Source organism: Streptomyces sp. NPDC042259 (assembly GCF_055582085.1).
In genome coordinates this window covers 1-115,343 of the sequence record NZ_JBVJDW010000012.1, presented here as the reverse complement: position 1 = coordinate 115,343, position 115,343 = coordinate 1, and the positions used below count along the sequence as shown (strand labels likewise).

At 71.8% G+C, this 115,343-nt stretch carries 93 protein-coding genes and 1 pseudogene (1 of these 94 running past the window's edge); 35 read left to right on the top strand and 59 right to left on the bottom strand.

Annotation, left to right across the window (positions count from 1 at the left end; translation table 11 throughout):
- From ACZ6MA_RS27685 to ACZ6MA_RS27660, 6 genes are all read right to left on the bottom strand, one after another.
- On the bottom strand, positions 1-1,429 hold the 5' portion of the coding sequence (locus tag ACZ6MA_RS27685) for a collagenase (RefSeq protein ID WP_469436866.1). The gene continues 953 nt to the left of window position 1, outside the view; 1,429 of the gene's 2,382 nt are visible here — the first part of the coding sequence; its start codon is at positions 1,427-1,429; its stop codon lies off the left edge, out of view.
- Between the two features lie 265 nt (positions 1,430-1,694).
- Positions 1,695-2,300, bottom strand: a complete 606-nt coding sequence (locus tag ACZ6MA_RS27680; protein ID WP_469436865.1) for a TetR/AcrR family transcriptional regulator — start codon at positions 2,298-2,300, stop codon at positions 1,695-1,697.
- A gap of 64 nt (positions 2,301-2,364) precedes the next feature.
- Complete coding sequence (locus tag ACZ6MA_RS27675; RefSeq protein ID WP_469436864.1) at positions 2,365-3,327, bottom strand: quinone oxidoreductase family protein; 963 nt, start codon at positions 3,325-3,327, stop codon at positions 2,365-2,367.
- Positions 3,328-3,533: 206 nt separating this feature from the next.
- The gene (locus tag ACZ6MA_RS27670) at positions 3,534-4,094 is read right to left on the bottom strand and encodes a CGNR zinc finger domain-containing protein (RefSeq protein ID WP_469436863.1); all 561 of its coding nucleotides are present in this window, start codon (positions 4,092-4,094) and stop codon (positions 3,534-3,536) included.
- A gap of 97 nt (positions 4,095-4,191) precedes the next feature.
- Complete coding sequence (abc-f, locus tag ACZ6MA_RS27665) at positions 4,192-5,826, bottom strand: ribosomal protection-like ABC-F family protein (RefSeq protein ID WP_469436862.1); 1,635 nt, start codon at positions 5,824-5,826, stop codon at positions 4,192-4,194.
- 309 nt (positions 5,827-6,135) lie between these two features.
- Positions 6,136-6,330 (bottom strand): hypothetical protein, encoded by a 195-nt coding sequence (locus ACZ6MA_RS27660; RefSeq protein ID WP_469436860.1) that lies wholly within the window; start codon positions 6,328-6,330, stop codon positions 6,136-6,138.
- A 690-nt stretch (positions 6,331-7,020) separates the two neighbouring features.
- Between ACZ6MA_RS27660 and ACZ6MA_RS27655 the strand changes: the two genes are divergently transcribed.
- Both ACZ6MA_RS27655 and ACZ6MA_RS27650 read left to right on the top strand, forming a co-directional pair.
- Positions 7,021-9,588, top strand: coding sequence for a SpoIIE family protein phosphatase (locus tag ACZ6MA_RS27655; RefSeq protein ID WP_469436858.1), 2,568 nt, complete (start codon positions 7,021-7,023; stop codon positions 9,586-9,588).
- Between the two features lie 272 nt (positions 9,589-9,860).
- Entirely contained in the window at positions 9,861-10,991 is a 1,131-nt protein-coding gene (locus ACZ6MA_RS27650) for an FAD-dependent oxidoreductase (protein WP_469436857.1), read from the top strand.
- 37 nt (positions 10,992-11,028) lie between these two features.
- On the opposite strand, the gene ACZ6MA_RS27645 is transcribed toward ACZ6MA_RS27650, so the two are convergent.
- From ACZ6MA_RS27645 to ACZ6MA_RS27620, 6 genes are all read right to left on the bottom strand, one after another.
- A complete protein-coding gene (locus ACZ6MA_RS27645; RefSeq protein WP_469436856.1) occupies positions 11,029-11,352 on the bottom strand; it encodes a nuclear transport factor 2 family protein in 324 nt (107 codons plus the stop codon).
- A 163-nt stretch (positions 11,353-11,515) separates the two neighbouring features.
- Complete coding sequence (locus ACZ6MA_RS27640) at positions 11,516-12,496, bottom strand: ABC transporter ATP-binding protein (protein WP_469436854.1); 981 nt, start codon at positions 12,494-12,496, stop codon at positions 11,516-11,518.
- Positions 12,493-13,515 carry an ABC transporter ATP-binding protein gene (locus ACZ6MA_RS27635; RefSeq protein ID WP_469436852.1) on the bottom strand — a complete coding sequence of 341 codons (1,023 nt, stop codon included), beginning with the start codon at positions 13,513-13,515 and terminating at the stop codon, positions 12,493-12,495. Before ACZ6MA_RS27635 ends, ACZ6MA_RS27640 begins: the two co-directional genes overlap by 4 nt.
- Complete coding sequence (locus ACZ6MA_RS27630) at positions 13,515-14,501, bottom strand: ABC transporter permease (protein WP_469436851.1); 987 nt, start codon at positions 14,499-14,501, stop codon at positions 13,515-13,517. The genes ACZ6MA_RS27635 and ACZ6MA_RS27630 overlap by 1 nt, the downstream gene beginning before the upstream one ends.
- Positions 14,498-15,445 carry an ABC transporter permease gene (locus tag ACZ6MA_RS27625; protein WP_469436849.1) on the bottom strand — a complete coding sequence of 316 codons (948 nt, stop codon included), beginning with the start codon at positions 15,443-15,445 and terminating at the stop codon, positions 14,498-14,500. The genes ACZ6MA_RS27630 and ACZ6MA_RS27625 overlap by 4 nt, the downstream gene beginning before the upstream one ends.
- Before the next feature lie 8 nt (positions 15,446-15,453).
- Positions 15,454-17,202, bottom strand: a complete 1,749-nt coding sequence (locus ACZ6MA_RS27620; protein WP_469436847.1) for an ABC transporter substrate-binding protein — start codon at positions 17,200-17,202, stop codon at positions 15,454-15,456.
- 126 nt (positions 17,203-17,328) lie between these two features.
- Here ACZ6MA_RS27620 and ACZ6MA_RS27615 point away from each other — a divergent pair, with 126 nt between their 5' ends.
- The 8 genes from ACZ6MA_RS27615 to ACZ6MA_RS27580 all read left to right on the top strand — a co-directional run bounded on the left by ACZ6MA_RS27615 (position 17,329) and on the right by ACZ6MA_RS27580 (position 25,912).
- Entirely contained in the window at positions 17,329-18,699 is a 1,371-nt protein-coding gene (locus ACZ6MA_RS27615) for an aminopeptidase P family protein (protein WP_469436845.1), read from the top strand.
- 56 nt (positions 18,700-18,755) lie between these two features.
- The gene (locus ACZ6MA_RS27610; protein ID WP_469436843.1) at positions 18,756-19,904 is read left to right on the top strand and encodes an NAD(P)/FAD-dependent oxidoreductase; all 1,149 of its coding nucleotides are present in this window, start codon (positions 18,756-18,758) and stop codon (positions 19,902-19,904) included.
- Between the two features lie 63 nt (positions 19,905-19,967).
- Entirely contained in the window at positions 19,968-20,282 is a 315-nt protein-coding gene (locus ACZ6MA_RS27605) for a (2Fe-2S)-binding protein (RefSeq protein ID WP_469436841.1), read from the top strand.
- Positions 20,263-21,744 carry an FAD/NAD(P)-dependent oxidoreductase gene (locus ACZ6MA_RS27600; protein WP_469436840.1) on the top strand — a complete coding sequence of 494 codons (1,482 nt, stop codon included), beginning with the start codon at positions 20,263-20,265 and terminating at the stop codon, positions 21,742-21,744. The genes ACZ6MA_RS27605 and ACZ6MA_RS27600 overlap by 20 nt, the downstream gene beginning before the upstream one ends.
- A 50-nt stretch (positions 21,745-21,794) precedes the next feature.
- A complete protein-coding gene (locus ACZ6MA_RS27595; RefSeq protein ID WP_469436838.1) occupies positions 21,795-22,703 on the top strand; it encodes a dihydrodipicolinate synthase family protein in 909 nt (302 codons plus the stop codon).
- Positions 22,704-22,751: 48 nt separating this feature from the next.
- Entirely contained in the window at positions 22,752-23,756 is a 1,005-nt protein-coding gene (locus ACZ6MA_RS27590; RefSeq protein WP_469436836.1) for a proline racemase family protein, read from the top strand.
- On the top strand, positions 23,753-25,135 hold the full coding sequence (locus ACZ6MA_RS27585) for an aldehyde dehydrogenase family protein (RefSeq protein WP_469436834.1): 1,383 nt from the start codon (positions 23,753-23,755) through the stop codon (positions 25,133-25,135). Before ACZ6MA_RS27590 ends, ACZ6MA_RS27585 begins: the two co-directional genes overlap by 4 nt.
- Positions 25,136-25,192: 57 nt before the next feature.
- Complete coding sequence (locus ACZ6MA_RS27580) at positions 25,193-25,912, top strand: GntR family transcriptional regulator (protein WP_469436832.1); 720 nt, start codon at positions 25,193-25,195, stop codon at positions 25,910-25,912.
- 152 nt (positions 25,913-26,064) lie between these two features.
- Here ACZ6MA_RS27580 and ACZ6MA_RS27575 read toward each other — a convergent pair whose 3' ends face one another.
- Positions 26,065-26,562: a peptidylprolyl isomerase gene (locus ACZ6MA_RS27575; protein ID WP_469436831.1), complete on the bottom strand. Its 498-nt coding sequence runs from the start codon at positions 26,560-26,562 to the stop codon at positions 26,065-26,067.
- 315 nt (positions 26,563-26,877) lie between these two features.
- Between ACZ6MA_RS27575 and ACZ6MA_RS27570 the strand changes: the two genes are divergently transcribed.
- From ACZ6MA_RS27570 to ACZ6MA_RS27560, 3 genes are all read left to right on the top strand, one after another.
- Positions 26,878-27,447, top strand: coding sequence for a hypothetical protein (locus tag ACZ6MA_RS27570; RefSeq protein ID WP_469436829.1), 570 nt, complete (start codon positions 26,878-26,880; stop codon positions 27,445-27,447).
- A gap of 168 nt (positions 27,448-27,615) precedes the next feature.
- Positions 27,616-27,771 (top strand): DUF6131 family protein, encoded by a 156-nt coding sequence (locus tag ACZ6MA_RS27565; protein WP_469436827.1) that lies wholly within the window; start codon positions 27,616-27,618, stop codon positions 27,769-27,771.
- A 344-nt stretch (positions 27,772-28,115) separates the two neighbouring features.
- A complete protein-coding gene (locus ACZ6MA_RS27560; RefSeq protein WP_469436825.1) occupies positions 28,116-28,514 on the top strand; it encodes an STAS domain-containing protein in 399 nt (132 codons plus the stop codon).
- A 116-nt stretch (positions 28,515-28,630) separates the two neighbouring features.
- Here ACZ6MA_RS27560 and ACZ6MA_RS27555 read toward each other — a convergent pair whose 3' ends face one another.
- The 8 genes from ACZ6MA_RS27555 to ACZ6MA_RS27520 all read right to left on the bottom strand — a co-directional run bounded on the left by ACZ6MA_RS27555 (position 28,631) and on the right by ACZ6MA_RS27520 (position 38,067).
- Positions 28,631-28,804 carry a CsbD family protein gene (locus ACZ6MA_RS27555; protein ID WP_469436824.1) on the bottom strand — a complete coding sequence of 58 codons (174 nt, stop codon included), beginning with the start codon at positions 28,802-28,804 and terminating at the stop codon, positions 28,631-28,633.
- A gap of 142 nt (positions 28,805-28,946) precedes the next feature.
- Positions 28,947-30,680: an acyl-CoA dehydrogenase family protein gene (locus ACZ6MA_RS27550; RefSeq protein ID WP_469436822.1), complete on the bottom strand. Its 1,734-nt coding sequence runs from the start codon at positions 30,678-30,680 to the stop codon at positions 28,947-28,949.
- An 86-nt stretch (positions 30,681-30,766) separates the two neighbouring features.
- Entirely contained in the window at positions 30,767-31,324 is a 558-nt protein-coding gene (locus ACZ6MA_RS27545; protein ID WP_469436820.1) for a PadR family transcriptional regulator, read from the bottom strand.
- 108 nt (positions 31,325-31,432) lie between these two features.
- Complete coding sequence (locus tag ACZ6MA_RS27540; RefSeq protein ID WP_469436818.1) at positions 31,433-32,347, bottom strand: LysR family transcriptional regulator; 915 nt, start codon at positions 32,345-32,347, stop codon at positions 31,433-31,435.
- The gene (locus ACZ6MA_RS27535) at positions 32,344-33,525 is read right to left on the bottom strand and encodes a glycine C-acetyltransferase (protein WP_469436817.1); all 1,182 of its coding nucleotides are present in this window, start codon (positions 33,523-33,525) and stop codon (positions 32,344-32,346) included. Before ACZ6MA_RS27535 ends, ACZ6MA_RS27540 begins: the two co-directional genes overlap by 4 nt.
- Before the next feature lie 93 nt (positions 33,526-33,618).
- Positions 33,619-34,650 carry an L-threonine 3-dehydrogenase gene (gene tdh, locus ACZ6MA_RS27530; protein WP_469436815.1) on the bottom strand — a complete coding sequence of 344 codons (1,032 nt, stop codon included), beginning with the start codon at positions 34,648-34,650 and terminating at the stop codon, positions 33,619-33,621.
- Positions 34,651-34,890: 240 nt separating this feature from the next.
- Positions 34,891-35,943, bottom strand: a complete 1,053-nt coding sequence (locus ACZ6MA_RS27525; protein WP_469436813.1) for a chitinase — start codon at positions 35,941-35,943, stop codon at positions 34,891-34,893.
- A 120-nt stretch (positions 35,944-36,063) separates the two neighbouring features.
- Positions 36,064-38,067 carry a S9 family peptidase gene (locus tag ACZ6MA_RS27520; RefSeq protein ID WP_469436811.1) on the bottom strand — a complete coding sequence of 668 codons (2,004 nt, stop codon included), beginning with the start codon at positions 38,065-38,067 and terminating at the stop codon, positions 36,064-36,066.
- A 117-nt stretch (positions 38,068-38,184) separates the two neighbouring features.
- Here ACZ6MA_RS27520 and ACZ6MA_RS27515 point away from each other — a divergent pair, with 117 nt between their 5' ends.
- The gene (locus tag ACZ6MA_RS27515; protein ID WP_469436810.1) at positions 38,185-38,406 is read left to right on the top strand and encodes a response regulator transcription factor; all 222 of its coding nucleotides are present in this window, start codon (positions 38,185-38,187) and stop codon (positions 38,404-38,406) included.
- Between the two features lie 64 nt (positions 38,407-38,470).
- Here ACZ6MA_RS27515 and ACZ6MA_RS27510 read toward each other — a convergent pair whose 3' ends face one another.
- Positions 38,471-38,959, bottom strand: a complete 489-nt coding sequence (locus tag ACZ6MA_RS27510; RefSeq protein WP_469436808.1) for a hypothetical protein — start codon at positions 38,957-38,959, stop codon at positions 38,471-38,473.
- 390 nt (positions 38,960-39,349) lie between these two features.
- Between ACZ6MA_RS27510 and ACZ6MA_RS27505 the strand changes: the two genes are divergently transcribed.
- The 5 genes from ACZ6MA_RS27505 (at position 39,350) to ACZ6MA_RS27485 (ending at position 44,064) form a co-directional block, all read left to right on the top strand.
- Positions 39,350-40,588, top strand: coding sequence for an MFS transporter (locus tag ACZ6MA_RS27505; RefSeq protein ID WP_469436807.1), 1,239 nt, complete (start codon positions 39,350-39,352; stop codon positions 40,586-40,588).
- 34 nt (positions 40,589-40,622) lie between these two features.
- Positions 40,623-41,066, top strand: a complete 444-nt coding sequence (locus ACZ6MA_RS27500; RefSeq protein ID WP_469436805.1) for a hypothetical protein — start codon at positions 40,623-40,625, stop codon at positions 41,064-41,066.
- A gap of 220 nt (positions 41,067-41,286) precedes the next feature.
- Positions 41,287-42,627 carry a pectate lyase family protein gene (locus tag ACZ6MA_RS27495; RefSeq protein ID WP_469436803.1) on the top strand — a complete coding sequence of 447 codons (1,341 nt, stop codon included), beginning with the start codon at positions 41,287-41,289 and terminating at the stop codon, positions 42,625-42,627.
- 208 nt (positions 42,628-42,835) lie between these two features.
- Positions 42,836-43,360 carry a SigE family RNA polymerase sigma factor gene (locus tag ACZ6MA_RS27490; protein ID WP_469437068.1) on the top strand — a complete coding sequence of 175 codons (525 nt, stop codon included), beginning with the start codon at positions 42,836-42,838 and terminating at the stop codon, positions 43,358-43,360.
- Positions 43,360-44,064 carry a hypothetical protein gene (locus tag ACZ6MA_RS27485; RefSeq protein ID WP_469436802.1) on the top strand — a complete coding sequence of 235 codons (705 nt, stop codon included), beginning with the start codon at positions 43,360-43,362 and terminating at the stop codon, positions 44,062-44,064. The genes ACZ6MA_RS27490 and ACZ6MA_RS27485 overlap by 1 nt, the downstream gene beginning before the upstream one ends.
- A gap of 95 nt (positions 44,065-44,159) precedes the next feature.
- Here ACZ6MA_RS27485 and ACZ6MA_RS27480 read toward each other — a convergent pair whose 3' ends face one another.
- Both ACZ6MA_RS27480 and ACZ6MA_RS27475 read right to left on the bottom strand, forming a co-directional pair.
- Positions 44,160-46,211 carry a pectinesterase family protein gene (locus tag ACZ6MA_RS27480; protein ID WP_469436801.1) on the bottom strand — a complete coding sequence of 684 codons (2,052 nt, stop codon included), beginning with the start codon at positions 46,209-46,211 and terminating at the stop codon, positions 44,160-44,162.
- A gap of 158 nt (positions 46,212-46,369) precedes the next feature.
- Positions 46,370-47,326, bottom strand: a complete 957-nt coding sequence (locus tag ACZ6MA_RS27475) for a helix-turn-helix domain-containing protein (protein WP_469436799.1) — start codon at positions 47,324-47,326, stop codon at positions 46,370-46,372.
- A gap of 96 nt (positions 47,327-47,422) precedes the next feature.
- Here ACZ6MA_RS27475 and ACZ6MA_RS27470 point away from each other — a divergent pair, with 96 nt between their 5' ends.
- Positions 47,423-48,901: an alpha/beta hydrolase gene (locus ACZ6MA_RS27470; RefSeq protein WP_469436797.1), complete on the top strand. Its 1,479-nt coding sequence runs from the start codon at positions 47,423-47,425 to the stop codon at positions 48,899-48,901.
- Between the two features lie 54 nt (positions 48,902-48,955).
- On the opposite strand, the gene cynS is transcribed toward ACZ6MA_RS27470, so the two are convergent.
- Both cynS and ACZ6MA_RS27460 read right to left on the bottom strand, forming a co-directional pair.
- On the bottom strand, positions 48,956-49,426 hold the full coding sequence (gene cynS / locus ACZ6MA_RS27465) for a cyanase (protein ID WP_469436796.1): 471 nt from the start codon (positions 49,424-49,426) through the stop codon (positions 48,956-48,958).
- Between the two features lie 115 nt (positions 49,427-49,541).
- Positions 49,542-50,144, bottom strand: coding sequence for a carbonic anhydrase (locus tag ACZ6MA_RS27460; protein ID WP_469436795.1), 603 nt, complete (start codon positions 50,142-50,144; stop codon positions 49,542-49,544).
- 125 nt (positions 50,145-50,269) lie between these two features.
- On the opposite strand from ACZ6MA_RS27460, the gene cynR reads away from it, so the two are divergent.
- Positions 50,270-51,175 carry a transcriptional regulator CynR gene (cynR, locus tag ACZ6MA_RS27455; protein WP_469436793.1) on the top strand — a complete coding sequence of 302 codons (906 nt, stop codon included), beginning with the start codon at positions 50,270-50,272 and terminating at the stop codon, positions 51,173-51,175.
- 60 nt (positions 51,176-51,235) lie between these two features.
- Here the strand turns inward: cynR and ACZ6MA_RS27450 are convergent, their stop codons facing one another.
- On the bottom strand, positions 51,236-51,598 hold the full coding sequence (locus ACZ6MA_RS27450; RefSeq protein WP_469436791.1) for a cupin domain-containing protein: 363 nt from the start codon (positions 51,596-51,598) through the stop codon (positions 51,236-51,238).
- Between the two features lie 292 nt (positions 51,599-51,890).
- On the opposite strand from ACZ6MA_RS27450, the gene ACZ6MA_RS27445 reads away from it, so the two are divergent.
- Both ACZ6MA_RS27445 and ACZ6MA_RS27440 read left to right on the top strand, forming a co-directional pair.
- Entirely contained in the window at positions 51,891-52,349 is a 459-nt protein-coding gene (locus ACZ6MA_RS27445) for a hypothetical protein (protein WP_469436790.1), read from the top strand.
- A gap of 525 nt (positions 52,350-52,874) precedes the next feature.
- Positions 52,875-53,438, top strand: a complete 564-nt coding sequence (locus tag ACZ6MA_RS27440) for a hypothetical protein (RefSeq protein ID WP_469436789.1) — start codon at positions 52,875-52,877, stop codon at positions 53,436-53,438.
- A gap of 87 nt (positions 53,439-53,525) precedes the next feature.
- Here ACZ6MA_RS27440 and ACZ6MA_RS27435 read toward each other — a convergent pair whose 3' ends face one another.
- Together ACZ6MA_RS27435 and ACZ6MA_RS27430 are read right to left on the bottom strand one after the other, a co-directional pair.
- On the bottom strand, positions 53,526-54,905 hold the full coding sequence (locus ACZ6MA_RS27435; protein ID WP_469436787.1) for a tetratricopeptide repeat protein: 1,380 nt from the start codon (positions 54,903-54,905) through the stop codon (positions 53,526-53,528).
- A 203-nt stretch (positions 54,906-55,108) separates the two neighbouring features.
- Positions 55,109-55,582, bottom strand: coding sequence for a MarR family winged helix-turn-helix transcriptional regulator (locus ACZ6MA_RS27430; RefSeq protein ID WP_469436785.1), 474 nt, complete (start codon positions 55,580-55,582; stop codon positions 55,109-55,111).
- An 89-nt stretch (positions 55,583-55,671) separates the two neighbouring features.
- On the opposite strand from ACZ6MA_RS27430, the gene ACZ6MA_RS27425 reads away from it, so the two are divergent.
- Complete coding sequence (locus ACZ6MA_RS27425) at positions 55,672-56,481, top strand: alpha/beta fold hydrolase (protein WP_469436784.1); 810 nt, start codon at positions 55,672-55,674, stop codon at positions 56,479-56,481.
- Positions 56,482-56,693: 212 nt separating this feature from the next.
- Here the strand turns inward: ACZ6MA_RS27425 and ACZ6MA_RS27420 are convergent, their stop codons facing one another.
- From ACZ6MA_RS27420 to ACZ6MA_RS27315, 22 genes are all read right to left on the bottom strand, one after another.
- On the bottom strand, positions 56,694-57,560 hold the full coding sequence (locus ACZ6MA_RS27420) for a peptidoglycan-binding protein (RefSeq protein ID WP_469436783.1): 867 nt from the start codon (positions 57,558-57,560) through the stop codon (positions 56,694-56,696).
- A gap of 63 nt (positions 57,561-57,623) precedes the next feature.
- Complete coding sequence (locus tag ACZ6MA_RS27415; protein ID WP_469436781.1) at positions 57,624-59,105, bottom strand: DUF6519 domain-containing protein; 1,482 nt, start codon at positions 59,103-59,105, stop codon at positions 57,624-57,626.
- 46 nt (positions 59,106-59,151) lie between these two features.
- Positions 59,152-61,368, bottom strand: coding sequence for a hypothetical protein (locus tag ACZ6MA_RS27410; protein WP_469436779.1), 2,217 nt, complete (start codon positions 61,366-61,368; stop codon positions 59,152-59,154).
- On the bottom strand, positions 61,365-65,255 hold the full coding sequence (locus ACZ6MA_RS27405; RefSeq protein ID WP_469436778.1) for a putative baseplate assembly protein: 3,891 nt from the start codon (positions 65,253-65,255) through the stop codon (positions 61,365-61,367). The genes ACZ6MA_RS27410 and ACZ6MA_RS27405 overlap by 4 nt, the downstream gene beginning before the upstream one ends.
- Complete coding sequence (locus tag ACZ6MA_RS27400; RefSeq protein WP_469436777.1) at positions 65,252-68,482, bottom strand: putative baseplate assembly protein; 3,231 nt, start codon at positions 68,480-68,482, stop codon at positions 65,252-65,254. Before ACZ6MA_RS27400 ends, ACZ6MA_RS27405 begins: the two co-directional genes overlap by 4 nt.
- Entirely contained in the window at positions 68,479-68,898 is a 420-nt protein-coding gene (locus ACZ6MA_RS27395) for a GPW/gp25 family protein (RefSeq protein ID WP_469436775.1), read from the bottom strand. Before ACZ6MA_RS27395 ends, ACZ6MA_RS27400 begins: the two co-directional genes overlap by 4 nt.
- Entirely contained in the window at positions 68,895-69,227 is a 333-nt protein-coding gene (locus tag ACZ6MA_RS27390; RefSeq protein ID WP_469436773.1) for a hypothetical protein, read from the bottom strand. The genes ACZ6MA_RS27395 and ACZ6MA_RS27390 overlap by 4 nt, the downstream gene beginning before the upstream one ends.
- A 15-nt stretch (positions 69,228-69,242) precedes the next feature.
- Positions 69,243-69,758, bottom strand: coding sequence for a phage baseplate assembly protein V (locus ACZ6MA_RS27385; RefSeq protein WP_469436772.1), 516 nt, complete (start codon positions 69,756-69,758; stop codon positions 69,243-69,245).
- A gap of 61 nt (positions 69,759-69,819) precedes the next feature.
- A complete protein-coding gene (locus ACZ6MA_RS27380) occupies positions 69,820-70,962 on the bottom strand; it encodes a hypothetical protein (RefSeq protein WP_469436770.1) in 1,143 nt (380 codons plus the stop codon).
- Positions 70,955-71,329, bottom strand: a complete 375-nt coding sequence (locus tag ACZ6MA_RS27375) for a hypothetical protein (protein ID WP_469436768.1) — start codon at positions 71,327-71,329, stop codon at positions 70,955-70,957. Before ACZ6MA_RS27375 ends, ACZ6MA_RS27380 begins: the two co-directional genes overlap by 8 nt.
- Positions 71,329-71,979: a hypothetical protein gene (locus ACZ6MA_RS27370; RefSeq protein ID WP_469436766.1), complete on the bottom strand. Its 651-nt coding sequence runs from the start codon at positions 71,977-71,979 to the stop codon at positions 71,329-71,331. The genes ACZ6MA_RS27375 and ACZ6MA_RS27370 overlap by 1 nt, the downstream gene beginning before the upstream one ends.
- Positions 71,976-72,761 carry a hypothetical protein gene (locus ACZ6MA_RS27365; protein ID WP_469436765.1) on the bottom strand — a complete coding sequence of 262 codons (786 nt, stop codon included), beginning with the start codon at positions 72,759-72,761 and terminating at the stop codon, positions 71,976-71,978. Before ACZ6MA_RS27365 ends, ACZ6MA_RS27370 begins: the two co-directional genes overlap by 4 nt.
- Before the next feature lie 4 nt (positions 72,762-72,765).
- The gene (locus ACZ6MA_RS27360) at positions 72,766-78,783 is read right to left on the bottom strand and encodes an eCIS core domain-containing protein (protein WP_469436763.1); all 6,018 of its coding nucleotides are present in this window, start codon (positions 78,781-78,783) and stop codon (positions 72,766-72,768) included.
- Positions 78,780-79,109 carry a hypothetical protein gene (locus ACZ6MA_RS27355; RefSeq protein ID WP_469436762.1) on the bottom strand — a complete coding sequence of 110 codons (330 nt, stop codon included), beginning with the start codon at positions 79,107-79,109 and terminating at the stop codon, positions 78,780-78,782. Before ACZ6MA_RS27355 ends, ACZ6MA_RS27360 begins: the two co-directional genes overlap by 4 nt.
- Positions 79,100-81,085 (bottom strand): ATP-binding protein, encoded by a 1,986-nt coding sequence (locus ACZ6MA_RS27350; protein ID WP_469436760.1) that lies wholly within the window; start codon positions 81,083-81,085, stop codon positions 79,100-79,102. Before ACZ6MA_RS27350 ends, ACZ6MA_RS27355 begins: the two co-directional genes overlap by 10 nt.
- Before the next feature lie 67 nt (positions 81,086-81,152).
- A complete protein-coding gene (locus ACZ6MA_RS27345; RefSeq protein ID WP_469436758.1) occupies positions 81,153-82,427 on the bottom strand; it encodes a Pvc16 family protein in 1,275 nt (424 codons plus the stop codon).
- Entirely contained in the window at positions 82,424-83,155 is a 732-nt protein-coding gene (locus tag ACZ6MA_RS27340) for a hypothetical protein (RefSeq protein WP_469436756.1), read from the bottom strand. Before ACZ6MA_RS27340 ends, ACZ6MA_RS27345 begins: the two co-directional genes overlap by 4 nt.
- Positions 83,148-83,879 (bottom strand): hypothetical protein, encoded by a 732-nt coding sequence (locus ACZ6MA_RS27335; protein WP_469436754.1) that lies wholly within the window; start codon positions 83,877-83,879, stop codon positions 83,148-83,150. Before ACZ6MA_RS27335 ends, ACZ6MA_RS27340 begins: the two co-directional genes overlap by 8 nt.
- Before the next feature lie 12 nt (positions 83,880-83,891).
- Complete coding sequence (locus ACZ6MA_RS27330) at positions 83,892-84,416, bottom strand: phage tail protein (protein WP_087924793.1); 525 nt, start codon at positions 84,414-84,416, stop codon at positions 83,892-83,894.
- A gap of 7 nt (positions 84,417-84,423) precedes the next feature.
- Positions 84,424-86,274 (bottom strand): phage tail sheath C-terminal domain-containing protein, encoded by a 1,851-nt coding sequence (locus ACZ6MA_RS27325; RefSeq protein ID WP_469436752.1) that lies wholly within the window; start codon positions 86,272-86,274, stop codon positions 84,424-84,426.
- Positions 86,275-86,665: 391 nt separating this feature from the next.
- Positions 86,666-87,766 (bottom strand): calcium:cation antiporter, encoded by a 1,101-nt coding sequence (locus ACZ6MA_RS27320; RefSeq protein WP_469436751.1) that lies wholly within the window; start codon positions 87,764-87,766, stop codon positions 86,666-86,668.
- Positions 87,767-87,903: 137 nt separating this feature from the next.
- On the bottom strand, positions 87,904-89,265 hold the full coding sequence (locus ACZ6MA_RS27315) for a glycosyltransferase (protein ID WP_469436749.1): 1,362 nt from the start codon (positions 89,263-89,265) through the stop codon (positions 87,904-87,906).
- Positions 89,266-90,891: 1,626 nt separating this feature from the next.
- Here ACZ6MA_RS27315 and ACZ6MA_RS27310 point away from each other — a divergent pair.
- The 3 genes from ACZ6MA_RS27310 to ACZ6MA_RS27300 all read left to right on the top strand — a co-directional run bounded on the left by ACZ6MA_RS27310 (position 90,892) and on the right by ACZ6MA_RS27300 (position 94,977).
- Entirely contained in the window at positions 90,892-93,198 is a 2,307-nt protein-coding gene (locus ACZ6MA_RS27310; protein WP_469436748.1) for an NHL repeat-containing protein, read from the top strand.
- A gap of 108 nt (positions 93,199-93,306) precedes the next feature.
- Positions 93,307-94,398 (top strand): NHL domain-containing protein, encoded by a 1,092-nt coding sequence (locus ACZ6MA_RS27305; protein ID WP_469436746.1) that lies wholly within the window; start codon positions 93,307-93,309, stop codon positions 94,396-94,398.
- A gap of 30 nt (positions 94,399-94,428) precedes the next feature.
- On the top strand, positions 94,429-94,977 hold the full coding sequence (locus ACZ6MA_RS27300; RefSeq protein WP_469436744.1) for a putative immunity protein: 549 nt from the start codon (positions 94,429-94,431) through the stop codon (positions 94,975-94,977).
- A 75-nt stretch (positions 94,978-95,052) separates the two neighbouring features.
- Here ACZ6MA_RS27300 and ACZ6MA_RS27295 read toward each other — a convergent pair whose 3' ends face one another.
- The 4 genes from ACZ6MA_RS27295 to ACZ6MA_RS27280 form a co-directional block, all read right to left on the bottom strand.
- Complete coding sequence (locus ACZ6MA_RS27295; RefSeq protein ID WP_469436742.1) at positions 95,053-95,283, bottom strand: hypothetical protein; 231 nt, start codon at positions 95,281-95,283, stop codon at positions 95,053-95,055.
- Positions 95,284-95,353: 70 nt separating this feature from the next.
- Positions 95,354-96,016 (bottom strand): response regulator, encoded by a 663-nt coding sequence (locus ACZ6MA_RS27290; protein WP_469436741.1) that lies wholly within the window; start codon positions 96,014-96,016, stop codon positions 95,354-95,356.
- 1 nt (position 96,017) lies between these two features.
- Positions 96,018-97,193: a sensor histidine kinase gene (locus tag ACZ6MA_RS27285; protein ID WP_469436739.1), complete on the bottom strand. Its 1,176-nt coding sequence runs from the start codon at positions 97,191-97,193 to the stop codon at positions 96,018-96,020.
- A 5-nt stretch (positions 97,194-97,198) separates the two neighbouring features.
- Positions 97,199-99,427, bottom strand: coding sequence for an MMPL family transporter (locus ACZ6MA_RS27280; RefSeq protein ID WP_469436738.1), 2,229 nt, complete (start codon positions 99,425-99,427; stop codon positions 97,199-97,201).
- Positions 99,428-99,665: 238 nt separating this feature from the next.
- On the opposite strand from ACZ6MA_RS27280, the gene ACZ6MA_RS27275 reads away from it, so the two are divergent.
- Genes ACZ6MA_RS27275 through ACZ6MA_RS27260 form a run of 4 tightly spaced genes read left to right on the top strand, consistent with a single transcriptional unit; the run spans position 99,666 to position 103,794 of the window.
- Positions 99,666-100,634 carry an alpha/beta hydrolase gene (locus ACZ6MA_RS27275; protein WP_469436737.1) on the top strand — a complete coding sequence of 323 codons (969 nt, stop codon included), beginning with the start codon at positions 99,666-99,668 and terminating at the stop codon, positions 100,632-100,634.
- Positions 100,627-101,793: an acyltransferase family protein gene (locus ACZ6MA_RS27270; protein ID WP_469436735.1), complete on the top strand. Its 1,167-nt coding sequence runs from the start codon at positions 100,627-100,629 to the stop codon at positions 101,791-101,793. The genes ACZ6MA_RS27275 and ACZ6MA_RS27270 overlap by 8 nt, the downstream gene beginning before the upstream one ends.
- A gap of 1 nt (position 101,794) precedes the next feature.
- The gene (locus ACZ6MA_RS27265) at positions 101,795-103,126 is read left to right on the top strand and encodes a sensor histidine kinase (RefSeq protein ID WP_469436734.1); all 1,332 of its coding nucleotides are present in this window, start codon (positions 101,795-101,797) and stop codon (positions 103,124-103,126) included.
- Positions 103,123-103,794: a response regulator gene (locus ACZ6MA_RS27260; RefSeq protein WP_469436732.1), complete on the top strand. Its 672-nt coding sequence runs from the start codon at positions 103,123-103,125 to the stop codon at positions 103,792-103,794. The genes ACZ6MA_RS27265 and ACZ6MA_RS27260 overlap by 4 nt, the downstream gene beginning before the upstream one ends.
- 144 nt (positions 103,795-103,938) lie before the next feature.
- Here the strand turns inward: ACZ6MA_RS27260 and ACZ6MA_RS27255 are convergent, their stop codons facing one another.
- Positions 103,939-106,164, bottom strand: coding sequence for a tetratricopeptide repeat protein (locus ACZ6MA_RS27255; protein ID WP_469436731.1), 2,226 nt, complete (start codon positions 106,162-106,164; stop codon positions 103,939-103,941).
- Positions 106,165-106,286: 122 nt separating this feature from the next.
- Complete coding sequence (locus tag ACZ6MA_RS27250) at positions 106,287-106,763, bottom strand: hypothetical protein (RefSeq protein ID WP_469436729.1); 477 nt, start codon at positions 106,761-106,763, stop codon at positions 106,287-106,289.
- 259 nt (positions 106,764-107,022) lie between these two features.
- Here ACZ6MA_RS27250 and ACZ6MA_RS27245 point away from each other — a divergent pair, with 259 nt between their 5' ends.
- The 4 genes from ACZ6MA_RS27245 to ACZ6MA_RS27230 all read left to right on the top strand — a co-directional run bounded on the left by ACZ6MA_RS27245 (position 107,023) and on the right by ACZ6MA_RS27230 (position 113,461).
- Positions 107,023-107,442, top strand: a complete 420-nt coding sequence (locus ACZ6MA_RS27245; RefSeq protein ID WP_469436727.1) for a CU044_2847 family protein — start codon at positions 107,023-107,025, stop codon at positions 107,440-107,442.
- Positions 107,443-107,466: 24 nt separating this feature from the next.
- Positions 107,467-111,705 (top strand): nSTAND1 domain-containing NTPase, encoded by a 4,239-nt coding sequence (locus ACZ6MA_RS27240; protein WP_469436726.1) that lies wholly within the window; start codon positions 107,467-107,469, stop codon positions 111,703-111,705.
- A gap of 4 nt (positions 111,706-111,709) precedes the next feature.
- A complete protein-coding gene (locus tag ACZ6MA_RS27235) occupies positions 111,710-112,288 on the top strand; it encodes an LppP/LprE family lipoprotein (RefSeq protein ID WP_469436724.1) in 579 nt (192 codons plus the stop codon).
- 81 nt (positions 112,289-112,369) lie between these two features.
- Positions 112,370-113,461, top strand: a complete 1,092-nt coding sequence (locus tag ACZ6MA_RS27230) for a M4 family metallopeptidase (protein ID WP_469436723.1) — start codon at positions 112,370-112,372, stop codon at positions 113,459-113,461.
- A gap of 45 nt (positions 113,462-113,506) precedes the next feature.
- On the opposite strand, the gene ACZ6MA_RS27225 is transcribed toward ACZ6MA_RS27230, so the two are convergent.
- On the bottom strand, positions 113,507-115,042 hold the full coding sequence (locus tag ACZ6MA_RS27225) for a glycosyltransferase family 39 protein (RefSeq protein WP_469436720.1): 1,536 nt from the start codon (positions 115,040-115,042) through the stop codon (positions 113,507-113,509).
- Positions 115,043-115,252: 210 nt separating this feature from the next.
- Positions 115,253-115,343, bottom strand: a pseudogene (locus ACZ6MA_RS27220) (transglycosylase SLT domain-containing protein); the annotation flags it as partial.

Here is a 115,343-nt window from a genome sequence, read left to right as displayed (position 1 = left end):
CGGCGCGCGAGGCATACAGCACGATGTTGAGGGTGGTGTTGGTGTCGCCCGCCAGCGGCTTCTCGGTGCCCAGGACCCGGTGGAACTGGGCCTTGACCTGCTTGCTCGCGTAGTAGAGACGGTCGACGGTGGACCGTGGCAGGGCCGTGCGGACCTTGATGCCGCCGTTGTCGTACGTGTAGGTGGAGGGGAAGATGCGACGTTCGATGTCGGCCTTGCACACCCCGTACTGCTTGCAGGCGTCGAACTGGTTCAGCCAGGTGACGACCTTGGCCCAGGGTTCGCTGCCCTCGCCGAAGTTGCCGGCGGTGGTGGACAGCAACCGGCCGAGGTCGGAGGTGATTTCGTCCTTGAGGGCGTCGATCTGGCCCATCCGTCCGTACTCCCCGACGGCGTCGCGCACCACCCAGGCGTTGGACGTGCCCTTGAGGTGGGTGTAGCCCGCGAAGGCCTTGAAGGCCGCACGGTAGGAGGAGTCGGCGGTGACGGCGGCGTGGAACGCGCTGTCGTGGTTGCCGGGGTAGACGCCCAGATAGTTCAGGGAGAGCGCGGCGAGCGCGGCACCGGCCCAGGAGGTGTCCTTGGCGGTGTCGGGGTGAGCCGCGTCCATCGTGGTCAGGACGTTTTTGACGAGCGGCAGTTGGTGCTGGCGCAGGCCCGGTGCGGTCGCCGCGTAGAGGGCCTCGCGCAGGGATTCGGCGTTGGTGCGGGTGACGTCGAAGGTGTGGGCGGCCGAGCCGAAGGAGTACACCGCGCGGCGCATGGCGTCCACGGTCGGTGCGTCGGTGACGTCGATCTCGTCGCGTGAGAAGTCGTGGTAGGCGACGGCGTGGAGGTAGGTGAACATCTCCAGCAGGTGGCTGTCGTTCTTCCCGTCGTGCGTGGGCGCCACGCGTTCTATGCGGCGGGAGACGGCCTGCACATGGGCCCTCGACATGACGGGGGCCAGTCGCTGGTCCCACGTCCACAGGATCTGGCGCAGACAACCGTCGGCGGTGACGGCCGGGTCGGCGAGGAAGTCGGCGAACTGCTCGGGGCCGAGACCGGTGACACCGTCGAGCGTGCAGGCAACGGTGGTGTTCCCGAGGGTGACGGTGGGGGCGGGGGACGCGGCCTTCCCTTTGCCGGTCTTGCCCTTGCCGGCCTGTGACGTGCCGGTGTGCGGACCCGGCACGCGCCCGTCGGTGAGGCCGCCCGGCGCGGACGGGGACGCCATCGCGGGGCGCGGGGCCTTGGCCAGGCGGGTGACCTCGTCGAACGGGTTCGGCGTGGGGGCGTCCGGGCGTGCCGCTGTCGAGGGGGACGCCGTGGACGAGGGCGACGAGGGCGCGGGGGCGTCCGCGTAGCCGGTCTGTACGGCGGTGGCGCAGAGCGTCGCCGCTATCGCGGCGGTGAGCAGGGATCTGCGCAGGGTTCTGGACTGGGACACCGATGACTCCTGTGTGGGAGGTGTGAGTGAGGCCGCACGCGAGAAGAGCGGCGTGCGATGGCGGCGCGACGGTGCTTCAGCCGCCTTCCGACAGGCGGGACGTGGGGGGCCGTTGCGGCGCCATGTGATGTGTAACGTAGTAATGTGAAATGTTACTGACAAGCCCTCAGCGGCCCCGAGTTCGGTAAAACACCCGGCGGGTGCCCGGCCCGGCCACGGGAGAGAAGCGCACGGCACCCCGGTGCGCGGACCGCGTTCCCCGCCGTCAGCCAGGGGCCGGGGCGGGCAGGCTCCGCAGGCGCGCGATGCCCTGGTCTAGGGCGGCTTCCAGGTGTTCCGTGCCTCCCGTCATCAGCAGGATCATCACGCCGCCCTGGATCCCGGCGAGGAGGGCCGCGGCCTCACGGTCGGCGTCCAGTTCGGGGGTCACCTCGCCGATGTGCTGCATGTGGCGGATGCCCGTGGCGAGTTGGCCCTGCCAGCGCCGCAGGAGTTCACGGGCCACAGCCCGCGCGGCGTCCGTGGCCGCTCCGAGCTGGGAGACGGCCGCGTGCAGTGGGCAGTTGTCGCCTTGCGCGCGGTAGCGGGCCACCACCTTGTCCCGCCACTGCCACCATGCGGCCCAACTGGTCAAGGAGCCCAGCTCCGGCTGTTGGTCGTCGATGACGCGGGCAGCCTCATGCCGGGCCACGGCCAGCAGCAGTTCGTCCTTGCCGCCGGGGAAGTAGTGGAACAGCTGGCTCTTGCTGGTCGCCGTGCGTGCCATGACGTCCTCGAGCCGCAGGAAGAAGACACCCTGATCACGGATCTCCTCGGCGGCACCCTCGACGATGCGCTGCTTGGTCGCGGCGCCCTTGCGGGTCAATGACACATGTCCTCCCGGGTGAGGCGTCGCGCCCGGCGTCATCCGTCCGGGCGCGCTTGCTCGTGGCTGGTCAGGGCAGGAGGAGCAGTTTCCCGGTGGTCCGGCGCGACGCGAGGTCCGCGTGGGCCCGTGCCGCGTCCGCCAGGGGGTAGTGACCCCCGATGCGCGGGGTGAGCCGACCACCGAGGACCAAGTCGAAGATCTCCCCGGTGCGGTGGAGAAGGGCCTCGCGGGTGGACACGTGATGGTGCACCACCGGGTAGGTCAGCATGATGCTGTGCGGCAGGTCGGTCGGCCGGAACAGGGGAACTCCCATGAAGGGGCCGTAATAGGCGTGCACTCCGTGCGGACGCAGGGCCAGCTGTGAGGAGCGGAACGTCTCGGTGCCGCCGCCGTCGTAGACGACATCGGCTCCCCGGCCGCCGGTCAGTTCCCTGATCCGCTCCTCGAATCCGGCACCGGACCAGACGAGCACGTGGTCGGCGCCGGCCTCCCGCGCGGCGGCGGACTTCTCCTCGCGGGAGACCAGGCCGATCACCTCACCGCCACGGGCCTTGACCATCTGGGTGAGCAGCAGGCCCACGCCGCCCGCGGCCGCGTGCACCACCGCCGTGTCGCCGGGACCGATCGCGTAGGTCTGCGTGCTGAGGTGGTTGGCGGTGAGCCCCTGGAGCATGACGGCGGCGGCGGTCTCGTCGGTGATGCCGTCGGGCACCTTGACCAGCGAGTCCGCCGGAACGGCGAGTAACTCCGCGTAGCTGCCCGGGTGGTAGAACCACGCCACCCGGTCTCCGACGGCCAGGCCTTCGGTGCCCTCCCCCAGCGCGGTGACGTATCCCACCCCTTCGACGCCCAGGACCGCGGGGGCGTCCCAGCCGGAGCCGCCCTGCGCACGGGCGCCGATGTCCATGTAGTTCACTCCCGCGACACCGAGCCGGACCAGCGCCTCACCGGGCCCGGGGGCCGGGTCCGGCAGCTCCATCCAGCGCATGACCTCGGGACCGCCGTGTTCCTCGATACGGATCGCGTGCATGGGCAGCACCTTTCTGTGCGGGTGAGCGTGGGGTGATGTGGTGCGAACGGAACCTGTGGTGCGAAGGGAACCGTAGGCAGCCCGAATTGGACCGGCAAGTCCAAAGGGGCCGCGGGCCAGGCGGGATCGGGCCCGTTACCCGGTTCATATCGATGCCCACGGCCGGCACCCCACCGACCGCATGCGGGGGGGCGCGGGGCCCGCGGTCAACCCGCGGGGGTGACCGCGGTCTTCCTGCGGGCGCGGTACGCCGCGGCCTTGATCTTGTTGCCGCAGGACTCCATGCCGCACCACTGCCGTCGTTTGCCGCGCGAGCGGTCGAGGTAGACCCGGGTGCACTCGGGGTTGCCGCACTCCTTGAGCAGGGGGACGTCCGGGCCGCTCAGCAGCTCCACCGCGTGCCGGGCGACGGCGGACAGCGCTTCGCGCTGCGTCGCCGCCGTCCAGCGGCCGGAGTGGGTCAGCCGCGGGGCCGCGGGCGCCACGCGGGCCGCGTCGTTGAGCACGGCCAGCGCCTCGTCGTCGAAGTCCGAACCGAGGCGCCGGGCGGTGATCAGCCGGTAGAGGGCTTCGCGTACGGTCCTCGTCCGCTCCACGTCGGCCTGCCGGGCGGGCGAGACGGAGTCGACGATGCCGGATTCCACGTACCACGCGTCCAGACGGTCCGGTGCCGCGAACATCTCGAACCGCGCCGTGCGCCGGGCCCGGAGCGTGGCCGCGAAGTCCAGGGCCGGGTGGCCGCACACGAAGACATGTTCCAGGTTCACGTCACCATCTTGGTGGGTGACTCCGGGCACGTGCAAGGAACGCCGACCGCACCCGGAGGCCCCTCCCCGGGCCCACCGGGTGCGGCACGTCGGCGGCTCAGGCGTGCGGTGCCCCCGTCTCCGTCAGCCGGCCGGCGTCGACCCGCAGCCAGCGGTCGACACCGATCCGTTGGAGGAAGCGCTCGTCGTGGCTGACCACCACGAACGCGCCGCGATAACACGCCAGGGCGCTCTCCAGCTGTCCCACGCCGACCAGGTCGAGGTTGTTCGTCGGTTCGTCCAACAGCAGGAGTTGTGGGGCCGGTTCGGCACACAGGACGCAGGCAAGGGTGGCGCGCAGGCGTTCACCGCCGGAGAGTACGCGCACGGGCAGGTGTGCCCGGGGGCCGCGGAACAGGAAGCGCGCGAGCAGGTTCATCCGCTCCGCCTCCGGCCGGTGCGGGGCGGACACCGCGAAGTTCTCGGCCACGGTGCGGTCCGGGTCGAGCAGGTCCAGTCGCTGTGACAGGGACGCAATCCGCCCCTCGGCGCGCTTGATGTTCCCGCTGTCCGGCGCGAGGTCACCGGCGATCAGCCGCAGCAGTGTGGTCTTGCCGGCGCCGTTGGGCCCGGTGAGCGCGATGCGTTCGGGCCCGCGGATCGTGAGGTCGACACCGGCGCCCGCGAACAGGTCGCGCTCGCCGTGACGGATCCGCATCCGCTCGCCCAGGATGACGGTGCGCCCGGCGGGGACGCCGGTGTCGGGCAGCTCCAGGACGAGCCGCTGTTCGTCCCGCAGGGCGCGTCCCGCTTCGTCGAGCCGGGCCTGTGCCTCGCCGACGCGGGTGGCGTGCGTCTGGCCCGCCCGGCCGGCGGATTCCTGGGCGCCGCGCTTCATGTTCCCGGCGAAGATGCGCGGCAGGCCGGCGTTCTTGAGGTTGCGGGCGGCGTTGCTCGCGCGTCGCTCGGCCCGCTCGCGGGCCTGCTGCATCTCGCGTTTCTCCCGCTTCAGCTCCTGTTCGGCGTTGCGTACGTTCTTCTCCGCGACCTCCTGCTCGGCTCGTACCGCCTGCTCGTACGCGGTGAAGTTTCCTCCGTACAGCCGCAGTTCGCCGCCGTCGAGTTCGGCGATGCGCTCCATGCGGTCCAGCAGGGCCCGGTCGTGGCTGACGAGCAGCAGACTGCCGCTCCAGTCCGCGAGCACGTCGTAGAGCTTGTGGCGGGCTTCGAGGTCGAGGTTGTTGGTCGGTTCGTCCAGCAGCAGCACGTCGGGGCGCTTGAGCAGCTGAGCCGCCAGACCGAGGCTGACGATCTGCCCGCCGCTGAGGGTGCCCAGGGTCCGGTCCAGGGCGAGATGGGCGAGGCCGAGCCGGTCGAGTTGGGCGCGGGTGCGTTCCTCGATGTCCCAGTCGTCGCCGATGGTCGTGAAGTGTTCCTCACTCACGTCACCGGACTCGACGGCGTCGATGGCGCGGATGACCGCGTCGACACCCAGGACTTCGGCCACCGTCGGTTCGCCCGCGAAGGGAAGGTTCTGCGGGAGGTAGCCGATGGTGCCGTGCACGGTCGACGACCCTGCGGTGGGGCGCAGTTCACCGGCGATCAGTTTCAGCAGGGTGCTCTTGCCGGATCCGTTGGGCGCGACAAGGCCCGTGCGGCCGGCGCCGAGGGTGAAGGACAGGTCCGCGAAGACCGGGGTGCCGTCGGGCCAGGAGAAGGACAGCTGGGAGCAGATGACGGAAGCGTCGGACATGGGATGACCTCATGAGGGAAAGAGGGCAGGCCGCTTCGCTGAAGAAACCGCGTGTGCGGAAATCAGCGGAAATCGTCATGCGAAGGCACTGCCCCTGAGACAGGGAAAGAGGGGACGACGAGATGACCACCGCGGCGGCGCCGCCAAGAGTGGGCGCCTGCCGGTGGTCGATCAGCTCCGGGTATCACCCGGAGATGTCGTCGTCACCCGCCATGTCTGGACTCCTCAACGAAGGATCACTGCCGACGTCACCGTATCAGGCCGCGCACGGCAGCCGGCAAGCCCTTTTTTACGGCGGCGGCACGTTTTTCAGAGCGCCAGGTCCCATGCCAGGCAGGGAAGGAGATTCCTCATTCCCTCGGGGTCGCCGGTCTCGTGTGCGGGGCCGCTTGAGGAAGCCGCCTTCGTCTTCACCATGTCCTCGTAGGCGATCCGCTCGGGCAGTGCGCCGAACCGCGCGTGGCGCGTCACCGAAGCCCTGTCGTGCGTGCCGTGGTCGTTCATCGTTCTTCTCCCGCCCTCTCGGTACCGCTGTGCTTTGACCGCACCTCTCGGCCGTGCCGGTCGATCCGCAGCCGGTCCCCAGACCGAGCGCCGATCCGCGCCCCGCGGGGTCGTGACGACCGTCTTGAGCGTGCCAGACGACTGTGGCACAGCGCGCGTCACCGGTCAAACAGGTGACGCATCAAGTCGGCACACGCCAGGGGTGATTGATCACCCCAGCGATCCGAAACGGAGCCGATAGCGCTCGGCGGGGCGGGCGCCCTGCGGGCGCGTCCTCAATCGCCGGACGGGCTTGATTGGGCGCCGCGCCGGCCCCGACGGATCCACCGGGCGGGCCCTAGCGGCAAAAGACGGCGGGCGGGCGGAGTTGCCCCGCGCGGCTTGGCCTCGAAATGATGAATTTCGAGGATGGCGGTTGACCAAATCCCTGCCGAATGGGCCTGACAGGCGTATCACCGCAGGTAGACGCCCGGGCAGCCCGCGACGGGTGGCGGTCGCGCGGGAGCGTCCGTCGGCCGGAAGCCCGGATTGGCCGGGTTCGCCGGGGGGAAGGACGGCACATCGGTTCGTACGCCCCGTACCCGATCCGCCGCCGGTCGCGCGAGCCGGACACGGCTTCCTCCGTCCGGCCGGGTGCCGGCGCCCGCGCACAGGGGCCCTGGGGCTGCCGCCTATGACATCCTCAGTGACGTGACGAGCGAACCTGTCAAGGACGAGGAGTCCGGTATCGCGCCGGACGTCGTCGCGCTGGCCAAGGTCGTGGCCGCGTTGCGCGCCGAGAACGAGCGCCTGCGCCAGCAGGCGTCCACCGCGGCCGTACTCGAGCGTGCCACAGGCCTCCTGATGGCGCGGTCGGGATGCTCGGCCGCGGAGGCGCACGAGGAGCTGACGCGACGGGCGCGCGCCGAAGGCCGCACGCTGACCGAGGAGTGCTGGATCGTCCTCGGTGACGCCCCGCAGGCGGCCCGGCCGCCCTTCCTCCCCGTCCAGAGCGTCACGGACGTTCCCGAGGTCCCCGGACAGGGATCGGCGAAGCCGGCGGGCGCCCGCCCGGCCCCCGCCACCGGCCGGGCCGGGCGGGCGCCGGAATCCGGCACGGAGCCGCGCGTGCCCTCCGGCGCCGCGCTCCTCGGCAGCCTCGGCAGGGCGCTCACGGGTGCCACCTGCCCGCAGGACGTCGCGGAACGGCTGCTGGACCACCTGGCCGGGCCCCCGGTCGGGGCCGACGCCGTTCTCCTCTTCTCCCGCACCGCGCACGATGCCCTGGAGCTCGTCGGGCACGCCGGCGCCGGAGCCGCCGTCGCCGCCCAGTGGCGGTCCGTGCCGCCCATCGGGGGCATCGCCGCCCTGGACACCGTCCGCCGCGGCGAAGCCATATGGCTGGAGGACCCGGCGCAGGACGCACAGCGCTACCACCTGATCGGACAGCCGCCGCAGAAGTGGCGCACCCGGGCCTGGCTCCCGGTCACCACCGACGGCAGGGTCACCGCGGCCCTCGGCGTCCTGCGCACGGTGGACGCCCCCTTCGGCGAGGACGTGCGGGAGCTGCTGCGCTCGGTCGCCCGGTTGTGCGCCGGCGGCCTCCGCGCGGGGAACGCGCCCCCGGGGCCGCTCCGGCCGGACCAAGGCCCCGGCCCGGCCGCGAGGTACGGTGCCCCGGAGGTGTCCGGATGGTGCGTGCCCGCCGGGCGGCCCGCGCGGCCGGGCCGCGCGGAAGGCTCCGAGGCGGGCACGGCCGCGCTCGTCCAGGCCGTCTTCGACGTCCTCCCGGGGCCCGCCATACTCCTCACCCCCTTGCGTTCACCGGCGGGTGACGTCGAGGACTTCCGCATCGACGCCGCCGCGCCGCGTTCCGTCGACATCGCCGGCCGACGCGGCCGCCGGCTCGTCGGGCTGCGGGTCCTGGAGTGCTACCCCACGGTGGCCGGCGCCGACGTCTGGCAGGGCTACCTGCGGACACTCGCCACGGGGGCGATCTACGAGGGCGAGCCCTTCGCCTATGAGGAGGTCGTCGCCGGCCTGCCGCAGCGCTCCTACTACTCCGTTCGTGCGGTGAAACTCGGTGACGCCCTCGTGGTCACCTGGACGGGGCACGACGACGTCGCCCGGCAGCAGGCACTCCTGGCCGACCTGCAGCGGCTCGGCAACCTCGGCTGGACGGACTGGAACCTCATCACCGGCGCCATCACCTGGTCACCGCAGGTCCACGCCGTCCTCGACCGTGACCCGGAGTGGGGTCCGCTGCCCCTCGACGCGTTCCCCGGGGACGTCCTGCCGGAGGACGCCCCGGACTTCGACCGCGCGCTCCGGGACCTCCTGGAAGCGGGCACGCCCGTCGACCACCAGGTCCGGATCGCGACGCGGGATGGTGTCCGGCATCTGCGGGTCGTCGCCGAAGCGGTGCAGGACGCCCACGGCACACCCGTCGAAGTGCACGGTTTCGTCCAGAACGTCACAGCGCAGCGCACCGCCGAACTGGCCCTGACGAAGTCCCGCCAGGCCGTGCTGGCCCAGCGCAACATCCTGCAGGTGGAACGGACGGTCGCCGCCCGTCTGCAGCACGCCCTGCTGCCGCTGCCCGGGCAGTCGCTGCACCTGGGCGATCTGCGCGTCGACGTCGCCTACCTTCCCTCCCACGACGACCTCAACGTGGGCGGCGACTGGTACAGCGCCCTCGAAATGCCCGGCGGCGGTGTGCTCTTCGCGGTCGGTGACGTGGCCGGGCACGGCATCGACGCGGTGGCCACGATGGCCCAGCTGCGCTTCACGGCCAAGGGCATGATCGTCACCGGTTCGTCGCTCACGGGCGCGCTGCACCGGCTCAACACCCTGCTGCTGCACACCCGTGACCACCATGCCACCGCCACCCTCGTGCTCGGCCGCTACGACCCCGCCGACCGCTGCCTGACCTGGGTCCAGGCGGGCCATCCGCCGCCCCTGCTCGTACGCGACGGGAAGGCGGAGTTCCTCGCTCCGCCGGAGGGCATGCTGCTCGGCGCCACGCTGCGGCCCACCTTCGGCGAGGCCGTGTGCCAGATCGCGCCCGGCGACCATCTGCTGCTGTACACCGACGGTCTGATCGAACGTCCCGGGGAGCACTTGGACGAGGGGCTCGACCGCCTCGCCCGCGCCGCCGAGACCGAGCTGTCCGCGGGCGGCCCCGGCTCGCTCGACGCCCTGCTGTCCCGTCTCCTCCTCCCGGACGAGCAGCGGGACGACGTGTGCCTCCTCGACATCCACCTGCCCGCGTCCTCGTGACGGACGGTCTGTGCGAGGCTTCGGCGACACATCGCAAGCGCGTCCCGTAGCCGCCTGTTCTGCGATGTCGGGTGGTTGTCGGTGGGGTCGGTGATGTGTCGGTGCCGTGTCGGTGATCCGTCGACGGCCGCGGGGACAGTGGATCTCGTCGGCGCCGGTCATCAACGGCACCGGCCACCGGCTCACCCGCTCCCGACGTGCTGGAACCGCGCGCCCGGGCGTGACCCGCCGGTGTCCGTCCAGCGGTCCACGATCCAGAAGGTACTCCCACCATGTCCACTCACGTCACGATCATCGGCGCCGGGCTCGGCGGCCTCACGCTCGCGCGCGTTCTGCACGTCCACGGAATACCGGCCACGGTCTACGAGGCGGAGCCCTCCCCGACCGCGCGCGCTCAGGGCGGCATGCTCGACATCCACGACTACAACGGTCAGATCGCCCTCGAAGCGGCCGGTTTGATGGACGAGTTCCGCGGCCTGATCCTGGAGGGCCGCCAGGCGATGCGGGTCCTCGACCCGGACGGTACCGTCCTGTTCGACAAGGCCGACGACGGTACGGGGGGACGCCCCGAGGTGCAGCGCGGTGAGTTGCGGCAGATCCTGCTCGACTCGCTCCCGGCCGGCACCGTCCGGTGGGGGCACAAGGTCACCGGTACCCGTGCCCTCGGCGAGGGCCGCCACGAGGTGACGTTCGCCGACGGCGGCACCGTCGTCACCAGCCTGCTGGTCGGTGCGGACGGCGCGTGGTCCCGGGTCCGGCCGCTGCTGTCCCCCGCCACACCCGCGTACGACGGGAAGTCGGTCGTCGAGACCTTCCTGTTCGACGCCGGAACCCGGCACCCCGCCGTCGCGAAGACGGTCGGCGGCGGGTCGATGATCGCGGCCGCGCCGAACAGGGAGATCTTCGCCCACCGGGAGAAGGGCGACACCCTGCACGCGTACATCGGGATATCCGAGCCGCAGGACTGGTTCGCCGCCATCGACTTCACCGATGCCGCCGCGGCCACCGCGCGGATCGCGCGGGAATTCGACGGCTGGGCGCCGGATCTCATCGCGTTGATCACCGATGGTGACATCGCGCCGGTCCTGCGTCCCCTCTTCGCTCTGCCGACCGGGCACCGGTGGGACCGGGTGCCGGGGGTGACCCTGCTCGGTGACGCCGCCCACCTCTCGGCCCCGAACGGCGAAGGCGCCAACCTGGCCATGCTCGACGGCGCCGAGCTCGGCCAGGCCCTCGCCGCGCACCCCGACGACATCGAGGCCGCGCTCACCGCGTTCGAGGAGGCCATGTTCCCCCGCAGCGCCGCGGCTGCCACCTTCGAGGGGGCCGAGATGCACGGGGACGGCACCACCACGCCCCACGACCTGGTCGCCGCGTTCACCCGGCATGAGCAGTCCGCGTAGCAAGAACACACGGTGCGGAGCGCGTGGAGCCCCGGTTCTACGCCTGCCCGGTCTCGAAACGGCTCACCTTGCCGCCGTCGACGGTGAACGCCCACGTGGTGCGCATCGCGCCCCAGGTGTCATTGCGGTAGTCGGCCACGAGCGAGCGCCCGTCGTCCGCCTCGGATTCGACATCCATGTGCCCGTTGGAGGAGAAGATCTCGCGCTCCGCCCAATCCCGCACATCGCGGTCCGAGCCGTCGTCGGACATCGTCGCACCCGGCGTCAGGGCGTCGTAGAACGCTTGCTGGTCGTTGGCGTTGAGAGCGGTGACCAGGGCGCGGACGGCCGGGTCGCTGAGTCGGTCGACGGGGATGCTCATGTTTTGTCTCCGGGTAAGAAGGAAGGGGGCGGGGCGGCGTCCGGGTCTTCCGCCGCCCGATGAGGCTGCCCGGGCGGGCCGCCGCGTGAACGCGCCATCAGGATGAACCGGATCTTCACCGGCTTGTCCGCCGTCGACGGCCACGGCCCGCCGTGCCCCGCGCTCAGGGCTCCTCGGGGAAGTGGCAGGCCACTTCCCGCGCCTCGCCCGGTACCGCGATCCGCAGGGGCGGCGCCTCGCTCCGGCAGATGTCCCGTGCCTTGTGGCAGCGCGGGTGGAAGGTGCAGCCGGGCGGGGGTGCGGCCGGGCTCGGCGGGTCGCCGAGGAGGGTGATCCGCTCCCGTTCGCGTTCGGCGGCCGGGTCGGGCAGCGGCACGGCCGACAGCAGGGCCCGGGTGTAGGGATGGGCCGGGGCCGCGTACACCCGCTCCTTGGTGCCCAGTTCGACGATCCGCCCCAGATACATCACGGCCACCCGGTCGCACACCCGTTTCACCACCGACAGGTCGTGGGCGATGAAGAGGTAGGCGAGCCCGAGTTCCCGTCGCAGCCGTTCCATCAGGTTGACGATCTGGGCCTGTACGGAGACGTCCAGGGCCGAGACGGGCTCGTCGGCGACGATCAGGCGGGGGCCGGTGGCGAGGGAGCGGGCGATGCCGACGCGCTGCGCCTGCCCGCCGGAGAACTCGTGCGGGTAGCGGTCGAGGTGCTCGGGGATCAGTCCCACGAGTTCCATCAGCTCCGCCGCCCGGGCGCGGGCGCGCGTCGCCGCATGTCCCTGTGCGAGCAGCGGGTCGGCGATGATCCGGGCCACCGTCTGGCGCGGGTTGAGGGAGGAGTGCGGATCCTGGAAGACCATCTGCAGGTCCCGGCGGAGCGGTTTGAGTTCGCGCGGGCGCAGATGGCTGATGTCGCGGCCGTCGTAGGTGATCGATCCGGCGGTCGGTTCCAGCAGTCGGACGATCATGCGGCCGGTGGTGGACTTCCCGCAGCCGGATTCGCCGACCAGCCCCAGGGTCTCCCCCGCCGCCACGTCGAAGGTGACGCCGTCGACGGCTCGTACGGGGGCCGAGCGGCGCCGCTTGCCGGGGAAGGTCATGGTGACGTCCCGGACGGAGAGCAGGGGTTCGGCCGGCGCGGTCATCGGGTGCCTCCGCACGGGTGGGCAGCGGTGTGCCGGGACAGGTGACAGGCGACCAGATGGCCGAGGGACGGCGTGAGTTCGGGTCTGCTCTCCGTGCAGCGGGCGCGGTCGGACGGTGTCGCGGCCGCCGCGCGCGGGCAGCGCGGCGCGAAGGCGCACCCGGGGGTGGGGGCGAGCAGGGAGGGCGGGCTGCCGGGGATGGTCCGCAGCGGCTGGTCGTCGCCGTCGTCGAGGCGGGGCAGGGAGTCGAGCAGACCCCGGGTGTAGGGGTGGGCCGGTGCGGCGAAGAGGGAGTCCACCGGGGCCTGTTCGGCCGCGCGGCCGCCGTACATCACCAGCACGTCCTGGGCCACGCGGGCGACGACGCCCAGATCGTGGGTGATCATGACGACGGCGAGTCCGCGCTCGGCCTGCAGGCGGGCGATCAGCTCCAGGATCTGTGCCTGGACGGTGACGTCGAGTGCGGTGGTCGGCTCGTCGGCGATGAGCAGCTCGGGTTCGCAGGCGAGTGCCATGGCGATCATGACGCGCTGGCGCATGCCGCCGGAGAACTGGTGCGGGTACTCCCCCGCCCGGCGTGCGGGCTCGGGGATGCCGACCTCGCCGAGCATCTCGACGGCCCGTCTGCGGGCCGTCGCGCGGCGGGAGCCGAAGTGGACGCGGTGGTGTTCGGCGATCTGCTCGCCGACGGTGTAGTAGGGGTGGAGGCTGGAGAGCGGGTCCTGGAAGATCATCGCCATCCGGCGGCCGCGCAGCCGGCGCAGCTCCCGCTCGGGGAGGCCCACGAGTTCCCGGCCGTCGAGGGTGATGGAGCCGGTGACGTCGGCGTCGGTGTGCAGGCCCATGACCGCCATGGAGGTGACGGATTTGCCGGAGCCGGATTCGCCGACGATGCCCAGGGTCCGGCCGCGGTGGACCGACAGGCTCAGGGAGTCCACGACGCGTGCGGGGCCGTGCCGGGTGGGGAAGGTGACGTCGAGGTCGCGCACGTGGAGCAGCGGCGGTTGTCCGGCGGCCATCAGTACCTCACTCGCGGGTCGACGACGGCGTAGAGCAGGTCGACGGCCAGGTTGGCGACGACGATGAAGGCGGCGGCCAGCAGGGTGACGCCGAGGATGACCGGTTGGTCGCCGGTGGACAGCGCGCCGTAGAAGAGCCGTCCGATGCCGGGGAGCCCGAAGATGGACTCGGTGATGACCGCTCCCGCGAGCAGTCCGCCGAGGTCCATGCCGAAGAGGGTGAGGATCGGGGTCATCCCCGCCCGCAGCCCGTGCTTGACGACGACGGTGCGGCGCGGCAGGCCCTTGGCGCGGGCGGTGCGGATGTAGGGCTCCGCCATCGTCTCGATCATCGAGTTGCGGCTTTGTCGCGCGTACATCGCGGCGTACAGCACGGCCAGCGCCAGCCAGGGCAGGAGCAGGTTCGACGCCCAGTCCAGGGGGTCGTGGCCGAAGGGGACGTAGGTCGGGTAGGGCAGCAGTCCGGCGACGCGGATGAGGCCGTAGATGAGCATCATCGAGGTGAAGTAGACCGGCAGGGAGGCGGTGGCGACGGCGCCGACCATCAGGGCACGGTCGGTGAGGGTGTCCTTGTGCAGTGCCGCGGTGACCCCGGCCGTGAGGCCGAGCAGCAGCCAGAGCAGGGCCGCGCCCAGGGCGAGGGACGCCGAGACCGGCAGGCGGTCCATGAGCAGGTCCCAGACGGCCTGTGAGTTCTCGTAGGAGTAGCCGAGGCAGGGGAAGTCGCAGTGCAGGGCGTACTGGCCGCTGCCCACGGTCCGGCCGGTGAAGATGCCGGTGGTGAAGTCCGCGAACTGCCGCCACAGCGGCCGGTCGAGGCCCATGTGGGCGCGGATGGCGGTGAGCCGTTCGGCGCTGCACGACTTGCCGCAGGCCGCGGCCGCGGGGTCGGAGGGCAGTACGTAGAAGATGGTGAAGGTGACGGCGGCGATGGCGAGGAGCACCCCGATGACGCCGAGGAGCCGGCGGCCGATGTAGAGGGTCATGCGCGGCCGCTCCGGGGGTCGAGGACGTCGCGCAGTGCGTCGCCGAGCAGCGTGAAGGCGAGGACCGTCAGAAACAGGCAGCCGCTCGGGACGACGAAGTACATGGGGTCGGTGTCGTAGAAGGCGACGCTTTCGGCGATCATCTGCCCCCAGGAGGGAGTGGGCGGCCGGACGCCGACGCCCAGGTAGCTGAGGGCGGCCTCGGTGGCGATCATGCCGGGGACGACGAGGGTGGTGTACGCGATGACGGGTCCGAGCACGCCGGGGAGGATGTCGCGGGTGAGGATGCGCCAGGGGCCCGAGCCGCCGACGCGGGCGGCGTCGACGTATTCGCGGTGTTTGAGGGAGAGGGTCTGCCCGCGCACGACGCGGGCGATGCCGGGCCAGCCGAACAGTCCGATGACGGCGGTCATCAGCACGATCCGGTTGACGTCCTTGGCCACCGACATCGTCGCGATCATGAAGATGAGGGAGGGGAAGGACATGGTGAGGTCCATCAGGCGGGACAGGACGGTGTCGGTGCGGCCGCCGAAGTAGCCCGCCGCGATGCCGGCCGCCGTTCCGGCGACGACGACGATCGCGGTGGCGGTCAGGGCGATGAGCAGCGATACCCGGGCGCCGTGCACGACGCGGGTGAAGAGGTCGCGGCCGGTGACGGGTTCCACGCCGAGCCAGTGGTCGGCGGAGATGCCACCGAGCGGGCCGAGGGGCTGGCCGCCGAGGTAGGGGTCGACGGCGCTCTTGTCGAATTCCTCGGGTGTCCAGCCGGCGAGGGCGCTCAGCAGCGGGGCGCCCGCGGCCATGAGCAGGAAGAGCGCGACGACGAGGAGGGAGATCCGCACCGAGGTGCGTCGGAGCAGTTCGGTGCGGGCGAGCCGCCAGGGGCCGCTGCTTGTCGCATGGCCCGTGGGGGCGCTGGTCGCGGTGGGTGGGGTGGTGGTCATGGTGTGCCTCAGCCCTGGCTCTTGGCGGGGTCCCCGAGGCCGACCGTGGCGTAGTCGATCTGGCCGCCGAAGGATGTGTGCCCGTAGGCGCCGGCGATGTTGGCGCCGAGGACCAGTGGCCAGCGGCGGATGAGCACCGGCACGGCCGGGGCCTTGGCGAGGATCTCGCCGTCCAGCCGCTGCCAGGCCCGGCCGGCTTCTTCGGTGTCCGTCATGGCCGCGATCGCGTCGATCCGCCGCATGGTGGTGTCGTCGCGGAAGAGCGAGTGGTTGCCGGAGTTGCCCTTCTCCTTGATGAAGCGGGCGTCGAAGACGAAGGGCAGGAAGGTGGAGCCGGAGGGGTAGTCGGGGCACCAGCCGGTGTAGACTATGTCGGTGCGGTTCTTGGTGTCACCGATGGTGGCGTAGAACGCGGACGGGTCGACCGTTTCGATGGTGACCTTGATGCCGGCCCGGCCCAGGGACTGCTGGATCGCCTCGGCCCGGCCCTTGTCACCGGCCGAGACCGTGATCGTGGTGGACAGGCCGTCCGGCTTGCCGGCTTCCTTCAGCAGTCGTCTCGCCTTCTGTGTGTCGCCGGTGGCGGGGATCTTCAGGGTGTCGGGCTGCTTGCCGCCGAACAGCGCGGACGGCATGTACGCGGTCGAGAGGTCGTTGAAGGCGGGGCCGCCGGAGGCGGTCAGGACGGCATCCCGGTCGAGGGCGTACTGCACCGCCTGTCGCACCTTGACGTCGTCGAAGGGGGCGCGGCCGGTGTGCATCTGGACCATGTCGGTGCAGTTGGTGGACTCGGCCAGGAGTCGTTTGCGCACCTCGGCCCTGGGCAGCACCTTGGCGGCGCTCTCCGGCCGCAGGGCGCCCCAGGAGACGGCGGAGGCGTCGGCGCCCTGGCTCGCTATGAGCCGGTCGTCGATCTGGTTGGCCTTCAGGCCCATGAGGACGACCAGCTTGTCCGGGTACGCCTTGCGCACCTGGTCGGTCTTCGGATCCCACTGGTCGTTGCGGACGAGGACGAGCTTCTTGCCCCGGTCATAGGAGTCGATCTTGTACGGCCCGGAGGAGAAGGGCCGGTTGTCGTAGCGCGGGCCCTTGTCCTGGCCTTGCGGTACGGGGGCGAAGGTGGGCATCACCGTGGCGTTGGGGAACTCCGCGAAGGGCTTGTTCAGTTCGAAGACGATGGTGTGGTCGTCCGGTGTTCTGACGGAGTCCAGGTGTCTGCCCTGGGCGGGGCCGTGATAGCCCTCGGCGCCGGCGAGGTAGCGGGCCGCGTAGTCGGCGCCGCCGGGGAGGTCGGGAGAGAAGGACCGTTCGACGTTGTATTTGACGTCCCGGGCGGTGACGGGCGAGCCGTCCTCGTACCGCACCCCCCGTTTGAGGTGGAACGTCCACGTCCTGGCCCCGTCGGAAGGGGTGCCCAGGTCGGTGGCCAGATCGGGTACCAGCCGGTCGCCGGCTTTCCCGGGGGCCGCCTTGTAGGTCACCAGGGTCCGGTAGAGCAGCCGGGTGCCGAAGTCCATGTCGTTCATGACCCAGTTGCGGGCCGGGTCGAGGTGGGTGAAGTCCTGGTTGGACAGCACGGTGAGCGTGCCGCCCCGCCGGGGCGTGCCGCCGATCACGGAGCCCTCGCCGGCGACGACGCTGTTCGTGCCCTTCCCGCCGTCGCCTCCTGCCCGCTTTCCGCCGGAGCAGCCGGCCGTGGCGAGGGCGAGGGGAACCGCCAGAAGGGCGGCGACGGCGGTACACGTGCGCTTGTTCATCAGTGGTCACTCCGTGAACAGTCGAACAGCCGAGGCTGAAATGTGACCCGTAACATAGTAATGTGAAATTGCACTGACAAGGCATCAGCCGCTCCGTTATCCACCTGTGTCCGAGGAGGAGTCCCCATGAACGAACCGTCGGCCGCCGCGCTCCGCACGGTCAGTCACGACCTGCCCGTCTCCCCGGAGTTCGAGGCCTTCATGGCCGACGGCTGGGCGGCGTCCCCGCTGCCCGGCGAGATCCGGCTGCCCGTGGCGGACGCGGCCGCCGCACGCCGCGGGCGGCTCTCCGCGCTCTTCCCGGGCGAGCGGCTGATCGTGCCCGCGGGAGAGTTGAAGGTCCGCTCCAACGACTGCGACCACCGCTTCCGGCCGCACAGCGGCTATGCGTGGCTGACCGGGCTGACCGGTGAGGAGCAGGCCGGTCATGTGCTGGTCCTGGAACCGGACGGCCCGCACCGGCACGAGGCGGTGCTGTACGTGCGGCCGCGTTCCCCGCGTGACGGCGCGGAGTTCTACCGCGACCGGCGCTACGGGGAGTTCTGGGTCGGCCGGCGCCCCGACCTCGCCGAGGCCGAGCGCATGACCGGCATCCGCTGCGTCCACCGGGACGCCCACGGCCAGCTGCCGCCCGGGCGCGACGCGTCCCGCGACAACGAGCTGGCCGCCGCCCTGAGCGAACTGCGGCTGGTCAAGGACGCCTGGGAGGTCGCCCAGCTGCAACTGGCCGTGGACCACACCGCCGCCGGCTTCGAGGACGTGGTGCGGGCGCTGCCGCGCGCCCTGGCGCACCCGCGCGGCGAGCGGTGGATCGAGGGCGTCTTCGGTCTGCGCGCCCGGGCGGAGGGCAACGGCACCGGCTACGAGACCATCGCCGCCTCGGGCGCGCACGCGTGCGTGCTGCACTGGATACGCAACGACGGACGGCTGGACCCCCGCGAACTGCTGCTCCTGGACGCCGGCGTGGAGACCGACACGCTCTATACCGCCGACATCACCCGCACCCTGCCGCTGTCCGGCCGCTTCTCGCCCCTCCAGCGCCAGGTCTACGAACTGGTCCTCGCCGCCCAGGAGGCGGGCATCGCCGCGCTCAGGCCCGGTGCGCGCTTCCGCGACTTCCACCGGGCCTGCATGCGGGTGATCGCGGAGGGCCTCGCGGACTGGGGTGTGCTGTCCGGCGCCGAAGGCGACCTCCACCGCCGCTACACCCTGTGCGGCAGCGGGCACATGCTCGGCCTGGACGTCCACGACTGCGCCCAGGCACGGGCGGACGCGTATCTCGACGGTGTCCTGGAGGAGGGGCAGGTGCTCACCGTCGAACCCGGGCTCTATCTCCAGCCCGACGACGAGACACTGCCGGCCGCGCTGCGCGGGATCGGGGTGCGCGTCGAGGACGATCTGGTGATCACCGCCGACGGGGCGCGGCTGATGTCGGGGGCGCTGCCGCGGACCCCGGACGCGATCGAGGCGTGGATGGGCGAACTGATGGAAGACTGAGAAGAGTTGCCCGGCGGAGCCTTGGCAGCAGTTGTGCAATGTGAAATATTACTGCTGTGCCCACGAGAAACTCCCCGGACGTCGTCGTCGTCGGAGCCGGTGTGGTCGGCGCCGCCTGCGCCTACTACGCCGCCCGCGCCGGCCTCTCCGTCACCGTGATCGACCGTGGTCCCGTCGCGGGCGGGACCACCGGGGCCGGCGAGGGCAATCTGCTGGTCTCCGACAAGGAGCCCGGACCCGAACTCGATCTGGCCCTGCTCTCGACGCGTCTGTGGCGGGAGCTGGCCGGCCGGCTCCCGGCGCGGACCGAGTTCGAGGCGAAGGGCGGCCTGGTCGTCGCCTCCGGCGCCCCCGGGATGGAGATGCTGCGGGACTTCGCCGCGGCGCAGACCAAGGCGGGCGTCACGGCCGACGAGGTGCCGGCGGACCGGTTGCGCGATCTGGAACCCCACCTCTCCCCCGCCCTGGCGGGCGGCTTCCACTACCCGCAGGACGCCCAGGTGCAGCCCGCCCTCGCCGCCGCCCACCTGCTGCGCGCCTCGGGCGCCCGCGTCCGCACCGGCGAGGAGGTGACCGCGATCCTCACCGGCGCGGCCGGTGAGGTGCGGGGGGTGCGGACTTCGGCCGGTGACGTGCACGCGCCGTACGTGGTGAACGCGGCCGGCACCTGGGGCGGCGAACTGGCCCGGCTCGCCGACGCGTTCCTGCCCGTCCTGCCCCGCCGGGGATTCGTGCTCGTCACCGAACCGCTGCCGCGCGTCGTGCGGCACAAGGTGTACGCGGCGGACTACGTCGCCGATGTGGCGAGCGGCTCGGCGGCCCTGCAGACCTCGGCCGTGGTCGAGGGCACCCCCGCGGGGCCGGTTCTGATCGGCGCCAGCCGGGAACGGGTCGGCTTCGACCGCACCCTGTCGGTGGACGTGCTCCGGCGCCTCGCCGAGGGGGCCACCGCCCTCTTCCCCGTGCTGGGCAAGGTGCGGGCGATACGGGCGTACACGGGGTTCCGTCCCTATCTGCCCGACCATCTGCCCGCGATCGGGGCCGACCCCGGCGTACCCGGCCTGGTGCACGCCTGTGGCCACGAAGGAGCGGGGATCGGCCTCGCACCGGCCACGGGCCTGATCGTGGCCCGGCTGCTGACGGGCGCCGAACCGCCGCTGGACATCGCGCCCTTCGACCCCGGCCGCTTCGCACCCGCCACCTGACACACCCCCTGTTCCGCCCTTGTCCGCATCTGTTCCCCGTCTCGCCCCGTGAGGAGGCCCGTAGTGGCCCGTACCCCCGCCGGCCTGGTCAGGGCGGAGCCCGGCCCGCCCTTCGAGATCACCTTCGACGGCCGTAGGGTCACCGCCCTGCCCGGCCAGTCCATCGCCGCCGCGCTGTGGGGGGCCGGCATCCTCGCCTGGCGCACCACGCGCGACGGCGGCCGCCCGCGCGGGGCGTTCTGCGGCATCGGGCAGTGCTACGACTGCCTCGCCACCGTCAACGGGGACCCCAACCGACGGGCCTGTCTGCTGCCCGCCCGGCCCGGCGACGCGATCACCACCCAGGAAGGACACGGCCATGCCGGGCTCGGTGTCTGATCCGTACGACCTCGTGGTGATCGGTGCGGGAGCGGCCGGTCTCGCGGGCGCCGAGGCCGCCGCCCGGCTCGGCCTGTCCGTCGCGCTCCTGGACGCCTCGGGGCAGCCGGGCGGCCAGTACTTCCGGCACCCGGACGCGGCTCTGGGCGCCCGGCGGCCGCAGGCCCTGCACCACGACTGGTCCGCCTTCACCCGGCTGCGCCGGGGCCTGACGGCCGGGGACATCGACCACCTGGCCTTCCACCACGTCTGGGCCGTGACCCGGGAGGGCGACGGCCTGTGGAGCGCGCACGCCCTCACCGGCGCCGACGGTGACGGCGACCGCCCGGTCCGTGTGCGCGGCCACGCGGTACTCCTGGCGGCCGGCGCCTACGAACGGCAACTGCCCTTCCCCGGCTGGACGCTGCCCGGTGTCGTGGGCGCCGGCGGCGCGCAGGCCATGCTCAAGTCCGGGCTCGTGCTGCCGGGCGGACGGATCGTCGTCGCGGGCAGCGGGCCGCTGCTGCTCGCCGTCGCCTCCTCCCTCGCCGGGGCGGGCGCGGACGTCCCCGTCGTCGTCGAGGCCTCCGGCTATCTCGGCTACGCCCGGCATCCGCGAGCCCTGGCCACCAACCCCCACAAGCTCCTCGAAGCCGCCGTGCACGGCGCGGCGCTGCTGCGGCACCGCGTCGCCCTGCGCACCCGCCACGCGGTGACCGAGGTGCACGGCACCGACCGCGTGGAGGCCGTCACCATCTCCCGCGTCGACCGCCACTGGCGGCCGGTGCCGGGCACCGGCCGCCGGGTCGCCTGCGACGCGCTGGCCGTGGGGCACGGGCTGATACCGCGGACCGAGCTGGTCACCGGGCTCGGCTGTACGACGCGGCGCACACCGGACGGCACCCATGCCCTCGCCCTGGACGACCTCCAGGAGACGTCGGTCACGGGCCTGTGGGCCGCCGGGGAGACCGGTGGCATCGGCGGCTGGCAGCTGGCGGCCGTCGAGGGCGAGCTGGCGGGCATCGCGGTGGCCGCCCGGCTGCGCGGCGAACCGGCGCTCACCGACGGCGCCCGGGTACGGAAGCTGCGCCGCCGCCGCGACCGGATGCGCGCCTTCGCCGACGCCATGGGCTCCGCCCACTCCCCGGGCCCCGGCTGGGGCGACTGGCTCACCGACGCCACCGAGGTCTGCCGGTGCGAGGAGGTGACCGCGGGCCGGATCCGCGAGGCGGCCGCCTGCTTCGGCGCCCATGACGCGCGCACCGCCAAACTCCTGACCCGTGCGGGCATGGGCTGGTGCCAGGGACGGATGTGCGCGACGGCCGTGGCCTGCCTCGCCGCCGGGGGTACGGCGCAGGGGACCGTACCGCCGTCGGCCGAGCGCAGGCCGCTCGCCGTGCCCGTCCCCCTCGGGGTGCTGGGCGCCCTCGACGTGCCGCGGACCACCGAGGAGAACACCGGCCGACCACCGCGGCACCACTGATCGACTCTTTCCGCACCGATGACATGTCACAGATCAGAAGGGTTACCGGCATGACCGCCACCTCCTGGCACACCGACCGCCCCTGGCGGGGCATCATGGTCGCCACCGCGCTCCCGCTGCGCGCGGACCTCTCCGTCGACTACGACGCCTACGCCGAGCACGTCCGGTGGCTGCTGGAAAGCGGCTGCGACGGCGTCGTCCCCAACGGTTCCCTCGGCGAGTACCAGACCCTCACCGACGAGGAGCGCGCCCGCGTGGTGCGCACCGCCGTCGAGGCGGCGGGCGACGGCGCGCGGGTGATGCCCGGCGTCGCCGCCTACGGCAGCGCCGAGGCGCGCCGCTGGGCCGACCAGGCCGCCGAGGCGGGCTGCGGTTCCGTCCTGCTGCTGCCGCCCAACGCCTACCGCGCCGACGAGCACGCCGTGCGCGCCCACTACGCCGAGGTCGCGGCGGCGGGGGTGCCGGTCGTGGCGTACAACAACCCCATCGACACCAAGACCGATCTGACACCGGCGCTGCTGGCCCGGCTGCACGGCGACGGCAGCATCGTGGCGGTCAAGGAGTTCAGCGGCGACGTCCGGCGCGCCTACGAGATAGCCGAACTCGCCCCGGACCTCGATCTGCTCATCGGCGCGGACGACGTCCTGCACGAGCTGGCCACCGCCGGCGCCGTCGGCTGGATCGCCGGCTACCCCAACGCGTTCCCCGCCACCTGCGCCGAGCTGTACCACGCGGCGGCCGCCGGGGACCTGGAGACGTCCCTGCCGCTCTACCGGTCACTGCATCCGCTGCTGCGCTGGGACTCCAGGACCGAGTTCGTGCAGTCGATCAAGCTCTCGATGGACATCGCCGGCCGCCACGGCGGGCCGACCCGCCCGCCGCGCTTCCCGCTCACCGGCGAGGCGGAGGCCCAGGTCCGCGCCGCCACCGAGAAGGCCGTCGCCGACGGACACCGCTGACCGTCGCCCGGCCCCCTGCCGAGAGGCCCCCTTGCCGAAAGGACGCTCGTGCGTACCCGTCATGTCTTCCACGCCGTCGACTCGCACACCGAGGGCATGCCCACCCGCGTCATCACCGGCGGCGTCGGGGTCATACCCGGCACCACCATGGCCGAACGCCGGACGCACTTCATCGAGCACCTGGACCATCTCCGTACGCTGCTGATGTACGAACCGCGCGGTCATGCCGCCATGAGCGGCGCGATCCTCCAGCCGGCCACCCGGCCCGACGCCGACTACGGAGTGCTGTTCATCGAGGTGTCCGGGCTGTTGCCGATGTGCGGACACGGCACCATCGGGGTCGCCACCGTGCTGGTGGAGACCGGCATGGTGGCGGTCTCCGAGCCCGTCACCACCGTGCGGCTGGACACCCCGGCCGGGCTGATCACGGTCGAGGTGCGGGTCGAGGACGGCGCCGCGACGTCCGCCACGCTGACCAACGTGCCCGCGTTCTGCGTCGGGCTGGACCGGAAGGTGACCGTGCCCGGGTACGGGACGGTCACCTACGACCTCGCCTTCGGGGGCAACTTCTACGCCTTCGTCGAACTCGACGCACTCGGCCTGCCCTTCGAGCGGTCACGCAAGGACGACCTCCTGGCCGCGGGCCTCGCCGTCATGGACGCCGTCAACGCCTCTTCACACCGGCCCGTCCACCCCGAGCGGCCCGAGATCAACGGCCTCAAGCACGTCTACCTCGCCGCACCCGGCTCCGACGCGTACCGCTCCCGGCACGCCATGGCCATCCACCCGGGCTGGTTCGACCGTTCCCCCTGCGGCACCGGGACCTCGGCCCGGATGGCCCAGCTGCACGCCCGTGGCGCGCTCCCGCTGGGCCGTGACTTCGTCAACGAATCCTTCATCGGCACCCGGTTCACCGGCCGCCTGGTGGGAGAGACGGAGGTCGGCGGGCTGCCCGCGGTGGTGCCGGCCATCACCGGCCGCGCCTGGATCACCGGCACGGCCCAGTACTTCCTCGACCCGGACGACCCCTTCCCCGGAGGCTTCCTCCTATGACCATCCAGCGGACACCGGCCGACGCGGCCTCCTTCGTCTCCCGCAATCCGGCCGACCCCTCGGACGTCGTCGCCGAGTTCACCGCGCCCGGCGCCTTCGCGATGGCCGACGCCGTCGAACGGGCCCGCGCCGCCCAGCCGGGCTGGCTGGACGGCGGAGCGGCCGCGCGCTCCGCGGCGCTGTCGTCGATCGCCGGGGCGGTCGAGGGCGCGGCCGACGAGCTGGCCGCGCTCGCCGTGCGGGAAGTGGGCAAGCCGGTCACCGAGGCGCGGGCCGAGGTGGCCCGGACCGTCGCGATCTGGCGGTACTACGCCCAGGCCCCCTACGAGCCCACCGGTGCCGTCCACGAGACGGCCGCCGGTCCCGGGCTCCTGCTGACCCGGCGCCGCCCGCACGGCGTCGCGGGCCTGATCACCCCGTGGAACTTTCCCTTCGCCATCGTGAGCTGGAAGGCGGCGCCCGCCCTGGCGGCCGGCAACACGGTCGTCCTCAAGCCCGCGCCGGAGGCCACGGCCTGCGCCCGGCGCCTCGCCGGCATCATCCAACGGGCCGTGCCCGAAGGAGTGTTCACGGCTCTTCCCGGGGGTCCGACCGAGGGCGGTGCCCTGCTCGCCGCCGCCGATGCCGTCTCGTTCACCGGCTCGACGGCCGTGGGCGCCGCGGTGGTCCGCGCGGCCACGGCCCGGGGCATCCCGGTCCAGGCCGAGATGGGCGGACTGAACGCGGCGATCGTGCTGCCGGACGCCGACATCGAACGGGCCGCGGCCCACATCGCCTCGGCCGTCGCCGGATACGCGGGCCAGAAGTGCACCGCCACCAGCCGGGTCATCGCGGTCGGCACGGCCCTGGAACCCCTGCGCGAGGCCCTGGCCGAGGCCGTGCGCGCCCTCCCCGTCGGCGACCCGGCCGATCCGGCCACGGTCTGCGGGCCGCTCGTCTCCGCGGCGGCGCGCGACCGGGTCGACGCGGTCCTCGACCTGCCGGTCCTCGCCACCGGAGCCACCGTCGACGGGCCCGGCTGGTACGCCGCCCCGACGCTGGTCGAGAAGGTACCGCCAGGCCACCGACTGCTCGGCGAGGAGGTCTTCGGCCCGATCGCGGCCCTGGTGCCGGCGAACGACCTGGCCGACGCGGTACGGATCAGCAACTCCGTCCCGTACGGCCTGGTGACCTCGGTCCACACCGCCGACCTCGGCACGGCCCTGCACGGTCTCGACCGGCTCGACACAGGCATGGTCCGCGTCAACGCCCCGTCCACCGGCGTCGACTTCCATCTGCCCTTCGGCGGCGCCAAGGCCTCCGGCCACGGCCCGCGCGAACAGGGCCACGCGGCAAGGGAGTTCTACACCTCGAGCCGGACCTACACCCTGACGCCCTAAACGTAATGTGACATTGTACGCTGGTGGTCCAGTCCATCGGGGCACGAAAGGGACACCATGGGGCACCTCAAGCAGCGCAACCTCATCACCGCCACCGAGCGGCTGCGCGACCAGGTCGCCCACGCCCTGCGGGCCGCACTGATCTCCGGGGAACTCCGCCCGGGCCAGGTCTATTCGGCACCGGGCCTCGCGGAGGACTTCGGCATCTCCGCGACCCCCGTGCGCGAGGCCATGCTCGATCTGGCCCGTGAAGGCCTGGTCGAGCCGGTGCGCAACAAGGGCTTCCGGGTGACCGAGGTCAACGAGCGCGATCTCGACCAGTACACCGAGATCCGTACGCTGATCGAGGTGCCGATGGCGGGCCGGATCACCCGCAGCGCGGCGCGCGAGGAGCTGGAGGCCCTTCGCCCGGTGGCGGAGGAGATCGTGCGCGCCGCGCGCGAGCACGACCTCATCGGCTATCTGGAAGCCGACCGGCAGTTCCATCTGTCCCTGCTCGCGCTCTCCGGCAACGAGCGTCTCGTCGAAACCGTCAGCGACCTGCGCAAGCGTTCGCGTCTGTACGGGCTGACCGGCCTGGACGAGCGGGGCGAGCTGATCCACTCGGCCGAGGAGCACCTGGAACTTCTCGATCTGATGCTCGCCGGCGACGCCAAGGGGGCCGAGAAGTGCATGGCCCGGCACCTCGGGCATGTGCGCTCGCTCTGGGCGAAGGGGGCGAGCGGCGAGCGGCCGGCCGAGCAGCGGAAGGGGCGGGCCATGGCCGTCCGGCCGTAGCGCGCGAGAGCGGCAAAAGTGTCGTACCGGGCGGGTCGACGACCCCGCCCGTAGCGCGCGCCGCCGATATCCGGGGCCCACGGCCCGGGGCCACCGGCCGGAGTCGTCTCCGGCCGGTGGCCCCGGGAACCACCCTTTCGGGGCAGGTGGTGTTACTCGCCCACGACGCCCGAGGCGGCGATGACGATCTTGGCCTTGGGGGTGCCGGACTGGCTGCCCAGGGACTCGATCTTCGTCACCAGCTCCTGGCCCTCGACGACCTCGCCGAAGACCACGTGCTTGCCGTCCAGCCACGACGTCACCACGGTGGTGATGAAGAACTGGGAGCCGTTGGTGTTCCGGCCGGCGTTCGCCATGGAGAGCAGGAACGGCTTGTCGTGCTTGAGCTTGAAGTTCTCGTCGGCGAACTTCTCGCCGAAGATGCTCTTGCCGCCGGTGCCGTCGCCGCGGGTGAAGTCACCGCCCTGGAGCATGAAGTCCGGGATGACCCGGTGGAAGCCCGAGCCCTCGTAGCCGAAGCCGTGCTGGCCGGTCGCCAGCTCGCGGAAGTTCTGCGCCGTCTTGGGAACGACGTCGTCGTACAGCTTGAAGACGATCCGCCCGGCCGCGGCGCCGTCAATGGTGATGTCGAAGAAAACGTTGGTAGACATACGGACATCCTGTCATGGCTCCGGCCCCGTGCTCGGCAGCCCCCGGGTGCGTCGCCGATGACCGGGCCGGTGCGTTGCCCCACACGGCCCAGGTGGCGACGGCGTCCGGGGTTCCGACGGCCCGGCCGGATGGGCGGCCGCCCGGCGGGCGACCCGCTGCATGGGTGACCTTGCCCGTGCCGCGACGCTCCCCGACCGTGGCGGCTGCATAAGGTCGTTCGGGTCGTACCGCCCCGTCGGGGTCGCCTGCGCGCTTCTCCCCCGCCGGGCCCGTTCATCACATGAGATTCTCGTCGAGACAAGGATATTCACCTCATGAAATCCCTTCTCCGAAGCCACACCCGGCTCGTCGCCTCGACTCTCCGCACCGGGGTGACCGTTTCCGCGCTGACGTGCCTGGCCGTCACCGGAGTTCCGGCCGCCGCCGTGGCCTCCCCGGCCGGTCACCCGGCGGCCGCGGGGACCACATCGGCACGCGACGGGTCCCCTGCCGAACGCGCTGTGGCGATCTTCAATTTCGTCTGCAGCCCGAAGGACCGCACCAAGACGTGGTACGAGAAGTACTCGGCGATCGAGGACCGCGTCCCCCACACGCTCAAGGACAAGACCAAGACCATCTCCGGCGAGGCACGCCAAAGCCTCTACGGCACACGTGAGTTCAACCCCGTCACCCGGCGGAAGATGTGCAAGGACCCCGTGGCCCACTCCAAGGCCATCGAGGCGGCCAGCCTCAAGCTCAAGGGGAAGATCAAGGACGAGTACGCCGAGCGGGCGAGCTTGGAGAAGTTCACCAACCAGAAGCTCACCGACTTCGAGAAGCTCAATCTCGACGAGACTCAGGGGAAGTTCGGCCGCAAGCTCTGGATCATGCCTGACCCGAAGTAGTACAGGGGGACCGGGCAGGCCTTCCGGGGGGGGGCGGCGGCCCGTCGCTCATCTGAGCAGGCTCAGTACGGACAAGGCGCCGGACGCGCGCCGGGCGGCTCCGTTGCCGTGCGGCCGAATGCGGCACATAGTGGAACTGAGCCCGTACTCGCGAGATCGGAGGACACCGTGATCGCCCTCGGAGTCATTCTGCTCATTATCGGCTTCCTCGCCCACATCGCCATCCTGTGGACCATCGGGATCATTCTGGTCGTCATCGGCGCGGCCCTGTGGATCCTCGGTGCGGTGGGGCATGCCGTCGGAGGACGGCGGCACTACTGGTAGCCGCGGCACCACCGGTGGAGGACCACCGGCCGCCGGCCGGTGAGCGCTGACGCCCGGTCCGGTTTCCGCTTCGCTCCGCCGTCGCACGGCTTCGACCCCTCGGCCGTGCGGCGGTGAAGCGTGCGGCACTCCGGGTACAGAAGCCCCTACGGCATGCTGCCGAACCTTTACCCGCGGCCTGTAATATATCTACCTCAGTTGAGGCAGATATTCAGGGGTCGCGGGGGATGCTTCGTCCTGCTCTCCGGCTTGGCCCCAGGCGGACAGCCGGAGGGCGCTGTGCTGTGAGGAATCACGAACACCTCGCAGTCGCCCAGGCCCCGTCGGACGAGGAGGCAGGAGCGGTGAACACCAGGCTGGTGGTCCTCCCCGCGAGCCGGGAGCAGGAGGGGCAGGCCGTGCTCCGGCTGACCGGTGAGCTGGATCTGAACAGTGAGGGCGTATTGGCCGCGGCCATGACCGAGGTGCTGGAGACCGGGCACCGGTGGGTCGTGCTGGACTGTTCTCGGCTGGCGTTCTGTGACTCGCGCGGCATGAACGCCCTCCTCGGTGCGCAGCACCGCGCCCGGGCCGCCGGCGGCGGGATCGCGCTGGCCGCGGTCGGTGGGCACGTCCGGCATGTCCTCGCCCTCACCGGCATGGACGAGGCCATCACCTGCGCCGTGTCGGTGGAGGCCGGTTTCGGCCTGCTCGCCCCCTCGTCGGCCGACACCACACCGGAGCAGCCGGAGCCCACCGGCTGACCACGTTGGCCGCGGCGGGGCGGCGTTCCAGGCCGGAGGGTTTCCGGCTGCCGCATGCGGCGGGGCCCGGCCGTGAAGGCCGGGCCCCGCGGTCTCCCTGGGGAGGGGGACGTCTCTCAGTGCTTGAAGGCATCCTTGGCCTTTTCCTTGGCTTCGCGCAGGTCGCCCTTGGACTTGTCGGCCTGGCCCTCGGCGGTCTTGCTCTCATTGCCGACCGCCCGGCCCGCTTCCTTCTTGACCGTGCCCTTGACCTGCTCGCCCTTGGCCTTGGCCTTCTCGCTGGCGCTCATGACGCGATCACTTCCTTCTCGTCGCTCCCGTTGCTGCCATCCCTCCGGCTTCCCGCGCCCCTGGGGTGTAAACACCCCGATACGCGGGAGCCGGCCGGCGGTGAGCGCCGGCCGGCTCGTGGGCGGACGGGGCGGCGAGTGGTTACGGCTTCATCTCGTACGCCCCCGACAGCGCCTCCACGCGCTCCCAGACGCGTGCCGAGCGGGCTTCGTCGACGACCGGGCGGCGGACCGCGTCCAGTGCCCAGCGCTGCTGGGCCTCGGTGGCGGAGTCCTTGCCGTGCAGCTCGACGGCGTGCGCGGAGAAGTCGCGGACGAGGACGGCGAACAGCTCGTCGAGCACGTCCTGGTCGAGGCCGGTCAGCTGGGCCTGCTCCAGGATCAGCTGGCCGTGGACGACCAGGGCGAAGAGCTGGCCGACGGCGAGGAGGAGGTCGAGGTCGCGGCTCTGCTCCTCGTCGGGCGCGGCCGTGGTGACGAACGCGCACAGCGCGTCCGCCTGCTCCCGGAAGCGGCCGACGTTGGGCACCTCCGCGTACGCGTCGTAGGCGGTGCGCCAGTCGTGGAAGCGGATGGCGCCCAGGCCACGGGCCGGTCCCTGCCGGAAGAGGAAGTCGTCGTCGGCCGCGTCCAGGCGGGTCGGCACCGGGGCGTACTCGGCCGGGTTCAGCAGGTGGTTGCCCATGAACTTGAGGATCAGGGCGAGGTTGACGTGGACCGTGCCCTCCAGCTTCGGCAGCCCGCGGATCTCGGTGGCGGCCTGGGCGAAGTAGGTGTCCTTCTCGAAGCCCTTGGCCGCGATGACGTCCCACATCAGGTCGATGACCTTCTCGCCCTCGGTGGTCACCTTCATCTTCGTCATGGGGTTGAAGAGCAGGTAGCGGCGGTCGTCGGGGCCGGCCGAGCGGAAGTAGTCGACGGCACGGTCGCTGAACAGCTTCATGCCGACGAGGCGGACGTAGGCGTCGGTCAGCTCGCGGCGCACGTGCGGGAAGGCGGTGACGGGGCGGCCGTACAGGACACGGTTGTGCGCGTGGGTGACGGCCTCGTACATCGCGTGCTCACAGATGCCGATCGAGGCGGTGCAGAGGTTGAACTTGCCGACGTTGACGGTGTTGAGCGCGGCGTCGAACGCGGCACGGCCGGTGTGCAGCACGTCGTCGGGACCGACCGGGTAGGCCTCCAGACGGAACTCGCTGACGTACTTCGAGGAGTCGACGACGTTCTTCACCAGGTGGTACGTCGGGTGACGGCTGTCGGCGGCGAAGAAGACGTAGCCGTCGGGGCCCTCGACGTCGGTGCGGCGGCCGAAGACCGAGACGAGCCCGGCGGCGTTGCCGTTGCCGATGTAGTACTTGGAGCCGGTGGCCCGGAACCCGCCGTCGCCGTCCGGCTCCAGCAGCATGTCGGTGGAGTAGATGTCCGCGCCGTGGGACTTCTCGGAGAGGCCGAAGGCGAACACCTCGCCCTGGGTGAGGAGTTCGGCGGCGCGGGCGCGGGCGGCGGCGTTGTCGCTCTGCCAGACCGGGCCGAGGCCGAGGATGGTCACCTGCCAGGCGTACCAGTAGTCGAGCCCGTAGAAGCCGAAGATCTCGTTGAGGGCGGCGATCCGGGCGGTGTCCCAGCGCTTGTCCCGCTGCCCGCCGTCCTGCTCCGCGGCGGCGGAGGACGGCGTCAGGAAAGTCGCGAAGAGCCCCTCCTTGGCGGAGAACGCGAGGAAGTCCGCCAGCCAGGCGCGGGAGCGGTAGTCCTCGATCAGCCGGCGCTTGCCGCGCTCCTCGAACCAGTCGACGGTGGCGCGCAGCAGCCTGCGGGTCTCGGGGTCGAAGTGCGCGGGGTCGTAGGTGCGCGGGTTGAACAGAAGCGGGTCAGCCATGGGTGTTCGCCTTTCCTGCTGGGCGGTTGACGGATGACGCATGCGGTGGTGAGGGCGTCGCGGGGCCGGGCCGGTGGTGTGCCGGTTCAGTGCTCGGGGCGGAGCCGGTGGAGGGTGGCGAGTACGTCGTCGAGCCAGGCGAGCATCATCCGCTCGTAGGCGATGCCGCCGCGCAGCACGGCGTGCTGCAGTTCCCGTCCGGCGTCCGGCGTGCGGGGGGCCTCGGGCCCGGTGAAGTCCCGCAGTTCCCCCGCGAGGTAGTGCGCGAGCCGGTCGGTGTGCTCCCGGTGGTGTCGCTCGACCTCGTGGATCAGCGCGGCCGGGTCGTCGAAGGCCGCGCCGCGGATCTTCACGGCGAGGTCGTGCCGGACGCTCTCGGGTTCGATCGGCTCGTGGAGCCACCGGGAGAGGACGTCCCGCCCGAGGGGGGCGACGGAGTATTCCTTCTTGTCCGGCCGGCCCTGCTGGGGCACCTCGCGGACGTCGATCCAGCCGTCGCCCTCCATGCGCTTGAGGACGCGGTAGATCTGCTGGTGGGTGGCGGTCCAGAAGTAGCCGATGGACCGCTCGAAGCGCCGGGCCAGCTCATAGCCGGAGCCCGGCTTCTCCAGCAGGGAGACGAGGATCGCGTGCTCGAGCGCCATAGCCCGGATCTTGCTATGCAACTCGTTGCATAGGCAAGACCGCGTGGATGAGACACGGCTCACCCGGCGCCCGGGGCCCGGCGGGAAAGGCACCTCGGACGCGTGGCGTCAGTCGATGGAGAGCCCGGCCGCCGATGCGGCCAGCGCGTCGAGCACCGGCCTGATCAGCGGGTGGTTCTCGGCGCCCCGGCGGACGGCGGCGAAGACCCGGCGGGTCGCCGCCGGGCCGGTCACGGGGCGCACCACCGTGTCCTTGAGTTCCATGCCGCGCAGGGCCGAGCGCGGTACGAGCGCCACTCCGGCGCCCGCTCCCGCCAGTGCCACGACGGCGCGGAAGTCGTCCGAGGAGTGCACGAGGCGGGGCTGGAATCCCGCGAGTTCGCAGGCCAGGAGCATGACGTCGTGGCAGGGATTGCCGGGGTAGGGGCCTATCCAGTCGCTGTCGGCCAGCTCGGCGAGGGCGACGTGCGCGCCCTGGCCAAGGGGGTGCGAGGTGTGCAGCACGGCGTCGAAGGGCTCGGCGTAGAGCGGTACGCGTGCCAGGCGCCGGTCGTCCTCGGCCGGCGAACCCCGGTACTCGACGGCCAGCACGACGTCCGCTTCCCCGTCGAGCACCAGCCGCAGGCTTTCGGCTCCCTCGGCGTCCCGCACCCGTACCCGCAGGTCGGGGTGGCGGTCGGCGAGCCGCCCGATGGCCGGGGCCAGCACCTCCGCGATGCCCGTCGCGAAGGCCACCACCCGTACCTCACCGGCCGCCCCGCCCGCGTACGCCGCGAGTTCGGCCTCGGCCCGCTCCAGCTGGGCGAGGACGGCGTTGGCATGGGCGAGCAGGATGTCGCCGGCCGCGGTCAGCCGTACGCCCCTGCCGCTACGGGTCAGCAGGGCGTGGCCGGTCTCCTGCTCCAGCGCGGCGAGCTGCTGGGACACGGCGGACGGGGTCAGATACAGCGCTGCGGCCGCGGCGGTCACCGTCCGGTGGTCCGCCACGGCCCGCAGGATACGCAGCCTTCGGGGGTCGATCACCCCGCCATTGTCTCCCGGGCGTCGATGAAGGCTGCCACGGCCCGCTCCACGTCGGCGGTGGAGTGCGCGGCGGAGAGCTGCACCCGGATCCGGGCCGCGCCCATCGGCACGACGGGGTAGGAGAAGCCGATCACGTACACGCCGCGCTCGAGCAGCAGCTCGGCCATCCGGCCGGCCTCGGCCGCGTCCCCGATCATGACGGGGGCGATGGCGTGGTCGCCGGGCAGGATCTCGAATCCGGCCTCGGTCATCTTCGTGCGGAACAGCTTGGTGCTGGCGTCGAGGCGCTCGCGCAGCTCACCGGCCGACTCCAGCAGGTCGAGGACCTTGATCGACGCGGCGGCGATCACCGGGGCGAGGGAGTTGGAGAAGAGGTACGGGCGCGAGCGCTGGCGCAGCAGCTCGACGATCTCGGCGCGGGCCGCGACGTAACCGCCGGAGGCGCCGCCGAGTGCCTTGCCGAGGGTGCCGGTGATGATGTCGACGCGGTCCATGACGCCGTGCAGCTCGGGGGTGCCGCGTCCGCCGGGGCCGACGAAGCCGACGGCGTGCGAGTCGTCGACCATGACCATGGCGTCGTACCGGTCGGCCAGGTCGCAGATCTCGGCGAGCGGGGCGATGTAGCCGTCCATCGAGAAGACACCGTCGGTGACGATGAGCCGGCGGCGGGCGTCCTGGGTGTCCTTGAGCTGCTGCTCCAGATCCGCGAGGTCACGGTTGGCGTAGCGGTGCCGGCGGGCCTTGGACAGGCGGATGCCGTCGATGATCGAGGCGTGGTTGAGCGCGTCGGAGATGACCGCGTCCTCCGGGCCGAGGAGCGTCTCGAAGACGCCGCCGTTGGCGTCGAAGCAGGAGGAGTACAAGATCGTGTCCTCCTGGCCCAGGAAGGCGGAGAGCCGCTGCTCCAGCTCCTTGTGGATCTCCTGGGTGCCGCAGATGAAACGCACGGAGGCCATGCCGTAGCCCCAGCGGTCGAGCGCGTCCTTGGCGGCGGCGACGACGTCGGGGTGGTCGGCGAGGCCGAGGTAGTTGTTGGCGCAGAAGTTGAGTACGTCGCCGGACGCGACGGCCACGGAGGCGCTCTGCGGGGTCCCGATGACGCGCTCGGGCTTGTAGAGACCGGCGGTGCGGATCTCGTCGAGGGTGGTGCGGAGGTCGTCGCGGACGGATGCGTACATGCGGGGGTTCTCCTGGCGGTGGTTCTGCGGGACCGGGCGTCCGGGGCGCGGCCCGGTGGCGGGGGGACGGCTCGGGGCGGGGCCCGTCGGTGGCTAGGCCGCCGTCCAGTCGAGGATGATCTTTCCGCTGCGGGCGGTGGCGGCCTCGTCGAAGGCCGCGTCGAAGTCCTGGTAGCCGTACTTGCCGGTGATCACGGGGCTGAGGTCGAGGCCGCCCTCCAGCAGGACGGTCATCGCGTACCACGTCTCGAACATCTCACGGCCGTAGATGCCCTTGACCGTGATCATCGAGGTGACGATCTTCGACCAGTCGACCGCGAATTCCTCGGCGGGCAGACCGAGCATGGCGATCCGGCCGCCGTGCGTCATGTTCGCGACCATGTCCCGCATGGCTTCGGGGCGGCCGGACATCTCCAGGCCGATGTCGAAGCCCTCCTTGAGGCCCAGCTGCCGCTGCGCGTCGGCGATGTCCGACTGGGCGACGTTGAGCGCCAGGGTCGCGCCGACCTTGCGGGCGATGGCCAGCCGGGACTCGCTGACATCGGTGATCACGACGTTGCGCGCGCCGGCGTGCCGGGCGACGGCCGCGGCCATGATGCCGATCGGTCCCGCGCCGGTGATCAGGACGTCCTCTCCGACGAGCGGGAAGGAGAGCGCGGTGTGCACGGCGTTGCCGAACGGGTCGAAGATCGCGGCCACGTCCAGGTCCACCTCGGTGCGGTGCACCCAGACGTTGGACGCGGGCAGGGCCACGTACTCGGCGAAGGCACCGTCGCGGCCGACGCCGAGCCCGACGGTGGAACGGCACAGGTGCCGGCGGCCGGCCAGACAGTTCCGGCACTTCCCGCACACCAGGTGGCCCTCGCCGCTCACCAGGTCACCGACCGCGATGTCCGCCACGTCCGCGCCGACGGCGGCGACCTCTCCCACGAACTCGTGACCGAGCACGAGCGGGGTGGCGACGGCCTGCCGCGCCCAGCCGTCCCAGGACCGGATGTGCAGGTCCGTGCCGCAGATGCCGGTGCGGAGCACCTTGATCAGCACATCGCCCGGGCCCGTCTCGGGCTCCGGCACGTCCATCAGCCACAGCCCGGGCTCGGCGTACTGCTTGACAAGTGCCTTCATGTGCTGTGGCTCCAGGCGGGGTGAAAGAAGAGACGACGAACGCGTACCAATGTGACGGGCCGCGGGCGCGCAGTCCATCGAGGTTTTCTTAACCGGGCCAACAGCGGAGCTTCACGCGCGCGGGGCCGCTTCCCGGGGTGCCGGCCGCCGCCGCGGTCCGCGGGTCGGCCGAGAGCGGGCCGGTGTGGTCGCGTGGTTCGCCGGAGAAGCGGAGCTGTGTGGCGGCCGCGTGCTCCGGTCTCAGCGGCCCTGCAGAGCCTTGACGTTGTTGCCGAACGTCCAGCCTTTTGCGCCGTCCCAGTTCAGTGACCAGGTCATCAGGCCTTTGAGCCGGTTGTCGTAGCGGTTCCAGGCCTGTGCCACCAGGTTCGGCGCCATGTGGCCGCCGCCGGCACCGGGCTGGGCCGGCAGGCCCGGGACCTGTTTGTCGTAGGGAACCCTGATCGTGGTGCCCTGGACGACCAGCCCCTTGTCGAGGCAGTCCGTCTGTGCCGTGAACCCCTGCACCGTTCCGGCGGAGTAGGAGTCGCCGGAGCAGCCGTACATGTTGCCGTTGTAGTACTGCATGTTCAGCCACCACAGACGGCCGTTGTCCGCGTACTTCTTCACCACGGGCAGGTAGGCGCCCCAGATGGAGCCGTAGGCGACGCTGCCCCCGGTGACGTAGGCGGTTTCGGGTGCCATCGTGAGGCCGAAGTCCGAGGGCATCCGGGCGAGCACGCCGTCGATGATGCGGACGAGGTTGGCCTGCGAGGCCGACAGCTTTTTGATGTCGCCGCTGCCGGTGAGGCCCGTCTCGATGTCGATGTCGATGCCGTCGAAGTTGTATCTCTTCAGGATCGGTACCACCGTCTCGACGAACCGGTCGGCGACGGCCGGGGAGCCGAGGTCGATTCCGGCGGTCGCGCCGCCGATGGACATCAGGATCGTGGCTCCGGCCGCCTTGGCCCGGCACATCTCGGCCGGGGTCGCGACCTTCACCGTCGCGTCCATCCCGTTCTCCCACAAGGCGGTGCCGTCCGAGCGGATCACCGGGAACGCCGCGTTGACGACGTTGTAACCGTGTTCGCGGATGCGGGGGTCCGTGATCGGCGTCCATCCGAAGGGCGGGTGCACACCGTTCGCCGCGCCGTCCCAGTTCTCCCAGTACCCCTGGAGCACCTTGCCGGCGGGTTTCGGCTTGACCGCGCAGGTGTCGTCGGCCGGCGTGCTCGCCGTCGCATCGCGTGGTGCGGGCGCGACGAGGGTCACGGCGACGAGGGCCCCCAGCAGAAGTGACGTCCGACCGGCCATGGCCCTTCTCCCTTCCACCCGGAGAGGCAGCCGATGGCGGGACGAGCGGTGTGCGTCCGGATTTCCTCGAACGTAGGACGGCCCCGACAGACCGTCAATAGGTCTGTACCAACTCGGTGGTCAGGCCAGTTCCACCGGTGGCACACCGGGCGGGTCGAAGCCGAGGGTCCGGCCGTAGAAGGCCAGTTCCGTCTCCAGGGCCCGGGCGATCGTCCCGGCCTTGCGGAACCCGTGGGACTCGCCGGCGAAGGCCAGATGCACGTGGCCGACGCCGTGCGCTCCCAGCTCCCCCACCAGCGCCTCCGCCTGGTCGGGCGGGACGACGGGGTCATCGGTGCCGTGCAGCAGCAGCACCGGGCAGGTGTCGTCGGTGACATGGCCGAGGGGTGACCGCTGCCGGTAGCGGTCGGCACAGGCGGGCAGCGGGCCGATGAGGCCGTCCAGGTAGCGGGACTCGAAGTCGTGCAACCCCGCCACCAGGAGCCGGGGGTCCGCTACCCCGAAGTAGGAGGTGGCGGCCCGGAACACCGGCCCGTGTTCCGCGATGCCCGTGGTGACGGCCGCGAGTGCCGTCCAGCCTCCGGCCGACGGACCGCGTACGGCCAGGCGCCGGCCGTCGGCCTCACCGCGTTCGGCCAGGTGGCGGGCCGCCATGACGACATCCGCGACGTCCACCACGCCCCACCGCCCCTTGAGCCGTTCGCGGTAGGCGCGGCCGTAGCCGCTCGATCCGCTGTAGTCCACGGCGACGACACCGATGCCACGGCTGGTGAAGTAGGCCTTGGCCAGGTCCACCACCGCGGACTCGCTGCCGGTGGGCCCACCGTGGACCCACACCACGTACGGCGGCAGCTCGCCCTCGGGCGCCCGGGCCGTGGGGTGCGACGGCGGGTAGACGGACGCGTGCACCACCCGGCCGGACGCGTCGTGGAACTCGGCCGGGCGGGGGGTGGGCAGATAGGCCGGGGCGGGGAGGACGTCGAGTTCGCGGCGCAGTTCCTCGGCCGCGCCGGTGCGGGTGTCGACCCGCACGACGCAGGGCGGTTTCGTGGGCCCCCCAGCCAGTCCGACGACGAAGGCACGGTCGGTGGACAGTGTCGGACAGAACACGGGGTATCCGCAGTCGAGGTCGGTCAGGGTGCCGGCCTTCGGGTCCAGCAGGGCGAGCCGCTGGTCTCCCCGGCCGTGCACGACGGCGAGGCGCCCGTCGGCCAGCGGGGCGAAGGGGCGGCCGCCCAGGTCCCAGAGGGGGTGGCCGAACTCCTCCTCCGCCGGGTACAGGGCGCGCGGCGGCGCGTCCCCCGCGAGCCCCACCTCGTAGAGGTTCCACCAGCCCGAACGGTCGGAGACCGCGTAGAGGGTGTGCGCGTCGCGCCAGCAGGGTGCGAGGACGGACTCGCGGGCGGGCCCGCCGCCCATGACCGGCCGGCCCTCGGTCGCCGCCGCCCGGTCGGCCGGGCCGACCCGTAACTCGGTGGCGTCCCAGGGCATGTCGGGATGGTTCCAGCAGATCCATGCCAGGCGCCGGCCGTCCGGCGAGGGGGTGGGGAAGGCGAAGAAGTCCGCGCCTACGGCCAGTTCGCGCAGGGCGTCCGGCGTTCCGGCGGCGGAGCCGTCGAGCGGGACCGCCACGATGGAACGGGTGATCCGCCCCGCGTCGCCGTGCCGTTCGCGCACGCACCACACCTCCCGTCCGTCGGGCGCGAGGGCGAAGTCCGCGTAGCGCAGCGCGGCGGGCGTGCCCGGTTCGGGCGTCAGGGGCACCGGCGGCCGCCCGTGCGGTGAGGTGAGGTAGAGCCGCTGGTCGGGGTAGTGTGCGAAGACGATGCGCCGGCTGCCGTCCTGGGGTGAGCGCACGGGCAGGTAGGACAGCCCGCCGTACTCGTGGACGCGGCTCCGGGCGTCCCACGGCGCCTGGAGCAGGCGCCGGTCGCCACCGCCGGGGGTGTGCTCGACGACCGTCGTCCGGCCGCCCTCCTCCGGGCGGGTCTCCTGCCACCACACACGGTCACCGGCAGCCAAGGGGAAGTCCAGACGCAGCCGGGCCCGGGCCACGGTCGCGGCGGTCAGCGGCGAGGGCCAGGCGCCGTAGGGAACGGGGGCGGGGGTCGGGAACGCGGCCACGGCTTCTCCTGTGGGAAGGCGCATGGAATAATCCACGCTGTTCACAGCAGGTCATGTGCACCGCGCTCGCCGGGGACCGCCCCGGCTCGACAAGATCCTCTTTTGAGGGAGAGTCCCGTGCACCTGAGCCCCAAACAGGAACAGATCCTCTCTTTGATCGCGGCGGGCTGTTGCAACAAGGAAATCGCCCGGCGGCTGGAGATGTCCACGCGCACGGTCGAATCGCATCTGCAGCGTCTCTACGACAGACACGATGTCCACAACCGGGCCGCTCTGGTGGCCAAATGGCTCATCGAAGGCGGAATTCCCGGCGGCGTGCCGGACGCCCGCGAGGGCTGAGCCGGCACGCCGTCATGAGCGGCGGGAGGGACGGCCGGTGCGTGCGCCGCCGCTCCCGTGCGTCTCAGCAGAGGACCAGCACGGTGGCCCGGACGAACTTGTCGTGCTTGAAGTCCCGCAGGAGCGGGGTGAACGCCTCGGCCGTGGACCTGGGTGCGGGCGCCGGGGCGCCGGCGCGGACCTCGCGCTTGTTCTCGAGAGTGGCCTTGACCTGCTCACCGGGACAGTGCACGCCACGGTTGGCGACGAGCACGTCGGTGATCTGGCCGAGCAGGCCGTGCGTGTCGTCCTCGGCCCAGCTGGAGACGGTGGCCTCGGTGTCCTCGAGGTCGAAGCGCTCGAAGAGACGGGCCTCGCAGTGGCTGTCGCCCTGGACGAGGAGCATGTAGACCCGCCGGCCCACGAGCTCGTCGGGCAGACCGGACAGGTTCTCGATGACCGTTTCCGGCGAGCCCATGAAGACGTGCGACTGGCAGTCCCACGCCGCCGTCTTGCACGCCTGGGCCGTCGCGGCGGTGCGGTGTTCGGACGCGCGTACTGATTCGGTGGTCATTACGGCGGTACCTCCGTGGTCCGGATGTGTCCGGATGTTTCTCGGATGTGATGCGGATGTGTTTCCCGGTGGATGGTGCGGGTCGGTGATCCGGATGAGCTTTCCGGATGGTCCGCTTGAGGGGCGTCACGCTAGTCGCCATCCGGGAGACAGGCGATGCCCGGAATTTCCCCGTCCGTGACCTACCGGTCCGTGAACGCACCCGGCCCGTCTCACCGCTCCGTGACATCACCCGTCACATCACCCCCAGCACTTTACGTACGCCCTTTCGCGTATCTGCCGCGGGGACGAATTCCGTCGGGGTTCCGCGCCCGCCTTCCCGGATCACCGCTCGCCGAGTAGCGTCCGATCGTCGGCAGGACACCGGCCCGGTGGCGGAGGTGGCCAGAAATGGCAGTCATGGCGCGGTACCGAACGGCGCTCGCCCACCCGGGTATCGCCCGGGTGGTGGCGGCCGCCTTCGTCTGCCGCATGCTGTCCGGCATGGTCAGCCTGGCGCTGCTGCTCGTCGCCAAGGACGCCAGCGGGAGCTACGCCAACGCGGGTTCGGTTTCCGGTGCCTACGCCGTGGCGCTCGCCTTCACCTCACCGCTCTGGGGCCGGGTCGCGGACCGGCGCGGCGCCCGGACCGCCCTGGCCTGGTCGGCCTCTTTGCAGTCCCTTTCCTTCGGCCTGTTCGTGGCGCTCGTCGCCGCTTCGGCGTGGCCCGCGCTGCTGGTGCCGGCCGCCTTCCTCGCCGGTGCCGCCACTCCCCCGGCGGCCGCGATCTCCAATGCCGTGTACATGGCGGTGGTGTCCGAGGAGGAGGACCGCAGGACCCTCTTCGCCCTGTGCGGGCTGCTGACCGAGAGTGTCTTCGTCTGCGGCCCGTTGCTGGTGGCCGCCACCGTCATGGTGCTGCCCGCGCTGTACGCCGTGGTCGTCACGGCCGCCGTGTCGGGCATCGGGGTGCTGTGGCTGCGCGCGGCACCGGCCGTGCGGCTGGTGGACCGGGAACGGCCGCCGCTGACGGGGCCGGGGATGCGCATCGACTGGAACCGGCGTCAGGTGCACATCCAACTCGTGGTCGCGGCGGCCGCGTTCGCGATCGGCGGGGTGCAGGTGTCGGTGACCGCGCACGCGGGTGAACTCGGCACCAACGCCGGGCTGTTCCTGGCCGCGCTGGCCTGCGGCGGCGTCCTGGGCAGCTTCCTGTACGGCGGGCTGCGGCTGCCGGGCAGCGGACCGGCGCAGCTCACGGTCGCGCTCGCCCTGTACGGCGGGTGCATCCTGGCCCTGGGGCCGGGCCCGGGTCTGCTGCTCACCCTGGTCCTGCTGGTGGCCATCGGTTTCGTCAACGGGCCGGCCGACGCCATCGAGTCGGTCCTGGTGGGTGAGTACGCTTCGGCCGCCACCCGGGCGCAGGCCTTCGCGGTTCTGGTCGCGTCCAACTGGGTGGGCTTCGCGGCGGGGAGCTTCGTCACCGGGGTGCTCGTCCAGCACGTCTCCACCGGGTTCGGCGCGCTGACCGCCGCCGCGGCGGCGCTGCTCGCGGCGGGTTCCATGGCCCTGTCCGTGCTGAGGAGAACTCCGCGGCCGCGATCGGCGGCCGCGGCGGAGTCGGTGGAATCCCCCACTGGCCGCCCATGACGTGGCCCACCCGACCCGAGCGAGGCGGATGAGCATGACCGTCGCACCACCCTCTTCGACCGCCGGGAGCACGGACCGCCTTCTCCCGGCCGAGTTCCATGCCTTCTCCGGCTCCGACGGCGCCGTTGCGCGGCAGTTGTTCGCGCTCCCGCGCGATGTCGTGGAGCACCCGTTGTGGGCGCTGCTCCTGCAGAGCCCCGAGGGGGCGGGCGTCCTGGTGCAGGAGCGGAACGCGCCGGAGGACGCCGTGGCCCGGGTGTTCTCGTGGACGGGTGAGGACCTCGGTTCCCTCCCGGCCCGGCTGCTGGCCCTGCTGCCCACCGGCTCGCGCCGGGAGCTCCGCGCGGCCCTCCTCGACCACGGCGACTATGTGGACCTGGGCACGGTCCTGTGCCCGCCCACGCCGCGCGGCGCGTTCGGTCACCCGCTCAAGCTGCACCCGGGCGCCGGGGTGCGGGCGTACGTCGTGGCTCGTTGACGAAGCCTCGGCCCGGCGTGCCGGCCTGCGGCGGCTGTGCGCCCGGCAGGTGATCCCACGCGCACAGCGGGTCCGAGGCTGACCGCGGGCGCGCGGATCGATGCGGTGTGGCGCAGATCGCACGGCTTTCCCGTCCGGGCCGGCAACTTCGTGGCGTGTGGCGGCAACTGAGGACCGACAGAGCAGCACCCGTTCCTCTCCGTACAAGGAAGACCACACGATGCCTCCTTCCTCCCACCGCCGTCCGCACGCCCGGCGCCGTATCGCCCTGGTCTCCACGGGACTCGCCACCGCGGCGGGGCTCGGCGCCCTGCCGTTCGCCGTGCGCGCCGACGCCGGTGCCGTCGATCTCGCCCACACCACCCTGGCCGCCCAGGACGGCTGGGCGTCGAGCGGTGCGGGCACCACCGGTGGACAGGCCGCCGACGCGGCGCACGACGTCACCGTCACCACACGGGCCGAACTGGTCAAGGCGCTTCGCTCGGGCCCGTCCGGCGCCCCGAGGATCATCCGGGTGAAGGGCCGGATCGACGCCAACACCGACGACCAGGGCCGCCCCTTGACCTGCGCCGACTACGCCAAGGGCACGGGTTACTCGCTCTCCGCCTATCTCAAGGCGTACGACCCCGCGGTGTGGGGACGGTCGAAGCTGCCGTCCGGCACGCAGGAGTCGGCCCGGGCGGCGGCCCAGGCGAGACAGGCCGAGCGGGTGGGCATCTCCGTGCCGTCGAACACCACCGTCGTCGGCGTGCCCGGCACCGACGCGGGCATCAACGGGGGCAGTCTGCTGGTGCAGAAGGCGGACAACGTCATCATCCGCAATCTGACCTTCGCCGACACCCGGGACTGCTTCCCCCAGTGGGATCCCGAGGACGGCTCCGAGGGCAACTGGAACTCCGCGTACGACGCCGTCACCCTGCGCGGGGCGACGCATGTCTGGGCCGACCACAACACGTTCACCGACAGCCCTCACTTCGACGCTTCGAACCCGCGCTACTTCGGCCGCGAGTACCAGGTCCACGACGGAGCCCTCGACATCACCAACGCCTCGGACCTGGTCACCGTCTCGTACAACCGCTTCACCGACCACGACAAGACCATGCTCATCGGCAGCAGCGACAAGGACACGAAACTGCGTGTCACGCTGCACCACAACGTCTTCCAGGGCATCGTGCAGCGCGCGCCGCTGGCCCGGGTCGGTCAGGTCCACCTCTACAACAATCACTTCGACACCACCGCGCGTGACGGCTACGTCCACAGCTACAGCGTGAACGCGCGGGCCGGCGTCCAGATCGTCGCGCAGAACAACTTCTGGACGCTCTCCTCCGACCGGAAGGCGTCCCAGCTCCTGTCGGGCGACGGTACGGGGGCTTTCGCCGGCAGCGGGAACATGGTCAACGGCTCGGTCACCGACCTCGTCGCCGCCCACAACGCCGTGCACAGCAAGAAGATCAAGCCCGGGACACCGTGGAAGCCGGTACTCGCCCGGGGCCTGGAGTCGTCCGCGGCAGGCCTGCCCGCCTCCCTCGCCCGCCGTGCGGGCTCGGGCGTCCTGAAGTGATCCGCCGCCCCGGTGCCCGGGCGTACCGGCCCCGCCCGGGCACCGGGGCGGGCCACCGCGGACGAAGCGACCACCCCGCACGACCCCGTACGACAAGGAGAGAGCTGACCGCATGCTTGGTATGCTCACCGGCCCCGTCCCCGACGGCGGGCACGAACACCCAAGCCGGCTCGGGCCGGGCACGGGCACCCCCCACGGAGACCACGGCATGGTCCTTGACGACGCGTCCGTGGAGTTCCACGACTTCTTCGAGCGTCACCACACCGAACTGTCCCGCCTGGCCTACTTGCTGACCGGCGAGGCGGACACCGCCGACGACCTGGCCGCCGACGCCTTCGTCGCGCTCTGGCACCGATGGGACCGGGTCCAGGGCGCCGACCATCCGGTGGCCTACGCGCGCGGCGTGGTCACCAACATGGCTCGTGCCCGCATCCGCGCTCTCACCCGCGAACGGCGCCGCGTCCACCTCTTCTGGGCGGCCCTCCCGGGCCGTGCGCAACACCCCGATGTGGATGCCGTCATGGACGTGCGGCGCGCGCTGGCCCGGCTGCCGTTCCGCAAACGCGCGTGCGTCGTGCTCCGGCACGCGCTGGACCTGTCGGAGAAGGACACCGCCCTGGCCCTCGGGACATCCGTCGGTACGGTGAAGAGCCAGACCTCCAAAGGCATGGCCGAGCTGCAGCGCCTCCTCGGGGCGCAGGCCTCCGAGGAACTGACCGGAACGAGGAACTGATGGAGGACTTGAAACGCCGGCTCCGGGACGCGGCGGCCGCTCACGAGCCCGACCGGGACGAGATGCTGGCGCGCGTCCGGCACGGTGTGACCCCCGGCTCCCGTCCCGGCCGGCGTGCGGCCGGGCCCCTGTCCTGGCCCCGCGTCACCCTCGCCACCCTTGCCTCGACGGCGGCGCTCGTGGCGGGCGGATACGCGCTCACCACCACCGTCCCCGCGAGCGCTCCCGGGCGGGAGGCCGCCACCGCTCCGGCGGCTCCGCCGCCCCCTTCCACACCTGCCGCCCGGCCCCGCGCGCAGGACGGGCCGCTGCGGGCCGACGGCTCCGTAGACCCCCACTCCAACGCCTACTGGGCCCAGAGCGACGTCACCCTCCGGACCGGCGTTCCCCTGGGGGCGCTCACCCTCGAGGTCCGCGTCGCCCCGACGGGCGGCGTGGCTTCCACCGGTGCCTGGCGGACCCTGCCCGAGGGCGACTTCACCCTGACCACCACCGACGAGGGCGGCACCCTCACCTACCGGTGGGCCCTCAAGCCGGGCCGGACCGTCCCCGCGGGACAGCACGTCTTCGCCGTCCAGTACAACCACGCCCCGGGCTCGCGCGCCGTGACCGCCGATGCCTACACCGTGACGGCCACCACGACGAAGGGGCGGCAGTACACCGTCACCGGAGGATTTCAGGCGGCGCCGGGCGTGGCGGGCTGACGCAGGCCCGGGCCACGCCGGGCGAGCCCCCTCCCCTGGGCCGGGGGCCCGGGAGCCGCGTGACGACGCGTCTCCCGGGCCCCTGCTCCCCTGATTCACGGGGTCCAGTCGCCCAGCCAGTCCGAGACCTCCTGGGACGCGGCCTGGGGGTCGGTCAGGTGGGGCCGGTCGGTGCTCTTCGGACCGGCGCCCGGACCGGTGTTCAGGTACTCGGCGAAGCGGTCGTCCTTCCAGGAGAAGCCGCCCATGTCGCTCCAGGGAGTGCGTTTGATCGCGGCACCGAGGGTGCAGTTGCGGACGGTGGCCTGCGGATCGGCGGTCTTGTCACCGCCGGGATGCCAGTTCCGGCCGAGGAAGAAGGAGGAGGCGGCCACGTCGCCGTTGATCGTTGAGCGGTTGATGAGAATGCCCTTGCGGCCCGTCTGAGTGCTCGGGGCGGCGATGTAACCGGCCGAGGTGCCGTTCCAGCGCTTCTTGAGGGTGATGACCGACTGGTCGACGACGGCGGTGGCACGGCCGAAGATGAAGTCGACGTTGCCGACCACGTAGGAGTGGGTGACGAGGACGCGGCCGGGCTTGTCCTTCGCCGCGGTTTCCAGCTCCAGGGTGTCCTGGTCGCCGGTGACGATGAGGCCGTCCAGCACGATCTTGTCCGCGGTCGTGAGCAGGGCGACTGCCTGGTGGTCCTTCAGCCACCGGTGCGCGGCCTCGTCGAAGTCGTTGGAGACGGTGAGGTTGCGCAGCCGGGAGTCGTCCGACCGGATGGCGACCGTGGCACTGCCCGGAGTGCCGTACGTGCCCGAACCGTCCGGCTTCCGCAGGCCGGCCGCGTTGCCGTACACGATCACCGTGTCCTTGCGGCTCGTGCCCGAGCCCTGGATGGTGACGTGCGGTTTGTCCGCCGGAACGTTCACCGTCTCGCGGTACGTACCCGGCTTGACGGAGATGACCACGCGGGAGGGGTTGCCTGCGGGCACGGCGTCCACCGCGGCCTGGACCGTCTTGTACCGGCCGGTGCCGTCCTTGGCGACGGTGAGGGTCCTGGTGGGCGCGGCGTCGGTCACGGCCGTCTTGCCCGGGGAGCTTCCGGGGCCGGCTCCCGACGTCACCAGCGCGGGCACGTCGACGGCGGCGTCCGGCGTGTAGCCGTAGTACTTCTTCGGGTCGAAGGCGGTACCGCCGCCGCTCTCGTTGCGTCCGCTCGTGCCGGAGAAGAGATTGCCGCGTTGGACGAGAGCGGCGGTGGCGTCCCTGATCACGGGGTTGTTCACGCCCTGGAAGTAGGAGTTCTCCAGCAGCATCCGTGTCCTGCCGCGTGCGTAGTTGCCGTAGGAGGACGTGATGGACGTGCCCGGGGTGTCCTCTAGGAAGTTGTTGTAGAGGTGCGCGTGGGCGGCGTTGTCCGTGGACGGATTGCGCTGCTCGGTCTCGCGGATCCAGTTGTGGTGGACGGTGATGTCGGTGACGAGGTTCGGGGTCCATCCGATGCCGAAGGCCTTGTTGGCGTTGCTCAGCCTGTTCCAGGACACCGTCACGTACGTGCTGTCCTTGCGGACGTCTATCAGTCCGTCGGCAGTGTGCCGCAGGTCGTTGTGATCGATCCACACATGGTGGGCGCCGTCCATCTGGATGGCGTCGAAGTCGTGCTCCTTGTCGTTCCACACGCCCTGGTACGAGTCCCTGATCGTCAGGTTCCGGATGATCACGTTGTGCACGCCCCGGCCGAGGAAGAAGCCGCCGCCGACGATGTGCCCCAGGGATCCGGAGCCGATGATCGTCTTGTGCGAAGCGACCCTGATCTCCTTGCCGGCAGGGGCCACGTCGATCGTGCCGGCGACGACGATGACGTACGGCTCGGGGGCCGTGGCGTACTTCTCCAGGTCGGCGAGCGTCCGGACGGTGACGGCCCTGCCACCCCGTCCGCCGTACGTACCGTTCTGCCCGAGAGCGTTGACCGAGGCGAAACCGTCGGCGGCGGCGGTCCGAGCCGGAGCCTCCGCCGCCGCTGCCTTCTCCTCTTCGCCCGGTCCCAGTCCGCACACCGACCCGTACGCCAGGACTCCGGAAGCGGCCAGTGCCAGCGGCACACCGATGGCCAGGCTCCTTCGCTGTCTGCGATGACGGGCCGTGCGGTGGGTCGACCTCATATGCCTTTTCCGTTCCGTGAAGGGGGAAGCGTTCGGTGTCAGGTTGCCGCCGGACCCGAAAGGGTTGCCGTGCTCGACGAGGAACACGAAGGCTGTCAGGGGGCGTGCCGTCGCACCGCGCGGCCGGCTGCGGTGGTCGCGGACCGGTACCGGGCCGGTCAGGATGCCGGTGGGGCCGGGGCGGTCGCCGAGCCCGCGGTCCGGCCGTCCAGGGCGGCACGGAGCCAGTCGTGTGCGGCACCGGGGGTCGGTGCCGACGGGCCCGCCAACTCGGCGGCCAGTTGCCAGTAGACGTCGATACGGGGGTCCGTGGCGAGCTGGCCGCTGAGCCGACGGCGGAAGGCAGGAGTGTCGCGCGCGCCGTAGGCGTGGGCGTACGCGGAGACGAAGCAGTCGAGGGCCTCGCCCTGGTGCGGTGCCCGCCGGGCCCGCAGTTCCGGCGCCGCCAGCGCGAAGGCCTCGACGAGACCGTCGTAGAGCACGGCCGGCCGGCAGCCCTGATCGGTCCGGTGGGCCGCGGGCTGTCCGCGATCGGTGCCGCGGCAGTCGCCGGAGACCAAGGCGTGCAGCCGGGCGAAGGCCAGGACCTGGGGAGGGCTCGGATCGGCCGGCGGTTGCGGAACCGCTTGTTCGACGATGGTGGAGGCCAGTCGGGCCGGGAGCCGAGGGGGCAGCCAGCGCCGCCAGAAGCGCGCCAGCGCGGCCGTGTCGGGCGGGGTGGTCATCGCCCCGATCAGCCGCAATCGGTCGACGCGTTCCGCGGGGGCGCAGTCGTGGATCAGTTGGAGGGCGGCCTCCTGCCAGCGCAGGGCGGTCATCCGGGTGCCGATCTCCCGCAGCCGTCCCGCGATGACGTCCTCCAGCGTGTCTTCCCGGTCGAGGATCCGCCCCACCTGCGGGACGGGCAGGTCGAGGGTGCGCAAGGAGCGGATCAGGCGAAGCCGTTCGAGCGCCTCGGGCCCGTACCTCCGGTGGCCTCCGGCGCTGCGGCCGGCTTCGGGCAGCAGTCCCCGGTCCGAGTAGAAACGGACGGTCTTGACGGTGACGCCCGCCCGCTCGGCGAGTTCCCCGATGCTCCACGCGCTGTCGGAGCGTGGCGTGCTGTCGGACGACACGACTTGAACCTCCCCCAGCAGTAATTCCTACCGTACCGGTGAGCGCGGGCGGCCGGTCGGTCGACCGCGCGGGCCGACGCGTACGAGGAGGGTTTCATGACGGCGTTCATCCTGGTGTCCGGCGCTCACACCGGCGGTTGGGTGTGGCGGGATGTGGCAGCGCTGTTGCGGGAGTCGGGGGCCGAGGTGTATCCGGTGACGCTCACCGGCATGGGCGACCACCGCCGTCCGGCGGGCCCCGGCACGGATCTGGAGACGCACATCCGGGATCTGGTGGAGCTGATCGACCGCGTGGACGTGCCGGAGGTGGTCGTCGTCGGCCACTGTTACGGCATCCATCCGGTGCTCGGCGCCGCCGACCGGCGGCCGGAGCGGATCGCCCGGGTCGTCCACCTGGATACGGGCATTCCCCGGGACGGCGATCCGGCCGTCGACATGGTGCCCGACCGGGCGGAACGAGCCGGGGGTGACGGGCTGCTCGCCCCACCGGCTCTCGACGAGTGGCAGCGCTGGGGCAGCACCGCCGGTATTCCCGCGCAGGCGCTGGATCGGCTGACCCGCCTTGCCGTACCGCAGCCGCTGGGCACGCTCACCCAGCCGCTCCGGCTGTCGCGGGCGGTGGCCACGCTGCCGACGACCGGGGTCCTGTGCACGGCCAACGGTTCGAGCATCGCCATGGTCGAGGCTCTGGTGCGCTTGGGCGACCCCCGTCTGCGGGTGCTCGCCGAGCCTCGGGTGAGCTTCTTCGAACTCGACACCGGGCACTGGCCGATGCTCTCCGCCCCCGACGCGCTGGCCGAGGTGCTGCTGCGGGCCGCCGCGGGGGAAGGGCACCGGCTGGCGGCCGAGGGCGAACAGCCCGCACACCTTCGGCCCTTCCTCATGGAGGTCGCGGAGGGGCCTCGTGAGCGGGTGGGGCGGGTCGACCTCTATCTGCCCGATGCCGACCGCCCGCGTCCGGCGGTGGTCTTCGTCCACGGCGGCCCGGTCCCCGAGGGCGTGCGGCCGACGCCGCGCGACTGGCCGGCCTACGTCGGCTACGGCCGGTACGTGGCGAGCCAGGGGGCGGTCGGTGTGACGCTGGACCACCGGCTGCACGATCTCGCCGACTTCCCGCGTGCCGCCGAAGACGTCCGGGCGGCGGTCGAACTCATACGGGCCGATCCGCGCGTCGACGGGGAACGCGTCGCGCTGTGGTACTTCTCCGGCGGCGGGCTGCTGTCGGCCCACTGGCTCGCGGTTCCCCCGCCGTGGTTGCGGTGTGTCGCGGCGACCTATCCGATTCTCGCGCCGCTGCCGGGCTGGGGGTCCGCCGGTTCCCGGTTCCGGCCCGCCGCCGCGGTGCGTACCGCCGGGCGATTGCCGATCGTCTTGACCCGGGTGGGCCTGGAGGCGGCGGGCATCGCGGCGACGGTCGGGGAATTCCTGTCCGCCGCCGCGGAATGCGCGGCCGACGTCGAGGTCATCGATGTACCGCTCGGTCATCACGGGTTCGAGACGATCGACCATACCGAGCAGGCGCGCCACGCCGTGGACCGCGCGGTGCGGTCCGTGCTGGGGCACCTTTTCGGCTGAGGGCCCGCCGCCGCCATGCGGGCCGGGGCGGCCCGCATGGCGCGTGAGTGCCGGTCAGAAGGGCTTGGTCGGCAGGTACTTGCCGTCCAGGGTGATCACCGCGCGCTCGCCGCCCTCGGGGTCGGCGACCTTCTTCACGTCCAGCTTGAAGTTGATCGCGCTGATGATGCCGTCGCCGAACTGCTCGTGGACCAGGGCCTTGAGCGTGGTGCCGTAGACCTGCAGCATCTCGTAGAACCGGTAGATGGTCGGGTCGGTCGGGACGGCGCCGGGGAGGGAGCCGCGCGTCGGGATGGTACGCAGCAGCATCGCGGCGTCGTCGTCCAGGTCCAGGAGTTCGGCGACGGCCTTGGCCGAGGTCTCCGGCAGGGGGTGCTGGCCGAGCACGGCGGCGGTGACGAAGGCGACCGACAGGCCCGCGGCGTCGGCGATCCGCTGCCAGGAGAGGTCCTTGCGCACCTTGGACTCGACGGCCTTGACGGCGAGGGCCTGACGGGCGGCGGGGTCGAACTGGGCGTGCACCATGAGGAGGATTTCCTTTCGGGGTGTGCCGCTCTTGAGGGGGAGGGAGAGCGGCGGATTGTGAGAGGGGTCCTGGGCCGTCGGCACGGCTCTTCCGGGGATCGGGCTGGGGGCCGGCTCAGGCGGCGGAGGCGGCCGGACGGCCGGGGGCGGCCACGTCCTCGACCGCGCCGGTGGGGATGTCGTAGACCCAGCCGTGCAGGGTGACCGCGTTCCCGGCCAGGGCGCGGGCCACCGAGGGGTGGGTGGCCAGGTTCGCGAGCTGGGCGCGCACGTTCTCGCGCACCAGGGCGTCCACGGTCGGCGTGCCGGGTTCGGCGGTGGTGCGGGCCCGGGAGGCGTCCGCGTGGCGCAGCCAGCCGGCGATCGCGGGCGCACCGCTGAGGTCGTGGTTCTCGGCGAGGGCGGTCATCGCGCCGCAGGCGGAGTGCCCGCACACCACGATGTCCCGCACGCCCAGGACGGCCACGGCGTATTCGATGCCGGCCGCCACCGCGTCCGGGCCGGGGGCGTAGGCGGGGACGAGGTTTCCGGCAGTGCGGATGACGAACAGCTCGCCCGGCTCGCTCTGGGTGAGCAGCTCCGGGACCACGCGGGCGTCGGAGCAGCTGATGAACAGCGTCGACGGGCGGTGGGTCGTGGCCAGGTGGGCGAAGAGTTCCGCCTTAGCCGGGTGGACGTTCCGCTGGAACCGAGCGACACCGTCGATGAGGTCTTGCATGGGCATTCCCTTCGGTGACTGTCAGGCCCCGTGGGGCTGACGAGATCCACCCTGCATGACCTGCGTCTATAGCGTCCAATACCTCTTACCCATGACTGTCATTGATGACATCTATAGTTGTCCTCATGGCTTTGGAACTGCGTCATCTGCGTTACCTGCTGGCCGTGGCCGAGCACGCCAACTTCACCCGTGCCGCCGAGGATCTGCACATCTCCCAGCCCACGCTCTCCCAGCAGATCAAGCAGCTGGAGCACACCGTCGGCGCCCAGCTCCTCGACCGCACCGGCCGGACCGTCCGCCTCACCGACGCCGGTGAAACCTACGCGCACTACGCTCGCCGCGCCCTGCGTGACCTCGCGGCCGCCGAGCGGGCCGTGATGGACGTGGCCGACCTCTCCCGCGGCCATCTCCGCTTGGCCTTCACCCCCACCTTCACCGCCTACCTCATCGGCCCCCTCACCGCGGAGCTGTACGCCCGCCACCCCGGCATCACCCTGGAGGTCAGGGAGACGACCCAGGACCGCATGGAGGCGGGTTTGCTGGCCGACGAACTCGATGCCGGCATTGCCTTCCACGGGCCCCACCTGCCCGGCATCACGGCGACCGCCTTGTTCACCGAGACCCTCGGTCTCGTCACCGGCACGACCCGGCCCGGCGCCGAAGGGCGGGGGCCCCTGGCGGTCCGCGACCTTTCCGAGCGTCACCTCGCCCTGCTCAGCGGAGACTTCGCCACCCGGGGCCACATCGATGCCTACTTCGCCGCCCATGGCGTCACGCCGCGCATCGCGGTGGAGGCCAACTCCCTTCAGGCGCTGACCGAGATCGTCCAGCGCACCGCCCTCGCCACGGTGTTGCCCGATGCCATCACCCTCGACCACCCCCGCCTCTCCCCCGTCCCCCTGGAACCGCCCCTGCCCGCACGCACGGTCACCCTTCTGCACCGCGAGCACGCCTACCGCAGCGCCGCCACCCGCGCCTTCACCGACCTCGTCCAGGACCATGTACGGTCCCGCGGCTACACCCCCGCCTGAGCGGCCACGGCCACGGCCACGGCCCGAACGTGGCAGCGGCCGCGGTACCGGCCGGTGCGCTCATTCGGCCCGGTAGCCCGGGACGGACGGCCAGCGGACCGTCAGCACCACGGATTCCTCCTCGGCATACCAGGAGTGATCGACACCCCGGCCCCAGACGACATAGTCGCCCTGCCGCTCCAACAGCACGCTGCGTCCGGGGAGTTCCACCCGGAAGCGACCACTGATGAGGACCAGCAGGGCGGTACGCTCCTCGCCGTTCACCCACCGCGTCCGCTCGTCGCCCCGTGGGTGCACACCCCACTTGATCTCGACGTCCTCGCTGTGCCGGGGATCCGCGGTGTCCTTGAAGTGCCCGAGGAGCCAACCTCGGTCCAGCGCCGCGTCCTGTCCCGCGTTGCCCACATACACATGATCGTTCATGCCATCGGAAGGTAGCAGCGGGAGTCGGCCGGGTGATGCCGGTGTAGAGCAGTGTGTCCCGCTGTACGCCGAAGGCGGTTTTTGATCAATAAACCGCGGCCTGAAACCTCAAGCCGTTTTGTGGCCCTTTCGTTTCGCTTAGCTACGAATGCCGCGAGAGGCCCCGACTCGGCATCAATACCGCGCATCAACGGCCCGGAACCGGGCACGCCTCTGGTGTGTCGATAATGGGTGCGCCCCGCGCTGGCGAGGCGTACCGAACCATCAGAGAACCGATACAGGGGGCACGCGAATGAAGAGCGAGCAGCAGCACGAGGGAAGGCGCCGACGGCGGCCGGCCCGCAAGATTTCCCTGCTCATCGCCCTTACGCTGGGCGCCACCCTGCTGGCGGCGCCCGCGGCGGTCGCCGGCCCGCAGACGGTGGCCGCCCCCGGGCAGCACTCCCCCCTCAGCAGCACGAACGTACGTCCGGCAACCCTCGGCGCGGTGGAGACGGGAGCGTCCCAGCACGGGTTCACCTCCTCGTCCGACCACAAGAAGTCCGATCACAAGAAGCCGTCCAAGGACAAGGACAAGAGCAAGACCAAGGACAAGAGCAAGAAGAAAAAGAGTAAGAAGAAGGGCTTCTTCCGTAAGCTGGGCGCCGCCCTGCTGGTCGCCATGATTCTCGGCACCCTCTTCGTGGTGGCGCTGATCGTGCTGGTGATCTTCCTGATTCGCCGGGCTACCCGGCGCCGTCGTTCCGCATAGCCGGATGCGTGGAGGGCCTGCGGTGAAACAGCAGGCCCTCCACGCACCGGCTGTCCCCGCATCACGGGAATTCCCACACGTACAAATGCGGCGGGCAGAAGGCTTTCCGCCTCCGCAATACAGCCCGCCCCGGGACCACACACCGCCCCGTTCCGGCGTGCGCACCGCACCCGACCGCACATTCTCCCGCGACGGCCGCTCGGCGGCCCCCTCCCCGGCCGGCCTCTTGCCCAGCTGACGGATACGCGACAAGATGCCGATGAACGCACAACCGCTCACCGTGCACAGCAGCACCGCCAGTTAACCGGAATCATCGTCTCCCTTTTGTCGTCATTCCCGTTTTCCCACTCCGGCCCCCGTTTGCTTCCGAGCGAGAATCCCTCATTCTTCGGCGAGGCCGAGTAGGGCGTCTCCTGCTGTGCCGCCAAGGTGTTCGCGGTTTCGAGACATATCACGTGCACATGTCGATAGGACTGGTGTGAATTGAACAGCCCCTTACGTCAGCTGTGGGAAAACCGTCCGGCGATGGCGGCCGTCCGAAGACGCGTCGCCGCGATGGCGGGAGCGGTCGCACTGTTCGCGGCCGTCCTCACCGGTGCCGCCACCGGCACCGCCACCGCCGCGCCCGCCGCGACCAAGGCCTCGGCGGGCGGGTGGTCCTGCTCCGGCACGCCCGTTCCGGCCGGCTACGTCATCACCATGTACGACCGGAACGGCTGCCAGGGCAAGGGCTCCTGGTACCAGCAGCCCGTGCGCGACGGGATCTGGACCTGCTCCGGCTCCCCGATCGTGACCGGGTACGTCATCACCATGTACGACCGCAACGGCTGCAGCGGCATCGGCGCCTGGTACCACCGGGTCGCCCGTGACGGCACCTGGACCTGCTCGGGCTCGCCCATCGTGTCCGGGTACGTGACCACCATGTACGACCGCAACGGCTGCAGCGGCATCGGCGCCTGGTACCACCAGACGGTCCGCAACGGCATCTGGACCTGCCCGGGCTCCCCCATTCCGGCCGGCTACCGGAGCACCACGTACAACGCGACCGGGTGCAGCGGCCTCGGCGCGTGGTACACCGTGCGCGCCTGACGCCGAAGGCACCGGAACCAAGGAACACGTACCCCGAGGGCACCGCGTACACCGCGGTGCCCTCGGCACGTACGCCGTCGTGTCCCGTCAGCCGGAGACCCCCGACGCCTGCTCCCTCGCCCGGTGCCGGGCGGCGGCCGCCCGGGCCGTTTCGCCGAGGTGGTCGGCGAGCCGCGCCCGGGCCGCCCAGTCGTAGGGGCTCACCGGCCGCAGGCCGGTGCGCTCGCTCAGCAGCGTGCGTGCCACGTCGTGCCGTCCGGCGCGGAGCGCCGCCTCCACCAAGGTCCTCTGCACGGCGTCCCGCTGGGCGTGACTGCCGCCGAAGGCGTGCAGGCGGTACCGCAGCGGAAGCAGGAGATCGACGGCCTCGTCGTACCGCTGCCGCCCGTACGCGAGCAGTGCCCGGCTCACCGGCAGTCCGATGTCGGCGGTCATCGCCACGTTGGAAACCTCCGGAGGCGTGGACCGGACCCAGGCCTCCCGGTCGCGGATGAGGCGTTCGGCCTCGCCGGTCCGGTCCGCGCCGACGTAGGCCATGACGGCGTGGACGTCGTTGAAAGCGTAGTAGGCGCCGTCCCGGCGTCCGGCCCAGGCGTCGGCGAGTGCCGCCCAGCGGCCACCGGTGTCGGTGCCGGCCAGATACAGCCGCCACAGCAGGGAGGACGCGTCCAGCAGCTCCATCGCCACCCCGGCCGATCCCTCGGGGTGGACGGCGGCGTCGTAGACCTCCAGCACCTGGTCCGTCCGGCCCGTCTCGAGTACGTACAGCGCGTAGTGCCACCAGTTGTGGACATTGAGGTAGTTGCCCTGGGCCCAGTCGCCCGTTCGGTCGTCCAGGTAGCGGATGCCGTCGGTGAACCGGCCTTGCATCTCGTAGGCGTGGACCACCGCGTGGATACCCCATACGTCGCGCGGGTTGCGTTCGACGGCTGCCAGCCCCACCTGCTCCGACCGGTTGTAGTGGCCGGCCTCCTCCAGGCCGAACGCGTACATGCCGAGCAACAGACCGAAGTGCGGGTCGTCCTCCTCCCAGGCGGACAGCGCCCCGCCGACGCGGTCCCGCAGCGATGCCGCGCTGCCGGTGAAGAAGTCGATCTGATGACCCACCGCCAGGGCCAGCGCGTCCCGCGGATGCGCCACGCCGATCTCACCGAGGACGCGGCCCGCCCGGTGGATGTCGCCGTCCAGCCAGGAGGAGGCGGCGGCGAGGTGCATGCGTTCCCGGGGCGTCATCTCCGACGGGCACGCGGCCTCGAGGAACGCGTCGAAGGACGTCCGGGCCCCGGCCGCGTCCCGCTCCTCCGTCCCGAGCAGGCCGAGGTACGCCATGAGGACGTTGCCCATGACCGAGTGCGGGGAGGCTTGGACCGCCGCCTGGGCCTCGGCGGTCACCTCCGCACGGAAGAAGAGCAGATGTTCCAGTGCCTTCTCGTAGTGCCGCACCGCGTCGGCGCCCGTGTGCGTCATCGTCTGAGCGTGCCGGTCCGTTCCCACTCCGGTTTCCTCCCCTGCGATCGCCGCGTCACCACGGCGGGCCCCTCGGCGTACGGTCCGCCGCGTTCCGGGTCGCGCGGGCGGCTTTCCATGCCTGCCCTCTCGCACGGATGGGGAAGCAACCGGATTTCCCGGCCGTCGCACCCGTGCGTGCGCGGCATGCCCCGTCGGCCGGTTCAGTTCACGTCGACGTCGTCGAAGAGTTCCACCATCCGGGCGAGGACCCGCACACATGTCGTGACGTCGCTGTCGGTCAGGTCACCGCCGACGTGGCGCAGCAGGGCGTGTTCCCGGTCGAGCACGGCGGTGATGGCCGCCCGGCCGTCGTCGGTCAGCGAGATGAGCGAGGACCGCTGGTGGGCCGGGTTCGGGAGGATCTCCACGAGATGCCGCGCCGCGGCGTCGTTGACCATGCGCTGGACGAACTGACGGCTCAGCGCCTGGGCGCGGCCCATCTGCGGAACGGTCATGGGTCCGTGCTCCCGGAGCAGCTCCAGGACGCCGCGCACTCCGACGGAGATCCCCTGGATCGGCGCGTCCTGTTCCACCTTGCGCTGGACGCGTCGGTACAGCGGCCCGACCAGGGCGAACACCTCCATGAGCCGGGGGGCGAGAACGTCGGGCGGGAGGGGCGGGTCGGTGTCTGCCATCCGACCATGATGACACCTCAGGTGCCGCCTCTTGGGAAAATATGACAACTCAGTTGTCAACACCCGGGGAGTGTGACACCTTGGTTGTCATGAACAACGCCTCCGACCTCCGTACCTTCGAGAGCCACGACGGCCCGCTCGCCTACCGCGACACCGGCAGCGGACAGCCGTTGGTGCTGCTGCACGCGGGTTTCATGGACCACACCATGTGGGACGACCAGATACCGGCTCTCGCCCGCCACCACCGGGTGATCGCACCCGACACCCGTGGTCACGGGTGGTCCGCCAACGCGAGCGTCCCGTTCCGTCAGGCCGACGACGTCGCCGCGCTGTTGCGTCACCTCGAGGTCGGTCCCGCGGTCCTCGTCGGAGTGTCGATGGGCGCGCACATCGCGGTCGACACCGCGCTGGAGCACCCCGCCCTGGTGCGCGCCCTGGTCCTGAGCGGTGGCGGCGCCCCCGGTCCCGGCCACCCCTGGACCGAGGCCCTGCGGGACGCCCAGTTCGGCGCGCTGGGGGCCGGTGACATCGAGGGCTGGCTCGACACCTTCGCCGTCTGCGCGGCCGGCCCGCTCCGCACACCGGACGATGTGCGCCCCGACGTCGTGCGGCGGCTGAGGGAGATGGCCGGGCGGACCATCGCCAAGCACACCGCCGCCGAACCGGACACACGCGTGCCGGTGCCGGACACCGCGGCGCGTGTGAAGGAGATCGCCGTTCCCGTTCTGGCGCTCAACGGCGCACTCGACGCGTCCGACCTCATTGGCATGGCCGAACGCGTCGCTCATGCGGTCGCCGACGGCCGTGTTACCGCCATCGAGGGTGCCGGGCATTTTCCCAACATGGAGGAACCGGACGCCTTCCGGCGGGAGCTTGAGGAGTTCCTGCGTAGTTTGTAGGCCGACGACCTGCCGGGCTTCGGCCGCGGGCCGGGTGCCTTCTTTGGCTGCGAGCCGTCTTTGCCGCCTGCGGCGGCGGGGCGCCCTTCGGGCGCGTCCTCAATCGCCGGACGGGCTGGAATGGGCTGGGCTCAGCCGCAATCAGCCCGTCCGGCGATTGAGGGCACAGAACAGCAGCCCGTCCGGCGTTTGAGGGCTCGGTGAAGTCCGGGTCAGACCTTGGGGACGCGCAGCTTCGTCCAGCTCGTTTTGCCGGGGGTGCCGTCCGCGTCCGAGCCGGAGTAGCCGAGTTTGTGTTGCCATGCCGCGTACGACTTTCGGTCGGCCTCGGTCCATTCGGGGCCGGGGCCCTCTTCGTAGCGGCCGCATCCCTCCGCCACCAGGCGTTTGCCCATCGCGGTGACGACGGGGCTGTTCCGGCCCGCGCGGAAGAAGTCACTGCCGGGGAAGGGTTCGTACTGGGGTGGTTTCGGCTGAGGCCCCGGCTTCGTCTTGAGGCGGGCGGCTATCCGGGTGCGCATCGAACTCATCGTGAAGCCCTTGGGGTCGATCTTGTTGTTGGTCCACTCCTTGTGGCCGATCACCGAGCGCTCGGTCCAGCCGTGGGCGCGGCAGATCGCCGCCGACACCTTCTCGATGGCTTCCAGCTGGGCGGCGGGCCACGGGTCCTGTCCGTCGCCGAGGTTGATGCATTCGAATCCGTAGAAGCGGGCGTTGCCGTCGGTGTCGTTCTTGTCGGGGGCGGGCAGCGACCGTTCCTCTATCACCGCGTTGAGGACGTCACCGTCCCCCAGCCCCGCGTGGTTGGCTCTGCCGTTGCCGACGAGGTGGACCGTGCCGTCCTTGGCGATGACTCCGTGGCACAACGGCCCGGGGAGTTCCTCGTACCCGTCGTAGCAGAGATCGACCGACCCGTCCGTTCCCGAGGTGACGGTGTGGTGGACGACCACCCCGTGCACGGGACCCCACGCTCCCTTGCCGTTGCGGTTGTGGGTACGCCAACTGCGGACTTCCAGGACCTTCACACCCTCCTGGCGAAGGGCCTCGACCAGTCGGTCGGCGGACAAGGGTTGTGCCATGACTTCCTCCTTGACTACTTCACACGTCGTACGCACCGGCGGAACAGCGGACCGTCCGTGTGGTCACTCCCGCGCGGATCCCTCGATCGGCGCGGCCAACGGCCGGAACGTGTACCGCAGGTCGGTCACCGCGCTCTCGCCCCCCACCACCCAGGCCAGCGGGGCGTAGTGCGCGTCGACACCGGCCGGGGGCTGGAGCAGCGGGCGGCCGTCCGCCGCCGCGGGCCACTCCACGGTGCCCGTGGTGGTGCGGGCGGGCACGGCCCAGTAGTCCCCCGTCCGGTACCGGCCGCCGGGTTCGAACCACAGCTGTATGCCGTCCTCCAGGTTGATCCAGGTGCCCTCGGCGAGCTTCAGGGCGCCGTCGCGGTGGTGCCGGGCCGTGCCGCGGCCGCCGGGGGCGCGGTGGTCCCAGCGGCGCAGGAAGGGGTGCAGACCGGGCAGCCGGCCGGTGCCCGGGCCGGGCTCGGTGTTCAGCCGCACCCGGCGGCCCGGCAGGTCGACCTCCTCCACCCGCAGCAGCGCGGCGGGTTCGCCGCGGCTGGTGTAGGCGGAGTCGGCGAGTTCCACGCGGTCGCCCGCGCTCAGTTCGAGCTTGTCGTCGTGGCCGAGCGTGGCCAGCTCCACCCAGGTGCCGTCGAGTGCGGTCACGGGGAAGACGACGGATCCGTTCTCCCTGGACCATTTGAAGGTGGCGGTCTCGGCCGTGCCCCCGGTGTGGATCTCCACGCGGTACAGCTGGTTCTCCGGGCCCCGGTAGCGGTGGTCGGGCCGGGTGAGGCAGGGGTCGTCGTCGGAGCGCTCCGGGCGTTCGGTGCGGAACGCGGCCGTCGCGGCCGGGGTGCGGTGCGTGTCGGCCCAGGTGCGGAACGCCTGGCGCACCTGGTCGGCCGACGGGTTGGCCGGGGTGTCCAGATCGGCGCCGGCCAGGGGCAGGACCTGCCAGACGGTCTTGATCCTGGCCGCCGTGTCCGGCAGTGCGGCGCCGAGGGCCACTTCCCGGATCTCGGGGTCCTCGGCGGCGGTGACCGTCCGCTCCCACACCTTGAGGTAGACCAGGTAGGGGAATCGCGTGGGCAGCCGGTCGGCGGGGTTCTCCGCGTCCCGGTAGGCGTCGGGCTGGTCCCAGTACGTCCAGACGCTTCCGTCGGTGCAGGGGCGGGACCCGTCGGAACCGTCGGGGTCCGTCCCGTCCGGGGCCGCCGAGCCGTCGCGCGGTGTCGCAGTGGGTTCCTGGCCGGCCGGTGTCCCCACCGGCGGCCGGTCGGCATCGCACAGGATGCCGTCGACGTAGTAACGCCCGCCGTGGACGGCCAGGTTGTCGAGTGTGTTCTCACCCGGGCAGTAGTCGATGCGGAAGCCGGTGGCGCCGTGCGGGCCGCCGTGCTGCCCGATCAGGTCGGCGGCCAGGGTGCGTGCCTGGTGCTGGGTGATGGCCGTCTGCTCGTTGGCGTCGGCGTCGAGCTGGACCCGGCCCTGCTGGGCGAGCACACCGGAGTAGTGCTTGGCGGGCCGGAAGGTGACGCGGGAGAGATCTGCGTGCATGAGTTCGTTCCCCTTGTGTTCGTTCCCCTGGGTCCGTCGGGCGGGGTCAGGTGACGTGGATGATCCCGGCGTCGGTGCCGGCCGGTGCGAACTCCTCCAGCCGGGCCCGCAGACTGTCCTCGCGCTGGGGCTGGAAGAGATCGTGGAAGGCGCCGGATTCGGAGCCGTCCTCGGCCCCGCGGGTGATCTCCGGCGGGCAGCCGTCGGCCAGTTGGCCGTAGGCCGGGGTGCCGTAGCGGACACTGGTGAACACCGGCCGGACGCGGGCGGCTTCCGCGTCCTGGAGCTCCGGAACGTCGGCCGGGTCGATCGCGCCCCGCGCGGCCCGCTCCCGCACCGCCTCCCGTACCCCGTCCGGCTGGCAGCGGTAGCGGCGGGGGGTGCGTGAGCCGGGCGGCACGTAGCAGAACCGCATACAGCCGATGGCGCGCCGGGCGGTGTGGACGCGGCCGGTGAAGAGGCTGTCCTCGGCGATGCCGATGGCGTGGACGTGGACTTCCCCGAGCACCGTGGTGCGGTGGGCGCGCAGCACGGCGTGGGCGTGCCGGCACTCGGGCCCGGAGAGGGCCTCGCGGTCGGAGCCGGTGGCGTCCAGGACGCTGTCGGCGATGTGGATCTCCAGCGGGTCGGTGCCGGCCTCGTCGCCGACGACCTCGATGGAGCCGAGGACGCTGCGTTCGATCTGCACGCAGGCCGTGGTGCATTCCAGGACCAGGCTGGGCTCCTGCGGTGAGTGCGGCTCGCAGCGCGGCTGAAGCGACCAGCCCGGCACCAGGGTGCAGTGCCGGACGACGAGGGAGCCGACGGGTCCGGTCACGTTGATGCCGCGGCCGGTGACGAGCAGCCCGTCCAGGACGACGCGCGGGCCCGGACCGTCGCCGGGGTTGCCGTGGATGTTGAGTGCGTCGGGCCGGTTGCTGTACCAGTCGAGCAGGCGGATGACCGGCCGGGCGCCCTCGGCGGCGCGCAGCTCCAGCCGCTCCCCGCATGACAGGTCGAAGTCCAGCTGCTCCTGGTGGGCGCCGCTGTGGGTGAGTTCGATGACGGCCTCGGCGCCGCCGTCGGAGCGCCATTGTTCGTAGGCGTCCATGATGCGCTCGTGGGGCTGGCCCGGTCCGACCCGGTAGACGGTGGACCGCGGTGGTGTGTCGCGTTCGCGCGGGTACTCCCCGCCGCCGGTGTCGTCGCTGAACGCGTAGTGGTAGCTGACCCATGCGCCGTGCCGGGGCGCGCAGCGGGTGCCGAACGCGATGCGGCCGAGTTCGGGGTCGACGACGACCTGCCCGCGCCGGGCCCGGTAGGTCCAGTCGGACAGGTCGGCGACAACGATGTCGGCGGGCGGCACCGGGTCCTCGTCGTCGTCACGCCAGAGGGTGAACGAGCGGCCGGGGCCGTAGGCGTCGGTGAGCCGCCCGGCGAGCTGCCGGCGGCGGATGAGGGCGGGGACGTTGTCCATGGTCGCCAGGTGCGAGGCCGAGGGCTCGGGTTGGGGCTTGGCCACCAGCGGGCTGTCGTTGCCGAGGATGGAGAAGGTGTAGAGGTTGCGGGCCCGGTCGACGCAGTACGCGGGGGCACGGGTGACGGAGTAGGGCTTCAGGCGCCAGACGAACAGGCCGACGCCCGCCGGGGTGTATCCGCCGTGTCGGCGGGCGGATCCGGCGCGGCGTACGTCGGCGCTGTGCGCGGCCGGGTCGAAGGCACCGCCGAGGAGGTCCAGCGTGTCCCCCTCGCGGACGTCGAGCAGCCGTCCCCGGGCCAGCCGGGCCGCGGTGGCCGCTTCCTGGCCCGCCCCGAACAGGCGCGCCGGCTGGTGGGCGCTGAGCAGCCGGGAGAACTCCACCGCGCGGGCGGGCCAGTCGGCCACCGATGCCGCGAGGTGTTCCAGCAGCGCCAGGGTGCCCTTGCGCCGCCGGTTGGCGACGGTGTCGGCCACGTCGCGGCGGGGGGCCAGGCGGGCGGCGAGGCGGCGGCGGGACTCGGCCCGGCCGCCGCCGGGGCCGCCCGGGGACAGGCCGGTGGCCAGCACCTCCTCGTAGCCGGGCAGCATCCGGTAGCCGACGAGGTCGCCGAGGTAGGGCACGGCCCAGTCGGCGCAGGTCTCGATGAACCAGTCCTCGTAGCCCTGCTCCACGCCCGAGCGCACCAGGTCGACCTGCTCGGCGATCACGGCCAGCAGGGCGCGCAGCGGCTCCCCGGCCTCGGCGTCGCGCAACTGGTGCCACTGCGGGAGCAGTTCCAGCAGGCCGTCGGGCTCACGGTTCACGCCCGTGCCTCCTTAAGGATCAGTGTGTCCGGCACGTCCGGGGAGAGCAGCGCGAACTGCGCCGGGCGGATGCCGCGGAAGACGAACACGGTGCGGCCCTTCGGCAGCGGCCGGGTGTCGGTGATGTCGGGGTTGAGCCGCAGCAGTTCGGCGACGGTGATGCCGTTCTTCGCGGCCACCGCGGTGAGGGTCTCGGTGGTCTCCTGGCCCGGGGGCGCCACCCGGTAGCGCTCCTCGGCGTAGGCGGCGAGCCGGGCCCCGACCGACGCCTGCGGGCGCCTCAGCCGCTCGGGCAGTCTCTCCAGGCCCTCGGGGGTCAGGCTGCCGGGCACCCCGGTGAACGCGTCGACGTCCACGTGGTCCACGCCCGGTACGGACTGGGCGGTCGCCAGTACCTCCGACAGGTGGGCGGGCCGGCCGAGTTCGCGTGCGGGATAGCCGAGCCGGGCCAGCAGTGCGCGGCGCAGGGCCGGTTCGACCAGGTCCCACGCGTGGTCGGGGTGCACCCGGACGTTGGCCGCGACGATGAGCAGCACCAGTTCCCGCACGGCCACGGTGACCGGCACCCGGGGGTCGCCGTGGGCGGCGAGGGAGGACCGCAGGGTGCGGACGATGTCGGAGTCGTCGCCGAGTGCGATGTCGTCGACGCCGGCCACGGTCAGGTGCACGACGCGCCGGGTGCCGTCGAAGATCTCCCGGGCACTGGCGCGGCCGATGCCGGCCCGGGAGCGGGCGAAGTCCTCGTAGTCGGCCACGGAGACGAGGCGGTCGAGCGCGGTGACGGCGAGGGGGATGGTGCGGCGGGCGAGTCCCGGGCCGTCCGGGTCGGCGCCGCCGGTGGCGGGCAGCGGGTTGACGACGGCGGTGACGCCGAGGGGCCGCGTGGTGGGCTGGGTGATGCGGCCGGCCTTGACGTTGGCGGATCTGCCGACGCCGATGCGGTAGCGGGCGCGGACGTTCTCGTGTCCGGTGGGCAGGCGCGAGCCGTGCACACCGTCGCCGAAGGTGATGGTGGTGCGGCCGGCGGTGGCGTCGGACGGATCGGTCGCGGCGATGGTGCCGGTGACGAAGACACGTTCGCGCGGGCCGCGTCCGGCGAGGCTGTCGACCTCCCGCCAGCGCACCCCGTCCACCCTGATCTCCAGGGTGCTCTGCGCGCCCTGCGCGTTCTCGGCGGTGAGCCAGGTCAGCGGGGACTGCCAGAGGGTGAACGTCTGGTTGGCCCGGCCCGCGTCACCGCTGCCGATCGGCTCGTCGCGGGTGGCGCCGTGGGTCGCCCGTGCCACGTTGCCGTGGACGCGCACGGTCTCGCGCCGGTAGCGGTGGGCCAGGTCCGCGGTGAGCACGAGCGTGGTGTGCACCGCGTCGCCCGGAATCGCGGGGTCGACGCTCTGCCGGGCGCCGGCGACCATGGCCAGCTCCGTGCCCCGCACCCCGGTGGTGCCGGGGATGTCGGTGCGCTCGCCGCTGACGACCAGCCAGCGGCCGGGTGTCAGCCCGTCGTACAGCCCGGCCAGCTCGATCTCGTTGCCGTGGACGTCCTCGGTCACGGTCTCCTCGGCGAGGCGGAGCGCGTCGCCGCGGGCGTGGACGGTGGCGTCCCTGATGTGGGCCAGGGAGACGTCGTCGGCGTCGAGCCAGTCGTCCTGGAGGGTGAGTTCGGTGACCTTGCCGGTGATGCCGAAGGCGGCCCGGGAGAGGACCCGCACGCCGGTGACGCGGGTGACGACGAGGGCGAGTTCCTTGCTGCCGGGGATCTGGCCGGGGCTGCCCTTGCGGGGGCGCTCGACGGCGACCCAGCTGCCGGGGCCGATGCCCTCGTAGACGGCGTCGAGGGCCAGCTTGTTGCGGTCGGTGACCTCCAGTTGGGTGCCGATGGTGACGCTGACGGTGGAGGGTTTACCGGTGGGGGTCCTGCGGGCCACGTTGATCGTGAGCCGGCCGAGCGTCCGCTGCTGGACGGATTCGTCGGGTCCCAGGGGGTATTCCACGGTGGTGGCGCCGTCGGTGACGGTGACCAGCACCCGGTTGTCGCTGTCGGGCCGGGAGACGAAGACGGTGGCCCTGGGCAGCTTGGGCAGCAGTTCCGCGCGGACCCCGAGCGTGTGCGGGTCCGGCGGCGGTGCCGCCGCCCCGGGCCCGCCCTCCGGGCCGGGATCCCGTTCGGGGGGCGGCAGTTCGGTGCTGACCTGTACCGCGCCGGGGCCGACGTCCTCGACCTTCTCGTTCGTCTCCTCGTCACTGCGGAGGGTGAGTTCCCTGGTCGGCGAGGAGGAGTCGGCGACGGAGTGGGTGAACGTGATCTTCGCCGGGACCGTGCCCGCCGTGTCGTAGGTGACGGTGGTGTCGAGCGAGGTGCTCCCGCTGAGCGGCCAGTCCTCGTAGTAGTCGATCTGGTTGTTGTTCTTGTAGTGCGGCTTCATCGGCGCGGTCGCCCCGAACGGGGTCGCGGTGGCCCGCATCACCTGGACCGTGGCCAGCGCCAGGGGCGCGGTCAGGTCCACCTGCCGCCAGGCCTCGTGCAGACCGTCCCGGACCCTGGTGTCGAGCGCGGCCAGCAGTTGGGCACCGATGTCGGAGCCGGGAGCGTAGATCCGCTCGGGATCCCGGGCGAGATGACGGGCGTTGAGCGGCGGCCGTACGGGTGCGGTCCGCAGGGCGGGCAGCAGGGCGCCCAGACCGCGGAAGGCCGCGCCGGCGGGTGCGGCCGGTGCCTGCGGTGCGACGCGATGCCCGCCGTACTCCGGGGCGGGGCCGGGCCCCAGCCGCAGGCCGGTGAACAGCGGTTCGCCCTTCCCGCCGCCCGGTGGTGCCGGGGGCTGCGGCGGCTCCAGCGCCCGGGCCTGCCCGGTCAGTTCGGTGAACTTCGCGGCCAGGGCCTCGAACCAGCCGGCGATCTCCTGGTACCGGCGGGTGAGGTCGGCGGCCTCGTGGACCCGTTCGACATCGCGGGCCAGCCGGTCGGCGAACGCGGTCGCCGTCTTGAGGGAGTCCAGGTCGCCGCGCAGCGGGGCGAGGACGTCCCTGTCGAACCGCTCGACGAGGCGGCTGCTCCTGGGGCGGGGGTTGGGCGCGTCCTTCCCGGGCGTGATCCATTTCCCGAGGTCCTCGCGCAGCCTCGTGAGCGACGGCTGCGCGGCGGCGGGCAGGCCGATGGCGGTGACGTCGTTCTCACGGTCGAGGCGGACATGGGGAACGGTACGCAGAAACCTTTTGCCCCGGGCGGACTCCTCAGCGCTGAAGACGAACAGCAGCTGGTCGCCGGGCTTGACGTTGTTCGCCGTGCCCGCGACGAACAGCTCCGTGCGCTTCTCCAGCCGGTCGGGCGTCACCTGGTAGGGGCGGCGGCGCAGCACGGCGAGCTCGTTCCACGACCAGCGGGCGGTCAGTTCCTCCGAGGTCTCGAAGGACTGCGGCTCCTCCCCCGGTCCCGGCACGCTCTGGCTGCGGGCGCCGCGCGGGATCAGCACGGACGTCTCCGGGCCGGGGCGCGGGTCCCGGTCGAGGGTGTAGGCGAGGAAGGTGTCCGCGGCCACGCCGGGGCGGGGCCGGTGGCCGACGAGCCGGCCGAGGAGGGTGAGGGAGCCGTCCTCGGTGGCGGTGCGCAGATATCCCTCGTTGGCTATCCGCTCCGAGTAGAAGGTGAGCAGGTCGCCCAGGACGGCCCAGGTGTCGAGCAGGGCGATCGCCGGGTCGTCGGGGGTGCGTACGGTCAGGTCGCGCAGCGCCGGGTAGGCGGGGCCGGACAGCCGGGCGAGCATGGAGGAGAGGAACTCCCGGTGGGTGCCCACCCGGTAGCGGACGGCGTCCTGGCCGGGCGGGTTGGTCACGTCGGCGGGTGTGGCCACCGAGGTGCCCCGGCAGCCGCAGTCGCATCGGCCGCTCATCGGCCGCCTCCGATCTCGATCGCGAGCCGGCCGTTCTCCGGCCGGTCCGGGTCGTTGTCGCATTGGGCGATCTCCAGCGGGCCCAGGCGCAGCACCCCGGCCTCCAGTTCGCCGTCGTCGTGGTGGTGGAGCCGGCGCAGCCGGGTGAGGTGGACGCTCAGCACCCCGGGTACCGCGGCGGCCGTGGCGATCAGTCGGCTGACGCGGACGGGTTCGCCGAAGGTGAGGGCGTCCGGGTGGAAGAAGCCGAGCCGCCCGTCGGGCAGTACCCCGGTGCCCAGGGCCCGGCGCAGTGCGGCGAGGACGTGCCCGCGCTGGTGGCCGGGGGCGGCGCACACGGTGAGGGAGATGTCGAGCGGGATCAGGCGGGCCGGGTGGACCACCACGTCGTGGCCGATGCGCCGGTAGCCGTCGAGGACGTGGCCGACGGTCTCCAGCAGAGCGGCGCCGGGGTCGGCGGCGCCGAGCGGGTCGACGGCCACGTGGACCTCTTGGGCGGCGCCGGTCCAGCGGATATCGGCGGCGGCGCGCTGCACGCCGGGGACGCGGGCGGCCAGTTCGGCGTAGTCCCCGGCGGTGACGGCGCGCAGCCGGGACCGCTTCAGGGCCAGGGGGGCGAGCTGGCGGACGTCGTCGAGGGACTCGGGGCCGGTGCCCCCGGTGGCGGGCAGCGGGTTGCGGACCCGGGTGACCTCGCAGGAGCCGGATCCGGAGCCGCACAGGAGAAGGTGGTTGACGGCTTCCGCGCCGACGTTGCCCGCCGGGCCGTTGCCGATCCGGTAGGCGATCTCCAGCCGGGAGCCGGGCGGCGGGGCGGCGCCGTGCCGACCGTCGCCGAACCGCAGGGCGAGCCGGCCGTCGTCCTCCGGTTCGCCGACGAAGTGGTGGTCCCTGGGGCCGCTGGAGAGCAGGTCGCGACGGGGTACCCAGCGCGGTCGGCGCCCGTCGGTGCGGGCGGTATCCGTCCGTTCGCCGACGGCGTGGACGGCCGGCAGGGCCAAGCGGGGGTCCTGCCCGGTCGCCGCGGCGGCGGGCCCGGCGAGCCGGGCGTCGGCGGGGTCGAGGCCGTCGGCGTATCCCTCGCCCCAGCTGTGCCGCACCTCCCAGGCGGTGTGCCGGTCGAGCACCCCGCCGGCGCGGGCCCGGGCCACGAGCACGGACAGGCGGCGCAGCTTGGCCGCGAGCAGCCGTTCGCGGCGGGCGATCAGCTCGCGCAGGGCCTGGGCGGGCCGTTGGCCCAGCTGGAACCGGTCGAGGGTGCGGGCGCCGAAGAGGACGGTGAGTTCGGCCGTCTGCTTCGCTGTCAGCTCTTCGCCCCTCTGGGCCTGGCGCCACAGTTCCTCCAGCCGTACGCGCAGTCGCTCGGGGAGGGTGGCGAGGAGGTCGGCCTGACCGTCGGCGACCCGCGCCGGGTCGGGGTAGAGGGCGGCCTGGGTGACGGGCGCGTAGGGCAGCACGGGCCGGAACCGTACGGGCGGGCGCGGGTAGCCGGTCTGGGCGAGCAGGGTCCGCAGGGCGGCGGCCTGCGCGTCGGCACCGGGCGGCACCACCTGCTCCTCGCCGTCGGGCCCGGGGGCCAGGTGGATGTCGAGTCCGGCGCGGGCCACGGCCGCCTCGCCCACGAGGTCGTGGAGGTCGCGGACGTGCCCGGGCTCCAGCTGGTGGCCCGAGCGGGTCAGGTCGAGGAGGTCGTGCAGGGCCGCGGCGGGTCCGGTGGTCTCCGCGCGGTCGCCGCAGCCGAACTCCGGCGGCTCACACCCTGCGACGACGACGGGGGCGGGAGGCACCGCAACACACTCCGGGTCGCCGTCGCAGTGGGTCAGCGAGCGGCCGTGGTCGACGAGGACGACGTTCGCGCGGGCCACGCTGACGTCGGTCAGGAGCGCGCAGTCGGTGCCGCCGCGACTGGACAGGCACACCGGGAAGGTGAGGGCGTCGGCCGCGGCCCAGGTCACCTCGACGACGGGCTGGTCGTACAGCTCGTCCACGAGGGGGGTGACGGAGGTGAGCCGGACGGCCTGGCGGTGGGCGGGGTCGGCGTCGGCGGGGGCGCCGGTGCGCGGACCGAGCACCTCCTCGATCAGCAGGGTGTCCCCGGGGCGCAGCGCGAGGGCCCGCTCCCGGTGCGCGCCGTCCTCCCCCTCGCCGTCACCGCCGCCGTCCCCATCCCCGTCCCCGTCTTCGTGCCGCCACGCGTCGCGCAGGGTCGCCGCGGTCGCTCCCGCGGGCAGGTGGCACTCCTCGTCGCCCCAGGTCCACAGGCCCACGGCGTTGTGTTCCGGGCGCAGGTCGACGTCGCACCGGCCGAGCGGTTCGAAGACCTCCACCAGGGCGTGTTCGGCGATCGTGTCCAGTTCCCCGTCGGGGATCACGGTGCCCAGGTCCGGTCGTTCCTGCGGCTGGAGGCCGCTGACGTCCACGGCGGCGAAGCGGAAGGTGCCGGCCTCCAGCGTCAGGGGGCCGTCCACCTCCAGGGCCACGAAGGCGCGGGCGTTGCAGCCGTCGTGCATCGGGTAGTCGATGAGCCGGACGTGGCGGCGTACGGAGACCCGGCGCCGGGCGGTGTCGAGGTAGGCCTCGGTGGCCACCGCGTCCTGCTGGTAGCCGATCCGGTCGGCGGTGTGGGCGAGGAGTTCGACGAGCGTCACCCCGAGGTCCGGGACGTGCCGCTCGGTCCAGTCGGGCGTGGTGAGCGTCATCCGGTCCAGGGCCAGGCGCCGCAGGCTCTCGTAGTCGCGGGCGGTGTAGTCGATGACCGGGCGCGCTCCGGGGCCGGGCGGGCAGGGCTCCTGGGGGAGGCAGTCGAAGGGGGTGGGGCAGGAGCGGTCGAAGCCGAACTCGGCCTGGTGGTAGCGGGGGTCGAAGCCCCGGTACGGCTGTTCGCCGGGCCGCCCGTAGGCGTCGGTCTCGACGACGCCCAGCCGGTAGCGGGAGGTGTCCCCCGCCTTGTCGACGGTGACCAGCATGCGGTCGTCGAGCTCCGGATCCTCCTCCGTCTCCACCGTCACCTCGACGGCGCGGATGCCGGTGACACGGCGTCCGCCGTCGATGCGGATGTTCCGCGGCCCGATGTGGCACGGCGAGGGTGCCTTGCCGAGGAAGGTGACGGTGAGGGTCAGGCCGTCGTCGCTCACCTCGATCCCGTCGACGCCGTTGGATTCCGCCCGCCGGACGTCGTCCCTTCTGCGTTCCGTGGCGCAGTCGTGCGCCGTTGCCCCGCCCGTCACGCCGCTCCCCGTCCTTCGAACTCCTCAACGCGGTGCGAGCCGGTCCGGCGCACCACGTAGACCAGGTGCACCCGCACCACGTTGTCCTCGCTCACCACGTCGAGGGACTCCACCTCGATCACGTCTCCGAGCCAGCGCTGCAGGGCCGCCCGTACGGTCAGCTGGAGGGCGGAGCCCAGCTCGGGGCTGTTCGGCGCGAAGACCAGGTCGAGCAGCCCGCAGCCGAAGTCGGGGCGCATGACGCGTTCGCCGGGGCTGGTGAACAGCAGTTGCTCGACGAGGTCGCGTACATGGTCGTCGTATCCGGTGTCCGCGGTACGCCCTCGGCTGTCGACGCGAAAGGGGAACGCGATGTCGGTCCGGCGCGGGCCCGCCCCGGGGGCCCGTGGGCCGGCCGCCGTGCGCCGCCCGTTCACCGTCCCACCGCCCGCTGCTGGACCACGGAGATGGTGGGTGGTCCTTGTGGTGCCTGGTCGGCGGCCAGGCACAGGCCCGTCGAGGAGCGCGTCACGGCCGGTGAGCCGTTGATCCTGATCCGGGTGGAGGGCACCACCCAGCGGATCGTCACGCAGGGATGCGGCACGTTGGCCACGGTGAACGGGCAGCCGGTGACCGTGTAGAGGTCGGCGACGCAGTCGGCGACGTCGCCGCCTACCACGACCCGCGTCTGTGCGGGCAGGACCGTGGCCCGTGCGCCGTGCGGACACGTCACGGTGGCGTTGACGTGCAAGAGATTCCCGGACATAAGAACCCTCCCCTCTCAGGTCACGCTCAGGGCGTCCTGGTTGATGGTCACGGTCGGGCCGACGAGCGTGATCTTCGCTCCCTGGCCGTTGTCGATGTGGATCCCGGAGTCGTTGATGACGATGGAGGCGCCGTTCGCGGACGAGAGGGTGATCCCGGTGACCGGGTCGTCGGAGAGCACGAGGGCCCGTCGGCCCAGCGTCGTCCGCATGACGTGGTTGGGGGCGCCGGGGAGGCCGGTGAGTGCCTGCGCCGGCAGTTCGCTCTCGTGCCCGTACCAGCAGCCGGACCAGATGGGGTCGCTGGGGTTGCCCTGCTCGAACTCCATCCACACCCCGGAGCCGACCGGGGGGACCGCGTAGTGCCCCATCCCCCGGCCGGCCACCGGGAAGCAGGGCATGGCCCAGTTGGACGGCGTCTCCCCGAGGACGTCCGTCACCAGGGCCGTGATGCGGCCTTTGCGCTCCGGATCGGTGTTGTTCACCACGGTGCCCCGGTACTTGCCGAGGTAGCGGGTGGGTTCAGTGGCCATGCGTCTGCTCCTGTGCTCCTGCTCTGCCGGGTTCGGACAACTCGGTCGGGCTCCTCGCGCCTCAAGGGCGCACGACGGGTGTGCGGGAGATCAGTCCTTCGCGGGCGAGGGTGAAGTTCTGTGTGTAGGCGCCTCGTTGGAGGTTGTGGGTGACGCTCTTGACGAAGTAGAGGCCGTCGTAGGTGATCCCCGCGCCGCGTACGCCCACGAGTTCGCGGGGGCGCAGCACATGGCCGTAGCGGACGACGTCGAGCTGCCCGGACCCCGATACCGCGTCGGCCGACTCCATGGCCTTGGCGAGGGTCTCGGCGAGGGCCGATCCGGTTTCCTTCTTGGCCGCGTCGTTGACCGTCGTCTTCTTCAGGGCGGGGGCGGGCTTGAGGGCCAGCGGGGGCCGCAGGATGCTCACTTCGGGGATGGGCAGCAGGGTGGAGATCTTGGTGGCGGGGATCTGTACCCGCGCCCGCGGTTCCTCGCGGGCGGTGCCGTCGAAGGCGAAGGTGAGCTGGTCGACGTTGGACAGGGCGTCCATGTTCACGTTGAGCGCGTGCTGGGGGACGCCGAGCCGTACCTCCGGCCCCCAGTAGGCCCGGCTCATCCCGGGAACCGGTCCCGGGTCGAGGTAGAACACATAGCCGTTGGCTTTCGCCAGTTCGCTGATGTAGGCGAGGTCGGTCCCGTTCTGCGCCTCCACGCGGTGGGTCGGCATCGACATCTGCGGGATCAGTTCGGGGACGACCAGGGGGGTGATGCCGTACTGGGCGTACCGGGTCAGCATCACGGCGACCCGCCCGGCGGGTGACATCGCCGGATAGTCCGTGCCGGTCCGGTCCTCCAGGTCCATCAGCACGGTCAGGTCCTCGCCGGTGACGGTGAGGGTGGACTGGCCGGGCTGGTTGCTGACCCCGACCTCCTGGCGGATGAGGACGCCGTCCATGAGGACGGTCGGGGTGCCCTGGACGGTGACGACGAGCACGACCCTGATCTCCGGGTCGAAGAATCCCCCCGGGAGCAGGGCGGTGTTGATCAGCCCGTTCTTCGACAGGTCGAACGCCAGCTGGAACCCGCTGCGCTGGCCGCTGGCCACGGTGACCTGGGCGGACAGCAGCGCGTCGGTGACGGGCTGCGGCACGGGTACGGGGATTTTGGGCCCCATCATCAGGGTCAGCCGGATCGGCCCGGTGGTGACCGCGGCGTCAGCCATTGGCGGCTCCGGGTACGCCCGCCGGGAGCGCGATCTTGAGCCTGCGGCCCGGCGTCCGGGTCAGCTCCCCGGGGTCGAGGACCGCGTTGGCGTCCGCGATCTGCCACCACTGCTCGGCGCTGCCGAGGTAGCGGTACGCGAGCAGGTCCGGCCGGTCGCCGACGCTGACGGTGTGCTCGGCGAGCGTACCCAACCGGGCGGGGTCGGGCAGCAGCCGCCGCCGCAGATACGGGGTCTGCCGCGTCAGCGGCCCGTCGGTCTCGGTGTGCACGGCGACGGGTATGCCGTGGTAGCGGCTGGAGCGGGGATAGGCCGAGGGCGCGGGTATCGCGTCCGGGGTGTGGCCGTTCCCGGTGTCCTGGGTCATCAGAATCCCCCCGCGTTGCCGAGCCCGAGCGCACCGCGGCTCCCGCCGGCGGCGGGCCCGACGAGTTGTTCCTTCTGCGCGAGATGCGCGAGATAGAGTTCCGCGCCGCGATGCCCGGTGGGCAGATCGTTGACGGTCAGTACGCGCAGCCCGATCCCGACCGAGGCCCGGATGGGGTTGAGTTCGACGTCGAAGGCGTCCTCGGTGATGGTGAGTTCGGTGAGCCGGACGGGAAGCACGCGGCTGCGCCCCCAGGTGAACAGGGTGAGTGGCGCCTCGATCGGTGTGATCTCCAGCGTCCCCAGGGACGCGAGGTCTTGATTGCGCCGCAGCAACCCGCTGGCGGGGTGCAGCAAGGTCTCCAGCGCGGCCAGTTGCGGCTGGATCCCCTGCGGGATGGGTAATTCCATCTGATCGGTGGCATCGATCTCGGCGGTGAACTTCCACGTCTCGGCGGCGGGCCCCTTGAGCCGCAACGCCTCGGTCCGGTCCCCGGCCCCTTCGGCGCCGGCGCCTTGGGGGGCGAGGGAGCGTTCGAGGGAGTCGGGGTTGAACTGGAGGACGATGATGCCGCGGGGGGTGCCGCGTTGGGGGTCGATGATGACGATGCCGGAGCGGATGGGTTTGGGGAGGTCGGCGTAGCGGGTCATGAATCCTCCTGATGCGGAGCACCGTCGCCCGGGGGTACGTCGTTGAGAGCGTCGCGGACCGCTGCGGCAGGCCAGGGGGCGTCGTCGGGCCACAAGGCAGCGACTGCCTCGACCGCGGCCCGGTGGGTGACCATGTGATGGGTGACCAAGGTGAAGGCGGCCTCGGCTTGGAGTGCGAACTCACCCGACCGCAACGCCCGGTCGAGAACGTCCACCGCCTGCGGCGCTTTGACGTTGTCGAATGCCTTGAGCGCGTCGACACGCTGGTCGGTCTCCCTGGACTCGTCGAAGACGATGTCAGTGAGTGCGCGGATCAATGGGTCATGAGGGGTGGCCGACCGCTCCAATGCCGTTGCCGCAGCCATGGTCGCGGCTCCCACCGCGTTGGCGGTTGTGGCATGCCGAAGGGCTGACGCGATCAGCTCCGAGTCCTCCGGGGCGGCCAGGTTGAGCAGGGCGAGCAGGGCACTGGCGTGATCGGCCCCGTCTTCCTCCGCCCCCGTCTCGTCGGCCGGGGCCGGCGGGCGCGCCAGAATCTCCCGAGCCCGCGCCAGGACTTCCGTGGCATACGGGGCGAAGGGGTCGTTCCCATCGTGACGGCTGGCGGAGCCCGCATGGCGGAAGTGGTCAAGGGCAATGCCCACAGCTGCCGTTCGGCCACTTCGCAGGAGAACGAGGAAGGCATCGACATCACGCTCTTCGACAAGCCTGTCACGGGCAGATTCAAGCTCTTTGTCAGGGAGTGAACACCCCCACCAGTGATACGAGTTGAATGTCATCATTTCCCTAGCTGGGATCGGAATATACGTATGCGTCTGCGGGGATCTCTCCCTTGATCAGCACCTCGCGAGTGCGGATGACATCCTGGAGAGCCTGCTTGGTCGTTTCCTTCTTGGGATGGCTCAGATTCCACATGTCCTGAGCCTTCTTGGTGGTCAAGTCGAAAATGTTCTTCGGTGAGATCTGGAGAAGGTCGATGCGCACCTTACCGAACTGGCCGCCGAGGGGAGTTACCTCTTTGCCGTCCTCATTCTTCTTACCACTCGTAATGTCCGCCTTGCTCCTTTTGGTAGTCGAGATGAACGGCGACTTCTCCTTCCCCATCACATGCCCAGGGATGTCCGGCTTGGCGTCCGGCCCCCTCGGCACCAGCGATTTTCCCTCACCTATCCGTTTTCGGTCCTCCGCGGACACATTCCTCCTGAGGTAGCGAGGAACGAAACCTCCAGCAGATTCCTTGACGTACTGGGAACCGAGATCATCCTGGTACAGCTCCTGATCCTCGTGCTTGCCTATCAACGTGTACGTCTTCGCCTTACGGAAGTCCGCAATGGCAAGGCTGACAATCTTCTGCCCTGGGCGATCGAAGTAGAGCACCGTCGAATCAGGCTCACCATCACGCTGGACGTCCTCGCCGGCCACCCAGCGAAGCCGGCCGGACACTCCCGTCTCATCCGGCTTGGGAGCCTTGCCCCGCTGACCCGATCTGGCCTCCCGGGAGCCCTTGCCGCCACTCCTTCCCCCCTGGCTCGCGTTACTTCCCTTGCCTGCTACTCCGCCCTTGTCCTTCACCTTCTTGGCCGCGGCTTCGCAGAGGCTCATGACTTCCGAAAGCTTCGTGACCTTGCGCCCCGCGAAGGCCGCCTCGATTTCCTGACGGAGCTCCGTTGTCACCTTTTCCTCCGGCCCTACGGAGAACAAGTCGAAGTGCGCTTCGGTGACGGTCGCTTCCGGATTCAGACTGGCGACCAGGTTGAAGTTCTCGCCGCCCACGGGGGCGAGACCGGTCAGCCGGTTCCAGATTCTCAGACCACGGAGTACGGCGTTGAAGATCTTTTCGAGGAGACCACGCTTGAGCAGGCTGACCAGCCTGGGCCGGATCCGCGCGACGATCAACTCCAGGCGACGCCTCTTCGCCTCGGTCGAGTTCTCGCGCTTGTCGCGCTCATCTCGCTGCCGCCTGCGCTGCTCCTGCCGCTTCCTCCACCTGTCGCGCAAGCGATCCCGCTGCCGCGTAAACGCCTCGCGAATCCTCTTCGCCCCGTTCGTCAGCGACTTCCCCAGCTTGCTGTTCTTGAGCTTCCGGCCCAGCGCCCGGGCCGCGTTGTTCACCTTCTTCAAGGCACCCTTCACCGCCGCCTTGGCGCCGTTCAGCGCACGGCCCGCCGGCGACCGGCGGGTCGGCGTGCCCCTGGCCGGGGTCGCCTTGCCCGACGGCCTGCGTTCCGGCTGAGTCGGCCGCTTCGCCGAGGTCGGCCGGGGCCGCCCCGGGCGGCGGGGGCCCTTCAGAGCCTGTGCCGCACGGCCCAGGCTCGCCTTCGCCCGGTTCACCGCCGCCCCCGCCGCCTTCCGCGGGCCCTTCGTCGCCTTCGCCAGGCCCTTCATGATTTTCTGGGCCATCGCCTTGAGCCGCCCGCCGACCCCCTTCGCGGCCAGCTTCAAGCGGCTCAGCAGGAAGTTGGTGATGAATTCCAGGAGCGCGACCACACCCGCCGCCACCGCCTGGGCGAACAGGCAGGCCGCCCCGGCACCGCTCTTGACCGCCTTGAGGAAGCCGAAGAACTTGCCGAACGCGGCGATGATCTTGCTGATCGTGCCCCAGGCCGCCATCAGGCCCTGAATGATCGTCATGATCGCCCCGGCGGCCGGCACGATCATCGAGACGACCTTCTCCACCACGATCGAGATGATGATCGCGGGCAGCGACTGGACCAGCGCCTGCCAGGCCATCCGACCGATCTGGGCCATCGAGACACAGCCCTTGACCAGGACGTTGATGATGGTCTTGCCCAGGCCGAGCACCGACTCGACCTTCTCGTTGAACCACGACTTCACCGCCGTCTTCACGGCGCCCCACAGGTGGTTCTGGATGCCCTCCTTGGCCGCCGCGCCCAGCTTCGACAGCCAACCGCCCGGGTCCGGGGCGATGTCCGCGACCAGCGCCGCGAACTGGCCCAGCATCGCGATCGCCTTCTGTGCGAAGTCGAGCGCGGCCACCACCGCGTCACGGACCATGTCGACGGCGGCCTTGAGGCCCTTCTCCAGCAGGTTCAGCAGCTTGTTCAGACCGGCGGCCAGCAGGTCGAGGAGCTTGTTGACCGCTGCCTTGAGCTTGTCGGCCCACTCGTTGACCTTGGCTATCGCCTGGTCACGCCACTGCCGGATCTTGTTGCGGAACTTCTCCCGCAGCCCGGGGAACGCCGCCAGCAGGACGTCGCCGATGGCGATCAGCGCGTCCGCGAGTTTCTTGATCAGCTCGACCGCGAACTTCCTGGCCTGTTCGATCGCCCAGTTGGCGAACTCCCGGAACTTGTCGATGATCCCGTTGACGATCTTGCGGAAGAAGTCGAAGATCCCGGTGATCACACTCAGCAGCGCGTCGAACGCCGCCTTCACCTTGGACTTGACCCAGCCCCACCAGCCGGAGGATTCCTCCTTCTTGCGTTCCTTCTCCTTGCGGGCCTTCTCCTCCGCCTCCTTGCGGTTGTCCTGGATTTTCTGGTTGTCCTCGTCCTGGCGCTTGCCGACGTCCTTGTCCGTGTCGGTGCGCTTGGTATCGATCTCCTTGTTCTTCTCGCCGTGTTCCTTCGCCGCGTCGGTGTCGGCCCGGCCGATCTCCTCGTCCTGCTCCGTCCGCCACCGCGTGCGCTCGGCCCGCACCTGCTCGGCGGCCTGGCCGCGTTCGCCCGTCTGGGCTTCGGCGTTCTCAACGACGGCCTGGTCCTGGGCCTCCTGGCTCGCGCGCCGCTGCTCGGCCTCGGCCTGCTGCTGCCGGGACTGCTCCTGCCCCATACGGCCCTGGCCCTGGCCGACCGCGGCCTGGATCTGCGGGCCCCGCTCCTGCTGGGCGACGGCGGCCACACCCGGCTTGGTGCCGGCGGCCGCGCCGGCCCGGCGGCGGCCGCCGGTACCGCCGGCGCTCCCGGGCACCTCGGCCCGGAGCGTCTCCCCGGGCACGTCGGGGTAGATCTGGTCCTCCCCCATCGGCTTGGCCGCGTCCTCGCGGCCGACGCCGAGGATCTTCGCCGAGGAGGCCTTGAGGTTCTCGGCCTGCTTGTCGGTGCGTTGGGGGTCGCTCTCCCCGCTCAGCTGCACCTTCGGTGCCTTGACCGTGCGGTTCAGGGAGTCGTCGGTGACGGGAACCTCCCTCACCGCGCCTTGCATGTTCTGGACGTCCTGGGCACTCACCTGGTTCGCCGGATCGTCCGAGACCGCCGGCCGGGGCACGTCGGCCGTCGGGTTCGGCCCCCCGGCCTTCTCGCCCTCGGCCTTCTTCTGCTCCTTGCCGCCCTCCGCGCCCTCCCGCTCGACATGCTCGGTGACCTGTTGGGCGGGGGCCGCCTCCTCCGGCGCACCGGAGAGCGTGCGCGGGGCGCCCGAAGGGCGTTGCGCGGCAGGGGCGTCGGCCTCCAGAGCGGCGTGCCGCTCGCCGACCGAGCGGTCGACGGCCCCGTCGACGCCGTCGAGCGTGGCCTCCATCCGGTCGGGCGGCAGGGTGCCGGCCGTGGCGAGGGCGCTCGGCGGGTCCTGGCCGGAGACGTCGGGAGGTGCCGGTTTCTCCGCCTCCTTCTCCGTGCCGCCACCGCCGCCCCCACCGCCTCCGCAGCCGCCCTCGCCCCCGCCGGCCTCCTCGGTGGTGGGCTGCGGGGCACCGGCACAAGCGCCGCCGCCCTCCTCCATGGAGGCGTCCGGCCCGGGCGGGGCGCCGGGAGCGCCCAGAGCGCCGGGCGCCTCGGTCTGCTCGGCGGCCGGGCCCATGGCGCCGAGGCCGGGTCCGGCTTCCTCGGTCTCGCCCATGGCGCCCGGGGCTCCGGCGGGACCCGAAGGACCCGGTCCTCCCGGCTCCGGCCGGGCCCGCTCGGAGCGGCCACGCCCGCCCGCCGGTGCGGCCACGGCGGCGGACGGTTCGGGGTCCCGCCGCCCGGGGCCGTCCCCGGAGGATGCCTCGGGCGCCGCCTCCTCGTCCGCCTCCGGGCCCGGCCGGCCCGCCTCGGGCCTGCCCGCCTCCGGGTCCGGCCCGACCTCCTGCTCGACCGGCTTGTCCGGCTGGAGGTCCCGCGCCGTACGGCTCTCCGCCTCCCGGTCGGCCTCACGGGCCGAGGCGTCGGTCTCACGCCGGGCCGAGACGTCGGCCTCGGGCGCCGGTGCGGGCCGGCCGGACCCGGCCTGCCGAGGAGCGGACGGTTCGGGGGCCTCCTCGGTTTCCTCCTCCGCCTCGTTCTCCCGGGCCTGCTGGATCTCGTCGGCCTTGGTGCCCGGCGGCTCGGGGAACGAGGGGGCTTCCTGCTCCGCCGGCCCACCGGCGGAGACGTCGAGCCGGTCGGCGGTCGGCACGGACGAGACATCGAGATCGGTGCTCGGGACGAAGTCCTCCGGACGCAGCTCCGGGCCGACCGGCTCGACGGCCTCCGGCTCCTCGTCCTTCGGCGTCTCGACTTCCTTCGCGGCCTCCGCCCCCACGCCCAGCGGCTCGTCCTCCGCCTTGCCCTTCTCGTCGTCGAGCAGACCGTGCCGGGCGAGGGGGCTGTCCTTGGCCTCGGCGAGCCTGTCCACCTGCTCGGGACGGGCCGGGCCCGGCTGATTGTCCTGACGACGGTCGACCGCCCGGGGCCGGGAACCCTCGGCAGGGCGCTGCTGCCCGGCCACTCGCTGCCGCTCGGGCGCACCGGGGGCCTGCGCGGCGGCCGCTGCCTGGGGTGGTTCGCCACCCACCACAGCCCCGGCGGCGGCGACAGTGGCCTCTTCCCGGTGCCCGGTTCCGGCCGGGGCCGCCTCCCCGGGCCCGGGCCCTGGCTTCTCGTCCTTGGCGGGCGGTTCCTCCTTCGCCTCCTCCTCGGATTTCTCGTCCTCGTCTTCGTCCTTGCCCTTGTCTTTTTCCTTGCCCTTGTCCTTCTGCTCCTCTTCGTCCTTCTCCCCCGCCGGTTCCTTCGGCGGTTCCTTCGACGGGGGCTCCGGCTCCTCGGCCGGTTCCTCGGCCGGTTCCTCGGCCGGTTCCCGCGCCGGCTCCGTCACCGGGCCCGGGATCCCACCCGCGTCCGTCTCCGCCGGGCCGCGTTCGCTCCGTTCCACCAGCTCCAGCAGCCGCTCGTGGTCCGACGACGCCAGACGAAGCGCGAGCCTCTCCAGCACCGAAGCCTTCAACTCGGGTGCGAAACGCGCCAGTTGCTGCCGTACGCGCCCGGACGCGTCCGTCGGGTCGCCGCGCAGCGAGCGGAGAATGCCCGCGGTGAGGCGGTCCACCAGCGTCGCCGGGTCCAGCAGCTCGGTGCGGAACTGATCGGCGCGCACCCGTGCGTACCGCAGCCAGCCCGGGGTGGCGCTCGGTGACACCTCGGGGCGCGGGTGGTCCGCACGGGCACCGTCCTCGGCCTGCCGTTCCACCGCGTCCTGCGGCTTGCTGACCGCGCCCAGGTCGCGGCCCGCCCGTAACGCGCCCAGGGCGTACGGTGCCTGGACGGTGTGCAGTAGTTCATGGGCGACCAGCCGCCGGCCGTCCTCCGTCCCGGGGTGGAATGTGCCTTCGGCGAAGAAGACGTCCTCGCCCACGGTGACGGCGTCCGCGCCCAGCAGATCGGTGAGCAGTGCCGCGTCCCGGTCGGTGTGCACCCGGACGCGGCTGAAGTCGTGCCCGAGCCGCTCCTCCAGCTCGCGGCGCACTCCGGGGTCGAGCGGCTGGCCGGCCCCGGTGATGATCTCCTTGGGCTCGGGGGTCCGGGACTTGGGCGCGCGGGCCTTGGGCTTGCGCCGGTGCGCGGCGGCCTCGTTCGTCTGCTGGTGTCCGGCGGACACCTGGGCCCGGCTCATGCGCCCCGCCCCCGGATGTCCGTACCGCGCGCGGTCGTGTCTCCCCCGCCCGTCAGACCGGTGTGCACCGCGCGGGCCAGGGCCGCGCCCAGTCGGTGCGGGGAGGAGGTGGCCGGCAGCGGTGGCAGACCGTGGACGAGGTCCAGGCGGATGCCGCCGTCGTCGGCGATCGGGACACCGTGGTCCCGCACCAGCCGGTGGAGTTCGCGTCGGAAGGCGTCGGCGACGCGTTCATGGTCGATGTGCGCGAAGCCGCGCAGGGCCAGTTCGCCGATCTCGACATGAACGCGCCCCGGACGGTCGCGCCCCGGATCCGTCACTCCCATCCGCGCACCTCCGATGGGGTCAGCGAGCGCTCCAGCTTCGCGTATTCGGTTCGCGCGGCGGCCAGCATGTGCCGCATCCGCAGGGGGCCGCCCTCGTCGGCGGCAAGGAACGCGGCCGACAGCGCGATGTTCCTGATGGATCCGCCCGCGACGGTGAGCTGGGCCAGCCGCTCGGGGTCCAGTGCCTCGCTCGGTGTCTGCCGGGGGATGACACGGCGCCAGATCTCGGCCCGCTCCGGCACCCCGGGGAAGGGGAAGTCGACGATGAAGCGGATCCGGCGCATGAACGCCTGGTCGAGGGCTTGTTTCATGTTGGTGGTCAGGATGGCGAGCCCGCGGTACGCCTCCATGCGCATCAGCAGGTAGCTGACTTCGAGGTTGGCGTAGCGGTCGTGGCTGTCCTTGACCTCGCTGCGTTTGCCGAACAGCGCGTCGGCCTCGTCGAAGAGCAGCAGGGCGCCGCCGCGTTCGGCGGCGTCGAAGACCCTCCGCAGATTCTTCTCGGTCTCGCCGATGTACTTGCTGACGATCTGGGAGAGGTCGATGACGAACAGGTCGACGCCCAGTTCGCCCGCGACGACCTCGGCGGCGAGTGTCTTGCCCGTTCCCGAGCCGCCGGCGAACAGGGCGGTCACCCCGAGGCCGCGCCGCAGCACCGCCTCGAATCCCCACTCCTGGTAGACGGTGGCGCGTCGGCGCACATGGGCCACGGCTTCGCGGAGCGCGTCGCGCTGACGGTCGGCGAGGACGAGGTCCTCCCACCCGGCGCGGGGTTCGATCCGGCGGCCGAGTTCGTCGAGGGACATCCGGGCCTCGGCCAGGCCCGCTCGCCACGCCAGCCGCTTGGCATCACCTTCGGGGGCGTGGCGCACCGCCGCTCCCGCCGAGCGGATGACGTGCGCGGGCAGGGAGAACTGGGCGACGAGGTCCCGCACGTCCTGTTCCCGGATGCCCGGGAGCCCGTCGAGTGCCCCGGTCCACAGCCGTAGTTGCTCGTCGGGGGTGAGGGGCGGGACGGTGACGCGTGGACGGCGGGCCGTGCCGCCCGGCCGGGGTTCGTCGCTGGAGAGGATCACGGGTACGGGCAGTGCGGCGAGGAAGGTCTCGGTCGCGTCGCGGTGGGTGCCCGCCCGGTCGCCGTCTTCGACCAGGAGGGCGGCCGGCAGGAGGATGGCTTCGCGCTGCCAGAGCCGGGCGAGCCGGTCGCGGTCGGCGGGCTCGGTGGGCAGGTCGTCCGCGAGGACGGTGTACAGGGCGAGGCCGGCCCGGTCGGCGGCGGTGGCGGCGATGTCCCAGCGGGTGGCGCGGTCCGCGCCGACGAGTTCGGTGTGCGGCGGCCCGTCGGATCCGGGGCCCGACCAGGCTCGGGCGATGTGCTCGGCGGTGTCCTGGTGGCCGGGGGGCGGTTCCTCCCGGCCGGGGGCCCGCAGCCCGAGCAGTCCGTGCAGGCGGGCGTCCAGGTAGGGCACGCCGACCAGGAAGTGCAGGATGCGCTCGTCCAGGCGGAGGCGGGAGGTGGTCGGGGACGTTTCGTCGTCGAGTTCGACCAGCCGCCAGCGGCGTAACGGCCCGATGGGGGTCAGCGCGCTCCAGTGCGGGTCGTCGAGGGCGGCCAGGGCGAGGGCGAAGGTGGGGTGGGGGCGGGCCGGGTCGCCGCAGGCGGCGGCGCAGCGGGGGCCGGTGGTCGGGTCGGTCTCGGCGGCGGCGGCCAGGACCAGTACGTCGCGTTCGAAGGGGGTGAGGCCGAGGCAGGAGACGATGACCGCCAGGGCGTCGAGGGGCGGGGCGCCGCTGGCGGGGTCGGGCGCGGAAGCGGATCCGTCCGTGTGGCGGGCGGCGGGTCCGCCGGTCGGTGCGTCCGGGGCGGGGGGTGTCACGGCGTGCGGGCGCGTGGAGGCGTGCGCGTCCAGGCGTCGCAGTACCGCCTCCACGGCGGCGGTGAGCGCCCGCTGGTGTGAGCCGTGCCGTTCGGTCATGTCCTCCCCCGGTGTGTCGGTGCTCGGCCCGGCCCCGGTCCCCCCTCTCGTCACCGTCCGGCCCCCGTCAGCGCGTCTCGCCGAGGTCGACCGCCGGGCCGTCGAACGTGCCCCCGGCGGAGAACGTGAGGGCGCTCGGCACCCCGTCGACCTGGATCCGGACCAGGTAGGCGACCGGACGGACGTGGGCGATCGCGATTTTGAGCCGTTTCGGGTCGGGCCGTTCGCCGAGCGGGAAGGGCGCGCGGAACTGGTATCCGGCGGCGCGCCGGCCCGGTGGTGGCCGCAACTCGTCGAGCAGGAGCAGCACCCGCTGGTCGGCGTGGAGGGGCATGTCGAGGCGGAGGGCGAGGACGGCCGACACTTCGTCGTCGCCGGTGCGGCCCTCGACGCCGATGGGCCCGGTGATGCCGGGGCGGCGGGCGAACGTGGCGGCGTTGGATTCGAGGCCCCAGTGCGGTGTCGCGGGAATGCCCAGGGCGACGGCGTGCAGCAGTTGCACCGAGTGGACGCCGGGCGGCAGGTCGTCCGGCACCGGGATGACGGCCTGGTCGTCCCGGACGCGGTCGGCGTCGAGCGGGAGTGTGCGTCCGCCCACCCGGGCCGAGACCCGGTCGGCGCGCAGTCCCGTGCCGCGGGCGAGCAGTTCGTGACCCGCCGGGACCGGTCCTTCGACCGGTTCGGTGCCCGGTGGTGATCCGGCGGGGCGGGACAGCAGCCGGTCGATGAGGGGCTGCCGGGTCGGGATGGCGCGCACGGTACGGCGCAGGACCGGTTTCCCGGCTGTGGGCTCCTGTCTGCCGTCGATGAAGACGGCGGTGCCCTGGTAGGTGAGGGACAGCGCGTAGGGGGTCTGGAAGAGCATCGACCAGAGCTTCGAGGCGTCGTCCACGTCCATCTGCGAAGGCGTGAACCGCACCCGTTGGGGTGCCGCCGCGAGGTCGCTGCCCAGGAGGAACGGCGAGGTCACGGCTTCGGCTATCAGTTCCTCGGGCAGGGTGGGCAGTTCGTGCAGGGTGCGGACGACCGAGCCGAGCAGGCGTTGGGCGACCAGTTCCCGCTCGTCGCCGTAGAAGCTGATCAGGTAGTGCAGGTCGAGGGCGGCGGCGGGTCTGGTGAGCAGGGTGCCGTCGCCGGTGCGGGTCGGTGTGTCGCGGTTGCGCAGCGTCCCGTTGGGCGTGACCTGGTACAGGAAGACCGTGACGGTGGGCTGGGCCGGGGGGTGCGCGGGTGGTTTGACGGCGGCCACGTCGACGGCGAACGGGACGTCGAGGGCGACGGAGTTCGCGAGGAGCAGGCGCAGCGCTTCGGTGACGGTGGCGACGGCCAGTGAGTTGCTCACGTCGTGCTGCCCCTTCCCTCGGTGAGGTACTGGTCGAGGGGCATGGCGGGCTTGGGCCGCCCGCCGTCCCCGGCCCCGGTGTGCCGGCCCGGTGGTCCCGGGTTCCGCCGCGGCCCGGCGGTGACTTCCAGACGGCCGATGCTGATGTGGACGACCCGCTCGGGGGGCTTCTGGCGTCGGCGCCGGTCGCCGACGGCCACGGTGTCGCCGGTCCGTGGGGCCGGCTGGGGGCGGACGGCCGGGACGGCGGGTGTGCCCGGTGCCGGTGAGGTGGGCGGGATGGCGGGTGGGGCTGCCCGCCGGGTGGCTGGTCCGGGGGGCTGTCCGGTGGTGTCCGGGCGTGTGGTGCCGGGGTGCCGGTCCGGCGTCCGTCTGCCGGTCGGCGCGGTGGTGGTGGCCGGTGGCAGGGGCGGGGCGACGAGCAGGGGCCGTGCGGGAACGAGGCGTATCGCGGGGGCGGGGCGCCCGGGTTGCGGTGCGGTCGTCGCGGGGGGCCCGGGTGTGGCGGCCGGTGGGGCCGGCCGGGCCGGCGCGGGTTCGGGTGGCCGGGCCGTGTCCCGGGCGGAGCCGGGGGTGGGCGCGGGCCAGGTGGCCGGTCCGGGTGTGTCGGTTCCGGTCGCCCCGATCCGTTCGAACGGTCCTGGCAGGCGCGGTCGCAGCCTCGCCGCGGCGGTCGGCGCGCGGCCGGGCACGTGGCGCGCCAGCAGGCGGTCGAAGAAGTCAGGCATCCGCACACAGCTCCAGGTAGTAGCGGCGCCGCAGCGGGCTGAGCGTCAGGATCTCCGGTTCGCTCCAGCCGTACGCGGTGGCGAGCAGATGGACGTCCAGGAGGAGGTCGCGGGCCCAGGCGTCCAGCTCGGCCCACAGGTAGGAGGCGATGTCGAGTTCGGCGCGGGTCGTCTTCCCGCACGCCGGGCAGGTGACGTTGAGCGTCACGTCGGCGAACGGGTCGCGCTCCGCACAGGCCTCGGCGACGCGCCGCTGCACGGGGCCGGGCAGGGGCCGGTCCGTGGCGTCCCGCCCGCCGTGTTCGGCCCGGATGACGCACCGGGCCAGCAGCGCCGCTCTGGCTTGGCCGTCGGGTACGGCCCCGACCGCGGCGAGGTCGGCGGGGGTGGGCAGTGCGCACTCGACCGTCCATTCCCCCACTTCGACGCGGACCGGCCGGTCCGGTACGTCGCGGTCGGCGCTCGGACCGCACGCGTCGAACGCGAACTCCATCTCCTCTCCGCACTCGGCGCAGTCGGTGCGCACCTCCAGCGGCTCCCCGAACAACGCCCGCCGGACGGCGAACAGTTCGGCGTCGCGCTGCCCCACCGGCACCGAGAGCAGTTCCTGGGCCTCGGCGGCCGGGCGGGCGAGTCGGTGCAGGAGCAGGGCGCGCCCGCCGTCGTCGGACGCGAGTCCCGCCTCCCACGCGGCGAGCAGCGCCCCGGCCTCCAGGTGTTCCATCCGTGGCCGGTCTTATGCCGGCTGCTGGTACGAGGGCTCTTCGGGTTCGGGGACCTCGTAGTCCCGCTCCCAGCCCTCGCATTCGAGCTTGAGGCTCTGGATGGCGACCGCGTTGGCGTTGGCGTCCAGTTCACCGACGATCTGGTACTCGCTGATCCAGGCGCGGTAGAGCTTGTGGGAGACCGCGACCTGACCCGCCTCGTTGAGCACCTGGATGACGATGTCCTTGCGGAAGTCGGCCAGTGACACCTCGGATCCGCGGCCCGCGCCGACCATCCACACCTTGTTGGCCCAGCGGTCGAACTCGGTGTCGTGGGTGACGCCGCGCTCCAGCGTGACGGCTTCGAACTCGGTGCGCCCCGGTGACTTGCGCGGGGAGCTGGCGTCGCCTCCGTTACGGTGTTTGACGACCTCGGTGGTGCGCTTGAGTGGACTGATCTTGCTGACGCCTGCGACGACGCGCCCGTCCCAGACGACCAGGAACTTGAAGTTCTTATACGGGTCGAACCGCTGCGCGTTGACCGTGAACTCGGCCATGGAGCTCCTATACCTCGATCTGTCCGGCCATCTGCTCGATCTTGACGATCACGAACTCCGCGGGCTTGAGCGGAGCGAATCCGACCACGACGTTCACCACGCCGCGGTTGATGTCGTCCTGCGTGGTGGTGTCCTTGTCGCACTTGACGAAGTACGCCTCGCGCGCGGCCGTGCCCTGGAACGCCCCCTGCTGGAAGAGCGTGTGCAGGAACGCGCCGATGTTGAGCCGGATCTGTGACCACAGACGCTCGTCGTTGGGCTCGAAGACGACCCACTTGGTGCCGCGGTACAGGCTTTCCTCGAGCATCAGCGCCAGTCGTCTGACCGGTACGTACTTCCACTGCGAGGCGAGGACGTCCGCGCCCGCGAGGGTCCGCGCGCCCCAGATCACGGGGCCGACGACGGGGAAGGAGCGAAGGCAGTTGAGCCCGAGCGGGTTGAGCAGCCCGTTCTCCCGGTCGGTCATCGGTACGGTGAGCGCCCGCACCCCGGTGAGCCGGGCCTCGGTGCCGGCCGGTGCCTTCCACACCCCGCGCTCGCTGTCCGTGCGGGCCATGACCCCCGCGACGGCGCCCGACGGCGGGAAGGCCCGGAGCCGCCCGGTGACCAGGTCGACCATCTCCAGGTGCGGGAAGTACAAGGCCGCGTGCGGTCCGGGAACGGACTCGAACATCGACAGCCCCGCCCGTGCGGCGTCCACGCCGCGCCACGACGCGGGCGCGTCGGCCACCAGGAACATCCGCTTCTCCTGGCACAGGGCCGCGGCGGCGGACAGGACGGTCGCCGCGTCGTCGGCGTTGGTGTAGCCGGCCACCTCCGGCAGGATCAGGAGGTTGACGTCCTGGACCTCGCGCAGGGCGTTGATGCCGGTCTTCCCGGCCTCGCTGCCGATCAGGTCGGTCGGTCCCGGCGGGCTCGCGTCCTGCCCGCCGTCGAGGACGAAGGCGGGCGGCCGGGCGAAGTCCTCCAGGCCGAGCGGTCCGGCGGCGTCGCCGCTGAAACGGATCACGTCGTCCGTATCGAGGGAGCCCGCGACGACCTGGAGCCGCTGGCCGAACGCGGTGACCCGGGTGCCCGCGAAGGCCCGTTTGCCCGGGGCGTCGGGAAGGGCCCGCAGTTTGCGTTCCAGCAGCAGGGCGAGTTGCGGCACGGTTTTCGGTGGCGCGTCGCCGTCGGTCCGCGGATCGTAGATCTTGAATGTGTGCTTGACCGCTCCGATTTTCACGTCGATCGCCGCGGTCAAATCCGGAAGCCGCTCCCCGAACGGCTTGGAAACCGTTCCCACGGGGTCGGGGCGGCCGCCTCGGGCCAAAGTCACCTGGACCAGGGAAGAAGCGGAATCCACCAGGGCTTTCACATATCGGGGGTGGGCCGGATCCATGGAGATTCCGGTGAAGGATTCCCGCGCCCCGCCCGCACTGTCGAAAACGTGCAGGTTGAAGGTCTCTTTCGGCTTGGGCGTGGCGTAGTCGACCGCGACGCGCAGCCCCGAGCCCCATACCCCCGGTTCCTTGGCGGTCAGCCCCAGCGCGTCGGCGGCCGCCTCGGTCTCACTCGACGTCAGCGTCACGCCCGCGGACTTGCCGGTGCCGGCGGCGCCGACGCGCACGATGACCGCGACCGATCCGCCGTTGAGGAAGAACTGCTGGACGGCGTAGCTGACCGCGCTGTCCGAGGCGAGACCGCCGAACCGGCGCTCGTAGTCCGCGAAGCTGGTGATGGTCACCGGCCGGTCGACCGGGCCCCGGCGGGTGTGCCCGAGGAACGCGGCCACGGACGTGCTGACCGCCGTGATGGTGCGGACGCTGCTGGGAAGTTCTTCGATGTAGACGCCGGGATAGGTCGGTTGCACCGGCATTGACCCTCCATTTCCTCCGGACGCCAAGAGATATGAAGGGGAGCTGATCGTTTTTCAGCGTTCGGCGCGCCGTGCAGAGTCGCGCATGCGAATGCAAAATAGGACGTTCCCCGCCATAAACCACGCGACTCCATGCCGCGCGGGACTCAAGCACCCGCTTGGGACTCCTGGTGCCTCTGCGCGTGCCCATCATGAGCGGAACTCGAAGCATGCGTCAAGATCTGAAAAGAATCCATATTCCTTCACACGCTTCTGCGGAGATCAATTGAAAAGCGATCTTCGCGCTGCGCCGGTATTGATCCACCGATGCGGAAAATGGAATTCCGATCCGGGAACCCGTCGTCCGCGCATGAATATGACCCGGACACTCCCGAAGCGACGAAAGGGCAAGTCAGGGGCTGACCGCGAGCACGATGTACGCCGCCAGCAGGGAGAGGTGGACGCCGCCTTGGAGCGGTGTCGCACGGCCCGGGATCACCGTCAGCGTGCCGACGACGACGGTGAGGGCCAGCAGCACCATGTGGGTCGCGCCCAGGCCGAGCACCAACGGCCCCTCCAGCCAGATCGAGGCCACCGCGACGGCGGGAATGGTCAGGCCGATGCTGGCCATGGCCGAACCGAGACCGAGGTTGAGACTGGTCTGGACGCGGTCGCGGCGCGCCGCGCGCAGCGCCGCGATGGTCTCCGGGAGGAGGACCAGCAACGCGATGACGACTCCGACGACCGAGGCGGGCAGCCCGGCGGCGGCCACTTGGGACTCGATCGTCGGGGAGACGCCCTTGGCCAGCCCGACCACCGACAGCAGCGCGACGGCGAGGAGCCCGAGGCTGGTGAGGGCGGCCTTCGCCGAGGGCGGGTCGGCGTGGTCGTCGGCGTCGATGACCACGCCTTCGGCGGTCACCGGCAGGAAGTAGTCACGGTGCCGCACGGTCTGGGTCGCCACGAACAGTCCGTACAGGATCAGCGCGGCGAGCGCGGCGAAGACCAGCTGGGCCGAGGAGAACCGCGCCCCCGGGGTGCTCGTCGTGAAGGTCGGCAGGACCAGGCTCAGCCCCGCCAGTGTCGCCACGGTTCCGAAGGCGGCGCCGGTGCCCTCGGCGTTGAACACCGCCACCCGGCGGCGGAGCGCGCCCACCAGCAACGACAGGCCGACGATGCCGTTGCATGTGATCATGACGGCGGCGAAGACGGTGTCGCGGGCGAGGGAGCTGCTCTTGTCGCCGCCGTCGGCCATCAGGGTCACGATGAGCGCCACTTCGATGATGGTCACCGCGACGGCCAGGACCAGCGATCCGAAGGGCTCGCCGACCCGGTGCGCGATCACCTCGGCGTGGTGCACCGCGGAGAGCACCGCACCGGCCAGACAGCAGCTCACCAGCGCCACCATCGCGGGGGACAGTGAGCGCCCCCAGGTCAGGGCGAGCACGAGGGCGGCCAGAGCGGGCACGGCGAAGGGCCAACGCCCGGCAATCAAGCGGAGCTGATGGTTCATGACATAAGCTTCGCAGATAGCCGGGAAAATACTTTTCATCCGTATTGTTCCGGCGAAGTCCCGGTGCGGTTCCGGTGCAGTCCCGGCCCCCGCGACGGCCACAGCGACTGTCCCGGCGTGGCCGTACCGCGCCACGCTCAGCCCACCGCCTCGGCCTCCCGGGCGGTCTTGGTCCAGCCCGTCTGCCCGCGGATCATGCGGAACAAGGCACTCCAGGCGCAGAGAAACGACATGTAGTTCATGACGACGAAGGAGTGCCCGAGCACCAGGGCCCGCCCCACGCCGACGCTTCTGTCCCGGCGCAGATACGTCCAGGACGTGGCGAGCGCGGGCGCGAAGGTGAGCAGGTACCAGGCGGTCAGGTTGGCCGGCCACTTCAGCCAGGTCGCGTTGACGGCGGCGACGCGCCGGCCGTGCAGCACCAGCACATTGGGGCTGCGGACGAACCAGATCAGGCAGTACTGGAAGAGGATCGACCAGGGCAGGTCCAGCACCCAGGGGACCAGCAGGTAGGAGAACATCTCCAGGGCGGCCAGGTGCCGCATCCGCGGCGCCCGCCATATCTCGCCCATCCGCCGGATCGCCGTCATATGGCCCTGGTACCAGCGGGTCCGCTGCCGGACGAGCCGGCGCAGATCGCTCACACCCTGCTGGTCCACGGAAGCGTGGGCGGTGGTGCGCAGTCGCCATCCCCGCGCGGCGAGGCTGATGGCCAGGTCCAGGTCCTCGGTCAGCGATCGCGACCAGGGGCGCTCCCCCAGGCCGTCGAGGGCCGAGAGCCGGGTGAACTGTCCATTGCCGCCGAGGCTGACGGTCGAGGTGAGGTTGCGGCCGAACTGCGTGACAGCGGCCATCGCCCAGAACTGGTAGTCCTGAAACCACGTCAGGAAGTTTCCACGGCGGTTACGGATGCGCACACCGAGCTGGACGCCGCCGACCCGGGGGTCGTCGAAGAGCGGCAGGACGTGGCCGAGCGCCCGGTCCGAGAGGCGGCCGTCCGCGTCCATCACGCACACGATCACCTCACCGGGATCCTGGCCACGCGCCGTGACGCTCTCGCGGATCCACCGGATTCCGTGGTTGAGGGCTTCGCCCTTGCCTTGTCGGGCGTTCGGCGGTTCCCGACGCAGCACGACCGCCTCGCCCGGCCGCCCCGCCGCCCGTGCCTCCTCACCGGCTCGTTCGGCCTCCTGCCCGGTGGCGTCGTCCGAACCGTCGTCGATGGCCACGACCGTGGTGCGGGGTCCGAGCAATCCGGCGACCGTCGTACCGATCACGGACTCCTCGTTGAGACACGGGATGAGGGCGTACAGATGCCGGCTGTCGCGGCGCCCCAGATGCGGGCTGCCGTACACGGTGTCACCTTGGACACGCAACGCGGCTCTCTGGCGGCGCAGTTCGATGAGGCCCGCGCCCATGGCAAGGGCGAGGTAGCCCGCGGACATGCCGATGACGGCAAGGCCGATCGTGTCGACGGCCCTCAACAGCTTGCGTCTCACCGACGGGCCTCCCACTTCTGACGTCTCCATGAGGGCGGCCCCACGGGGACCGCGGGGGCCGAGTGCGGGCGCGCGGGTACCACGGGAAGGCCGCTCTCCTTCTCCGGGGCGGGTTCAGCCATCCAGACGCCCCCGGTGAGGCGACGCTGTATCTCCCGTCCCAGAACGAAGCCCACGGGCAGCGCAGCCGCACCGATCGCCGCCAGAAGCGCACCGCGCCCGGGCGCGACGCCTCCCCCGACACGGGTGGCCGCCATGCCGCCGACCAGCGGCCAGCTGAATCCCGTGTACATAATGCGGCGGCACCTCCGGGCAGCGAGGAGCGCATCCTGCGCGCAGGGGAGAGAAAGTCCGACCACTCTCGCTCAGGAAACGGCCGGTGACCAGACCCCACCACCACGCGCATAGGGCACCGAAGGGCAGTTTCGCGCCGACCCGGAAGGTATCCGTATTCCCCGCCCGCCAGGCACGCCAAGGGGTTTCCGACGAGTAATTACGGACACTGCGGGGGATCCGGCCAATCACGCCGAATCGAACCCATTGCACGCCGCGTACGCGGGCCGTTAACTTCATGGGCGGACCGCACTCCACGCCTTGAGTGACAGGTATACACGTCAACTTCCTTGCCTTTGCCCGGCCTTCAGAAGCGCTGAGCCAAGGCGGTTGATTCTGTGCGCCACCATTCCTTCGGGCCGCCGACTTGACGGCCGCTCTTTTTACGCACCGGGGGGCGGAGAGCATGGGGACGACGAACGGCCGGCAGCATCCGTCGACGGTCGTGTACACCCGGCCGGAGGCCGTGAAACTCCCCTTGGCCACCCAGGAACCGAAGGTCCACGAGGCCGTCACCCGGGGCGTGACGGACGAGCGGGTTCCGGCGACTGGCAGCACCGCGCTCGACGCGGTCGGCACCACGAGCCGGCGGCTGTCCGCTGACGGTCCGATTCCGCACCACAATAAATCGAACGTGATTCCGTCCTCGCTCGTTCCGATCACCGCGCATCGAGGAAATAACCGGAAGGTTTCCATCCGACGCATCGGCCGGGCGGCGGCAGGGTCCGCACATCCACACCCGGGATGGACCTTTGCGATGGCAAGCCGCATGAATCCATTGGTCCGTACCGCGAGCGAGAAGTCCGCGCGCGGTGACGCCTCGGGCGCACATCATGGATCTTATTTCACGCGGTGCGTTCGCTTGGATGTTCGCCCATCCCGTTTCGGCCACGCGGGACCCGAGCGGAATTCAGGAGGAGGCCGCCGCTCTCGCACGCCGGGACCGGGCCGACATCGAGCGGACGGATCGCGTCCATTTTCAACCTCATTCCGGCTCGTCGTGGCCGTGCGCCGAAGACCGACCAGCGACGGAAAGGGAATTCCCGAACGCGGGCGCGTTATCGGCTGACGCGTCAACCGGCTCCCGCGGCGGGACCCCCGCGGGGCGGCCGTGCGGCCCGGTGGTGCCCGCCATGTGCCGCCCGCCTCCCGGCCGGTGCCCGCTTCCGCACCCCTGCGAACGTCCAGCCGCGGCATCGGGCGCCAGCCCGACGACGGCAAGGTCACCATCGGCCGCCTCGCACCCGTACCACTGACCGCTCGCGTCCTCCGACCAGACAGGGGCACCAACTCATGGCAACCACACCCAGCACCGGAGCCGGTCCGCAGCCCGCGGGCCTGGCCGAAGGCGCCATCGCCACCGTCGCGGGAAACGGCGTGGCCGGGTACGTCTCCGACGGCGGGCCGGGCGCGCTGACCCCCGTGCACTACCCCTACGGCGTGGCCGTGGACAAGAACGGCAACCTCTATATCGCCGACCGGCACAACCACCGCATCCGTAAGGTCACACCCAACGGGAACATCACCACCGTCGCGGGCGACGGCACCGCCGGATACATCTCCGACGGCGGGCCCGCGGTCGCCACCCGGCTCCACTACCCGGGTGACGTGGCCGTGGACGACGCGGGCAACCTCTACATCGCGGACACCAGCAACCACCGGGTCCGCAAGGTGTCCCCGAGCGGCATCATCACCACCGTCGCCGGAAACGGCGAGGCCGGGTACCTCTCCGACGGCGGACCCGCCATGGCCACGAAGCTGAACACCCCGTGGGGCGTGGCCGTGGATCGCGACGGCAACCTGTACATCGCGGACCACGGCAACCATCGGATCCGCAAGGTCACCCCCAACGGGAACATCACCACGGTCGCGGGCAACGGCACCGCCGGATACGTCTCCGACGGCGGACCCGCCATCGCCACCCGCCTCCACTACCCGCTGGGGGTGGCCGTGGACGCGGAAGGCCATCTGTACATCGCCGACCGGCACAACCACCGGATCCGCAAGGTCACCCCCAACGGCATCATCACCACGGTCGCGGGCAACGGCACCGCCGGATACGTCTCCGACGGCGGACCCGCCATCGCCACCCGCCTCTACTACCCCTGGGGCCTGGCGCTGGACGAAGCCGGCAGCCTGTACATCGGTGACGGCCACAACCACCGGGTCCGCAAGGTCGCTTCGGACGGCATCATCACCACCGTCGCGGGCAACGGCACCGCCGGATACGTGGACGACGGCGGCCCCGCCGCGGGTACCCGGCTCTTCTACCCCTCGGGGGTGGCCCTGGACCGATCCGGCAATCTCTACATCGCCGACCCGAACAACCACCGGATCCGAGGCGTCACGGCCATCGCCCGGATGACCCCGGCGCCCCCGCCGGCCGCCGACCTGTACGGAGAGGTCGTCAGCCCCTACCGGGTCCAGCGGAGCCATGAATTCGACCTGGGCGCGCGGATCAGGAACCGCGGCCCGAACCCGGCCGACGGCCAGCACGTGACCGTGGTGCTGACCCTGGCCGAAGGGCTGGTGGGCGGGCCCGGCACCACGGGAAGGCGCCTGACCCGCACCTTCACCGGACAGCAGCTCGTCCCCAACCAGGCCACCCTGGACGGTGTCTTCCGGGTCAGCGCGCCCGACACCACACCGCCCGGTACGTACGAGTCCACGCTGGAGATCCAGTACGGCGGCGATCTGAACCTGAAGGACAACACGTACGCCCTGCCGATCACGGTCGTCGTGCCGGCCCCCGTCGCGGACGAGACGGAACTGACGATCTACCAGGACACCGTTCCGGAAGCCGCGCCGGGCCAGCGGACCGCCTTCACCATGCGGTACGCCTCGCCCACCGGGCAGCCCGTCAATCCCGGCACGATCACGCAGCGCTTCACCGCGCCCGCGGGCTTCCTCTTCGACGGCCGGCCCACGTACGCGTACTACGAGGCCCTCGACGGCGTCGTCACCGGAACCCTCGACCACCGGATCGAGGACGGCGGCCGGACCCTGATCATCACGGCCAACCCGCACGTCAACACCACGACCAGTGACGCCGGCTCGGTGCTCTACACCATTCCCGTCCAGGTCCGCCCCGACGCCACACCCGGGCAGTACGACAACGGTTCCGCCAGCATCGGCCGTCACGTACCCGTCCAGATCTCCGGCAAGGTCACCGGCAGCGCCCAGGACGAGACAGCGCTGCGCGTGGTCCAGGCGACGGTGCCCGCGGCAGCCCCCGGTCAGATCGCGAAGTTCAACCTCGAATTCCGCTCGCTCAACAACCAGCCCGTCAACCCCGGCACCATCGAGCAGCGCATCACCGCGCCCACCGGCTTCGAATTCACCGGCGCCGCCTCCTACGGCTACTACACCACCAAGCCCTACGTCACAGGCAACCTCGAGACCCGGCTGGAGGACGGCGGCAAGACTCTCGTCATCCGCTCCAACCCGCACCTCAACACCGGGACCACCGACAAGACGTCCCTCATCCACACCCTCGTGATCCGCGCCCTGCCCAGCGCGACATCAGGCACCCAGCCCAACGACGGCAAGGTCACCATCGGCCGCCTGGCACCCGTACCACTGACCGGCCGCGTCCTCTGACGCACGCGTGGCCGACCACCGCCGTCCACCCACGCCCCGGCTGGGCATGGGTGGACGGCGGTCCGGTCGGCCCGGGGGCCCGCTCGTTCACCGGCGAAAGGGGGCTTGGTGGCTGTGACCACAACGCGGGACGACATCGCGGGGCCGACAGCGGCGCCGTCCGGGAGCGGCATCACGACGGTGGCGGGCACCGGCACCGCCGGGTTCGGCGGCGACGGCGGGCCCGCCACGGCGGCCGGTCTGCACTGCCCCTTCGGCGTGGCGCTCGATGGCCTCGGTTCGCTCTACATCGCCGATTACCAGAACCACCGGGTGCGCAAGGTGGGTCCGGACGGCGTCATCACCACCGTGGCCGGCGACGGCGCCAAGGGATACGGCGGTGACGGCGGCCCCGCCACGGCCGCGAGCCTGAGGGACCCCGCCGGTGTGGCGCTGGACGGCGAGGGCAACGTGTACATCGCGGACCGCTCCAACCAGCGGGTGCGCAAGGTGGGCCCGGACGGCACCATCAGCACCGTGGCCGGCGACGGCACCCCCGGCTTCGGCGGCGACGGCGGCCCCGCCACCGCCGCCCGACTGAACTTTCCCCACGCCCTGGTGGTCGACGCCGCCGGTGATCTGTACATCGCCGATGACTACAACCACCGGGTGCGAAGGGTGGGTCCGGACGGTGTCATCACCACCGTGGCCGGCGACGGTGCCGACGGCTTCGGTGGCGACGGCGGGCCCGCCACCGCCGCCTCGCTCCACTTCCCCCACGCCGTGGCCTTCGACGGCATCGGCAATCTCTACATCGCGGACCGGTACAACCACCGGGTGCGGAGGGTGGGCCCCGAGGGCATCATCACCACCGTGGCCGGCGACGGCACCATCGGTTGCAGCGGTGACGGAGGCCCCGCCACCGCTGCCGCCCTGAATCTGCCGCAATGCGTGGTGGCCGACGGCATCGGCAACCTCTATCTCACCGACTACGGCAATGAGCGGGTCCGGAAGGTCGGTACGGACGGAATCATCACCACGGTGGCGGGCGGAGGGGCGAAAGGATACGGCGGTGACGGCGGGCCCGCGCCTCTGGCTCTGCTCGATCAGCCCCTGGGCATCGCGGTCGATGTCACCGGCGACCTGTACATCGCCGACTTCGGCAACCACCGGGTGCGGAAGGTGCGCGGCGGGGCGGAAGTTAGTGACGGGGCCAACTAGCGCTCCGCGCAATCGTGGAAGATGGAACCCATGACAGGGGACGCGAGCGAAATCGTTCTGAGCAAGCAGGACCTTCGTGAGATCGCCGCGTTCGCCGCGGCCTGTGCGGAGGCGGCGCTTGAGGTATTCGAGGCCGATCAGCCGGATGACTCGCGGCCTCGAGACGCTATCGGTGCCGCGTGGGAGTTCGCTCGGGGCGGCGAACGCGGGAAGTCTCTGCGCGACACGGCATCGGCGGCCCTCAAAGCGGCCAAGGACGCGGATACGGCGGCTGCCCGAGAGGCAGCGTGGGCTGCGATGTCCGCGGCAGGCGCCGCCTACCTGCATCCGTTGGCCAAGGCCACCCAGGTCAAGCACATCCTCGGAGCCGGCGCTTACGCGGCCAGAGCAGCCGAACTCGTCGCCGGCGACGATCGGAGCGTCGGTGCCGAAAGCGTTGAGCGGACGGTGCGTCGGGCGACACCAGTCGTCATTGACGTGCTCACACGCTTTCCGGCGGCGCCGAGTGGCGGCGGACGGGTCGGTGAGCTGATCCGCCTGCTGGACGCCGGCCTTCGTTCACTCACCACCGCTGAGTGACTTTCAGCGTCCAGGCGGGTCGAAGCCGGCGCCGGGGCAGGGCGCACAGTGCCGATGACGCCGATCATCGTCTGCTCAGTAGGGACCACCCCGGAAGTACATGCTCCGGTGGGGGCGGGGAAGGTCATCGCGCTCGTATGCGGCGTCGGACCGTTCCGCAGCGGTGGACCGCGTGGCCAGGTTCCGAAGAGTCGCCAGCCCGGCCAGCACCTCGTCGCGGTTCCCGGCCGCCTTCATCCACCGTGGCAGTCGGGCGAACATGGCCATCGTGGGACGGCGGGTCCGGTCGCCCGGCTCGGAACTCATGACGGACACCATGGCAGGTGGGGGGCGCCGTCCGCGACTCGCTTTCCCCTCCGTACGCCGAAGTCCGTACCTACCCGCGTTCCGGGCGGCCGAGCAAGCCGCGTTCGAGGGCGGTGACCACCGCGTGCGTGCGGTCGCTGACGTCGAGCTTCGCGAAGACACGCAGCAGGTGGGTCTTGACCGTGGCTTCCGCGATGACCAGCCGCTTGCCGATGTCGGCGTTGGACAGGCCGTCGGCGACCGCGTTCAGCACGTCACGCTCCCGCGCGGTCAGGGTCACGGGGGCGGGTTGCCGCATTCGGGCCATGAGCCGCTGGGCCACCCGGGGGGCCAGCACCGTCTCTCCCCGTGCGGCGGAGCGGATGGCGTCGACGAGTTGTTCGCGGGTGGTGTCCTTGAGGAGGTAGCCGATGGCGCCCGCCTCGACCGCCCGCTCGATCTCGACGTCGGTGTCGTACGTCGTCAGGATGAGTACATGCGTCCCGGTCCGGCCCGCCACGATTTCCGTGGTGGCGGCCACCCCGTCGAGGACCGGCATCCGCAGATCGATCAGTGCCACATCGGGTTCGAGGCGCTCGACGAGTTCCACGGCCCGCCGGCCGTCGGCCGCTTCGCCGACGATGTCGATGGCGGGCTCCGAGGCCAGCAGGGCGATCACACCGGCGCGCATCACCGTGTGGTCGTCCACCACGATGACGCGGAGCCGGTCCTCTGTCGTTGTCTCGGCCGTCATGTCACACCTGACCGTTCGTGGGTACCTGGGCGAGGACGCGGGTGCCGTCGCCGACCGAGCTGGTGACCGTGAGCGCGCCGCCGAGTTCGGCCAGCCGCTTGCGCATGCCGTCGAGGCCGAAGCCATGGGAGTCGCCGACGAGGAAGCCGCGGCCGTCGTCGGTGATCTCCAGCTCCAGCCCGTGGCCATGGTCGGTGAGGACGACGCCGACCGTGGAGGCCGCCGCGTGTTTGCGGACGTTGGCCAGTGACTCCTGGCTGCAGCGCAGGAGGGCGATCCGGGTCTGCTGGTCGCATGTCACGTCCGGCAGCTCCGCGCTGACGGCGAGCCCGGTGTCTTCGGCGAACCGGTCCAGGGTGCGGCGCAGGGTGTCGGCGACCGAGCCGGGGGCGATTCCGCTGCGCGGGGCCGAGCCGACCAGGACGCGCGCCTCGGCGAGGTTCTCGCGCGCGGTGTGCTCGATGGAGAGCAACTGCTGGGCGCTCCGTTCCGGAGCGGTGCGAAGACCGGTACGGGCCGCTTCGGCGAGCACGATGATGGACGCGAAGCCCTGGGCGAGGGTGTCGTGGATGTCCCGCGCGAGGCGTTCGCGTTCCTCCGCTGCGCCTTGTCGCTGGTGCGCCTCGGCCAGTTGCCGTTGCGCGTTTACCAGCTCGGTGTTGAGGAGGCGGGCGCGTTCGTCGCTCTGCCGCACCAGGCGGTGCACCAGCAGCCCCACCAGCACACCGGCCACATAGCCGAGGACGGTGACGACGACATTGCCCGTGAGGAGGTCCGCGTGCTGGACGGCCCGGGTGGTCACGGTCGCCACGACGGCGGCACCACTGAAGGCAACGGCGGGTACCGGGCCCGCGGTGAAGATCCAGAACTGTGGGAGCGACACGATGAACAGCGCCGCGCCGCCCCCGGGCAGTCCGGCCATCGCCCCCACACCGAGGGCCAGGACGCACAGATGGACCGGTCGACGCCATACGGGGTTGTCCGGAAAGAGGCGCAGGGCCGCGTAACCGAGGGACATCACGGCCAGCAACGCCAACGACCAGTATTTCGCCGTGCCGGAGTCGTTGCGCACACCGATGACGGAGGGGGCGAGGCCGAGGAGCACCCAGGCGAGGGTGTACCACCGGTGGAGCGTGGCTATCCAGAACTGGTCGTGGGGCTGCGGCCGTTGGTTCATGCTGGTCAGCCTACGTTTTCGAGCGGCCGGCCGACCGGGGCGGCGCTTCGTGCCCCGGGCCTGTTCCGCGTCGGCCACCAGCACCGGTCACCGAGCAGCAGCATGAGGGCGGGAAGGATCACGATCCGGATGACGAAGGCGTCGATGAGTACGGCGACCGCCAGGCTGAAGCCGATCTGCTTCATCTCCATGATGTGCAGGGGGACGAAGCTGGCGAACACCGTCACCATCACGAAGGCGGCGCTGGTCACCACACTCGCCGAACTGCCGATGCCGTCGAGTACCGCCTGCCGGGTCGGCACACCGCGGAGTACGGCCTCCCGGATCCGGCTGATGACGAACACCTGATAGTCCATCGACAGGCCGAAGAGGATGACGAACAGGAACAGCGGTACCCGGGAGCCGATCGAGCCGGTGGAGGTGAAGTCGAGCAGGCTCTGGGCCCAGTCGCCCTGGAAGACCAGCACCAGCAGACCGAGCGAGGCGGCGGCCGAGAGCAGGTTCAGCACCACGCCGACGAGGCCGAGGACCACGGAACGGAACGCCCATACCGTGATGGCGAAGGTGACCAGGAGCAGGGAACCGATGATCATCGGCAGCTTCTGCCGCTGGTGGCGGGGGTAGTCGGCGTAGCGGGCGACGTCTCCGGTCACCGCGCTCCGGGCGCCGGGCACGTCACCGACCGTGGCAGGCACATAGGTCTCGCGGAGGCGTTCGAGGGACGTCTGCGCGGCCTCGGTGCTCACGTGGTGCGGTACGGGCAGTTCCAGCAGGCTGACGCGCCGGTCGTCGGAGGTGCGCAGCTGTGCCGGGCCGGTGATGGCCGGGTCGGCTTCGGCGCGGCGGGCGAGTTCGCGCAGCGCGCCGGTCACCTCGTCGGCGCGGGCGGGCTCGGCGCGTACGACGACCTGGTGCATGGACTTGAGTTCCGGGAAGGCGTGGTTCAGCCGGTCGTACGTCCGCATGGCCGGGATGGAGCGGGGGTGGGTCTCGCGTCCCATGTCGGTCAGCTTCAGGCCCACCAGGGGGGCGGCCAGGGCGAGGGTGGCGAGGACGGCGGCCGTCAGGGTGACGGCCGGGCGCTTGCTCGTGGCCCGCAGGACCGCACCGGTCACCCGGCCGGCGCCGGCCTTCGGCCGCTTGCTCTGCTTCGGCTGCCTCGGCCGCGTGATCCCGCTCCCCCGGGCCGCGCGGGCGGCTTTGCGAACCGCCCGGCGCTCGGCCCGTTCACCGAACGTGGCCAGCAGGGCGGGCAGCACGGTGAGCGAGCTGACCACGGCGACGAGGGTGACGACGATCGCGCCCGTGGCGATCGAGGAGAAGATGACGTCGTCCACCAGGTACAGCGTCGCGCTGGAGACGGCGACGGCGAGCCCGGAGAGCACGACGGCCCGTCCGGAGGTGGCGGCGGCGAGTTCCACCACGGCCTGTGGGCTGAGCCGGCCGCCCGCCCGGGACCGTTCCTCGCGTTCGCGCTTGAGGTAGAAGAGGGTGTAGTCGACGCCGACCGCCAGGCCGATCAGCAGGATGACGTTGGTGCCGACCCCGGCGTCGGGGAAGGCGTGCGAGGCCAGCATGGACAGGCCGACGGCGGCGGCGATCGAGGAGAGTGCCAGCAGCAGCGGCACGAGGGCCATCGCCACGGAGCGGAACACGAACAGCAGGGTGATCAGGGTGACGGGCAGCGCGATCATCTCCGTGCGGGACAGATCGTCTCCCCGCAGCTTCTCGACGCCCTTGCTGATGGAGGGGCTGCCGGTCTCCTCCACCCGCAGTCCGGGGTGCGCGGCCCGTACGGCGGCGGTCTGTGCCCGCAGCGCCTCGACGTGCTTCTTGCCGTCGAGTTCGGGCCCCTGCATGGTCACGTCCACCCGGACCGCTTTGCCGTCGGCGGAGCGCACGGGGCCGGCCACGGAACGGACTTCGGGAAGGGTGCGCATCCGGGCCGTGACGTCCCGGGCGACGGCGTCCGCCGCGGCGCTCTGGAGCGGGCCCGTGCCGGGCTTCGCGGAGATGAGCACCCGCTCCACGGGCCTTTGCTGCAGGCCGCCCCCGGCCGCCATGGCCTCGGCCCGGCCCGCTTCGCCGACGCGGAAGTCCGCGCTGGTCGCCACGTTGCTGCCGGCCGAGATCCCGGCGCCGAGACACAGGGCGACGAAGAGGAACCAGCCCGCTATGGCGCGCCACGGATGCCCGGCGCTCCAACGGGCCATGCGTACAGGGAAAGTCGTCATGGCCTTCATGCTGGTCGCTGGGCCACCGCTCCCGGCAGCCCCGGCCGGTTGAACTTCGTGTCCACCGGTCGGTGGACACGCCGGGGCGAGGCACCGCCCCCGGTGGCTTCACACCCCTACCCGTAGTACTTCGGAGCTACGGAGGAAAGGCACTCTTCGGTGGGACGCCGACCACTCGGCCCGCTCCATAACTTCGGTACCGCGAAGACGAAGACATCCGGTACGGAAGGACAACCCCATGGCGTTCCGCCCGCGCGGCAGCCGCGCGCGCCGCACCCTGCTCGCTGTGCTCGTGGCCGCTTCGGTGGCGGTGCCGGTGGCGGGGGCGGCCCGCCCCACGGCCGTCCCCGCGCCCGTCCCGGCCCCCCTCGCCCCGATGACGGCCGCGACACCCGCCCTCCTCGACGAGCGGTACGCCCTCACCCGCGACGGCATCCGGGCGGCCGAGCGGATGGCCGCGGACCACGGTGACCGCGAACGGGCCGAGGTGCTGCGCGCCATGGCCGACCCGGGGCGTCACTTCCTCTCCTTCGACGGCCGCGACGGCGGCCGCACCACCGAGGTCGTCGGGGACCTGGCCCGGGCCGATCGGATAGCCGTGCTGGTACCGGGCTCGGACACCAGCCTCGACACGTACGGACGCTTCCGGGCCGGCGCCGTCGCGCTGCGGGAGCAACTGGGCGGCAGGTCCGCCGTCATCGCCTGGCTCGGTTACCGGACGCCGGGCACGGTGAGCCCCGAGGCACTGACGCCGGGGCGGGCCGACGAGGCGGCCCCCGCCCTTCGGCGCTTCGTCCGTGAGGTGCGTGCGGCCAGGCCCACGGCCCGGACCTCCCTGCTCTGCCATTCCTACGGCTCGGTCGTCTGCGCCCGCGGTGCCCGGGGCCTGCCGGTCGACGACATCGTCCTGTACGGCAGCCCCGGCACGGGCACGGACACCGTCCGCCGGCTGCGCAGCCGGGCCACCGTCTGGGCGGGCCGGGGTGCCGACGACTGGATCGCCGCCGTGCCGCATCTGCGGCTCCGGTTGCCGTCGGCCACCGTCGGCTTCGGAACCGACCCGGTGGCGAGGGAATTCGGCGCGCGTCTCTTCGACGCGGGCGCCGGCGGTCACAGCGACTATCTGAAGCCCGGTTCCGTGTCCCTGCGGAACATCGCCCGGATCGTCTCCGGACAGGCGCGTTCGGCGGAGGGCCGTCATGCGTGATCTCGTCCGCCGGATCGATGCCGCCACCCCGCCCGAGCGTGACCGTGGCATCGACGCGCTGCGCGCCCTGGCCGTCCTCGGGGTGGTGCTCGGTCATTGGCTGGTGACCGCCCTGGTCGCCGACAGCGGCACGGTACGCGGCATCAGCCCCCTGCACTATCTGCCCCGACTCACCCCCGTCTCCTGGGTGTTCCAGACCCTCGCCGTCTTCTTCCTGGTGGGCGGGTACGTGGCGGCCGGGAGCCGGGCCGGTGCCCGTGCCCGGGGCGCCACATACCGGCAGTGGCTCGGTGCGCGAATGGGCCGGCTGTTCAGGCCGGTCGTCGCCGTGCTGACGGTATGGGCGGTGGTGGCGGGTGCCGTGCTGGCGTCGGGGGCCGGCTTCGGGACCGTGCGTGCCCTGTGCAAACTGGTCGTGTCGCCCCTGTGGTTCCTGCTGGTCCTCGCGGCACTGACGGCGGCGACCCCCGTGATCGCCCGGCTTCACCCCCTGTGGCCACTGGCCGCCGTGGCGTCGGTCGATGTGTTCCGGTTCGGCTTCGACGGGCCCGCACCGATCGGCTGGGTCAACGTGGCGGCGGGCTGGATGGTCCCGTACTGCCTGGGGGCGCGCTGGGCACGGCACGGGCTGCCGCGACGGTCCGCGACCGGTCGGTGGCTGCTCGTCGGTGGTGCGGCCGCCACCTGCGGTCTCGTCCTGTTCGCCGGTTACCCGGCATCGATGGTCGGCGTGCCCGGCGCCCGGATATCCAACCTCAACCCGCCCACCCTCGCCGCTGTCACCTTCGGGCTCGCCCAGAGCGGGGCGGCCCTGCTGCTGCTCGGCCCGCTGCGCCGGGTGCTGCGGCGGCCTGCGGCATGGGCGGCGGTTGCGCTGACGAACCTCTCCGCGATGACGGTCTTCCTGTGGCACCAGACGGCGATGATCGCGGTCACCGCCCTCGGCCTGCTCACCGGCGACGCCCTGCCCGGCCTGCACACCGTCCCCGACGGGGCCGGCTGGGTGTTCGCCCGGCTCGCCTGGCTGCCGGTGTTCGCCGGAGCGCTGCTGGTGTGCTGGGCGGCGTTCCACACCTACGAGCGAGGGCGGCCCCGGCAAGACAGCCGGGTCGTGCGCGAAGGCCGCCCCGCGCGGGAGACGGTGGTGCGCGGTGCATAGAGTGGATCTTGCACAGGGGGAGAACATGGTGAAGTGGCCGAAGGGCGTCCGGGCGGCGGCGCGCGCGCTGCGCGAGGACCTGTGGACGGCGGTCCCCGACCCGCCGCCCCCTCCGCGGCGGACGAGCTGGCTGGACTGGCGGCCCGCGCTCGCGGTGCCCTTGGTGCTGTCGGCGGGGATGCTGATGATCCTCAACACCAACGGCTACGCCTTCGACTACCGGTTGGGTATCGGGCCCGGTCTGCTGCTCGCCGGCGTCCAGTCGGTGGCCCTCGTCGTCGCGATGTACCGGCCGGTCCCGGCCTGGTGGGCCACGACGCTCGCCGCGTTCGTGGCCGCGCAGTCCCTGTCCGACACCGCGTTCCCCGTGCCGTTCCCGTGGACCGGCGGCGGGATCGGCGTGCAGGCCGCGGTGCTGTTCCTGGTGGCGTTGCGGGTCCGCGTCCGGGCTTCGGTCACGGTGCTGGTGATCAGTGCGCTGTCGGGGCTGGCCTGCCTCATGAGCCCCCCGTGGCCGAGCTACTACCAGAGCGCCGATGTGGCCGTCCCGGTCTTCGTCGCCGCGACGGCGATCGGCGCCGCGCTGCGCGGCCGTGCGGTGGCCCGTACGCGACTGGTCGAGCAGGAGGAACTCACCGCGGAGGAGCGGGCCCGGCGCACCCTCCTGGAAGAACGCAACCGGATCGCCCGCGAGCTGCACGACGTCGTCGCCCACCACATGTCGGTCATCTCCATCCAGGCGCAGGTCGCCCCGCACCTGGTCGAGAACCCGTCCGAGGAACTGAAGGAGAACCTCGCGGGCATTCGCGAGAACGCCGTCGAGGCCCTGAACGAACTGCGACAGGTCCTCGGCGTGCTGCGCTCCGAGGATCCGCTCTCGGAGAGCGCGCGGCATGCTCCGCAGCCCACCCTCGACCGGCTCGACGACCTGTTCGGCAACGTACGCGGTGCCGGGGTCGCGGTCATGCCCGTCATCAGCGGAGAGCCGCGCCCCCTGTCGCCGGTCGTCGAGCTGTCGGCATTCCGTATCGTGCAGGAGGCGCTCAGCAACACGATGCGGCACGCCCCCGGGGCGGACGTCCGGGTGGAGGTCGGTTACCGCTCGGACAACGTCACCGTGCGGATCACCAACACCGCACCGCACCGGCCCGTCCCCGCCTCCCCGGGCGCGGGCCACGGGCTGCTCGGCATGCGCGAGCGCGCCGCCATGCTGGGTGGCGAACTGGCCACCGGGCCCACTCCGGACGGTGGGTGGGAAGTGACCGCGATCCTGCCCGCCCAGCCCCCGACCGCACTCGCCGAACCCGTCGAACCCGCCGAGGACACCGCATGACGACCATCCGCGTGCTGATCGCCGACGACCAGATGATGGTCCGCCAGGGCTTCACGGTGCTGCTCGACGCCGAGCCCGGCATCGAGGTCGTCGGACAGGCCGTGGACGGCCTCGACGCGGTCGCCAAGGTCGCCGAGCTGAACCCCGACGTCGTTCTGATGGACATACGGATGCCGGAACTGGGCGGCATCGAGGCCACCCGCCGCATCACCGAACCGGCCGGCGCCACCGTGAAGGTCCTCGTCCTGACCACCTTCGACCTCGACGAATACGTGTACGAGGCGCTGCGCGCGGGCGCGTCCGGGTTCCTCCTCAAGGACGCCTCGGCGGCCGAACTCGCCCAGGCGGTAAGGGTGGTGGCGAACGGCGACGCCCTGCTCGCCCCGAACATCACCAAGCGTCTCATCGCCGAGTTCTCCCGGGTGAGCGGCGCTCCCCGCGCCCCGCTCAAGGAGCGTGTCGGCGATCTGACGGAACGGGAGACGGAGGTGCTGTCCCTGATCGCGCAGGGCCTGTCGAACGCGGAGATCGCCAAGCGGCTGGTGGTGGCGGAACAGACCGTCAAGACGCATGTCAGCCGGATCCTGCTCAAGCTGGGGCTGCGCGACCGCACCCAGGCGGCCGTCTTCGCCTACGAGACGGGGCTGGTGCGTCCGGCCGGGTACTGAGCGCCGCGACGCGGCCGACCGATCGGGGGCGGGGCGATCCGCCCTCTCGACGCGGGCCCCGCGACGATTGTCTGGGACGGCAGAAGCGGTACCGGGACCGGCGCCGCCGTTTCGGCGCTCGGCTCCACCCCCGGGAAGCGGCCGTCATCCGATGCCATCACCGTTCGTGTCCTCGGCCACCGCCCGCCATCGGGCCAGCTCGGCACGGGCGTTGGCGGTTTCGGCGTGTTCGGGGCCCAGCACCCTCAGGTAGTCGGCCATCAGCTCCTCGAGGGCGACGGTCGCGCCGACGGCATCACCGGCCGTCCCCTGGCACCGGGCCAGACCACGGCGGGCGTGGAGGGTGTTGGGGTGATCGGGTCCCAGCACCCGAAGGCTGTCGATGAGCAGTTCCCGGTACGCGGCGGCGGCGTGGGCGGCGTCGCCCGCTTCGGCCCGCCAGTGGGCGAGGTCCGAGCGGGCGGTCAGGACGGTGGGGTGGTCGGGGCCCAGGACACGGAGGTAGTCGGCCAGCAGGTGCTCGAAGGCCGTGGCGGCACCGGCGGCGTCTCCGGCGACCCCCCGCCACCACGCCCGGCCATGTCGCACGTTCAGGGTGTCGGGGTGGTCGGGCCCCACCACCCGCAGATGGTCCGTCAACAGTTCCTCGAAGGCCGTGGCGGCCCCGACGGCATCGCCCGCCTCTCCCCGCCAGTGGATCAGATTGCCGCGCGTGACCAGGCAGTGGAGGTGGTCGGGGCCCCACAGCCGTAGGTAGTCGGCCAGGAGTTCCTCGAAGCCGGTGGCGGCACCTGCGGCGTCGCCTGACATGCCCTGCCACCAGGCCAGAGCGTGCCGGGTGTCCAAGGTGTCGGCGTGGTCGGCGCCCAGCAGCCGCAGTTCGTCGGCCGACAGCTCCCGGTATGCCAGGGCCGCGCCCGCCGCGTCCCCGGCCATGCCCCGCCACCAGGCCAGGCGGCGCCGGGCCCGGAGGGCGTCGGCGTGGTCCGGATCCCGGCGCCGGCAGGCGGTGGCGTAAAGGTCCTGGAAGTGGGTGACGGCAGAGGTGACGAGGCCGGCGTGACCGAGGCTGTCCCCGGTGCGGAAGAGCACCGGGTGCGCTCGGGGCTCCCACAGGGCGTCGGGGGCGTGGACGGTGAGGGCGGCGGTGTTGGCGCGCAGGGCCCGGGCGAGGGCGGTGTCGCGTTCGGTGTCGGGCCAGGCGGTGAACAGGGCGTCGGCACAGGTGCGGGCCAGCGCGTCGCGCGCGGCCTCCGGCAGGGTCTCCCGGGTGGCGCGTTGGACGAGGGCGTGGACGCGCACCGCCTGGTGGGGTGTGGCGGGGGTGTGGTCGGCCAGGCTGAGCCGGTGCAGGCACCGCAGGGCATCCGTCGCGTCCTCGGTGCCGATGGGGCGCGCCGGCCGGTGTCCGTCCTGGCGGGGGGTGCGTCGCGCGGAGAGGTGGGCCAGGGCCGGAGGCGAGGTCAGGACGGTGGCGGGGATGCCGTTGGGGTCGAGCAGAGCGATCAGCTGCAGCATGGGCCGTGCCAGACCGCGCGGGCGGAGCCGGTCGGCGTGCTCGACGGACAGGGACCAGGTGGCGGCCACGGTGGCGCGGTGGGCGTCGGGCAGACCGCTGCCCTCCGGTACCAGGTCCGGCAGGGTCCGGGCCCGGTCGGCCAGCCGGGCGCGGTACTCGGCACAGCTCAGGTGGAGGTCGACCAGGTAGGTGGCCGCCTGGGCCAGGGCGAGCGGCAGCAGGCCGAGGTCGCGGGCGAGCGCCGCGATGTCTTCGGGGCGGTCCCGGCGGTCCTGGGCGGCGAGCTTCGCGGTGAGGTAGGCGACGGACTCGGCGGGGGTGAACAGGCCGACGTCGACGCGGTGACCGGGCAGGGCGGCGTCGCGGCGGCGGGTGGTGACCACGGTCCGGCCCCGCGGGTGCGTGGGGGGCCACAGCGCGAGCCGGCCGCCGAGTCCGCTCAGGTCCGCGGGGTCGGCCACGTCGTCCAGCACGATCAGCCATCGGCGTTCGGTGGACTGCGCCCAGTTCAGGAACCGGGCGGCGGCACGCTCGGGGTCGTCGGTGCCGAGGTGCCGGGCGTCGTCGGTGCCGGTCACCACGGCGGCGGCCTCGGCGTAGGCGCTCAGGACCGCCGCCCTGTCGGTCGCGGTGACCCACAGCAGCAGGTCCGTGCCCCCGGCCTCCCAGGTGGTACGGGCGTGGTGGGCGGCGAGCTGGGTCTTGCCGGCCCCGCCGGTCCCGGAGAGGACGTGGCACAGCACCTCGCTGCCGCCCGTGGCGGCCGTGCCGCTCAGGGCGTCGGCGGCGGCGCGGCGCTGGAAGCAGTCCGCCTGCCGGGGGATGATCCCGACCGATCGTGGCCAGGGCACCGGCGGCCGTGGCGGGGCGTGGTAATCGAGCCGACCGATGGTCAGAGCCGCGACGCTGTGGTCCCGGGCCGTGACCGAGGTGGCTCCGGGAACGCTCGGGGCCGGGTACGCGCCGGGTGCGGTCAGCCCTGTTCCGGGCCCGGCTGCGGAGGGTTTCCCAGCGTCACGTCCCCCATGACCCCGGCGGCCGCCGATCCGTGGTCGGCCCGGATGTCCATGTTCCCACCGACGGCGAGCCCTCCGTCTCCCGCCGAGACGGCGTTCGTCGCCCGCCGGGCCGACGCCACCAAGTCGCGCAGCCGGCCGGCGACCTCGGCACGTTCCGCGTCGCCCAGGTTCTCCAGCAGGTCCTCGAACCGGGTCCGCCAGGACGCCCCGAGAAGGACGCGTACGCGCTCGGCCTCCCGGGGGTCGACGCCTTCGAGTTCGGCCGCCGTCCGGTCGAGGCGCCGGGCGACCGGCCCGCTCGCCGATGCGTCGCCGCGGCCGAAGACACCGGCCACTCGCTCCCGGAACGCCGCCCAGGCGTCCGTCCCCGCTGCCGAGGCCACCGCCGCCCCGGCCGCCGAGGCCAACGCGATCAACGACTGGTCCAACACGTCCCCTCCCCCGCTGCCTTGCACCGTCCCCTGCCCCGCTGTCCCTCGCCGACCTCGCAAGGCGACGCGGCCCCGGGAATCGAGCGTATCGGGGCGGGCGCCTCACGCACCCCGCGATGCGGCGGAGAGACGGTTGAAAGGCCGCGACCTATGCCTTCCACCGTTCATGAGACAGGTTTATCGTGGCCGGCAGGCAGAGCGAGAGGACGCATTGGGTACGGGCGAAGGCTGATACCCGGTGTTCCACCACGGGGGGGACATGTCCGACCTACTGCGTTTCGACTTGGCCGACCACGGCTCGATCATGGTGGAGGTCGACGCGGACGAGCCGGGAATCGCGAGAGCCTCGCGGGTGGGGAATCTGATCACCTCCACCGCGGAGTCGTTCGAAGACGCGCTCGACCACGTACGAAGAGCGGCCGACGCCGCCCTCAATGGCTTCCGGAACATGGAGGCGCGGCCGGACGAGGTACAGATCCAGTTCGGCGTCCGGCTCAACGCCGAAGCGGGTGCGGTCATCGCGAAGACCGGCGCCGACGGGCACCTTCAGGTCTCCCTGACCTGGCGCCGGGAGCCGGTGCCCGCCGAACCGGAGGCCGGGCGATCCGCCGAACCGCCCGCCCGTCCGCCCACCGGAGCGGACGGTCCGGGCTTCGACGGCCGGCGGCCGGCGAACTGACGGCCCGGCAATCCGGCGTCGCGGATGCGGGAGCAAGCGGGCAGCGCGATCGAACGAGCCATCGCCGTCGTCGACGCCGGGGGCTCGTCCTCCGGCCTCGCCTTCCTCGTCGGTCCGCGTGAAGTGATCACCTGTGCCCATGTGCTGGAAGCGGCGGTCCATCCGCACCCCGCCACCTGGATCGGACACCGTCTCACCCTGGTCTTCCCTCTGGTGGCGCCGGGCGAGCCCGTCCTCGCCGAAGTCGTGACCTGGCATCCGGTGGCCGACGACGAGTCGGGCGACGTGGCGGGGCTGCGGGTGCTGAGCCCCCTGCCCCCGTCCGCACGGGCCGTGCGCCTCAGCCCCGTGACGGAGTTGTGGGACCACCCCTATCTGACCTTCGGGCTGCCCGAGGGCAGGACCATGGGCGTGTGGAGCCGCGGTCGGCTGCTCGCCCGGCAGGCGGGCGGATGGCTCCAGTTGGAGGACACCCGCACGGCGGGATTCCCCGTGGCGCGCGGCTTCAGCGGCGCCCCCGTCCAGGACCTTCGGCTCGAAGCGGTCGTCGGCATGGTGGTCGCCGTGGAGACACGCGCCGAACGCCGCACCGGGTACGCCCTCCCCACCTCGGCTCTCCTGGCTGCCTGGCCGGACCTGCGGTCCGCCGTCGATCCGCCCAGTCCCTACCGCGGGCTCGAAGCGTTCCGGCCGGAGGACGCCGCCGTCTTCCACGGCCGGGAACGGGACGCCGACCGTCTGCACGCGTTGACGAGGTCCCACCGCGTGGTTCCGGTGGTGGGGGGATCGGGCAGTGGGAAGACCTCGCTCCTGCACGCCGGGCTGGTGCCGCGGCTGGCGCGCTCGGACACGCCGTGGGCGGTGCTCCGGCCCCGGGCCGGCACGACTCTCGGCGCGGCGCTGGCCCGCTCCCTGGCGGGGCTGACGGCTCCGCCCTCCCGTGGCGGTCCGCCGCCCGGCCCTGAACTCGCGCGGTCGCTCGAGGAGGACATCGCCCGGGGACGGCTGCCCGGCCTCGTCGTCGGCGCCGCGGAAACACACGGCCGGGAACTCGTTCTGATCATCGACCAGTTCGAAGAGCTGGTCATCGCCTCCACCGACGAGGACGACCGTGTCCTCGAACAGCTCCTGTCGCTGGCTTTCGGCGGGCCCTCGGCACGGCCGGCGGTCCTGCGGCTGGTGGTCGCCCTCCGCTCGGACTTCTTCGACGCGGCGCTGCGCCACCCCCTCCTGAGCCGGATGGTCACCGAACACCCGCTGCTGCTGCACCGGCTCTCCGTCGACGACCTGCGACGGGTCATCGAGCGGCCGATCGAACGCTGGTGGGGCATCGGATTCGAGGCAGGGCTGGTCGGCCGCATCCTCGACGAGGTCGGCCCGGCGGTCGAGCCCTTGCCGCTGGTGCAGTTCACGCTGAGCCTGCTGTGGGAGCAGCGCAGCGCCGGCCTCATGACGCACCGGGTCTACGAGGACTTCGGCGGCGTCACCGGGGCGCTCGCCCATTACGCGGAACGCGTCTGGCGCGATGGCCTGGAGCCCGCCGGGCAGGAGGACGCGCGGTGGTTGTTCACCCAGTTGGTGCGACCGGACGCCTCCGGGCGGCACACGGGGCGGGCGGTGGCGCTGGACGATCTCACCCCACGGCGACAGTCCGTGGTCGACCGTCTCTCGACGGCCCGGCTCCTCGTCGCGGACAAGGATCCGCGAGGCCGCTGGACCGCGAGTCTCGTCCATGACGCGCTGATCGGCGCGTGGCCGCGGTTGGCCGGCTGGGTCGCCGAGGACAGGACGTTCCGGGTGTGGCAGGAGGAGCTGCGGGGCCACATCGCCCTGTGGGAGCGGAACGGTCACGAACGCGGCGGGCTGCTCACCGGGCGGTCCCTGCAAGCCGCTCTGCGGTGGCTCGACGAGCGGATGGCGGACCTGACCGAGCCGGAACGCTCCTACATTCTGGCCGGTCGCGGGGCCAGGCGCCGCCATGCGCTGTTGCGGTCGGGCGGGGCCGCCCTGGCTGTCTGTCTGGTTCTGGCGCTCGTCACCGCGGTCGTGGTAGTCGATGTGCGGGGCCGTCAGGCGGCGGATACCCGGAGAACCAGCGCGTCCAGGCAACTTGCCGCGCGGGCGAAGGACAGCGCGACCGCGCCCGACGCCGCGGGGCTGGCCGCGGTGGCCGCCTACCGGACGGAGGCGACCTTCGAGGCCTGGGAGAGTCTGCTGCAGCAGTTCTTCCGTACCCGGCACCACCGGGCTCTCCTCCCCTCTCCGGGCGGGGAGGAGATGACCTACACCACGGGCTCACGCGGGCGGCTCGTCGCCGCGCGGACCAGCGAGGGGCGCGTCCTGGCCTGGCGCCCCGGGAGCGGGGAGCGCGCCCGGGTGCTCGTGGACGGACGCGCCCGTGCCGTGGCCGTGTCGAGGGACGAGCGTCACGTGGCCACCGCGGTACCCGGCGAAGAGGTCACCCTGTGGGACGCGCGGACGCGTCGGCGTGTGGGCTCACTCCCGGTTCCCCCGGTCCGGGAGGGGGCGGGCCGCAGTGTCGTCAGCCTGGCGTTCGACGCGTCGGGGCGACGGCTCGTGGGCATGGCGGCCGGAGGGCTGGGCGCCGTCGTGTGGGACCTGCCCCGGGCGAACGGGGCTCCGGCGCTCCTCAGACCCGACGCCGCGGGGCAGGAGAGCTTCTCCCACGTCTGGCCGGGTACCGGAGACCGCGTCCTCACCGAGGGGAGGGCCACCGCCACGCGCGCCACCGGAGCCGGCGCCAATGAGGTGACCGTCTGGTCGGTCCGCCCCGCCCGCCCCGTCCGCAGCACCGCCCTCCATCCGTCCGACGAGTGGAACGGCCGGGTCATGTCCTCGTCGGGAGAACAGGCTCTCGCCTGCGAATTCACCGACAACGTAGGCACGTGGCAGCTCACCGATCTCGTCTCCGGGCGTCACCGCACCCCTGCCTACGTGTCCGAACTCGCCCCCTGCGGCCTGGACCAGACCCATCTGATCGAACTCGGTGACCGCACCCACGCGGCTGTCCTCGCGACCGAGACCTCCCTGAGCGTACGGCCCGCTTCCGAAGCCCTCGCGGACGGACGCGACGACAGCTACGAGAAGGTGGCCGAGTACGGGCTGATGTCCGCGCGGGACCGGCTGCCGCTGCCACTCGGCGGACCGCGGAGCGGCATGGTGGTGACCACCACCGCCAACACACTCGTCGCACTGGGCGAAGACGACCGGCTGGTTCCGGTGGGCATGGACGGAGCGGCGTCGAGCCTCGTGACACGGGACGACGGCCGCTACGCCGCGCTGGTGGACAAGGAGTCCCGGCTTCGGCTGAACGACCTCGGTACCGGTCGGCAGGTCGCCGACGCGTCGGCGACGCGCGAAGCAGGCCTCGCCTTCGTGGGGAAGTTCCTGGCGCAGAGCCGCGGCGACGGCGTCGTACTGCGCTCGCTCGCGTCCCTGCGAGAAGTGCGGCTGATCGCCCCGTCCCGGTCGGCCGACGGGCGCGGCCGGCCCCGGGCCATCGGCGCGGACTCGGCGGGCCGCCTGGTGGTGTGGCGCGACGGCGTGCTCACCCGGTGGGACGTCGACAGCGGCAAGAGCATCGGTGATCCCCTGCCGGTGTCGGCCTCCGGTCCGGCTTCGCGGGCGGGTGCGGGTGGGGCCCGGCCGGAGGCGGAGCTGGTTGCCCGGCCCGGCACCGGGCAGGTCGCACTGATCGTGCACGGCATCGCCGACGTCGGTGTCTGGGACCTCGACCGACGGAAACGGACAAGGACGTTCAGCACTGCGTCCGGCACGACCGCGGAGGGCGCCGTCGTCAGCCCTGACGGCGACCGTCTCGCCCTCATCGACTCCCACGGTCAGACCGCGGTGCACCGGTTCGCCGACGGCGGGACGGCGGGGCTCCTCTCGGGCACCGACAACAGCGACCGGCTCATCGGCTTCAGCGGCGCGTACCTGGCGGCCTTCGACCGCAGGGCGCGCCTGCGTGCTCTCGGCCCCGACGGCCACCTGGTCCAAGCCGATCTGGTGGGGCCCGAGTTGCGGCAGACGGCGGCGAACCTGCGGATGGCGGTCACACGATCCGGCGAGACCCTTCTGATCACGTCCGGAAGGCAGATACGGTCCGTGCCCTTCGGTCCCGAGCGATGGATCAGGCATCTGTGCGCTCTGGTGGGCCGCGAGCCTTCCGCGACCGAACGCCGGTCATTCCCGAAAGGGAGTGACGAAGACCCACTGTGCCCGGCCCCCGACCGGAGGTGAAGCGATGAACGTCACCCGAGCGGTCCCCGCTCTCACGCTGCTCGCCCTGTACGCCGCCACGGGGTGCACCACATCCCCGGACGAGGTACGCGCCCGCCCGTCTTCCGACCGCCCGACCGGGCCGACCGGGTCTTCGTCCGAAGCGGTGCCCGCCGGTTCCCGTGCGCCCTCCGCCGCCTCGCCGAGCGGAGAGCGGGACGACTTCGAGGCCCGCACGGTCCGCCGGCTGGTGGCCGAAGCGGGGGTGAGTGACGTGTTCAACGACCCGGCCGACCAGCCCGGCCCGTTACGGGCGGTGGCCGGCAACTGCCCCCATGTCGTGACCGACTGCCAGGTCCTCTACTTCTTCCACGGCTCCAGGAAGGTCGGTGACCTCACCGCGGAACTGGTGTCGGTCAGGTCCTCCGACGGTACGACCGTGACAGTGCGCTTCCCCCAGTTCCGGACGGGCGACCCCCAGTGCTGCCCGTCCGGGCAGCCGAAGGACGTCCGCTGGAGATGGGAAGGCTCGTCACTCAAGGCGGACTTCACCCTCCCGCCCGGCACGAAGTGGAACCAGTTGGACAGGAAGCCCCGTTGGTGAACGGGCGCACCGAGGGGCGCTTCCCTGTCATCCGGGCCGCCGGCCGCAACCACACCTGATCCGACGTCACCAGGAGCCGACATGGCCTTGTCCCGCTCTCCTCGTCACACCCTCGCCGCCGGCCTGTTCGCGGCGACCGTCGTCTTCGCCTCCTGCGTCCAAACCGGTCCCGCGGGCGCCCGGCCCGCCGGTGTCACCGCCGTCGGCGTCGGCTGCGCCACCGGCCTGGGCGGTGTCGAGATCGACACCACGTACAACCCCGCCACCAAGCGGTACGAGCTCAACGACCCCAAGCGGGGCAATCACAGAACGTTCGACATGCACGGTGCCACCACGGGCACCGGGACCCTGGTCACCGACGACGACAACGTCTGGTGCGGCAGCCCTCACGACCGGCAGGCGGATGCCGTCGCCGCCCACTACATCCATGCCGAGTTCTGGGACTACTTCCTCGACGCGCACGGCCGCGAAGGCATCAGAGCGGCTTGCAGCCGGGTCCACTACGGCGACAACCGTGTGAGCGCCTTCTACGACGTCGCCTCCTCCTGCATGACCTACGGTGACGGCTCGTCGCCGTACGGACCCCTCACGCGGATCGACGTGGGCGCGCACGAGATGACCCACGGTGTGATCGCGGCGACCGCCGATCTCGGCCACTTCGGGGAGACCGCCGGGCTGGGCGAGGCGATCAGCGACATCTTCGCCGTGGCCACGGAATTCCACGCCGGCAACCGTGCCGACCCCGGCGACTACCTCATCGGCGAACGCCTCGACATCACGGGCGACGGAACGGCCCTGCGTTACCTGGACAGGCCCTCGAGGAACGGCGCCTCCAAGGACTACTGGTACTCCGGTATCAGCCGGACCCACCCGCAGTACGCCTCGGGCCCCGCGAACCACTTCTTCTATCTGCTCGCCGAGGGCAGCGGGCGGAAGACGGTCAACGGTGTCTCCTACGACAGCCCGACCTACGACGGCCGCCCGGTCACCGGCATAGGGCGGCCCGCCGCCGAGAAGATCCTCTTCAAGGCACTCACCGAACGTATGACGTCGAACATCGACTACCACGGCGCCCGCGCGGCGACGTTGTCCGCCGCCGCCGATGCCTACGGGCGGGACAGCGCCCAGTACCGGGCGGTGGAGGCCGCGTGGGCCGCGGTCAACGTCACCTGACCTGCCGGATCGGGCCCGGCCCCGGCCCGTCGGCGGGTGTCGCGACTACGGACGCCCGCTGGTGGTGGTGCGTTGTTCGAGGGTGATGTCCACACCCGACGCGCTTCGGTGGTAGACGGGAGCGAAGCCGGCGCGGGCGAAGGCCTGCTTCTGGGCCGTGGCGGTGCGCTCGGCGGCCCGGCGGGCGCCGGCGGAGAGGTGGTTGCAGGTGATGTGCCACACGCGGGACGTGCGGGTCAGACGCTGTCGCAGAAGAGCCGGATCGGCGGGCAGGTTGTCCAGGGCGCCGGCTGTGGCGGCCGTCTGGACCCGGCCCAGGTCCGAGCGGCCCGTGAACGCCTCCTTGAAGGCGGTGGCGATCAGGCCGCACCGGGCACCGGTGAACAGGACGGCATCGCCGGGGGCGTCGTGGACGCGCAAGGTCCTGATCACGGCATGGGTGTCCCACTGGCGGCTGTCTTCCTGGCGTATCGCCAGGTGGGACGCGGTGAGGGGAACAACCGCGAGGAGCACGATCAGCAGCCGCGGACGCACGGGGACGACGGTGGCGGCCGTCGCGAGCAACAGAGCCAGGGCCGGCAGGCAGAACAGCAGGTAGCGGTAGGCGAAGAGGGGGTGGCCGCCGAGGGAGACGGCCATGAGGAGCAGCGGGGGCACGGCCAGCCAGGGCACGCCGACCGCCAGAGCCAGGGGCGGGGCCTGGTGCCGGCGCATCACCAGGAGGGTCAGGGCGCCGAGGGCGGTGACGATGAGCAGGATTCTCAGTACGACGGGCAGGGTGGTCTGGCCGGGGGTGAGAAGCCAGGTGAAGTAGTTGAACGGGGTTCCGGCGGTGACCGGCGCGGCCTCCCCCACGGCGGAACTCTGGGCGGAGGCGAGGACCAGCAGCGGGACCACGGCGGCGAGGCCCGCGGCCAGGGCCGCCAGCAGACGTACGACGACGCGGCGGCCGGGGCGCCGGAGGGCCACGGTGACCGCGTGGGCGGCCACGAGCAACAGCCCCAGCAGGTTGAACCAGCCCAGCAGGGCGATCAGCACGGCATAGCCGACCAGCCACCGGGCCCGGGCACGGCTGGACAAGACCTTCACCAGGACACCCGTGGCCAGCACCGCCACCGCCATGACGAAGGCGAACGAGCGGGCTTCCTGCGCGTAGCGCGAGGCGGTCGGCAAGACGGCGAGCAGCAGCCCCGCGCCCCACCCCAGACGGGGACCGCCGAGCAGCCGCCCCAGCCAGGTGAGACCGGCTGCCGCGACGGCCACCGCGACCGCGGAGGGCACCCGCGCGGTGAACTCGTTGAGCCCCCCGTTCATCTGCCCGACCAGCCACATCAGCACGTAGTGCAAGCCGTGGACCGCGTCGACCCGCCCGAGCAGCTCCATCATCTGCGGCCAGGACCGCCGCGACACGTCGACGGTGACGATTTCGTCGGTCCACGCGGAGGGGTTCCAGTTCCCCCACACACCGAGGACGAGCCCTACCACCGGCGGCATCAGCCCGGCCACGCGCCCGAGCAGGACACGACCGACGGACGCGCCGGATACGGCAGGCGGGACCGGCTGGAATGAGGGGGCTGTCATGGTCGTGCTTTCGTCGCGGTCCTGTAGCGCTGGATGCCGTCCGTATAACGGACACTCTTGCGCTGATGTTCCAGCGGCATCAGATGCGGATCATTGTGGACCAGCGTAAAGGCATGCGGCCCAGCCCCTGCGCGACCGTGGGACGGCCGCCGTCCGGCGGTCGGCGTCATCCGCCTCCGCCGACTCCGGAGATCGGTCTGAAACGATCGATCAGTAGGCGGAGTTGACGTTGTCCATGGTGCCGTACTTGTCGGCGGCGTAGTTGCAGGAGGCGGTGATGTTGGCGACGGGGTCGTAGGGG

Bases quoted from the DNA above. Each gene is read 5' to 3' on its own strand.
- ACZ6MA_RS27645 (WP_469436856.1), bottom strand. From the start codon at position 11,352: ATGAGCATCCCCGTCGACCGACTCAGCGACCCGGCCGTCCGCGCCCTG.
- ACZ6MA_RS27635 (WP_469436852.1), bottom strand. From the start codon at position 13,515: ATGGCCGCCGGACAACCGCCGCTGCTCCACGTGCGCGACCTCGACGTC.
- ACZ6MA_RS27385 (WP_469436772.1), bottom strand. From the start codon at position 69,758: ATGGCCACTGAACCCACCCGCTACCTCGGCAAGTACCGGGGCACCGTG.
- ACZ6MA_RS27260 (WP_469436732.1), top strand. From the start codon at position 103,123: ATGACGACCATCCGCGTGCTGATCGCCGACGACCAGATGATGGTCCGC.
- ACZ6MA_RS27355 (WP_469436762.1), bottom strand. From the start codon at position 79,109: ATGGGAGTGACGGATCCGGGGCGCGACCGTCCGGGGCGCGTTCATGTC.
- ACZ6MA_RS27620 (WP_469436847.1), bottom strand. From the start codon at position 17,202: ATGAACAAGCGCACGTGTACCGCCGTCGCCGCCCTTCTGGCGGTTCCC.
- ACZ6MA_RS27310 (WP_469436748.1), top strand. From the start codon at position 90,892: ATGGCAACCACACCCAGCACCGGAGCCGGTCCGCAGCCCGCGGGCCTG.
- ACZ6MA_RS27500 (WP_469436805.1), top strand. From the start codon at position 40,623: ATGACCGTCGCACCACCCTCTTCGACCGCCGGGAGCACGGACCGCCTT.
- ACZ6MA_RS27290 (WP_469436741.1), bottom strand. From the start codon at position 96,016: ATGACGGCCGAGACAACGACAGAGGACCGGCTCCGCGTCATCGTGGTG.
- ACZ6MA_RS27330 (WP_087924793.1), bottom strand. From the start codon at position 84,416: ATGGCCGAGTTCACGGTCAACGCGCAGCGGTTCGACCCGTATAAGAAC.
- ACZ6MA_RS27580 (WP_469436832.1), top strand. From the start codon at position 25,193: ATGGGGCACCTCAAGCAGCGCAACCTCATCACCGCCACCGAGCGGCTG.
- ACZ6MA_RS27640 (WP_469436854.1), bottom strand. From the start codon at position 12,496: ATGACCGCGCCGGCCGAACCCCTGCTCTCCGTCCGGGACGTCACCATG.
- ACZ6MA_RS27435 (WP_469436787.1), bottom strand. From the start codon at position 54,905: ATGACGCACACGGGCGCCGACGCGGTGCGGCACTACGAGAAGGCACTG.
- ACZ6MA_RS27375 (WP_469436768.1), bottom strand. From the start codon at position 71,329: ATGACCCAGGACACCGGGAACGGCCACACCCCGGACGCGATACCCGCG.
- ACZ6MA_RS27280 (WP_469436738.1), bottom strand. From the start codon at position 99,427: ATGACGACTTTCCCTGTACGCATGGCCCGTTGGAGCGCCGGGCATCCG.
- ACZ6MA_RS27470 (WP_469436797.1), top strand. From the start codon at position 47,423: ATGACGGCGTTCATCCTGGTGTCCGGCGCTCACACCGGCGGTTGGGTG.
- cynR (WP_469436793.1), top strand. From the start codon at position 50,270: ATGGCTTTGGAACTGCGTCATCTGCGTTACCTGCTGGCCGTGGCCGAG.
- ACZ6MA_RS27340 (WP_469436756.1), bottom strand. From the start codon at position 83,155: ATGCCTGACTTCTTCGACCGCCTGCTGGCGCGCCACGTGCCCGGCCGC.
- ACZ6MA_RS27600 (WP_469436840.1), top strand. From the start codon at position 20,263: ATGCCGGGCTCGGTGTCTGATCCGTACGACCTCGTGGTGATCGGTGCG.
- ACZ6MA_RS27235 (WP_469436724.1), top strand. From the start codon at position 111,710: ATGAACGTCACCCGAGCGGTCCCCGCTCTCACGCTGCTCGCCCTGTAC.
- ACZ6MA_RS27660 (WP_469436860.1), bottom strand. From the start codon at position 6,330: ATGAACGACCACGGCACGCACGACAGGGCTTCGGTGACGCGCCACGCG.
- ACZ6MA_RS27445 (WP_469436790.1), top strand. From the start codon at position 51,891: ATGAAGAGCGAGCAGCAGCACGAGGGAAGGCGCCGACGGCGGCCGGCC.
- ACZ6MA_RS27320 (WP_469436751.1), bottom strand. From the start codon at position 87,766: ATGAACCATCAGCTCCGCTTGATTGCCGGGCGTTGGCCCTTCGCCGTG.
- ACZ6MA_RS27490 (WP_469437068.1), top strand. From the start codon at position 42,836: ATGGTCCTTGACGACGCGTCCGTGGAGTTCCACGACTTCTTCGAGCGT.
- ACZ6MA_RS27225 (WP_469436720.1), bottom strand. From the start codon at position 115,042: ATGACAGCCCCCTCATTCCAGCCGGTCCCGCCTGCCGTATCCGGCGCG.
- ACZ6MA_RS27350 (WP_469436760.1), bottom strand. From the start codon at position 81,085: ATGACCGAACGGCACGGCTCACACCAGCGGGCGCTCACCGCCGCCGTG.
- ACZ6MA_RS27505 (WP_469436807.1), top strand. From the start codon at position 39,350: ATGGCAGTCATGGCGCGGTACCGAACGGCGCTCGCCCACCCGGGTATC.
- ACZ6MA_RS27510 (WP_469436808.1), bottom strand. From the start codon at position 38,959: ATGACCACCGAATCAGTACGCGCGTCCGAACACCGCACCGCCGCGACG.
- ACZ6MA_RS27630 (WP_469436851.1), bottom strand. From the start codon at position 14,501: ATGACCCTCTACATCGGCCGCCGGCTCCTCGGCGTCATCGGGGTGCTC.
- ACZ6MA_RS27550 (WP_469436822.1), bottom strand. From the start codon at position 30,680: ATGGCTGACCCGCTTCTGTTCAACCCGCGCACCTACGACCCCGCGCAC.
- ACZ6MA_RS27535 (WP_469436817.1), bottom strand. From the start codon at position 33,525: ATGTACGCATCCGTCCGCGACGACCTCCGCACCACCCTCGACGAGATC.
- ACZ6MA_RS27325 (WP_469436752.1), bottom strand. From the start codon at position 86,274: ATGCCGGTGCAACCGACCTATCCCGGCGTCTACATCGAAGAACTTCCC.
- ACZ6MA_RS27675 (WP_469436864.1), bottom strand. From the start codon at position 3,327: ATGCACGCGATCCGTATCGAGGAACACGGCGGTCCCGAGGTCATGCGC.
- ACZ6MA_RS27295 (WP_469436742.1), bottom strand. From the start codon at position 95,283: ATGAGTTCCGAGCCGGGCGACCGGACCCGCCGTCCCACGATGGCCATG.
- ACZ6MA_RS27285 (WP_469436739.1), bottom strand. From the start codon at position 97,193: ATGAACCAACGGCCGCAGCCCCACGACCAGTTCTGGATAGCCACGCTC.
- ACZ6MA_RS27415 (WP_469436781.1), bottom strand. From the start codon at position 59,105: ATGCACGCAGATCTCTCCCGCGTCACCTTCCGGCCCGCCAAGCACTAC.
- ACZ6MA_RS27365 (WP_469436765.1), bottom strand. From the start codon at position 72,761: ATGATGACATTCAACTCGTATCACTGGTGGGGGTGTTCACTCCCTGAC.
- ACZ6MA_RS27240 (WP_469436726.1), top strand. From the start codon at position 107,467: ATGCGGGAGCAAGCGGGCAGCGCGATCGAACGAGCCATCGCCGTCGTC.
- cynS (WP_469436796.1), bottom strand. From the start codon at position 49,426: ATGGTGCACGCCCAGTTCGACCCCGCCGCCCGTCAGGCCCTCGCCGTC.
- ACZ6MA_RS27525 (WP_469436813.1), bottom strand. From the start codon at position 35,943: ATGGCCGGTCGGACGTCACTTCTGCTGGGGGCCCTCGTCGCCGTGACC.
- ACZ6MA_RS27495 (WP_469436803.1), top strand. From the start codon at position 41,287: ATGCCTCCTTCCTCCCACCGCCGTCCGCACGCCCGGCGCCGTATCGCC.
- ACZ6MA_RS27595 (WP_469436838.1), top strand. From the start codon at position 21,795: ATGACCGCCACCTCCTGGCACACCGACCGCCCCTGGCGGGGCATCATG.
- ACZ6MA_RS27335 (WP_469436754.1), bottom strand. From the start codon at position 83,879: ATGGAACACCTGGAGGCCGGGGCGCTGCTCGCCGCGTGGGAGGCGGGA.
- ACZ6MA_RS27405 (WP_469436778.1), bottom strand. From the start codon at position 65,255: ATGAGCGGCCGATGCGACTGCGGCTGCCGGGGCACCTCGGTGGCCACA.
- ACZ6MA_RS27230 (WP_469436723.1), top strand. From the start codon at position 112,370: ATGGCCTTGTCCCGCTCTCCTCGTCACACCCTCGCCGCCGGCCTGTTC.
- ACZ6MA_RS27275 (WP_469436737.1), top strand. From the start codon at position 99,666: ATGGCGTTCCGCCCGCGCGGCAGCCGCGCGCGCCGCACCCTGCTCGCT.
- ACZ6MA_RS27370 (WP_469436766.1), bottom strand. From the start codon at position 71,979: ATGACCCGCTACGCCGACCTCCCCAAACCCATCCGCTCCGGCATCGTC.
- ACZ6MA_RS27420 (WP_469436783.1), bottom strand. From the start codon at position 57,560: ATGGCACAACCCTTGTCCGCCGACCGACTGGTCGAGGCCCTTCGCCAG.
- ACZ6MA_RS27485 (WP_469436802.1), top strand. From the start codon at position 43,360: ATGGAGGACTTGAAACGCCGGCTCCGGGACGCGGCGGCCGCTCACGAG.
- ACZ6MA_RS27480 (WP_469436801.1), bottom strand. From the start codon at position 46,211: ATGAGGTCGACCCACCGCACGGCCCGTCATCGCAGACAGCGAAGGAGC.
- ACZ6MA_RS27440 (WP_469436789.1), top strand. From the start codon at position 52,875: ATGGCGGCCGTCCGAAGACGCGTCGCCGCGATGGCGGGAGCGGTCGCA.
- ACZ6MA_RS27460 (WP_469436795.1), bottom strand. From the start codon at position 50,144: ATGCAAGACCTCATCGACGGTGTCGCTCGGTTCCAGCGGAACGTCCAC.
- ACZ6MA_RS27300 (WP_469436744.1), top strand. From the start codon at position 94,429: ATGACAGGGGACGCGAGCGAAATCGTTCTGAGCAAGCAGGACCTTCGT.
- ACZ6MA_RS27380 (WP_469436770.1), bottom strand. From the start codon at position 70,962: ATGGCTGACGCCGCGGTCACCACCGGGCCGATCCGGCTGACCCTGATG.
- ACZ6MA_RS27570 (WP_469436829.1), top strand. From the start codon at position 26,878: ATGAAATCCCTTCTCCGAAGCCACACCCGGCTCGTCGCCTCGACTCTC.
- ACZ6MA_RS27555 (WP_469436824.1), bottom strand. From the start codon at position 28,804: ATGAGCGCCAGCGAGAAGGCCAAGGCCAAGGGCGAGCAGGTCAAGGGC.
- ACZ6MA_RS27430 (WP_469436785.1), bottom strand. From the start codon at position 55,582: ATGGCAGACACCGACCCGCCCCTCCCGCCCGACGTTCTCGCCCCCCGG.
- ACZ6MA_RS27450 (WP_469436791.1), bottom strand. From the start codon at position 51,598: ATGAACGATCATGTGTATGTGGGCAACGCGGGACAGGACGCGGCGCTG.
- ACZ6MA_RS27245 (WP_469436727.1), top strand. From the start codon at position 107,023: ATGTCCGACCTACTGCGTTTCGACTTGGCCGACCACGGCTCGATCATG.
- ACZ6MA_RS27425 (WP_469436784.1), top strand. From the start codon at position 55,672: ATGAACAACGCCTCCGACCTCCGTACCTTCGAGAGCCACGACGGCCCG.
- ACZ6MA_RS27270 (WP_469436735.1), top strand. From the start codon at position 100,627: ATGCGTGATCTCGTCCGCCGGATCGATGCCGCCACCCCGCCCGAGCGT.
- tdh (WP_469436815.1), bottom strand. From the start codon at position 34,650: ATGAAGGCACTTGTCAAGCAGTACGCCGAGCCCGGGCTGTGGCTGATG.
- ACZ6MA_RS27360 (WP_469436763.1), bottom strand. From the start codon at position 78,783: ATGAGCCGGGCCCAGGTGTCCGCCGGACACCAGCAGACGAACGAGGCC.
- ACZ6MA_RS27650 (WP_469436857.1), top strand. From the start codon at position 9,861: ATGTCCACTCACGTCACGATCATCGGCGCCGGGCTCGGCGGCCTCACG.
- ACZ6MA_RS27615 (WP_469436845.1), top strand. From the start codon at position 17,329: ATGAACGAACCGTCGGCCGCCGCGCTCCGCACGGTCAGTCACGACCTG.
- ACZ6MA_RS27585 (WP_469436834.1), top strand. From the start codon at position 23,753: ATGACCATCCAGCGGACACCGGCCGACGCGGCCTCCTTCGTCTCCCGC.
- ACZ6MA_RS27390 (WP_469436773.1), bottom strand. From the start codon at position 69,227: ATGTCCGGGAATCTCTTGCACGTCAACGCCACCGTGACGTGTCCGCAC.
- abc-f (WP_469436862.1), bottom strand. From the start codon at position 5,826: ATGTCCGACGCTTCCGTCATCTGCTCCCAGCTGTCCTTCTCCTGGCCC.
- ACZ6MA_RS27545 (WP_469436820.1), bottom strand. From the start codon at position 31,324: ATGGCGCTCGAGCACGCGATCCTCGTCTCCCTGCTGGAGAAGCCGGGC.
- ACZ6MA_RS27625 (WP_469436849.1), bottom strand. From the start codon at position 15,445: ATGACCACCACCCCACCCACCGCGACCAGCGCCCCCACGGGCCATGCG.
- ACZ6MA_RS27575 (WP_469436831.1), bottom strand. From the start codon at position 26,562: ATGTCTACCAACGTTTTCTTCGACATCACCATTGACGGCGCCGCGGCC.